This window comes from Rufibacter sp. LB8, from assembly GCF_014876185.1.
In the GTDB taxonomy this organism is placed as follows: Bacteria; Bacteroidota; Bacteroidia; order Cytophagales; family Hymenobacteraceae; genus Nibribacter.
The window spans coordinates 1,267,194-1,382,536 of the sequence record NZ_JADALJ010000001.1 but is presented as its reverse complement, the minus strand read 5'-3'; the positions used below and the strand labels follow the sequence as shown (position 1 = coordinate 1,382,536).

Here is a 115,343-nt window from a genome sequence, read left to right as displayed (position 1 = left end):
ATCCTTTATCTTTACTATGAACTCAACCAGGTTGGCCATTCTTGCTCTCCTTTCTCCTTATGTCCATAAGCTGTTTAAACATCTCTGCCCAGCATGCGTCACTCAAAGACGAGGTATCCACGCCGGGCAGGTAGTAGGCGAACATAGTGTCTATGTAGCCTACCCAGTTTGCGTCCATGGAACCCGATGCCCCGTCTATAGCTTTTCCAGCTTGGCGGTCTGCACTTTGAGTAAATCCTGCATCTGCATCAAAGCGCCCAGGTACAGGTCATCGTCATTCAGAATCTCCTAGTCACCGCCCAGCCACGTCTCATCCATGATGGCCTCCACCATGTCAAGCGGCCCGCCCGCCTGCATCCGGGTCATGGCGTACTTCAGGTCATGGCGGTTCGCGCCCCGGAAAAACCCGGCCTTGCCGCCCACGTCCAGGCGGAACACTCCCTTGCTGTGCGCCTTCTTCCAGGCATCGATCATTTCCGGTGTCACCTCAGCGGCTGCTGTTGGTTTTGTCTCATTATTGTTCATTGTTTTGCCTTTGGTTTATGTTAATTTTTACTTGAAGTGTAAAGATTAAACTTATTTTCGCTTAATAAAACTTAAGTTATTCACAAAGAATCTGACTAACAATAAGTTATAATTGAAATAAAGCATTTATCCCTTACTTTATAATGGCTTAAAGTGCATTTACCCCACCCTATAGAACCAATAATATATGTAGGTGGAAGCGTTATTGTGACCTAAGAACTTAAATGGAAGGTAAACGGTAAAATGCAAAAATATACAATAATGGGCTTTGCAGTTAGGTGGCAAATGCAGACCTTTGATGCGAAGTAGTTTCATATCTGTACAGGTGCGTTGCCGGTTGTTGCCGTCAACAAAAAAAGCCACCCAAATTGGGTGGCTTTTCCTATTTAAACACCTTGCCCTAGTCTTACGGGGTGGGGTAGATGCTGGAAACACATGGTTAAAATAACAATTTTATGCCATTGCAGTGAGATAAGGGAGTTTTAAGGGCCGTGGGAATATTTTAGGCTGCAATTTCTCTCTGGATTGAAGCCCTAGGGTCTAATACGTGTATGATTTCCTTTAACCAAAATAGCTGGTCCACACTTCTTGGGTCCATAGGGTCTCCATCAAGTGCCAGACGAATCACAGCACTTGAGTACTCGAAATAAAGATCAGAAAGTGTTTGGCTCAGGTGCTCTAAGTCAGTATCGTTCTCTATAAGCTTCTTAAAAAGCTGCACTTGTATTGGTTCTTTATCGTTGTTTTTCATGGCTTTGGGATAAGTTGGTTCTCAGTTAGGATTTGGTGTATCACCTTCAGGTTGTGGTTTATATTGGATATGGCGTGGCTCAGGCTGTCTGCGGCGTACGGGTTGCTCAGTATGGCCTCCCGGTCAATGTCAGACAGCACTAAGAAGGTTGACTGGCAACCGTCCCTGTCCTCTTCTTTAAGCCTCTTGTCCCAATTGTAGCGTTTCTTCCAAGCCAGAATTGACTTCTCAGTAACGCCCACTGTTTTTGCTATCTCTTTTTGGGTGATTCCCTCTGAGTACAGCTTGAAGGCTTTTTTCTTCTCTTCGGCTAGTGTAGTGATTCTCATTTGGTCTATCTGTTAAGGCCAAGTTCTGCGAGCACAGCCCGCACCGCCTGACCGGCTTCCTTGCTTAGTTTGCTTTTCTCAACGTGTCTCTGAATCTGCTCAAATTGGCTAACCAGTTTCGGCAGTTCATCCAAGGTGTAGTCATTGAGGGGTTTTCTCAGGTAGCTGTTACGTGCGCAGAAACTGTCAATCTTGGCCCTGTTCATGGCGCGATCTGCGGGGCTTTCCCCCTCAATCCAACCAATGGTATAGCAGATGGCGAATATCTTGCGGCGCATCTTCTCTGCTGGGGTACGCTGGATTTGCGGTCTGTTGGCTTGCCTGCCCTTGCTGCGCTCCAGGTGCTCAATGAGTGCCTTTGCCTCCTGTGGCGTTAGCTCCTTGGCACTGGTGGCCTTGGTGGCACTGTACTGTTCCACCAGTTCTGCTTTGTAATCCATAAGGCCCAACTCATTCAAGAGGAAATGGAGCCTGCGGTTCTGTTCCGGTCTCATTTTCATGGCTTCTGCTTTTTGGGTTGGCTTTTGATTAGGCTTGCAAGCTCTGAGAGCCTGCATCTAAGGGAAATAGCTGGTACTGTCATATGCATTTACCCCCTATCTTTAGAACTGATTCAACATCAACTTTTCCAATAAAATGGCATTGGAGAGGTTGCCGAAATCCCTGAACTTCTGCATGTTCTTGACGGTGGCGGGGTCTGTGATGCCATGCAGAATGCAGATGGCCTTGATTTCCGCGCGGGTGGGCGGCTGGAGCTCCTGCCACAACTGCACACGGCGGTAGAACTCTGAAGCGCCCTCTTTCTGTTTGCTTACCCAAGACTCCAGGTTCACTTTGAAATATGGCATACCCGCCAACAGGATTCCGCTGGTGTTCTGCGTTTGGTTGCGCAGGTCATGCAGATACATTAACAGCGTGACAGGCAGCTTGCCAGCTTCATCAATCACTATCAATGGATTCTCCAGGATGCTTAATTCATGGGCGGCACGCTTTACCATGTCATTAATGCTGCCTTTAAGGTTTATACCCATTTCACGCATCAGGGAGATGAAAAAAACCTTTGGGTTCATGCTCTTCTCATAGAGCACGTAAAACACGTTCGGGCGGCGGCGGTACGCCATCAGAGAGGTGGTTTTACCAAGGCCTGTGTCACCTATTAGGGCCACCATCAATTGGTGCTCCTGCGCGGCCTTGCACACCTTAATGACCGTGTTGAAGTTGCCAGTCTCAATGACTGGTTCATCATACACGGCAGGGTTTACTAGCTGCCATAGCCGCATGAGTCTGTAGTCTTCTATTCCCTCAAAATTGCCGCGCTCTATTTTCTCTAGTTGGTCCACACGCACGCGTGCCTGTTTGGCCACGGCTGCAATGTCCAATTGGCGTTCGGCGCGGTAGTCAAGCAGCGCCTTTTGGATTGTCGGTTTTTCCGGTAAATTTGCCATTGTAAATAGTTTTAAGTTATTGAATTGAGGTGCCGTTGCCTGCCAGCAACGGCACTTTGCTTTTAGTCCAAATCGTTGGGGTTCCACACTTTCAGCGTGGCCGGGGTGGTGAACGGGTTGCCGCGTTTCCTGCCTTCTGTTTTCTCCGGGAGCATTGCAAATGAAAGCAGCTGATCCTCTTCTTCGTCCTCCGCAATTGTCAGTATCTCCTTGGAGGTCATGTGCGGCGCGGCCAATGCCAGCGCCTTTGCCTCTTCAGCCGCGCGTTCTTTGCGGTTTGCCTGGTCAGCGGTGCCTATTTCCTTTATGGTGTTCCTGCTGATTAAGCCATGCTGCTGAAGCACTCCCAGATGTGTTTCGGCTTCGTCATCTGCGAAAAGGTACACCTCTGAGAGGTCTTCAGGCTCATAGCGCACTACCAGATTCTGTCCGTTGAACTCAACCCCGGCTTTGTAAATCCGCTCCACCTTGTTAACCTCTATTTTCAGTAAACCTCTGTTTACTTTGACGGCGGTCTTGTGCCAGAAGAGGTAAGGCATTTCCATCTCTGTGATAGAAATGGTTTGCGGTTCCTGGCAGGCCGCAAACAGTTCGTTTGGCGTGGCTTTGCCGCTGAAGGAGGTAGCGTGGTATTTCTCCAGCATGGCTTCTATGCGTTCCTCTATCTGAAACATAGTGGGGAAACCGTGCTGCTTGGTATAGGCTTTGAGCGCGTCTGGGTTAGGTCTGTTGTTCAGGTTTTTGCTGGTGATGGCCATACCTAACCAATCACCGTATTCACGGCAGAAACGGTCTTGGAACGTGCCAAAGAAACGCTCTATGTAGGGCTTCTCCTGTGATTTCCCAGGCTTGCAATACTTAATGACAGAGCCTAGGCCACTCATTTTTTCCTCCAGGTCATCAAATTCCGGGGTGTCTTTACCGCTGAAGTTGTCAGTCCAGATTTCTTTTGGCAGCCAACCAGTTTTCGCTTGCGCCTTGAGCGCCTGCACAACCAGCCAGCGGGTTTCTGAATAATCCAGGCTCCAGCCGGTAATCTTGCCGGAATGCGTATCTATGATGGCGAACATCCAGGGCCGCACAAGTTTTTTACCTTCCTTATCCCAAACCTTGAAAGGCAGTTTCACACCGTCCATCTCGGCACGTACCCCCACCGCCAAAGGCTTCTCAAATGGTATGTAGGCACGGTGGTTGTCAGAGTGGGCTTTGCCTCCGTGCCTGGACAGGTAGGTACGGGCTTGGAACTGCACGTCTGCCACGTGTTTCTTCACTGACTCGTAGCCAAGTTCCTTCAGGCCTTCTTTCCGGAAAATTTCGTTTGCCATCTGGCAGATGGCCGGGGCCTTGTATTTGTTTGGCAGGGAGTAGAGCAACTCCAGCACCTCATTATGGCGCTCAGTTTTCTTAGCTGCGTTGCTTTTCTTTCCGGTTTTTGCGTTTATGATGGCGGCTTCTGGGTTTCTCCTGAAGTCGCAAAGTTTTTTGTAGAAGCTGAAATAGTTAGTTAATGCCTTAGGCAAGCCAATTGAGCGATAAACTTCAAAAGCCTTGGCTATTGAGATTCGGTTCAGGTTCGCTGCGTCTGTCAATTTCGCAATTCGGTGCCATACTGCCCATTCCTTTGCCTTTGCCTCACGCTTGGATGGGTTCACACCGGCGGCGGCTACTTTTGAGGTGAATTGCGCAAAATCTTCATTGAACGCATTCGCCAGATATTGGCTCCGCACCGTATTCTCATAGACTTCTATTTTGTACCGGCTAGGTAGCGGAATGCTGGCAAGGCAAATCCAAGTTTCGTACGCCTCCACAACTCTACCATCTACCCAATTCTCAACCGTTCTGGTAGAGAGGCTTACCCTGTCCACTAGAAAGGTTCTTGAATAGTAAACTTGGCCCTGTATTATCCTTTTCATTACCGCTTCGCCAAATCCGTTAGTTTGCGCTTTCTGTTATAAGTTGCGCCACTTTTGCCCGCTCTGTTTCCTGGTCGCGGCAAAGTTTTATAAGTTCCCGCTCAGAAGGCATCTGCTTCTTGCTGTGGGCTGGGATGGTGCTGTAGATAATCAGCCGCTTGCGCTTGTCTTCCGGGTCTTTAATGGAGGCCCATGAGGTGGATAGCCCTTTGCTGAATTTGCTTACGCCGCAGTCAATGGTGCCCCGGCCTATGCCGTAGGTGTCCACCAAGTCGGTGTACTCCAGCAACAAAACTCCTTTTATCAGCCTCATATCATTATTTGTTAAAATTATCTATTACTTTGCGTCTGTATTTAGACTTGAGTTACGCAAACCTATATACAATAGTTATAATTAGCAAGTGCAAAAGAATTTATTTTATCTCTTTTAGATATGGAAAATATTTCTCCTAATGACCGACTCAAGGAAGTGCGTGAAAAGTTAGGAATGAGCCAAACTGCATTTTCTTCTAAACTTGGGTTCAAACAGTCCTATATAAGTGCTGTGGAGAGCGGCAAAAAAGAAGTTGCTGCAAAAGTCATTCACGCTTTAATTGAACATTTCTTAGTCTCTGCCAATTGGTTGATTCGTGGCGATGGTGATATGTTTATAAAATCGATAACGCTTATTAATAATGAAAATATCAATAATAATGAAAATCGATTGGGGGGAAATCGGTATCTTAAAAAGTTAAAGTTTGAAGAAGGAGAGCAAACTGCTAAAACTGCTGTTCTGATGGTATCAGAAGAAGAGCTTTATAGAAGGGTAAAGGATTTGGAGGTAGGTATAAGTCGCCTTTATAAACAATTCATGTTTTTAGGAGAAACATGGTGGCACCTACTAAATATTGACTATGATTGGATACCACTTTCTAATTATTTACCACCTAGAAAGACTATTGAATTCGTCTATGGTTCTAAAGAGGGTGAAGGCGTTTTAATGAAAGACGGATTATTGGTTAGTGAATACGATGCACTTTCATTAGAAGGTAAAGTTCAGTATTACAAAGAGTTAGAAACAACCAGAACAAAATTTCAGTTTGATCTTGGTCACTATATTCACTTAATTTATATGGCTGTATGGGGTGGTAAGGAGGACTTCAATAAGTTAGTGATGGGTGACGAAAACACTCCAGTGCCAGAAGAAAAGAAGAAAGAGATTAAAGAGCGCATGGCTTTTTTTAGCACAGGTGCAGGCATGGAAAAGATACATCCTCAAAGGAAAAATAAAAAGAAGCTCTAGAATAGATTAACTAAAACATAAAGCCCGTTTCTTTGCAAAGCTGCTGGAAACGGGCTTTTTTGTGCGGTTTTCACACATTTTACTATTGAAAGTGGTAGTTTGGAGGCTTAATGGAAGTACTTCTTGTAAACGAATGGAAGTGGTATTAAACCAAATGGAAGTAAACAGCTAATTCAATGGGTAGGTTAAATTTGCTAAAAACGCCCATTTCGCACAGATTTCGCACTTTTTTTACTTTTGCTTCACTTTGTTATTTTAAAATACCCCCCACAAATTCGCGAAATGCGTTTTTGGCTTCATTTCTGAAAATGGAGCCAAAAACGCATTTTTATTTTAGCACACATATCGTCCCCCTTTGAAGGGGGTAGGGGGATGATAAGGCCGTTGAAGAAGCTAGAACTGCCGCAAGTTACAGCTGCGCCTAAACTTGCGGCAGGATTAAAATAATGGGAATGCGAATTTCGGCAAAAGTAATCATCCCCCAACCCCCTTCAAAGGGGGACGATATGCGTTAAAATAAAACGAAGAAGTGAATTTTATTATCAATTGAGGATAATGTCCTCAATAGGGATACACAACCAATCTTTCCGGTCCTCGAATAACCATCAGCAATTAACAATCATCCATTTAGCCCATGCCAGACCATCTGCTGCTCAACCAGAAGAAGTTTTTCTTAGATGAAATCCAGCATTATTCATTCAGGGAGAGCATTCCTATTGACGGGTACGAGGCCAAGACGCTGGAGTTCTGCAAGAACTGGCTGCAGGGCGTGCAGGAATTCGCCATCCAGACCTCGGGGAGCACGGGCACGCCCAAGTGGCTGGAACTGACCCGCGACCGCATGGAAGCCAGCGCCAAACGCACCCTTCGCCTGTTTAACCTTCAGCCTGAAGACCGGGTGTTGGTTTGCCTGAACACCGAATACATTGCCGGCATGATGATGCTGGTGCGCGGTTTTGTAGGCGAGTTACACATGACCATTGTGGAGCCCTCAGGAAACCCGTTTGCCAATCTTGACCCAGAAGCCGAGTTTGATTTTGTGGCCATGGTGCCGCTGCAACTGCAGACTATTTTGGAGCAGACGCCAGATAAAGTGGAGAAGCTGAACCGCATGAAAGCCATTCTGCTGGGCGGCGCGCCGGTTTCTAAACAGCTGGAAGAAAAAGTCCAGTTGCTGGAAGTGCCCGTGTTTCAAAGCTACGGCATGACCGAAACGGTGTCACATGTGGCGGTGCGGCGGTTGAACGGGCCGGAAAGAAAAGACTATTATACCGCTCCCTCAGAAATCATATTAGACCAGGACGAGCGTGGCTGTCTTACTATTTCAGCGGATGTGACTGGTAATGAAATTCTGGTCACCAATGACCGCGTGGAAATGGTAGACGCGCATTCGTTCAAATGGCTCGGCCGCGCTGACAACACCGTGAACTCCGGTGGCGTGAAAGTTCAGCTGGAGAAAGTGGAAAATGCGCTGGAAGAGGCGTTGGCAGAACTCGGGATGACGAGAAGGTGCTTCGCCGCTGCGTTGCCAGATGAAGCCCTGGGCGAGCGCCTGATTGCCGTGTTGGAAGGAGGCCCGCTCACCGAGGAAGAGGAGCAGAACTTGAAAGGCAAGCTAAGCGAAAGCCTCGGTAAATATGAAATCCCGAAGCAGTTTGGCTACCTGCCCCGTCTGCCTGAAACAGCCACTGGTAAAATTGATCGCCGAAGTGGTCTCACCTTGCTATAGCGTTTTGGGGCTCATTTCCAGAAATGAGCCCCAAAACGCTAAGCCAGCTACTTATTGTTGGTTGTATTTGGTGAGGGCATCAAAGGCTTTGTTTTTCTGCAAGAGCTTCACGGCTTTTTCATTGTCCTGCATCATGACCAACATAGAATCTTTGTGTATTCGCTGGAGGGGTCCCGTTTCGCCTTTCTGTAGAAATTTGAAGTAGCCAATATCTAAGCCTTCGCCCATGGGTAAAAACGTGTAGCCGTTAATTTTGCCAGAAACCTGCTTAAAAAGCCAGCAACTATCGGCGGGCAAACCCGGCGTCAGCAAGCGGCCGTAGCCATCTAATTTTCTGATGACACGCGTGTCACTGGGGTAGATTTTCTGGATGCGGTTTGGGTCAGATTTCCTCAGTTTCGGGTTTTCCTGCTCCAGGTAGCTTCGGTTCTTTTCATCAAACATGATTTTTGACTTCACCATGATTTCTGAGCTGTCCAGGAGCACCACTTGGTAAGTAGCTTTAGGATTATACAAGGCCGTGCTCTGGCGAGCCATGGTCATATGCATCATGTGCATCATTTGAAACTGCATGTTGTGGTTCATCTGGTTAGCAGCCATAGCCCTTGAAGCCGCTTGCACGTAATTGTATTGCGCTGAAGCCTGCTGGGTGCCCAAACAAAAGGCAAAAGCAATAACCAGCCCGGTGTATAAGTTTTTCATTTGAATAAATATAATCGCGAATTCCTGAAGGTGTTTTTTTCTTTAAATATAAGATAGTTCCACAAATTTCACGGCGTTGAAAGGCTGTCGCATAGGTTTTAAAGTTCAAAAAGAGAAGTTACAGCAATAGAAAAAGCTGAAGTGATATAGTAATTGTCCAATATAAACGGCGAAAAAATAAGGTAAAGGTTTGTTAGACTTCTTTTAAGACTATTCCGTACAAGGTATTCCTCCAAATAAATATCTTTTGTATGACACGTTTTCTATCTCATTTCCTGGTCTTAGCCGCGTTGCCTTTTCTGTTCTCCTGCAACCAAGATACGGTGGAGCCTACTGATGCTTCCCTGGCATTGTCTGAGGAAGCTCGCACCGCGGCCTGTACAGAATATTCCTATTTCAATAAGTTTGAAGGCACCGTCACTTACAGCAAGGCGTGGGGCCAACTGGTTTTGGTAGGTTTTGCAGAAGGTTTAAGCCAGCAAGACAAGCAGCAACTTTTGGCCGGTTTCCCGGTGGTTGACAGCCTGGAAGGGGAGGTCTTCACCGAGGCGGGCGTGGTTACTATGGTCAGATTAAACCCAGGAAGCACGTGCTTTGAAGCCGACAAATTGCGGAAGGCCCTGGAGAAATACCCCGCGGTGCAGTTTGCAAATCCGGTGTTTGACCCCGAGGTGTACAATGCAGACGGCTTTGCCTGGGTTGGCGTGTCCAGTGAGTTTCTGGTCTCTATTGAAGGAAGCGGCACCTTGGCCCAACTGGAAGCGCTGGTCAACCAAACCAACACCAAAATCTTGTTCTCATTCTCAGATGACATCCATATCTTAACCGCCGACAAAAACTCCAGCGGGTCTGTGCTGGAGGTGGTGTCTTTCTTCAACCGGCAGGCGGCAGTGACGGTGGCCGAGCCCAACCTTATTTTCCAGCTGGCCCCGGAACTTAACCAAATGGCTAGAAAAGCAGCAAGCCAAACCATTACGTCAAAGGCTGCTTTCCTGAGGAAACACAAAAAGATCAAATAGTTACACCGCCGTCAGCGGAAGAAAAGGAACAGGTTGCCCGGGTTTTGACTACCGGGGCAACCTGTTTCCGTTTTCGGGCTCATTTATGAAAACGGGGCCAAAAACAGGTTTTAACGGAAAAACAAAGCAGTCCGCAGAAGTAGGAAAAAATCCTTTTTTGGTTAACTTTGCCTTATTAACGACCTTCCTCAAAACGACTATACCGCATGAAATTCATTGTATCTTCTACGGCTCTGCTGAAGCAGTTGACCAGCATAAACGGGGTTGTGGCCAACAACCCGGTGGTTCCCATTCTGGAGAACTTTCTGTTTGAGATCAACGATGGCGTCTTGACCATCACGGCCAGTGATTTGGAGACCTCCATGATCACGGAGATACACGTGGAGGCCCGCGAAAACGGCCGCATTGCCGCCCCCGCCCGCATTCTCATTGACACGCTTAAGAACTTGCCAGACCAGCCGGTGACCTTCACCATTGATGAGGAAACCTATACCATTGAAATCAGTTCGTCTAACGGCCGTTATAAATTGTCTGGCGAAAACGCCACTGATTTCCCGCGGGTGCCGGTGGTGCGCGGCGGTAACGCCATTGAGATTCCGTCTAACGTTTTGAGCCGGGCCATTAACAAGACCATTTTTGCGGTAAGCAATGATGAACTGAGACCGGCCATGACGGGTATTTACATTCAGTTGGGTACTGATAACATCACCTTTGTGGCCACCGACGGTCACCGTTTGCTCCGCTACCGCCGCAAAGATATTGGCAGCGAGAATACGGCCTCTATCATCATTCCAAAGAAAGCGTTCAACTTGTTAAAGTCAACCTTGCCCAGTGAAGCCACGGCCGTACGGGTGGAGTTCAACACGTCCAACGCGTTCTTCAGCTTTGACAACATCAAGATGATCTGCCGCCTCATTGATGAGCGTTACCCAGATTATGAGAACGTGATTCCGGTGCAGAACCCCAATAAGCTGAGCATTGACCGTTATGACTTCCTGAGCTCGGTGAAGCGTATCTCTATTTACTCCAATAAAACCACCCATCAGGTGCGCCTGCGCATTACCGGCAGTGAACTGCAAATCTCCGCAGAGGACCTGGACTTCTCCAATGAGGCTTCTGAGCGCCTGACGTGCCAGTATGACGGCGAAGACATGGAGATTGGCTTCAACGCCAAGTTCCTCACAGAAATGCTGAGCAACATGGATTCAGACGAAATCACGCTGGAACTGTCCACGCCTAACCGCGCCGGCCTCTTAATGCCCGCCGCCAATGATGACGAAGAAAGCATCTTGATGCTGGTGATGCCGGTAATGCTGAACAACTACGTGTAAGGTCTATTGTCAGAAATAGTGAAAAGCCTTCCTTATGAAAATAGGGAAGGCTTTTTTTGCAGTAAAGCATCAGCTGCAATTTCCGTTTTAGGGCTCATTTCTGGAAATGGGCCCGAAAACGGATAGCCTTGCGCCGGTGATATTTTTCTGTCTTGGGAAAAACTTGCGTTAAGGCCGGGGTACTTTCTTATAGGATACGGTGAAGGTTTTGCTTTTGACCCGCCAAAACCAAGAAAATCGTTTTACCTTTGCACTTTCAGAAATAGCACCCTGGTGGTGCAGCAGACCATGAAACAGATGAAAAAATCAGAGATACATTTCAGCATTGCCTTAGATGACCAACGCGTGCCAGAGGCCATTAGCTGGAGCGCCACAGACGCCGGCACAGATATCCACTTCGCCAAGGCCATCAACATTTCGCTCTGGGACCGCAATGACACCGGCACCATGAAAATTGACCTCTGGACCAAAGACATGCCCGTTGATGAGATGAAATATTTCTACATTGACACCATGGGCGCCATGGCCCAGAGCATTGAAACCGCTACCAATGACAAGCTCATGGCCGAAAAAATGCGCAGCCTGTGCCAGGAATTGATGCAACACGTGGAAGAGCAACAGAAACGCAATGCCCAGAACCCGCAGTAACTGTCAGCATTAAAAAGCAAAGACAACAAAAAAGCCGCTTCTAGAGCGGCTTTTTTGTTGCTTATTAACTGGTTTCTATTTTTCGTTTTTGGAAGTCTCCTTGATCACCGCGGTCTGGGTGGCAGGGAAAGTACGTTTAGCATCTGCCTGGTCTTGGGCTACCAAGGCTTTGGCCGCTTTGCCGTTCTCTTTCTGCAGTTTCATGGCGTACTCGCGGTCAAAGGAGTTGAAGGCCTTGCGAGCGCTGTAGTACTGTGAATACTGGGCGGTGCTCAATACTCTTTCTACTTCCTTGTCGCGCTCCTTACAAACGCCCATGAAGCATTTGTCCAGCTCAGCTTGGTTGCCGGCAAACTTGGCCTCAAACTCCATCATCTTCTTGGCCTTGTCAAGGTTAATTTCCCTGATCTTGCGTGATTGGAAGTTATTGAGCTGCAACTCTCTGATCATTCTATCTGAAATGCCTTTGGCGCGCTGTTCAGCTGTTTCTACGTTCTGTGCAAAAGAAGTGAATCCTACTGCTATCATCAGAACCAAGGTATACACAAATCTTTTCATAGTCTTTCTGTTTTGATTAATCCTACGCAATTCCCGTGCCATTATTGTCAAAACAAAATCCAAGCCGGAAAAGTTGAATTCCTTTAAAAGAAACGAGATACAACTCAGTTTGTTGCCTGGCTGCGGCCTTCATTCTAATCTGCGCCAAAGTTCTTGCTGCAGTGCAAATGAGACCTGCTTATTCTGCAAAACCCGTAGCCTTCAATACTAGTTAGAACTTGTTTTTCCACATCATAGACTCCACCGGGTACACAGACCGCTGGTTGTATTTGGCGTTGGCTTTCTGGTTGTAGTAATTTTCAATGCCGCCTTTCACCTCAAAATAAATGAGCTGGCCAATGGGCATGTTGTGGTACACGCGCACTTTCTGGCTCACAGAGATTTCCAGGGTCCAGTGGTTGCAGAAGCCTACATCGCCTTTGCCGGCGGTGGCATGAATGTCAATGCCCAGGCGGCCCACGCTGGATTTTCCTTCCAGGAACGGTACGTGCGCGTGGGTCTCGGTGTACTCCTCGGTCACGCCCAGGTAGAGTTGGCCGGGCTGCAGCACAAAGCCTTCTTCTGGAATCTCAAACACATCAATCTCATTGTGCTTGCGGGCATCCAGCACATCATCTTTGTAAGAAGCCAGGTATTTGCCCAAATGCACGTCATAGGAATTGGTGCCTAGAAATGTGCGGTCATAGGGCTCAATGAGAATGGTGCCTTTGTCAATTTCAGCCAGAATCTGAAGGTCGGTGAGTATCATGCAGAATGTGTAATTTTACTGCAAGGTACACGTAAAAAGTGGTTCTTGCCACCCTTCCTGCCCGCAGGGTCTTGCCAGCAACAACCCAACTCCTTAGTCAGTGACGTATAATTTCTTGGTGTAGGCCTTTCTGTCTGTGATCAACCGGAAGAGCACCGTGCCTTTCATACTTCCGGGAATCTCCGGCAGTGCCTGGCTTTCCAGTTGGTATGAGCCAAGCACCTGGCCGCTGGCCGAAAGCGCGAGCAGGAACCTGGGCTTTTCATCTATGGCAATGGTGAAACCTAAATAGCTTTTGAGGCTGCCTTCGCGGGCCACTGATATAACGGAGGAATAATAATATCTGCCGGTGACCTCCACTACCTTGAGGCGGTAATAGTCCACCTCGTTCTGGCCCGAGATGGGGTCGGTGAGGCGGTACTTGTGCTGGCCCGATGAGAAACCGGCCGCAGTCACGCGGCTAACCTCCCTGAACACTTTGCCATCGCCTTTCTGCAGCACAAAGAAATCATTTCCGTTTTCATTGGCGGTGGTCCACTCAACGGTGGTGGCCAGGTCTTTGAACGTGCCTTTGAAATTCTGGATGGCCAACGGCACGCCTTTATATTCCAGCACAAACTGTGACGTTGATACTGTTGCCACCATTTTCCCGAATTTATCAATGGCTATGGCAGAATTCACGGGTTTCACATAGGAGACCAACACTGAATCATTCTTTTTCCGGAGCGAAATAGGCGTGTTTTTCTCATTGACCAGCACCAGGGTCCCCTGATCCGTGAAATTCAGCAACGTTGGGCTTAGGTCAGATACCACCGTGTCTCGCAGAATGTGGTATTTAATCACCACCACCGTGTTGGTGCTGGACTTATGCAAAGAAACCGCCAGGTTGCCTTTGATTATTCCCTGGGCCAGCACCTGGCCACTTGCCAAGCTGAATACCAGGAAAAGCGCCAGGCAAAAGGCGTTGCCCAAGGTGTTTGAAAGAGCCGCTACAAATGGAAGTTTCAAGGATTTTTGCTTAGGGTTGTGCTTCATGAATGTGGCTCTGCAACACAGGTTTTGGTTGAATGATTCAATCACTAACCACTTAGGAAATACCACCTTAACAATTCCGGCAGCGGGAAACGTATTTGTTGGTGAATGCAGGGCTGCTAAACTACGATTTATAAATAAGCTGTGAATAAACCGAATTTCCTCTTCACTTTAAAGTATTGGTTGGTTTAGGAGATCTACCAGTTCTTGTTCAATGCGCATGGGGCGTATGGATTTGGCATCTACCAGGCACCAGATGGTTTTAGCCGACGCCACTTTTTCCAGAGTTCCGGCTTTGTACAAGGTCACGTACCGTTCAAATTTGGCGCCCTGGTAATCTCCCACCCACGTGTAGCCGGTGATGGATTCGCCCAGAAAAACCGGTTTCAAAAAATCAATTTCGTGCCGGAGCACTACCCACAGGTATTTTTCCTTGATGGCGGGCGGCGCAATCTCATCCCAATGCCCCGAAGACACCTCCTGCACCCATTTCAGGTACACCACGTTGTTCACGTGGCCCAAGTCATCAATGTCAGAAGCGGTGATGGCAATATCTAAGCAGAAAGCGGAAGGGTGGGGGTTCACAGACATACGTGAAAGGTAAGCACTAAAAGTCAAATTTCCGTTTTCGGGCTCATTTCTGGAAATGAGTCCGAAAACGGAAATTTTGGATAGTCTTTCAAAAGTTTCCCTGAAATATATAAGGCGAATTCTTACCTTCTAGCTGAAATTCAAAACGTATGCTTCAGCAGAAATCTTCCTGGCCAAGTCAGCCTACTAAAAAGCACCTTCTACTTGTCACTGTTGTGTGGGCTCTAGGCATTGCGGCAATGACCCTGGCCGTTACCGATTGTTTTACCAGAAGTTTCTTTTCCAGAGGCTACCTTCTGCTGTACTTCTTGATGCTGATTTCTACCCTCGTCGCAGGTGAAACTTTCCGCAATTACTTTTGGCCTAAGAAAACCACACGGCAACAAAAATAATAACTCCCGTTTTCGGGCTCATTTCCGGAAACGGAGCCAAAAACAGAAAAACTTTGAACTTGCTAGAAAGCCGAAGCGGCACCAGTATTGCTCTGGCGCCGCTTCGGCTTTTAAAAAGGTCTTTATGATTAACCTTTAATGGCTTGTAAGGCTTCCAGGTTGGCTTGTATGTAGGATTCTGCCAGGTCTTGGGTGATGGCCGTGGAAACAAACAAAGTCTCAAACTGTGATGGGGCCAGGTAGATGCCACGTTGCAGCATTTCATGGAAATACTTGCCAAAAAGTGCCAGGTCTGAGGTTTTGGCCGAAGCGAAATCAGTGACTGGTTGCTCCGTGAAAAACAAGCTGAACATAGAGCCCACCTGGTTAATGGTGTAGTTCAAACCAAGTTTCTGCATGTTCTGTTTAGTGCCGTTCACCAGCTGGTCGGTGATTTGCTGGAGCTGCGTGTAGACTTCTGGGTGCTCGTTCAGGTAGCCCAGCGCCGCCAACCCCGCCGACATAGCAATGGGGTTGCCTGACAGCGTGCCGGCCTGGTACACGGGTCCGGCCGGGGCCACGGCGTTCATGATGTCCACTCGTCCGCCGTAGGCGCCCACGGGCATGCCGCCGCCAATGATTTTGCCCAGCGTAGTCATGTCTGGGGTTACGCCATATAATTCCTGCGCACCACCTTTGGCCAACCGGAAACCGGTCATCACTTCGTCAAAAATCAAGACAATGCCTTCTTTGGTGCATAGGTCGCGCAAGCCTTGCAAGAAACCTTCTGCCGGAGCCACCAAGCCCATGTTGCCTACCACCGGTTCTAAGATGATGGCCGCAATTTGGGCGGGGTTGGCGTCAATCAAAGTCTGCACGGAAGCCAGGTCATTGAAAGGGGCGGTAAGGGTGTCATTGGCGACACCTTTGGTCACGCCGGGACTGTCGGGCACGCCCAGGGTGATGGCCCCGCTGCCGGCGGCAATCAGGAAAGAGTCGCCGTGGCCATGGTAGCAGCCTTCAAACTTGATCATTTTGTCTCTGCCGGTGAAGCCGCGCGCCACCCGTATGGCAGACATAGTGGCTTCTGTGCCGGAGTTCACCATGCGCACTTTCTCCACGCTGGGCACCATGCTGATGATGAGCTCGGCCATTTCAATTTCGCGGCGGGTAGGTGCCCCAAATGAAAGCGAACCCGGAAGGGCATCCCGCACGGCTTTCTCAATCACCTCATGCGCGTGTCCCAGAATCATAGGACCCCAGGAATTAATCAGGTCCAGGTACTGGTTTCCGTCTTCGTCATAGAGGAGGGCTCCTTTGGCGCCTTTCAGGAAAAGCGGTTGGCCGCCCACGGCCCTGAACGCCCGCACTGGTGAGTTGACGCCCCCCGGAATGGACTTTTGGGCACGCTGGAAAAGTTCTTGGCTGGTGGTATGGTTCAATGACATGGCAAGTTGAGTTTTAGAAATAGACCGAATTGTTAATTACAGGTGGGCCTTATGAGTTGGTTAAAACCAGTTTCCGTTTTCGGGCTCATTCCTGGAAATGAGCCCGAAAACGGAAACTGGTCACTTATAAATAGAAAGATAAGTACTTAGTTTGATGGTTCGGCCAAAACTTAAAATATGGGGTTGACTACCAGCAGGCGGTTATTCTCCAGTTTTAAAATGGGCAGGTACTGGTTGTCTTGCGCCAGTTTGCCAGAGGTATGCTGAAATCCTAGGCCCTGGTAAAACACGCCCTGCTGCACGGTGCCCAATTTGAGAGGCGCCGCATAGCCTTTTTCATGCAACTGCCGCCCGAAATAATTGACCAGCTCAAACCCGCTGTACGTGAACGAGGAGGGAGGCAGGTTGTATTTCATAGTGTACGCATTTTTGAAACTCTGCATGGCCGGGTTCTCTGGGTCCACGTATTTGGGCGCCATGAAGTACATCTCCAGGAAATCTAACTGCGGAAAACTGAGTTGGTTGTTCTCCAGCCAGGTCTGCGGTACCAACACCGGTACTTTAGAGGCGCGTTGCTCCAGAAAACTGACCGTGCTAGAGGCCACGTTGTTGGCCGTACTCTGCACCACCAACACGCCCAAATCTTTAAGATTCACGCCGCCCAATGCGCCGCTCACGCTGCCAGACGTCTTGGAGTTTATTTTGTCCGCCGTCACTTTTCCGCCCAACGCAGTGTAGGTTCTCCTGAAATTGCCGGCAAAGGTGGTGTCATTTTTTTCGCTGTCATACACCAAAACCGCCGTCTTTTTAGCGAAGGTCTGGTAAGCGTAAGTAGCGGCACGTTGCCCTTGGGTGGCCAAAGACGCTTCCATCAAATACAGATAGGGGTTGCCTTTTACAATGTCCAGGTCATCTGAGAATGGATTAACCATGTTCAGGTTGCGCTGCTGAGCAATTTTGGCGGCAAAGGCACTGCTTCCTTTAAAAATGGGGCCCACCACCACGTCCATGGTGCTCATTTCGAGCAAATTCATGACCTGTCTTACCTGCGCAGTGTCATTGCCGGTGTCATAAGGGAAAAGATTCACCCGAATTCCTTGTTTCTGCAAGGAGTCCTGCGCCGCCAGCATGCCAGCGTAAAAGTCCGTGACGTACAGGTTTTTCTTGTCTACCCGCACGCCCTGGGCCGGCAGATTGAATGGCAGCAGCACTGCCACGTTGTATTCATTCTTTTTGATGGCCGCCGTGCGCTGGAGGTAGCTTCTGTCTAAGTTGAACTGTCGAACCAGGCTTTCCAACTGTGGCCTGTCCTGCTCGGTGAACCAGCCGCCCACCAACTTGTCGGCGTAGGCTTTGGCCAGGGTAGCGTCTTGCGGAAACTGCCGGAGCAAATACTGAAACGTGCCTTTGTCTGTGAGTTGCAGGGCGTAATGGCGTTTCATATTGGCCGCCTCGGCTTGCAGCCTTGCGTCTTGAATAGGAGCCAAGGCATTGAGCGCCCGCAAATATTCCTTTTTCTCGAACAATACTTGCCCGTGCAAATATTGCGCATCTGCCAAGCCCGGCCAGGTGGGGTGGTCGGTGGTCAGTTGCGTGAGCATTTTATCGGCTTCGGTCCACTTCTTCTGGCGGGTGGCGGCCACACTGTATAGAAAAGCGGCGTTGGGTGCATAGGTTTTGCCGGTGGCCGCTGCCGTGATGGGCAACAGCTCAGCCATGGCCAACTCATATTTCTGCTGCTCCACCAACAGGCGGCCGTTCTCCAGGCGCGTGTTAAGGTCAGCGTTTGTCTGGGCCTGCACCTGCAAGCCCAGACAAACGCCCGCCACTAATGATACTACAAGTCGTTTTTTCATGTATTTCAGAAATAGAGCCCGAAAACGGAATTATTCCCACTCAATGGTAGCGGGTGGTTTGGAGCTGATGTCATAGACTACGCGGTTCACGCCGCGCACCTTGTTGATAATCTCGTTGGAGACATCGGCCAGGAACTCATACGGCAAGTGGCACCAATCGGCGGTCATGCCGTCAATACTGGACACGGCTCTGAGGGCCACCACGCGTTCATAGGTGCGCTCATCGCCCATTACGCCTACGCTCTGGATAGGCAACAGCATAGCGCCCGCCTGCCACACCTGGTCATACAAGCCCGTTTTTTTCAACGAAGAAATGAAGATGTGATCTACTTCCTGCAGAATGGCTACTTTCTCCGGGGTAATGTCGCCTAAGATTCTGATGGCCAAGCCCGGACCCGGGAACGGATGCCGCCCGATGATAGTATCAGCAATGCCCAGGGTCTTGCCCACTAACCTAACTTCGTCTTTAAACAAAGTCTTGAGCGGTTCCACCACTTTCAGTTTCATGTAATCTGGCAGACCACCCACGTTGTGGTGCGATTTTATGGTCGCGCTCGGGCCTTTCACGGACACCGACTCAATCACGTCTGGGTAAATTGTGCCCTGGCCCAGCCATTTGGCGTCTTCCACCTGGTGTGATTCCTGGTCAAACACGTCAATGAACACCTTGCCAATGGCTTTACGCTTGGCTTCTGGGTCGGTGAGCCCGGCTAGCGCCGAATAGAACAAGTCCTTCGCGTCAACGCCTTTCACGTTCAGGCCCATGTCTTTGTAAGAGTGCAGCACGTCTTCAAACTCATTCTTCCGCAGCAAGCCGTTGTCTACAAAAATGCAATACAAGTTTTTGCCGATGGCCTGATGGATCAACATGGCCGCCACGCTGGAATCCACGCCACCTGACAAGCCTAAGATTACCTTGTCATCGCCAATCTGGGCTTTGAGTTCAGCTACGGTGCTTTCAATGAATTGGTCCGGCGTCCAATCTTGCGAACACTCACAGATGTGCACCACAAAGTTCCGGAGCAAGGTTTTGCCCTCGGTGGAGTGGGTGACTTCTGGGTGAAACTGAATGCCGTAGGTTTCCTGGTCTTTTACTTTATAAGCGGCCACCTGCACAGATTCTGTGCTAGCGATGATCTCAAAATTATCGGCTATGCGCTTGATGGTATCGCCGTGGCTCATCCAAACCTGCGAGTCCAGGGTGATTTCTTTGAACAGGCGGTTGTGTTGGTCCACGTGGTTGAGCTTGGCGCGGCCGTATTCTCTAATGGTAGAGGCAATCACTTCGCCGCCGCCTTCCTGCGCCATAAGCTGTGCGCCGTAACACACACCCAGCACCGGCAAGTTGCCTAAAAACGGAGTCAAACCTGGATTGGGGTAATTTTCCTCCCGCACAGAACTAGGGCTCCCCGACAAGATGACGCCTTTGGTGTCTGGGGTAAGTTCCGGGATTTTGTTGAACGGGACAATTTCACAGTAGACGTTCAACTCGCGCACGCGGCGGGCAATCAGCTGGGTGTATTGAGACCCAAAATCTAGGATGAGTATCTTTTCTGGCATGTGCAAAGGTACACGGGACAGTTGAAAGTTAAAACAAAGTTAAGAGCATGTTTAAATTTGTCTTTTGCGCTGCAAACAGGCATCAAAAGAACCTGGCATCGCCTTTTTCTCTTACCGTAGCGCTGCTACGCTACTCAAAAAACGCTTCGCCAGAACCTTTCGCTCCCTGTTTTCGCTGGCTAAATCAAAATTTAAACAAGCTCTAAGGCCTTGTCTTAATTTCGTGCACGTAGGGGAGAAGCAGCCATTTTCTGTCTATACATAGAGTGGTTTGAAAGAAATCATCTTGAGCAGCATAAATAATAGTCAGATTCCGCCATATTAGGCATATCTTTTGCTTTGAATGGGTAGTCCGGCATTGCTTTCATCTATTATAATGCCAGGTACTTCCTTATTCTATAAGACATTAAATGTTGACAACCATACTCCATACTTTTAAAAACACCATGGGCGTGCTGGCCTTCTTGGCGCTGCTGGCGTCCTGCCACGCAGACCAGGAGGTAGAACCCGTGCCGGTGGCTGGGCCAACCAAAACTTCTTTCTCCTTGGTGGATAGCATTAAAGTAGATACCTATTATAAGAATGCCAGCCCCGAAGCCTACCAGAATTACCACGGCAAAACCTATGAAGTGTTCGCCCAAGACAAACTGGACGCTTTTTACTTTGAAGAGAACGGCGGCGTGACGCTTTATTTTAAGGACACGTCTTCTGACGAGGTTTCTTCGTGGCTCACCATCCATTTTAAAAACAGAACGCTGGCCAACTTACCCGCCACGCAGGCTTTGAAAGAGGCGGAAATAGTGTGCGTGCAGAACGGACAGACCTTTAAAGATGGAACCCGCGCCATGTCGCCGGGCTGTATTGAGGTCACTGACGGTGCCATTTCTTTATTGTATGATGCCAGGACCAAGGTGTTGTCTGGCTCTATTGTGAAACTGAAACTGCCGCTTGATTACTTTGTGCCGGACTACGCCTTCCCTAACCGTAACGGAAACCTGTTCAAGGCCAGTGGCTCCAGCCGAAACCTTAATATCTCTTTTGAGAACCTGAAAGCCCGCAAAGGCTAGCCGATCTTATTAGGTAATCTGAATTCCTGTTTTCGGGCTCATTTCTGGAAATGAGCCCGAAAACAGGAATTTTTGTTTGATGCCCAGCCTCTTAGCCAAAACAGTAGAAAATATAAGCAGGCAGGCTTGCGGGGCCAGAAAGTGTTTGTATCTTTGCATCGGCAAATCGGTACGGCCAGCTCCTGCTGAACTCCCCCAGGCCCGGAAGGGAGCAAGGGTAGGTGGTTGAGCGGCGCGATACTCGGTTTGCCGCTTTTTTTTGCCCAATCCGCAACGGTTCCCTTCTCTTTCCTTTCCAGCACTTCCTTTTAAAATACTTGTCGGGCGCGTTCGGTTTTCTGCCGGATTGAAGTAGATTTGTATTTCAAACGTGAACCTGCTATGAAATTTTTCATTGATACCGCCAACCTCGCTGAAATTCAGGAAGCCCATGACCTGGGCGTGTTAGACGGCGTGACTACCAACCCCTCTTTAATGGCCAAAGAAGGCATTGTAGGCTATGACAACGTCATGAAGCATTACAAGGCCATCTGTGAGATTGTAGACGGTGACATTTCTGCCGAAGTAATTGCCACCGACTTTGAGAACATGGTAAAAGAGGGCGATGAACTGGCCCAGCTGCACCCCAACATTGTGGTGAAAGTGCCCATGACCCGTGACGGCGTAAAGGCCATCAAGTATTTCTCTGACAAAGGCATTAAAACCAACTGTACGCTGGTGTTCACTGCCGGTCAGGCGCTGTTGGCCGCCAAAGCGGGCGCCACCTACGTGTCTCCGTTTGTGGGCCGCTTAGATGACATTGCCACAGACGGAATTGCCCTCATTGAGCAGATTGTGCAGATTTACCAGAACTACGGCTACCCAACTGAAGTGTTGGCCGCGTCGGTAAGGCACGTGATGCACCTGTTGCAGTGCGCTGAGATTGGCGCCGATGTGGTGACCTGCCCGTTGAACGTGATTACTGCTTTGTTGCACCACCCATTGACTGACAGTGGCCTTGCCAAATTCCTGGCTGACCACAAAAAAGCAAACGGCTAATTTTAATTAAGAACTTCTTTAATTAAGAATTGAGAATTAGGAATTAAGAATTGGTTAGTGCGCCAATACATTCCTAATTCTTAATTCCCAATTCCTAATTAATAGAAAGTGTATATCATCAAAGTAAAAGGCAAGGCCAAGATTCCGGATTACATTCAGCTGCGCGATGAAAATTTCGTGCTGATTGCCTATTTCAGGGCAGACCGGCCTTTGAAGAACATTGACCGCTACGGCCTGGCCGGCAAAGAAGAAGCCCTGGCCGCGGTGATTGAAGGGCTGGAGTTCGGTAAGTTGCAGAAGCTTGACATCTAACGGTCCAACTTTATTCGGCTTAGCGCCTTTTTTAATAACAGTCTAGATACCGTTTTTCTGTATCTGGAGTTCCAATTAAATGCCAATGGAATTTTCGTCTAACCCCGTGGTGGCCCTGCACAAAGTTTCCATTTTTCAGGAAGTGAACACTGTGTTGAGCAATGTCACGTTTTCCATTGAGAAAGGGGAGTTTGTGTACTTGGTGGGCCGTACCGGCAGCGGCAAAAGTTCTCTGCTCAAAACCCTGTACGCCGATTTACCCCTTCGCATGGGAACCGCGCAAGTGGCCGGGTTCAACATCCATTCCATCAGCTGGAGCCAGGTGCCGTATTTGCGCCGCAAGATTGGTATTGTCTTCCAGGACTTTCAGTTGCTCTTTGACCGCAGCGTAGCCGATAACCTCAAGTTTGTGCTCAAAGCCACCGGCTGGAATGACAAATCAAAAATCAAAAACCGAATTTCTGAAGTCTTGATGCGCGTGGGCTTAGACGCCGCCGCCAACAAAATGCCGCACCAACTATCGGGCGGTGAACAGCAGCGTGTGGTGATTGCGCGGGCCTTGCTCAATGAACCGTTGATTTTGTTCGCCGATGAACCCACCGGCAACCTTGATCCAGACGTGACTGACGGGATTATGCGCCTGTTCCAGGAAATCAACAACAGCGGCACCGCCATCTTAATGGCCACCCACAACCACCAAACCCTCAAACGCTACCCGCGCCGCATCTTGAAATGTGACCAAGGCCGGGTGCTGGACTCTGCCCAGGAAGAGTTTACCTTGGTAGATGGTTTCTGAGATTTCCATTTTAATTCCTGTCTTTAACCAACCGGTATTGGCGCTGGTGCAACGGCTGCACCAACAGGCCACAGCCCTGCCCATTTCTTTTGAGATAAGAGTCTATGACGATGGCTCCAACTCAGAAACCAAAATCCAGAACCAAGCCGTTGCCGCCCTCGCGCAGGTAGTGTACCAAGAGTTGCCCCAGAACCTGGGCCGCACCCAAATCCGGTTGAAACTGGCCCGAGACGCTAAATTCCCTAATCTACTTTTCCTGGACAATGATGTACTGCCCGTGCAGGACTCATTTTTGCAGACCTATGTGCAGGAAGATTCTTCCGGGATTATGGTAGGAGGGGTGACCTATGCAGACACGTGCCTACCAGGAACAGAACTGCGCTGGAAATACGGGCGTGAACGGGAACAAGCCAATGCCGAGCAAAGGCAAAAGGCTCCGTATCAGCGTGTCTTCTTCAGCAATCTGCTGGCGCCCAAAGACCTGTTTTTGAAATACTTTTCCGGGAATGCGCTGCAAGGCTACGGCCATGAAGACACACTTTTCGCGTTTGAACTGCAGCAGGCTAACATTCAAGTGAAGCATCTGGACAACCCGGTGTGGCATCTGGGCCTGGAGGCAGCACCGGTGTTTCTGGATAAAACGAAGCAGGCGCTACAGAACCTTGTTTTATTGCAGCAAAAGTTAGGCTTAGGCCAGGAAACCAGGTTGTTTCAACTTTATTTCAAGTTAAAGCGGTTTAGAGTCTTGGGCATTTTAAATTTGAACTCATCCTGGCTTTTGCCTTTGCTGGAGAAACAATTGCAAGGGAAGAAGCCCTCGCTTTATGCATTTGACGTGTACCGCTTGTTATGGCTGAGCCAGAATCTGAAATAGAATTTTCCGTTTTCGGGCTCATTTCTGAAAATGAGCCCGAAAACGGAAAACGGAGGACAACAAAAAGCCCCGCCAATTGGCGGGGCTTTTCACGTTTCAAGGAGAAACTAAAAATTAATTATTATCGTCGTCCAGTTTGTTGTCTACCTTCTCAGTACCTTTTTTTACGGTGTTGCCAATGGCTTTTCCTACTTTCTTAGCGCCAGATCCAATGTCTTTTCCAACTTCTTTCGCGCCGGAACCTACATCTTTCCCAACTTCCTTGGCACCCGAACCTACGTTTTCAGCAGAGTTACCTAGTTTGCTGGCGTTTTTCATAGCAATGTACTTGGTTTTGGCTTTGGCAATTTCCCATTTGTCTTTGTCAGACAGTTGGCTTTGCACGGCGTTTTTACGGTCATCTAACTGGTTCCAGTAGGTTTCCACGGTTTTCCAGTCATCATTGCTGAAATTAGATTTGTTGGCGTCAACGTGGGCCACAAAAGCTTCATAGGCAGTTCTGATGTCAGTAGCGGTATAGCTCGGGATTTTGCTGTTATCCAACGAAGACATGTCTACTTTAGACATGGCGTTTCCGCCGCTTTGGTTGTTGGCCATCCAGGTGTTGTACTGCTCTTCGCGAGTAGCCCAGGCGGTGTTGTAGCGTGACTGCAATTGTGCATATTCCTGCTTCTGGGTTTCGTCTAATTCGTTTTCATAGCGGGCCACGGCCGCGCTTCTGGTTTCATAGTCTGTGCGGTACTGGTTCATGCGGGCCTCACCGTCGGTGGTGGTGGTGTCCCAACCGCGTTCCACATCAGATTCCAAAGAAGCTACATAGTCTTTATAGTCATTGTAGGCTTGCTCTCTGGTGGTTGTGGTGGTGGTGCTGGTCTCGGTGCTCTCGGTTTTGGAGCAAGACACTTGGGTAAAGGCCAGCCCTAGTGCGGTGGCACAAAGAATGGCAGGCGTTTTAAAAATTGAGGTTTTCATAGTTTCAGGTTTAAGTGGTTTGCGGTGAAGTCTGTAATTAGGCTTTGAACGAAGCACGTGACAGTTGGTTGCATTGGCAAAGCTTTTGTTTGGTATTTATACGGTTTTAGTAAAAAAGAAAGAAACGGCAGGCGTATTCAATCCATTTGGGCTTTAGAAATAAAAACCGGAAACGCACCAATCCGAAACCTGTCTTGCTATATTTGTTTTTTGAATGAAACGCATGACGCACCTCCAAATGGTGGACCTCAAAGGTCAGTACCAACGCTTGAAACCCGAGATTGACGCCGCCATGCAGGCCGTGGTGGACAGCACTGCTTTTATCAACGGGCCGCAGGTGAAAACTTTCGCCACCAACCTGGCCAACTACCTGCAGGTGAACCACGTCATTCCGTGCGCCAACGGCACAGACGCGTTGCAGATTGCATTAATGGCTTTGGATTTGCCCGCCGGCGGCGAAGTAATTGTGCCCGCCTTTAATTATGTGGCTACCGCCGAAGTGATTGCGCTATTAGGGTTGAAACCGGTGTTCGTGGATGTGCTGCCTGATACCTTTTGCATTGACCCCGCCAAAGTGCGCGCCGCCATCACTGACAAAACCGTGGCCGTCATGCCCGTACATTTGTTTGGGCAATGTGCGCCCATGGAAGAACTGATGGACCTGGCCATTGCGCAGGAACTGTTCGTGATTGAAGACAACGCCCAGGCTATTGGCGCGCAATATGTAGATGCTGAAGGCAATACGTCTTTTGCCGGCACCATGGGCCACGTGGGCACTACCTCGTTCTTTCCGTCTAAAAACCTGGGCTGCATGGGCGACGGCGGCGCTATTTTCACTCAAGATGCAGAACTGGCCGCTATTCTGCAGCAGATTGCCAACCACGGCCAGCAGAAGAAATACCATTACGCCCGCGTGGGCGTTAACTCCCGTTTAGATACCTTGCAGGCCGCTTTGCTAGATGTGAAACTGACGCACCTGGATGATTTCATCTTGCGCCGCCAGAAAGCCGCCATGTTTTATGATGCCGCGTTCGCGGAAGTGGAAGGTATTCAACTTCCTACCTTGGCTCCTTATAGTTCGCATGTCTTTCACCAGTACACCTTGCAAGTTCCGGCTGCCAAACGTGACGCCTTGAAAGCCTATCTTCAGGATAAAGGAATCCCGAGCATGGTGTATTATCCGGTGCCATTGCATTTGCACGAAGCCTATGCCTATTTGGGCTATAAAGCCGGTGATTTCCCGGTGTCTGAAGGCTTGTGCCATACCGTTATTTCCTTGCCCATGCACACCGAACTTACGCAAGACCAGCAGCAGTTTATTGCCGATGCGGTGGTGACGTTTATGCAGGCTTAAAATTATAAATTAGAACTTCCGTTTTCGGGCTCATTTCTGGAAATGAAGCCGAAAACGCAGACAGAATCCATGTCAGAGAATATCACATTTGCAGTAATAGGAGCGGGGCACATAGGAAAACGCCACGCCACCATGGCCCAGCGCCACCCCGAGGGGAGATTAGTGGCCATGGTAGACACCGACCCCGCGCGCCAGCCGGAAGTGGAAGCCATGGGCGTTCCGTTCTTTGGCTCTATGGAAGAGTACCTGGCCCACGGTCCCAAAGCCGATGTGATCTGTATCTGCACGCCCAATGGATTTCATGCCCAGCAAGCCATGCTGGCGCTGGAGAACGGCAGCCACGTAGTCTGTGAGAAACCCATGGCCCTCACCAAAGCCGACTGCGAGCGCATCATCTACAAATCACTGCAAACGTCAAAACTGGTTTTCTGTGTGATGCAGAACCGCTACAGTCCGCCGTCTTTGTGGTTGAAGGAGATGATTTCTGAGGAACGCCTGGGTAAGATTTTCCTGGTTCAGATTAACTGTTACTGGAACCGCGATGACCGCTACTACAAACCCGGCACTTGGAAAGGCAACGGAGCGCTGGACGGCGGCACGTTGTTTACCCAATTCAGCCATTTCATTGACATTATGTACTGGTTGTTCGGGGATATCAAGAACATCAGCGGTAGGTTCATGGATTACAACCACGCCGGCTTGACGGATTTTGAAGACAGCGGCTTGATTCAGTTCGAGTTCATGAACGGTGGCAATGGCTGTTTGAATTATTCCACGTCCGTCTGGGATACCAACCTGGAAAGCAGCATGACCATTATTGGCGAAAAAGGAAGCATTAAAGTAGGCGGCCAATACATGAACGAGGTGGAATATTGCCATGTGCAAGACTACACCATGCCCCAGTTACCGCCTAGTAGCCCCGCCAACGACTACGGCCACTACAAAGGCAGCGCCGCCAACCACCACTTCATCTTTGAAAACGTGATTGATACCCTAAAGGGCAAAACCTACGCCACCACCAATGCCCTGGAAGGCCTGAAAGTAGTGGAGATTATTGAACGCATCTATGCACTGAAAAGCGCAATTAAGAATTGAGAATTAGGAATTAAGAATTTCTGGATACGACCCATACCTATCCTTGCAATTCATAATTCCATTATCAAACAATTCTTAATTCCTACTTCTTAATTCCCAATTAAAATGAGCGTTTCTTCTTTCTACGACGAATACACCGAGCAGCAGTTCAAAAAAGGCATCCACATCCGGCACCGGACTATTCTGAAGAACCTGAAGAAAGCTGGGTTGCAGCCAAATTCAAAGGTGCTGGAAATAGGCTGCGGCATTGGCACGGTCACGCATTTGCTGGCCAAAGCCACGCCGCAAGGAAAAGTCTTAGCCGTAGACATCAGCCCGAAGAGTATTGACATGGCCCGCAAGTTCAACCACCAGTTCAACCATACGGAGTTTCTGGTGTCTGACATGACTGATTTCACGCGGCCCGAGAAGTTTGACTTTGTGGTATTGCCAGACGTGATTGAGCACATCCCATTGGAGCAGCACCCAAATTTGTTTCAGGTCATTGCCAGACATTTGCACGCAACCTCCACTGTGGCCATCAACATTCCGCATCCTTTGTATCTGACCTGGGTATGGGAGCACCAACCTGAATTGTTGCAGGTGATTGACCAACCTATTCACACCGATGAATTGCTGCGCAATACCTACGCGGCAGGTTTGTATTTGCACCATCTGGAAAGTTATTCTTTGTTTACCCAAACCGAGGATTACCAGTGGATTCTTTTGAAACAACGCAACCCTCCTACGCAGGTAGAAGCCAAATCTAAGGTGAACCTGAAACTTCAGGATTTGTCTTCTAAGTGGCTGTAATTGAATAACTAATGGCGGCCTGTAAACCTGTTTTGCTTTATTTTTATCCGGCGCAATCCTCTTTTGTAGTCAAGGATTTGAAGCTGATGGAGCAGGTGTACGAGGTGCGGCATCATGGCTTTCTTCCCGCCAAAAAATGGCAAACGCCGTTGGTGTGGCTGGGACTGTTGTTCTTCCTGCTTCGGCATATTTGGCGGGCGGAAGTGATTGTCTGCATGTTCGCTGGCTATCATTCCTGGTTTCCGGCCTGTTTGGGAAAACTAGCCCGAAAACCCTGCTTGATTGTGGCGGGCGGCACCGACTGCGTTTCGTTCCCCAGCATTGGCTACGGCTGTTTCTCTAAACCCGTTCTGGGCAGGTTCACGCGCTGGTCTTATAAACTGGCCAGCCACATTGCACCGGTGCACGAAAAACTGGTGTGGCAGGAATACAGCTACCAACCCAATGACTTCCCGAACCAAGGCTTCCGGTTCCATTGCCCGGGTCTGGAAACGCCGCACACCGTGGTTTATAATGGCTATGATGCGGAATTCTGGCAACCGGATTTTTCAGTGACCAGACGGCCGGCTTCATTTCTAACAGTTTGCGCCGGCTTGGACATGCGGTTCACGCAGCGGTTGAAAGGCGTGGATTTGATTCTGGAAGCGGCCAAACATCTCCCTGAAGCCACGTTCACCATTGTGGGTTCGCCGCTCGGATTTTCAATTCCCAACCAACCCAAAAACGTACACCTGTTGCCCAAAATGCCTTTGGCAGATTTAAAAGCCGTGTACAGCGCCCATACGTTTTACCTGCAATTGTCCATGTCAGAAGGGTTTCCCAATGCCCTGAGCGAAAGCATGCTGTGCGGCTGCGTACCGGTGGTCAGCAATGTGGGGGCCATGCCTGATTTAATTGGCGATAGTGGGTTTGTGTTGGAAAAACAAGACTCGATATTGCTCCAGGAAGTACTGAAAAAAGCCTTACAAGCCGATGTCCTGACCATGGGGCAACAGGCTCGGGCACGTATCTCACAACAGTACCCAGAAACCAGACGAGAACAAGAATTGCTGGAGCTTTTGGCTTCGCTGAAAGCGGAATAAAGAAATTGCCTTTAATTTATTCCCAACCGGACCAGCGATTTCCGGATGCCATTGTTCAGTTCCGGCGACACTTTCAAGCCTACCATCAAACTGCCATACACCGCCGTGATCACCAAAGACCTTACGGCAATGTCCAGCAGCAGATGGGGCATTTGCGGCAATACCCATGAAGCCCCGAAGGCCACCGCAGAAATAGCCACAATCAATAGAGAATCCCAACCAAAGGGCTGCATCTTGAAATACTTCGCCACAAACACCACCCTAAAGAAATTGTAGAGAATGTACACCATCATAGAGGCAAAAGCTGCTCCGCTAATGCCGTACGGCGGAATCAACAGGTAATTGGTGTAGATGACCAGGGCCACCATCAGCACGTTGAAATACAGGTCATAGCGGTATTTGTCTGAGGTAAGCAGAATCATGCCGTTGATGCCGGTGGCCAGGTCAAACAAGCGGGCAAATCCCATAAATAATATCACCCAGCGGCCCTCACTGTAATCTTTGGGCATGAGCGCGAAGATGTTGTCCACATTGCACCATATGCCCAGAAACAGCAGAAAACCCACCACCATGTTCACCCGCGTCATGTTCTTGTACAGCCGCCCCAGCGTGGTCATGTCCTGCGCCTTGAACAGGTCAGCGACTTGCGGGTACACAATCTTGTTCAAGCCCCGCGAAGGCACCAGAATGGCCGAGGTGATGAAATAGGCCGTGGTGTAAAAGGCCACGTCATCCAGCCCGCTGTAGGCTGCAATCATGGCCGAATCTGTGAAGGTGATAACCGTGGTAGAGACATTCCCCAGAAAGGAATACAGGCCGTAGCGCACCACTTCTTTGAGCGGCACAATGGAAAACATGGTCTTGCCGGGCCGCACAAAAAACTGCCGAAGCCACAGCAAGTACACAATGGAAATGAAGGCCGTGCAGGAATTGACCGCAATAAACAGAATCACAAACCACTGAAAGTCAATCCAACCCCAGGAGTACACAAATACGGCGCCCAACGTGAGCACGCGCACCAGAAAATCCTGCAAAAACGACTGCACCACCGTCTTGTACAAAGACCGCAAATACGCATCCAGGAGCATGAACAGCAGCGTGAAAAAACTAAGCGGAATAATGTAATAATAGTAGTCCAACGCCAGCGGCGACTGCTTGCCCAAGTGCTCTACCACGGTGGGCTTCAGCAGGAAAAACAAACCTGTCACCACCACAAACCCCGCCAACGGAATCAACAGCATTAAGAACAGAAAGCCGTTATGTTTTTTGTCTTTGTCTCTAAAGTAAGGGAAGTATTTCAGGCTGATGTTGGTGAACCCCAAGGCCGAAAACTGCGCGTAAATAGGCGACACTTGCAGCAGAAAACGCGTCAGGCCCACCTGGTCTGGGTCCATAAGGTTGGGGAACAGCAGCACGGTGTTCACGTAGCCAATCACCATGCCGGCGTACGAGATGATGGTGTTCAGAAAACCCTGCTTGCGGAGTACGCTCATGTGAAGGTGAAAGGCGTTTTCGGGCTCATTTCTGTAAACGGAGCCGAAAACGGATAAATGGCTAGATGCAAAAGTAACACGTTCTTGGTTGGCAACGCTAGCCTGGCGCAGGAAATTACTGTAAGCTACCGCTGCTGAACTTCATGAATGGTTTGGTTGGCCGTTTGAAATCCACTTCCTAACCTTTGTACTTCCTGCGTAATTTCCCTGAAAAGCTGTAAACCGTGAGGCAAACCGTAAGGCGTGAAATTCTCATTGTGCCAAAGCAACGTGAAAACCCCGTTGAATTTCTTAATCTCAAAAAGCATTGGTTTTATAACCGGCAACACTTCCTCTGCGCTTAATTGGAGGTAGTTGGGGTGATTCAGTGTGATGTCCATCAAATTGAGGGGAAGTTCCCAGGTGCTGGTCATGCGCCGCTGCTTGACATCAAATAACCTGAACGGCAGGCAGTAACTGTTCCTGAACCCGAAATGCTCAGCAAAACCCAGGCTGGAGTCATAGCCAAATTCCAGTTCTTCCAGCAAACTCGGGGTAATTTCAGGGTCAAACCGAAGGTAATGGAACCGATTCCCGGTCACGGAAGGAGGTAAGAATTTTTTTTCGGTTTTGAGTTGAGACGCGTTGGTGCTGGTGCCGTGGCTTCCGTGCAGGCCTATTTCGTGCCCATTGTCGGACAAGCGTTTTATAGCTAGCTGAACTCTGGGCGAGCGGATGTCATAATCACTGTTGGGGTGGCCATCTACTTTTTGGGAATTTGGCAGAAAATAAAAACTGCCTTTGGCGTTCAATTTCTGAAGTTCGGCATCTACCTGGGCAAGGTTGTTGAAAGCGTCTTCGCCCTTGATTTTTTGCAGGGCAACGTCTAAAAACAAACCCAAATCGCCGCGCAGCAAAGCCGGTTTTCCCACAACTTTCCAGGCGCTTTGCAGCGAATCAATGTCATGCGTGAGGCAGGTCATGAACGAATGTCCAGGCCAGGTTTTTGGTGCTACAGAAATACCGTAAGCTTTCTCAACCGCCGCGCGCAAAATATCAAAATAGTAGTTGACCACTGGCAGCGTCACAAAGCAGTGTTTGTGTTGCATTGATGCCTGGTAAGGAAATCGCCCAAATCTATCTCGCTCCTGACTGTGGAATTCCTGCCAACCAGAGAGCAGATAAAAAGCGCCTGCCACTAAATCAAAGTTCACCACCACGTTTCCAGAAGCACCTTGGGTGAACCAATCTTGCTCAGGAGATTTTTCAAAAAACAAGGAAATGCTGGTGCCGTTCCAGGATTTTAATGAGGAGTAGGGAGGATAGGGTTCTTTTCCTTCAAAGAAGTATGCGCCGTGAGAAGCAATCTGAATTAGGCTTTTCCCGTCAAGGCCATAATGCAGTTCCAGCGGCTCCGGCAAATGGTAGCAATGCTTGAAATGGAAGAGCACGTAGTCAAACAGAAGGTCCACAGAAAATTTGAAAGGTGTTTTCGGGCTCATTTCTAGAAACGAGCCCGAAAACGGACATTTGATTATGACACCAGCAGCGCCGCCAGTTTCTCGGTTAAGGCGCGCCTTGAATATTGCGTGTAATTGATGATGGGCAAATCCAGGTTCGGGTTGATTTTCCAGGTTTTGCTCATCTGCAGCAGGTGGTCCAGAATGACTTCATAGCCCGAGTAATGGAACACGCGCCCCGCGCCACACTCGTCCAGAATTCGGTCCACGTCGCCGTGAATAGGGCCGATGCAGATGATGGGTTTGTTGGCGGCCAGGTACTCAAACAGCTTGCCGGTCAAAATCCCGAAGTTGTTGGGCACGTCTGGAATTGCCATTAAGAGCGCCGTGCTCGCCATCAGGTATTTGATGGATTCTTCGTGCGGCACGTAGTCAATGTACTCGGTGATCAAGGGCAGACCGGCGGCTTCCACCTGGCGTTTTACTTCCAGAGATACTTTGCCCACAAACCGCAACTTGTATCTGATGAACGGGTTACGGGTAACGGTTTCGCAGAGCGCCTGTAAAAAGCCTTCAATGTTGTAGGCCTCTGTAATGGTGCCGGTGTAGGTGATGATGAACTCCTCTGAAGACGACGTGGACGGATGCACAAAATCGGCTTCGTCATACCCGTTCGGGATCACATGGATTTTGTTGGGGTCAAGCGAAGCCGATTTTTGCAGGAACAGGCGCTTCATGTCATCACTCACCACCAGCACGGCATCGGCGTTTTCCAGCACCTCGCGTTCATAGCTGGCGTCCAGTTTTTGGGCCAGAGCGGTGTGGTTCAAATCCTGGTAATAGTAAATATCGGTCCAGGGGTCGCGCATGTCAGCAATCCACTTCAGCCCGAATTTCTTTTTCAGCTTCAGGCCAATCAACTGCGTGCTGTGCGGCGGCGAAGAGGTGAGAATGGCCTGGATTGGCTTCCGTTTCATTACTTTGGTGGCGGCGTCTAATGCAAAGCGGTTCCAGCCTACGCGCGGGTCTGGTATGAACAGATTTCCGCGCAGGAACTTGAACAGCTTCTGTTTCCAGTTCTCTTTGCCGGTGTTCGCAAAGCCCCCAAACGGAATGTCTTTCTTCCCGGTGAGCTTCTTGTAAAACTCAAAGGGTTCACGCGTACCCGTCCTGATTACGTGAATGTTATCGGGAACTTCGGCTAGCAGGCTTTGGTCCAGAATAGGGTATGAGGCCTGGTTTTCATCTACCGTGATGACCGTGGGCGTAATCCCGAACTCCGGCAAATGCTTCACAAACTTGAGACAGCGCTGCACCCCGCCCCCGCCCGAGGGCGGCCAGTAATAGGTGAGGAATAAGACGTTGTGGGTATCTGGCGTGGCGGCTGGTTCCAAAAGTTAAGTTCTTCTTTTGTGCGTTAAGGTTTTAGGGCGAAAGCTGTTTTTGGCCCCGTTTCTGGAAATGAGCCCCAAAACGGCTGCTTTGTCCCGTCCGAATATACGCAGCTTCCCGGAATTGTTGGTGAACTTCCGCAATTTCTGCGTATTTTTGTAAGATGCCGCGCGCTCTTTGCGCCAGGCAAATCCAGTAGAATTAATCCTAACTCAGTCATATACTACACATGTTTGAGAATTTAAGTACCAAGCTTGACCGCGCTTTCAAGACCCTCAAAGGCCAGGGAAGCATCACTGAAATCAACGTCGCCCAGACCATCAAGGAAGTAAGACGTGCCCTGGTAGACGCCGACGTGAACTACAAAGTGGCCAAAACCGTGACCGACAAAATCAAGGACGAGGCCATGGGCCGCGACGTGCTGATTGCCGTGTCGCCGGGCCAGTTGATGGTGAAGATTGTGCACGAAGAACTCACCGAACTGATGGGCGGCGAGAAAAAAGACATTAACATCACCGGTTCTCCGGCTATTATTTTGATTGCGGGCCTGCAGGGTTCGGGTAAAACCACCTTCACGGGCAAGCTTTCCAACTTCCTGAAGAAACAAGGCAAAGGCGTTTTGGTAGCGGCCTGCGACGTGTACCGCCCGGCGGCTATTGACCAGCTGAGCGTGTTGGCCGAGCAGGTTGGCGTGGAGTTCTACGCGGAGCGCGAAAGCAAAGACCCGGTTTCCATTGCCCGCAATGCCGTGGAGCACGCCAAGCGCACCGGCAAGAAAGTGGTCATCATTGACACCGCGGGCCGTTTGGCCGTGGACGAGGCCATGATGCAGGAAATCTTCGACATCAAGCAGGCCATCAAACCCACTGAGACTTTGTTTGTGGTGGATTCCATGACCGGCCAAGATGCCGTGAACACCGCCAAAACGTTCAACGAGCGCATCAACTTTGACGGCGTAGTGTTGACCAAGCTAGACGGTGACTCTCGTGGTGGCGCCGCGCTTTCCATCAGAGCGGTGGTGGAGAAACCCATCAAGTTTATCTCTACCGGTGAGAAAATGGAAGCGCTTGACCTATTCTACCCAGACCGGATGGCCCAGCGTATTTTAGGTATGGGTGACGTAATCTCCCTGGTAGAGCGCGCCCAGCAAACCTTTGACGAAGACGAAGCCAAGCGCATCAACAAGAACATCCGGAAGAACCAGTTTAACTTTGACGACTTCTTGTCTCAGTTGGAGCAGATTAAACGGATGGGCGATATCAAAGACCTGGTGGGCATGATTCCCGGCGTGAGCAAGATGTTGAAAGACGTGGACATTGACGAAAGTGCTTTCGCGCCCATTGAGGCCATCATCAAATCCATGACCAAGGAAGAGCGCCAAAATCCAGATATGATCTCTGGCAGCCGCCGTAACCGTATTGCCAAAGGTTCCGGAACTACCATTCAGCAGGTGAACAACTTGATGAAGCAGTTCAATGACATGCGCAAGATGATGAAGAGCATGAACAAAATGGCCGGTACCAAAGGCGGTCTTGCCAAGCTCGGCAGCATGATGGGACGCAGGTAAATTGTTGATTGTTAATTGCTGATTGTTTTAGTAATAAAAAAAGCCCCGCATCTTAATGGATGCGGGGCTTTTACGTTTTCGGCTTCGTTTCTGGAAATAAGGCCAAAAACGGAAATTTTAAAATATTAGTCACGCCTTCCGTCCCCCTTTGAAGGGGGTAGGGGAAGGATAAATTTTGCTGATAATCGCATTCCCGAGAATCAATTTTACTTGTTCTGTATGTATTGCTTATGGTTCTTCTGCTCACTAAATAATCCCGGGCTTTCAAAGGGAAACGAAATGCGTGTTTAAATTTAACTATCTATTAGTCAGTTGATTATTAAACAATCAACAATTTTAATACTCCGTTTTGCCTTCCATTTTTTCCCATTCCCTGAATCCGGCCAAGGCTTCATCGCGCAGGAATTGTTCCATGGGAAGGGAGCGGTTGTGGAGGGGAAGTTCCAGTTCTTCGTAGATAAAGGCGTCATCAAAGCCGATGGCGGCGGCGTCTATCTTGGTGTTGCCGTAGAAAACGCGGTCGGGGCGGGCCCAGTAGATGGCGCCCAAGCACATGGGGCATGGTTCGCAGCTGGTGTAGAGGTCGCAACCTGTGAGCTGGAACGAGCCCAGGGCCTGGCAGGCTTTGCGAATGGCATCCACTTCGGCGTGAGCCGTAGGGTCATTGCTGGAGGTCACATTGTTGAAACCCCGGGCAATGATTTCGCCGTTTTTCACGACCACCGCGCCAAACGGACCGCCTTTGCCTTCTTTCATCTTCTCAATGGAAAGCCTGATGGCTTCGCGCATGAATTCTTCCTGTGGGGTGCCGGTTGTTGACATACTCTGTTGTTTGGTTTTGCTTTTTTAATACGCGGCAAAGGTAACAAAGTAAGGGCGGGCCAAGAAAATTATGCGGTCACCAATTTCTGCATCTGCAGTTTATGGTGCGCGGCATGCTCCAACAAAAACTGAAGGGTTTGGTTCATGGTGAGCAATCCGGCGCGGGGATGCTTGAATATCTCCTTCTGCTGCAAGTGCTCCGGAAATTTCTCCAGAAACTGCTGCCATTGCTGGCTGGTGGCTTGCCACTTTTCCTCTACCTCCGCCACGCTCACGTTGGGGGGCATGTCGCCAATCATCTTGGGGACTTTGAATTTAAAGGGAAGCGCCAGTGCCAGGTTCAGCAGAAAAGACCGGTAACGGGTATTGAACGAGACCGGCTTGTGCGTGCGACCGCTGGCCAGGTTGGCTTCAATGGCCTGTAAAACCGTATTTTCCACCTTCCAGAGATGGTAATACAACTGCGCCGCCGACCATTGCCCCTCACCAGGCGGCTTCTGCTGCTGGTCCGGTGACAGCGCGCGCACTTGGGCTGTGTAGGTTTGGCGGTGTTTCTCTAACTGAGTATATTTTTTCTGGAAGGAAGGATGCATGTTTGGGGCCGAAGTTTTGCAAAAGGTACGTTTTCGGGCTCATTTTCCAAAATGAGCCCGAAAACAGAATCCGTTTTTGCCTTTTTCAGATGAAATATAGACTTGGTTTCCCGGCCGTACAAACTAAGCGGACTGCTGCTTCTTTAATTGTTGGATAATCTTTTTCAATTCCTCAGAGGCCTTGCCCACCAACAGCACCATGCGCTGCACCAGGGAAGAAACGTTCTCTAAGTTTGACCGGTGCAGGACCGACTGTTCAATCTCGGTGTTCAGGTCTTCTATGGCCTTAATGCCCACCAAGGCGAGTGATGGTTTAATGCGGTGCGCAATGGTTCTGGTGAGCGGCCAATTGGAGAATGAAACGGCTCTGGTGAGTTCCTGCACCTGCTCCGGAATCTGATCCAAGAACAACTGCAGAATGTCTACCATGAAATCTACATTCCCATGCGCGAAATCTTCCAGATATTTCAAGTCTATATGGAAGTTCTCCAGCTGTGCATCATTAGCTTGTCCGGCGTTTGACAAATGATCCTGGTCTGGCAAAAACCTGGCAATTTCATTTAGCAGCGTCTCGGCTTGAAACGGTTTGGAGACATAGGAATCGGCCCCGGCATCCAGGCAGCGGTCGGCCTCCCCTTGCGAGGCGTGCGCGGTAAGGGCAATTATGGGAATGTTTTTGAGGGGTGCCTGTTGCTGCCTTATGTGCCGCATGGCCTCGTAGCCATCCATTTCGGGCATTTGCATGTCCATGAGTACCAGGTCAAAAGGTTGTTGTTCCAGTATCTCCACGGCTTCAAGACCATTGTTGACTACCTCCAACTTAATTTCCTGGTCACCTAATACCTTTTGCACCAGCATTTGGTTAATGGGGTTGTCTTCGGCCAGCAGCAGGCGGGCATGGCGCAGATGGTGGTATTTTCCTGTTTGGGCGGGCGGCGAAGGTTGGTCTGTGGCAGATACAGGTTCTGGTTGTTGGGTCACTTTTTTGAAAGGCAGCGCAAACGTGAACGTGCTCCCAACCCCGGCTTCGCTCTGCACCGAGATGCTGCCCCCTTGCACCTCAATCAATTCTTTGGCAATGGAAAGCCCCAGGCCCGTGCCGCCAAATTTACGGGTGGTGTCATTGCTGCCCTGAGTGAACTTCTCAAAAATAGTCTCCAGATTTTCTTTCTGAATGCCAATGCCAGAATCCCGCACCGTGAACTCCAGTTCAAATTGCCCGTCTTGGGCAGACAATACTTCCACGCTCAGTTTAATGGTGCCATTCTCTGTGAATTTGATGGCGTTGCCAATGAGGTTGTTCAAGATCTGGCTAAGCCTAAATGGGTCGCCTTCCACAAACTGTGGAATGTCATCATCTAGCAGAAGCTTCAGGCTGTTCTTTCGCTCCTTGGCTCTAATATCAAGAATGTCAAGCAGTTGTTTGATTAATTGCCGAAGGTCAAAGGGAATAATCTCCAGCGTGATTTTGCCGGCTTCAATCTTAGAGAAGTCCAGCAGGTCATTGATGATGACCATTAAATTATTGGCCGATGTGTTGATGGCTTTCAGGTACTCGCGCTGTTGATCATTGAGGTTGGTCTTGGAAAGCACTTCGGTCAGGCCCAGAATCCCGTTCATGGGTGTCCGGATCTCATGGCTCATGTTGGCCAGGAACTGCTCTTTGACCTGCGCCATGCTCAGGGCTTCGTCTTTGGCTTTCTTGAGTTCCTCCTCAGATTTTACGCGGCTGGTAATGTCATAGCCCACGCCTATCACGCCTGTGACTTCACTGTTGGCATTGGTCATAGGCAGGTAAAGGCAGTCAAACCAAACGCCTTGCACGTTGGTGGTGCAATTGGCGCCCGCACCCTTCAAGGCTTTGCGTACGCAGGCCAGAATGGTGGGATTGTCTTGGTACGCCTCATACATAGACATACCCACTGATTGCCCTTCAGATTTACCAATCAATGACAAGCCTTTGCCACGGGTCATGGTGAAACGGCCTTCGGCGTCAATGGCCCATAGAATGATGGGCGCGCCGTTTACTACGGTTTCCAGCTGTTCCTGCGTGCGGCGCAGCTGTTCCTGGGTTTGGAGACGTTCCTGCTCAATTTTGTGCAGCCGTACCGCCGTTCTTATGCTCTGGGAAATGCCCTCCGGGGTAAGTAAAGTCTTAGGAAGGTAATCTGAGGCGCCGGTTTTAATGGCTTCCACGGCAATTCGTTCATCGCCCTGCGACGTGACAATCTGAACGGGGGTGGTAATGCCTTTCTCTCGTATGACTTGCAGCAACTCCAGACCGTTCATGTCTGGCAGCATGAAATCAATGAAGATGAAATCAAAGTTGGTGGCTTTCAACGCAGCCAGGGCCTCTTCACCGGTGGTGGCGTTCTGTACCTCTGCCTCTACCTGTGCCGTGCGCAAAGACCGCCTGATGATCATGCGGTCTACTTCATCATCATCAACAATCAGGAGTTTTAGGGGGCCCTCCATAGGTAAATAGTTAGTTGGGTAATTCTATCAGGTTCCAGTATGAGTTTAAGGTAGTAACCATCTCCAGAAACGACTCATACAAAACCGGTTTCTGTATGTAACCTGCCACATTCAACTCATAGGCGGCCAGTAGATCTTGCTCAGTGGTGGAAGAAGACATCACAAACACGCTGCAGGCTTTCAGGTGGTCATCTTTTCTGATTTCCTGCAAGAATTCAAGACCGTTCATGTGGGGTAAATTAAGGTCAAGCAGAATTATTTTAGGGAGCGGCTTGGCCATGGCTTGCTGCTGCTGCAGCAGTTCCAAGGCCTCGCGGCCGTCTGCGGCTACCTGCACCAGGTTTTCTATTCCCTGGGCCTTGAAAGCCCGCAGCACATTGGCCACGTCTACCTGATCATCTTCTACCAGCAAGATTTGCGTCTGCTTGTTTTTCACCTGATATTAAGGGTTAAACCTTCGTTTGTTTTAAGTATAACGTTCTGGTTATGGTCTTTCGCATAATTTCCAGTACCGGTCAAGGGTGGCCACCGCAGTAATGAATTTCTCAAACGACAGCGGTTTCAAGATATAGCCGGCCACGTTGAGGTTATAGGCATTGATTTTGTCACTGTCTTCATTAGACGTGGTCATGACAAATACACTAATGCGGTTCAGTTTGGGGTCTTGCCGTAATTCCTGCAAAAACTCTATGCCGTTCATCTTGGGCATGTTAATGTCCAGAATAATGATGGGGGGCATGGGAATGGAGCCGTCCCGAAGTGTTTCCAGAGCTTCAAGGCCGTTGCGGGCTATGTGCAGGGGGTTGTTAATGTTGTTTTTCTTGAAGGCCCGCTGCACATTCATGATATCTACCTCGTCGTCCTCAACTAACAGAATGTTTACTACTTTCTCTTCCATGGCGGTGCGTTTAATTTTATGAATATTCTTCCTTCAACAGGAAACAGTCTTATCCTTTAAAAGTGCTTACCTCTTTGGGCCAGGTAAACGAAATCTGAGTTCCCTGGCCCGGGGCAGAGAATATGGTTACTTGGCCACCCACAAAGGTGACTATTTTTTTGACAATGGTGAGACCGGCTCCCAATGTCTCCACCTTTTCCTTGGGCTGCACGGTATAGAACATCTTAAATATTTTCTCATGCGCGTCTGCCGGTATGCCCAGGCCCTGGTCTTTTACCGTGAATGTGTAAAATGCGCCTTGGTCACTGGCCGAAACCTCAATCAGCGCCGGTTTCTGCTCGTTGAACTGCACCCCGTTCTGAATTAAATGCCTTAAGACCGTTTCCAGCTTTTTAGCATAAGTAGTGAAGGTAGGCAGACCTGATACCTGCACCGTGGCCGACCCGGCTTCTTCCAGTGGTTTGGCCATTTGGTGAACCAAGGTGGTGGCATCTACTTCCACTATCTCCAGGTCTTGCCGGTTTATACGGGAGAACATTAAAATGGCATTGATCATGCCCTCCAGACGCTCAGATCGGTTCTGTAGCAAATTTATGTTATGACTGATGTCGGGGTCCAGGTTAGTGCCCAGGTCTTCTTTGATCCAGCTGGAAAGGTTGCTGATGGCTCTAAGGGGCGCTTTCAGGTCATGTGAGACAATGTACGCGAATTCCTCGTACTCATTTCTCAGGAGCCTGAGTTGTTCCTGGCAGGCGGCTAATTCTGACTGGTTCATACGTTTTCCTCTAGCAATTCTGACGATGTTATCTGGGTGCCCTGTAGCTTGGGCCACGTGAACAGGAAGGTGGTGCCCAGGCCCCGGTCAGACTCAATCCAGATGGTGCCGCCTTTCTCCTCCACAATTTTCTTGACAATGGCCAGGCCAACACCGGTGCTTTCCTTCACGTCACGGGCTTCCATGGTCTGGAACATGCCAAACACTTTCTCATGGTATTCTTTGGGAATGCCCGGGCCGTCATCCTGCACCGCAAACTGGTAATAATCTTCTTTTTCCTGCACGTGCACCGTTACCGTTCCAGATTCTTTGTGGTGGTATTTTATGGCGTTACTGAAAAGGTTGGCGAAAACCTGGTACAACAACGTGCGTTCCCCGGTGATGGTTGGCAGCGCGTCAGGTAGCTGGAACGTGAAAGAAGCAGGCGGGGCCAGGTTTTCCAGCGTTTCCTGTAAGAGTTCCTGCACTGAGAATTGGGTCTGCAATATTTCTTTTCTTCCCACGCGGGAGTAGTCCAAAATGCCGTTGATCAGGTTTTCCATGCGTTGCACGCGGCCTCTGAGCATGGTGAGGTTCTGGAGTACATCTGGTTCTTTGCTTTCCATGTCCTCGGCAATCCATTCTGCCAGGTTGTTGATGGCGCGCAAGGGTGCTTTGAGGTCATGAGACACTACGTAGGCAAACTGGTCCAGCTCTTTGTTCATCTTGGTCAAATGCGAGAAGCTGTCCTGCAACTTGCTGGCCATTTTGTTTAAAGAGTGGGTGAGGGCGCTGATCTCGTCTTTGTGCCGGTCTACCAATGACACCCGGTAATTGCCGTTGGCAATGCTGTTGGCCAGGGCGGTCATTCTGATAAACCGTTTCCGGATGGTGTTGCCCAGCACATACGCCGTGATGGTACCAATAATAAGCGCCAGCACCGTAAGGCCAATGGCTATGTAATTGGTGCTCCTAAAAGATTCACGCAACTCGCCCAGGCGCGACTCCTTTATCTTCTTCTGGTTGGCCTCCAGCTCTGTGAAATAGTTTCTAGTCTGGTCAATCTTGTCCTTGCCTTTGGCTTGCTGGGCTGTGGCGAAAAAAAGCGAGTCATAGTAGGCACGGTTTCTTTGGCTCAGGTGTACCTGGTTCCGGCTTTGAATCAGGGGGCCGGCAAAGTCCTGGTTCCATTCCTGCATCTTCTCTCTAATGCGCTGCACCTTGGCGTTCTGGACAGGGTCTTTGGCGGTGAGCGAATCCAACAGCAGGATAGAACTCGAAAACTGGGCCCGACCTTTTAGATAAGGCGGCAGAAACGTTTTGTCGCCGGTGAGTAAATATCCCCTAAGACCCGTTTCCATGTCAAGAATGAGTTTTTGGGTGGTCTTTGATTCCCTTATAATATCATCTGTATAGAGGACATCTTCAATGTTGTGGCGCACCTTCTGCGTCTGTTTAATGTAGCCAAGGGTAACAATACAGAACATGGCCAGAATAAACCCGATGGCCAGGTGTATGGTAGTGATTAATTTCATGCCGGTGAAAAAGCGCGTAATGGTAATGGGCATCTAGAATTTGAGATCAAAGATAAACGTCAGAGACCCCAACCGGTAAACACCTGCCAATATTTTGCGCATACTACATGCTTTATATGTATTTTCCACTATCTCCTGCACTTTTACAACTACTTTCGGGCACTTCCTCCGGTTTTTATGCCCTTAAGAATTCTTCCATGGATTCAAAAAATGAGAAACTACTTGTTCCTTAAGCTCTAAATCTACCGCAATACCTGCAAAGGTGGCAGTTGGCTTCAAAAAGGAAGGCAGAATTTCGATGAACCCCAGGTATGACTCGTTCAAGGCGCCAGGAAAGGATTATCCAAGAAGGAGCGGCTATTGCCCTGAGCGCCGTATCTTTGCCTGCTTTAACTCCAATTCACATGGCAACAACCAACGCAGACCCCATTGGCGCAGCGCTTCAAGACTACCTTACAGGTGCGCAAGAGGCGGTCATTACGGTTTATTCAGACCAAACCGAGCCCGATGAAATACCGGTACATTACTTGTTCAGAACCTGGGCCCAAATGCCGGAGCGCGAACAATTTGCCTTGGAGCAGTGCCGCGGAATAGTGCTGGATGTTGGTTCTGGCGCTGGTTCTCATGCGCTGGCTTTGCAGGAGAAAGGCGTGGAGGTGACCTCTTTGGAAATTTCTGAAAAAGCCTGCCAGGTGCAGCAGGAGCGGGGCGTGAAAAACGTGCTCTGCGGCGATTTCTTTACCTTGGCGCCAATTCCGCATGACACCTTACTACTGCTTATGAACGGCATTGGCCTGGCGGGTTCGGTGGACAACGTGCCGCATTTCCTGCAGACCTGCAAAAAATGGCTGAACCCCGCCGGGCAGATCATCCTGGAATCTTCTGATATTCTCTACCTGTATGAAGACGAAGACGGCTCCGTTTCTTTGGATCTTAACGCCAATTATTACGGAGAGATGACTTACGTGATGGAATACAAGCAAGAGCGCTCGGAACCATTCAAATGGCTTTTCCTTGATTTTGATTTGCTGCAGCAATACGCTGAAGAAGCCGGTTTCTCCGCAGAGCTTTTGTTGCAGGAAGAAGACGCCCATTACATCGCCCGGTTAACGGTGGTGTAACATTCTGTTAAAATAAAACTTTCCGTTTTCGGGCTCATTTCTGAAAATGAGCCCGAAAACGGAAAGTCAGAACATTCAACTTTTATAGAGTCTGCTCCTTGGGGTTCACCAGCACCTCGGCATCCAGGTATTTGCCGTCTTCTTGCCAGAACCTGAACCTTTGCGTACCGGCCCGGGTGAATTTGTATTGAATGGAATACCTGATCAGGTTTGACTTATCTGCGCAGACCACGTCTTGGTCCTTGGGATAGGCCACCAAAATCTGGTAGGTTTCCAGCAGCGGGCTGGAAGTCCAAACGGTATCACTGTAGCGGCCGCAGCCATTGGTTGGTTCGTAGAGCACCGTGATGGTCACCGTGGAGTCAACCTTCACCGCCTTGTCCGGGAATTTCTCCACCCGTACTACGGGCGCCGGCATCACAACTTCCTCAAACTTGTAGGCGTCTTTGCAGGACGTGACTATTATCACGGGCAAGAGAAACAGCGCAGAGAGAAAGGCTTTCAATTTCATAAACAACGGGCGTTTTTGGGCTCTAAACTGGAAATGGCGCCAAAATCAGGTTTAACTAACAAGAGCCGACCATTCTATAAAGGGTCGGCTCTTGGTTTTATTGTGTGATCAGCTTACGCTTTGGCGTAGGTCACTTCTTTTACGGCATCAATCACGCGTTTCACGTTGGGCAGTGAGGCCTCAATTAAGGTAGGCGCGTAAGGCAACGGAACGTCGCGGCAGGTCACGCGTTTCACGGGCGCATCAAGATAATCGAAGGCCTGGTGCTGTACATGGAAGGCAATCTCAGAAGAGATAGAGGCCAACGGCCAAGCTTCTTCCACCACTACCAAACGGTTGGTGCGCTTCACAGATTCCACAATGGCGTTAAAATCTAATGGTCTCACGGAACGCAAGTCAATCACCTCGGCTTCCACACCGTCTTTGGCAAGTTCCTCGGCGGCCTGCAGGGCTACTTTCATCATCTTCCCGAAGGAAACAATGGTCACATCTTTGCCCTGGCGCTTGGTATCGGCTACCCCAATGGGGATCAAATATTCTTCCTCCGGCACTTCGCCTTTGTCACCGTACATGAGCTCAGACTCCATGAAGATTACCGGGTCATTGTCTCTGATGGCGCTTTTCAGCAAGCCTTTGGCATCATAAGGGTTAGACGGCACCACCACTTTCAAACCAGGCGTGTTGGCGAACCAGTTCTCAAAGTTCTGTGAGTGCTGGCTAGACAACATGCCCGCGTTGCCGGTGGGGCCTCTGAACACCATGGGCGCCGAGTACTGACCACCGGACATAGACATCACTTTGGCCGCCGAGTTGATGATCTGGTCAATGGCTACCAATGAGAAGTTGAACGTCATGAACTCAATGATGGGGCGTAAGCCGTTCATGGCCGCACCCACGCCAATACCGGCAAAGCCCAGTTCGGCAATGGGGGTGTCAATCACGCGCTCCGGCCCAAACTCGTCCAGCATGCCTTGGCTAACTTTGTAGGCCCCGTTGTATTCGGCAACTTCCTCGCCCATCAGGAACACTTTTGGGTCGCGGCGCATTTCCTCGCTCATTGCCTCACGCAAGGCCTCTCTGAATTGTATGGTTCGCATAGTAAAGGGTAACGTCAATAATCTGTTGGGTAAAATTAAGACATGCGGCCTAAATAAAAAAACGCATCTGCCCGCAAGCGGAAATGAATGCGGCTTATTTCCGTTTTCGGGCTCAATTCTGGAAATGAAGCCGAAAACAGCCGCCTACTTTGACCGGAACGCCTCCAGAAAGGCCGCAGATTTGTTGTATTTCTGAAATTCCAGGTCTTCCACGGCCATGCCCGCCAGCGCCGGATTGGCTTTGATGGCTTTTTTAAGGTGGGAGCTGAGCTGGGTTTCGTTCTGGCTGCGGGCACCAATAATGGCCAATAAATAATGCGCGGCGCCGTTGTGGGGCCATTCCTCCAGCAGTTTCAGGCCAAGTTTGGTGGCGTCTTCATAGTTTTCCTTCAGGAAATAAAGGAGCGTGCGGTTGTATTGGGCGGCGTACCCAGACCCGGCATAGGCAACGCTGCGCGCGGCATCGTCATACTGGCCTACTTCCAGTTCCAGCGCGGCTTTGTCAGTGAAGACCTGTTGCAAAACGGGCAGCGGACCACCCAGTTTCACAGCGTAATCATAGCTCTGCATGGCTTCCAGGTGGTTGCCTGTTTGGTGATGCGCCACGGCTAAGTTGTAGAATTGCTGCGCGGTGGGGTTGCGGTGCGCCGCGAACCTCAGGTTCAGAATGGCTTTCTCCAGCAGGGCTTTCTTGACGTTGGGTTTGAGCTCTTTTTTGGCCTGTTCAAAATACACCAGCCCCAGGTTGTTTAGCGCCTGCCAGTTCATGTAATTCTCCACCGCGCTCTCATAGATTTTGCGTTTCTCGGCTAAGAGCGGGGTGAGGTTGGCGGCGTATTGCATTTCCTCTGAGGTCAGGACATCTGCGTTGGCGCGGTTGTCGGCTACTTTTTTGGCCAGCAGGTAAATCTCGTAGTCGCGGCGCAGGTTGGGGGTGAAGTCTACGGTCACTTCGGTGTAGCGCAACACCGGGTACACGTAGGTTTCAATGTATTCATAGGCCGGAAGCGCCTGCAATTTTTTTTCCTTGGCCAGAAAACTGCCCTTGCCGTTCACAATCTCCAGAATCTGCTGCACCTGTTCCTCCGGCAACGCCGACATCTGAATTCGGCCTAAAAAGGCGTCCCACTGCTGCTGAATGGTGCGCGAGTTGAGTTTGGTGGTCTGCAGCGAGTTGACGTAGGATTCTGTGTCTATCTTTTTCTTGATGTAATTCTCCACCGCAATGGCGCGCCGGGCCGCTAAATTTCTGGTAACGGTCTCCAGGGAGTCTGGCGAATGCGTGGCCAGAATCTCAATCTTCTTGGTTTTCTGGTTGGTGTTCAGGAATTCATCCAGCGCATTTAAATTCGTCCCGAACCCGGAGCGTAACGTGGCCAGCCCCTGGTCAAAGTAAATGGGGAATTTAAGCGTAGTGGGCGCGTCTGCTTTGGTTACCTCTGGCGCATTGGCGGGCGCGTGGGCATATTGCACCAGATAGGGCGTGGTCCTGATGCCCGGCGCCAAGACCACCGGTTTTACGTATTTCTTTCGGCCTTTGGGGTTGGTGACAATGCCCTGCGCCATCAACTGCCCGCGCGCTTTGGTGGGCGAAAACGGAAACGAGAACGCACCCTGCATGGTGGGTTTGCCGTCTATGAAGTTGTAATTCCCGAAGTCAAATCCCAGGGAGCCCACGTGGTCTTCAGTGCCTTTGTCTGATTTATAGTACACGCGTATGGCGTAGCGGTAGTCGTTTTTGAGCAGGTTGGCGGGCAACTGGGCCTGTACTTCTAAGGGCACCTGTTTGCCGCGCACCATCAAACTGCCCGGCTCCGCCGAAATGACCTGACCTTTCTGGGCGCGTTTGGCCATGCGGGAAAAGGTGCAGCCTTGCAGCAATACCAAGCTGAGTAACACCACCCCTAAATAATAGTAAAAGTCCCCTTTACGCGCAACCGACATATCTAAAGTTAAAGAAGAAACGTATACAAGCACCAGCTTTGCCTTGCCCTAGGTACTATAATATGGCCTTTGGGTTGCCGTTAGTTTGGTGGTAAAAATGATTTTTTGTGTATCTTAGGCTCCCTAACGTTCAAACCATGAAGCACCTGCAGTATTTTCTGGAAAGCCAAGCCTATGGTGTTTGTTCAAAATTAGGCGAGAAACTGGGTTTTGCGTCAAGCAGTATCCGGTTATCTTTTATCTACCTTTCATTTTTAACGTTCGGGTCGCCGGTCTTGGTGTACCTGATTCTGGCCTTCTGGCTCAACGTGCGCAAATCTTTGCGGCGCGAAAGAAGCACGGTCTGGGATGTGTAATTCCCTAAACGTTTTCTTTCCTTTCACAAAGTAGTCCCACACCACGCTCTGCCCGTACCAGCCCACCAAGTGGCTGGTTTCTTTTTTTACGGGTACCTCGGCCCGTTTTGCCTTCAAATAAGATTTCAAGCCGAAAAACGCCCGGTGCGCCTTGTACACCGCCGCCAAATCTTTGGTGTTGCCCTTGAATAGAAACTGCGCCGCCGCCACGCCGTCTAAGACTAACCGCGTGTACAGCACTTTGTTCAGTTCTTTCTCAGAAAGGTTTTTATACAGCAACGAAGCCCCATTCCTGAAATTCAGAAACGTCTTTCTAGGGTTACTTTTATGCAGCGTGCCACCGCCCACGTGGTATACGGTGCTCTTGCCGTGGTAGAAAACCTGGTAGCCTAAATTTTGCAGTCGCCAGCAGAGGTCAATCTCTTCCATGTGCGCGAAGAATTCTTTGTCCAGACCGCCAGCTTGCCAAAACGCTTTTGAACGAATGAACAAACAAGCGCCGGTGGCCCAGAAAACCTGCCGTACGTCATCATACTGGCCTTTGTCTTCTTCCAGCGTGTCAAATATACGTCCGCGGCAGAAGGGGTAGCCCTGGGCATCTAAATAACCTCCGGCCGCACCGGCGTACTCAAAATGACTGCGCTGGTGAAAGGCTTTGATCTTGGGCTGACAGGCGGCTATGGTCGGGTTTTCTTCCAGGAGCTTTAGCATCGGCGTGAGCCAACCTTTGGTCACCTCCACGTCTGAATTCAACAGCACGTAATAGTCTGTCTGCACCTGCGCCAAAGCTTGATTATAGCCTTCGCAAAACCCGAAATTCTCATGTAGCGCAATTGTTTTCACCGATGGGAAATGCTCTTGCAGGAACGCCACCGAATCGTCTGAAGAAGCGTTGTCGGCCACTATGACTTCAGCTTCAGGGCTGTGTTCTAATACGCCCGGCAGAAACTGTTCCAGCCATCTGCGGCCGTTCCAGTTCAGGATAACAACGGCAACCGATGGATTAGAGACCAAAACCGCTCAAATCTAAACCCGGAATGTTAGGGATCATGCCCTCTGTCTGTTTCTTGAGTTCTTCTTTGCCTTTTTCTCCGGCCTCGTCCAGCGCTTTGTTCACGGCCGCCACTACCAGATCAGAAAGCATTTCGCGGTCGTTGGGGTTCATGAGCGTCTCGTCTACCTCAATCTTCAGTAACCGCCGGTCGCCGCTGGCCGTGGCTTTCACCATGCCCGCGCCCGCCTCTGCCGTGACCGTAATGTGTTTGAGATTGTCCTGGGCCACCTTCATCTTGGCCTGCATCTCTTTCACTTTGTTCATCATCCCTAACATGTCAAACATATGCTTCTCCTTTCTTATAAATGTCTTCTTGGCTAACGCGGAAAGGTGGCCATTAGATATCTACCGCTGGTTTCCTTTCCTGAAAGGCCAAAAGTAATCCATTTGCCGGAAGGTTGGTAGGGTTGGCGTGGTTTAGTTGATTTCCGTTTTCGGGCTCATTTCTGGAAATGAGACCGAAAACAGGAATTGATGAATCATTTGAAGGATCTACCCATGCCAGATTTGTAGGGACAGGTCGCGACATGTCCCCGCATTGCCGATCTACGCATTCCCTTTTGAATATGTCCAAATTATCCCTGATTCATACATTTCCCTTGAGGGAATCTATTGTACTTCCCTTTGTAGCAAATAGATAACTTCGGCCAGCGTTCAGGGCAGGTCGCGACCTGTCCCTACATTTTCAGGAATGAAAACAAAAAATCCCTTCCAGCTATAAACTGAAAGGGATTTTCATTCAAGCTAAAATTTTTCCTAAACCGCTACTTCATCTTTCAAATAGGCATCAGCGTGCACATTGGCCACGGCTCTGCCAGATGGGTCGTTCATGTTCTTGAAAGAAGCGTCCCACTCTAGCGCGATGGGCGTGCTGCAGGCCACGGAGGGCACCGAAGGCACCGACAAGGCCGCCGCGTCACTTGGGAAATGTTTGGCGAAGATGGACCGGTAATAGAACTCTTCTTTGCTGCTGGGTGGCTGAATAGGGAAGTGCACAGCGGCGTTTTCCAGCTGTTCATCACTGACTTTGCGGCCTACCATTTCTTTGAGGGTGTCAATCCAGTTGTAGCCCACGCCGTCTGAGAACTGTTCTTTTTGGCGCCACGCTACGCTGGCCGGCAAATAATCTTCAAACGCTTTGCGCAAGACCCATTTCTCCATGCGTTCGCCGTTTATCATTTTGTCCTGCGGGTTGATGCGCATGGCTACGTCCATGAATTCTTTGTCCAGGAACGGCACGCGGCCCTCAATGCCCCAGGCGGCCAGAGATTTGTTGGCGCGCAGGCAGTCATACATGTGCAGCTTGTCCAGCTTGCGTACGTTCTCCTCGTGGAATTCTTTGGCATTGGGTGCTTTGTGGAAGTACAGATAACCTCCGAAGATTTCATCAGCCCCTTCACCGGACAACACCATTTTAATACCCATGGCCTTTATGGCGCGCGCCATTAAATACATGGGCGTAGAGGCGCGCACGGTGGTCACGTCATAGGTTTCCAGGTGATAGATCACGTCTTTGATGGCGTCAATGCCTTCCTGAATGGTGAATTTTATCTCATGGTGTACGGTGCCCAGGTGATCAGCCACTTTTTGGGCGGCGGCCAGGTCTGGGGAACCTTCCAGGCCAATGGCGAAGGAGTGGAGCTGTGGCCACCAGGCGCGTTCCTGATCATTGGTTTCAATTCTTCGGTCTGCGTATTTCTTGGCGATGGCCGAAGTGATGGAAGAGTCTAGTCCGCCGGAAAGCAGCACGCCGTACGGCACATCACTCATCAACTGGCGGTGCACGGCGGCTTCCAGGGCATCTTTCAAGGCCTTGATGTCGGTCTCATTTTCGGCCACGTTCTTGTATTCCTTCCAATCACGGTCATACCATTTCTGGAAACCTTCTTCCTGGCTAGAGAGGTAATGGCCCGGCGGGAACAGTTTAATTTTCTCGCATGTACCTTCCAGCGCTTTCAGCTCTGAGGCTACGTAAAAAGTGCCTGCCTTGTCCCAGCCAATGTACAATGGTATAATGCCCATGTGATCACGGGCAATCATATACGCGTTGTTTTCCACGTCATAGAGCGCAAACCCGAAGATGCCGTTCAAATCATCCAGAAACTTGGTCCCTTTTTCTTTGTAAAGCGCTAGAATGACTTCGCAGTCAGATTTGGTTTGGAAATTATAGTTTGTTACCAGATTTTCCCGGAGTTCCAGGTGATTATAGATTTCGCCGTTGGCGGCCAGCACCAATTGCCCGTCTTGGCTGAACAAAGGCTGTTTTCCCGAGATAGGGTCTACAATGGCCAGCCGTTCATGGGCCAGAATGGCGTTCTCATTACTGAAAACACCGCTCCAATCCGGACCACGGTGCCGGATGGATTTCGCCATTTCCAAAAGCTGAGGCCGTAGCGTCTCAGCGCTTTCCTTTAAATCAAAGGCACAAACAATTCCACACACAATACTTATCTTTTAAATTGTCGATTGTCAAATATGTGACAAATAGTTGAATTAACAATCGAAATTTACAATAAAAAGTTGCGTTCGTTGAAAATATTATGTGAAAATGGGGTTTTTGTTAAATCAGAGGTGGTGTATTTTGTTCTTTTTGGATTAGGTGTTAAGCCAAGAGAAGTCAATATAGAAATTTAGTTTCTGTTTTCGGGCTCATTTCTGGAAATGAAGCCGAAAACAGAATTTGCAAGAAAAACGTGGGAAAACCTACGCCGTCAGTTCATCATACACCTGTTGGATGCCGGCCACAAACTGTTCTGTAGAGAAAACTTCTTTCACGCGGATCAGCCCGTTTTGGCCATAGGCCATCCGGAGGTCTTCAGAATAAATTAATTGGGTGAGGCTTTCGGCAAGCGCCTGGGCGTTGTTGGGTTCAAAGAGCAGGCCGGTTTGCTGGTGCACCACAATCTCAGAAAGTCCGCCGTGGTCAGCGGCCACCACGGGTTTGGCGCAGAGCATGGCCTCAGTGGCCACCAAGCCAAACGATTCCTTCTCCGTGGACGGGAACGTGACAATGTCCAGTGCGTCATAAAAGGGCCAGATATTCGCCTGGAAGTCCAGCACCACCACTTTTTGGCCGAGTTGCTGCTTTTGAATAAACGCTTCTACCGCCTCCAGGTCATATTCTTTGCCTTTGGCTGGCGAACCTATCAAGACCAGTTTAGCATTAGGGTGCGAAGCTGTGAGGTGCGAAAAAGCCTCCAACAAAAGCAATTGGCCTTTGATTTTACTAATGCGCCCGACCAACCCAATTACCACGTCATTAGGATCCGCGTTGAAATACGTTTGCCGGATGTTGAGTTTTTCTTCCTCAGAAATTTGCGTAAAGGCGCGGCTTTGGCCATTGTAGACCAGCGTGCTTATCTCTTTGATGCTGGGCAAAATAGACGTGAAATGTTTCTCAGTGGCCCTGGAGTTGAACACCACCTTGCTGGCGAAAAAATTCACAATTCTGGGGTAGGCCAAAGCAATTTTCCGGGGGTGTTCTATGATTTCATGTACGTGCCAGAGGTGCTTTTTCCGGAAGAAAAAGGAGTAGAATGCGCCAATAAACACCGAGGTGGCATTGGAGTGAATCAGGTGGATTTCTTGGCCGTTGAGTTCTTTTCTAATGGTCCTGAACGCCTTCAAAACCTCAAACGGCAGCCCGCCCAGAAACCCGACGTTCAAGATGCCGCGCCGCACTTTAATCACCGAGGCGTGAATTACCTGAATGCCTTTGCTTTGGAGCATGTCTTTAAAAGGGCCGTCTTCGTGGAGCACCACAATGGGGTTGTAGCCCGCCGGGTAATGCAGCAGCAACTCCAAGAGTATTTTATCGGCTCCGTACAGTTCAGCAGACTGATTGACAATCAGAACGTTCTTCATTCTTCTGCCTATTGGTTTTTGGCCGTTCCGCTCCCGAAGAATTTGTTTTTGGTCTGCACCAGAAAGTTATAATTCTTGGCCAGCAGTTTTTTCATGACAGAGGCATCTTTGCCCGGAAACCAGTCGGTGGTTCTAGGCGTCTCAATCAGATGTTCATGCACCTGGTAAGCGTAGGTGGCAATGGAAGTCCTGAATCTGCCTTCGGGGAAGTTGGTCATGTAATAGCCGTGCAGGGTGTAAGGCGCGCACTGCTGAATAATCAGGCGGTTGAACGGCACGTCCAGTTCGGTTTGCTCGTTGGTGCGCAAATCTTTGATGACCAGGCCGCCTTTGTACTCTGGTTTCCAGTCTTTGTTGAGGTACAACAGCAAGTTGAGTTCACGGTACCAGTTCTTTTGCAGCGGGTGGTAGTTGAAGTCCAGGTGCATGTCCAAGAAGCTGTTTTTCTTGCCTTGGTGCAGTCCGCCGCCGTGGTTTTTGGGGTCCACAAACACTTTCTTGGCCGTGATGTGGCAGAGAATCTTGTTAAACCGGTCAGAAGATAGATCCTGGTATAGTTCCATCAACTCAGGTCCCAACTCCCGGTAATTAGATTTCTCAAACTTGTTATTAGCGAAGGCATAATCCCGGCTTTTGTTGCTGAGTTCGGGAATGCTGGCGTAGGCGCGCTCCAGTTTCTGTGTGTCACAGAAGTTGTCAATCACCAAATGCGGAAACGGCTGGGCCGCCAAATAACTATGCTGTAAGGTATCTAATTGGGCTTCTAAGGCTTCAAAATTAATCATGTGTGTAGGGGTATTGAATTCAGGCCAAGCCAAAGCCGGCACTTGGGTCTTCCTTTCTTACAGTTAACCGAAAACTGGCGCGCCGCAAGGATAAATTAATATCGGTAAAAATAGCCTAGTTTCTGAGTTCCTGCAACCTTACCGGTAAAAGTTGTCAACCCATAGGTAACTATTCAGAAACGAACCACACGTTCAATGTAACCAAATCTGCATTCTGAAATCCGTTTTTGGCTTCATTTCCAGAATTGAGCCCGAAAACACTTACCGCACCAATGTCACCGTGCCGCTTTTGGTAATTTTCTGGCCTTGCACATCCACTGCCTGCAACCTGTACAGATACGTTTCTGGTGGGGCGGGTTTTCCGTTGTAGGTACCGTCCCAGCCCTGGGTGGGGTCTTTTGCCTCAAAGATGATCTGCCCCCAGCGGTTGAGCACCTGCAATGAGAACGACGTGGCAAATTGGGACCCCAACGCCTTAAACAGATCATTCAGACCATCATTATTAGGGCTAAAGGCGGTAGGAAAATAAAACTGGAAAGGCTGGTCCAGGGTGACGGTGTTAGAAAAACTTTGGAAATCGCCGGTTGGCGCTTCGGTTTTCAATCTGTACCGGAGCCGCTGGAATTTTTGCTGGGGCTGCACGTCTGTAAATGCCTGGCCAGTGACGGGTGTGGTCCAGTAAACGGTTCCCTGTTCGTCCAGCAGTTCCAGGGTTTGGGTGGGGGAGCCACCGGGAAAGCCTTCATACGCGTTCCAGGTCAACTGCACGCTGCCGTCTGCTTGCAATGTGGCCACAAGCAGGGCAGGGCAAGCCGTGTTGCTTCTGGGCGAGGTCAGGTTGCAGGAATCAAGGTAGGTGGTTTGGTAGCAGACCGGGCTGTTGAAATTTTGCAGCGAAGCGTCAAGGGCGTTTTTGGGCTGGTTTTCAGAAATGAGGGCAAAAACGCCTCCGGCTAGGCTTCGGTAAATGGTTTGGGTTTTAAAGGATTCCTGGGCGGGATTGTTGGTGTTGAGCACCACTTGGTTCTGGGCATTGAAACTGGCCACCAAAAATGGCGGGGCCGGGGGTGTGGTGCCCAAGGTTTCTACTTGCCGGGCCAACGAGGCGCTCTGGCTGCTGTTGGGGAATTGTGCTACCAGTTGATACGTGTAGCTTCGGCCGCAGGCCACTTGCGTGTCTGTGAAAGAAGTCTGGCTGTTGGGAACCGTTTGGTAAAGTTGCCCGTTCCGGAAGATCTGGTAAGAAGCTGCACCGCTTTGATTAATATTCCAGTTGAGCTGGTTCTGGCGATCAGCGGCGGTTACCTGCAAATCCTGGGCGCAGACCACGTTGGAGACAATGGTTTCTTCGCCAGTACATACATTGGTCACCCGCAGTCTAAAGCAGCCGGTAACAGTGGCAACCGTAATGGTATGTTCACTCTGGCCTGCCGGGGCCGCTGCAATTCTGCCTACTTCTGTAAATGGCCCAGATGGGGAAGTGGCCTGTTCCACCACCAGTTCATTGACCGCGCTGGATTGAAGTTGCAGTAGAATTCCGGTAGACTGCAGGGTGAGTTTCTGCAACACAGGTGGCGCGGCCGGGGCGGCGGCTTTTACTTCAATCACCCGGGGGCAGATGTTGCCAATTCCTCTTAACTGAGTGACGGTGAATCTGCCGGGAGTGGTGAAGGTAAACACCGTGTCTGCTTGCGTGAAGTCCAGGCCGTCACGGTCATCAAAGTCATAGGCTTCGGGCACTTTGCCTTGGCCGGTGTTGTCTCTGAAACTAATGCGCTGTCCTACACAAATGGTTTGCACGGGCTGGTTATTTTTATTGTAGGCCAAAAAGCACGGTTTCTGCTGCTGCGCAAGACTGCTCACAGAAACCATTAAACCGGCGAACCATAAAAAAAACCGTTTGCTCAAGGGGTCAATTCTTCAAAAGGAAACTGCTGTAAAAAGGAAATGCTTTTGTCAATATCTGGCTGCAGCACTCGGTCTTTGTCCAACGCCGGCACCTGTGTTCTGAACGCTGCCACCAGTTTCTCCAGGGCCGGCGACGTACGCAGCGGCCTTCTGAATTCCAGGGCCTGCACGGCGGTCATCAGTTCAATAGCCAAAATTCGCTCCACGTTCAGCACCACCTGGTAGCCTTTGGTGGCCGCATTGGCGCCCATGCTCACATGGTCTTCCTGGCCGTTGCTGCTCACAATGGAATCAACGCTGGCTGGCGTACACAACTGCTTGTTTTGACTAACGATGGAGGCAGCTGTGTATTGTGGAATCATGAAACCGGAGTTCAAGCCGGGCTCCTGAATCAAAAATTGCGGCAACCCGCGCTGACCCGACACCAATTGGAATGTGCGCCGTTCAGAAATGCTGCCCCATTCCGCTAGCGCGATGCTCAGGAAATCCAGCGCCAGCGCCAGGGGTTGCCCATGGAAATTTCCGCCGGATAGAATCAGGTCCTCGTCTGGGAAGACGTTGGGGTTGTCAGTGACCGCGTTGATTTCAGTGGTGAACACGTTTTCGGCGTAGGCCAAAGCATCAAGACTGGCCCCGTGCACCTGCGGCACACACCTAAAGGAATATGGGTCCTGTACCTGGGCTTTTTCGTGCTGCTGTAATTCGCTGCCATGGAGCAGTTGTAAAATGCGCGAAGCAGACGTCTGTTGGCCAACATGCGGCCGAACTCTATGTATTTCCGGCGAAAAAGGGGCGGCCAATCCATCAAAGGCTTCCAGAGAAAGCGCGGCGATGATATCGGCGGCCCGGGCAATTCTTTTGGCTTTGAGGCAAATTATCGCGCCGTAGGCAGTCATGAATTGGGTTCCGTTCAACAGCGCCAGGCCTTCCTTGGCCATTAACCGGAGCGGTTGCCAGCTGAAAATATCGTTGATTTCGTGGCCCTGCAGTTTGAAATCCTGAAACCGGACTTCGCCCAAACCCAATAAGGGCAAGCACAGATGCGCCAGCGGAGCCAAATCGCCGCTCGCGCCCAAGGAGCCTTGCTGGTAGACCACCGGAAAAATCTCGCGGTTATAAAAGGTGAGCAACCTTTGCACGGTGGCCAGTTGCACGCCGCTGTGCCCGTACGCCAAGGACTGCACCTTCAGCAACAGCATCAGTTTCACCACTTCTGCCGGAACTTCTGGGCCCGTGCCGCAGGCATGCGACATCACCAAATTCTGCTGCAGTTGCTCCAGGTTTTCCTCTGAAATGGAAGTGTTGCACAGCGCCCCGAATCCTGTGTTAATGCCGTAAATTGGTTTGGCAGATGTCTGCAGTTTTTGGTGCAGGTACTGGTGGCAGCGGATAATTAACTCTTCCGCTTCCGTAGAAAGGCCCAATGTGGAGCCACGCAGCACCTGGTCTAATTGCGCAAGCGAAAGGGGGGCGGGCGAGATTAAATGCTCTGGCATGGCCTTACAGGTTGTTTTTCAGGTGGGCCAGAATAGCGGGCAAGTCCAGTTTTTCCTGTTCGCCGGTGCGCATGTTGCGCAGGTTGAGTTGGCCGCTTTGCATTTCCTCAGAGCCAATCAAGAGCACGTACGGAATGTTTTTCTGGTCAGCGTAAGCCATCTGTTTCTTGAGTTTGGCTGAATCTGGATATAATTCAGACGAGATGCCGGCCTGGCGAAACGCCTGCAATACGGGCAGGGCGTAGGTCATGGAGGCCTCGTCAAAGTTGGCAATCAGAACCTGCGTGATGGTTTGACTGTCCTGGGGAAACAGGTTGAGTTCTTCCAGCACGTCAAAGATGCGGTCCACGCCAAATGAGAAGCCCACGCCAGAAACGCCCGGCAAACCGAACATGCCCGTGAGGTTGTCATAGCGCCCGCCGCCACTTATGCTGCCCATTTGAGCGTTGTTCACTTTCACTTCAAAAATGCAGCCGGTGTAGTAGGAGAGGCCCCGCGCCAGGGTCACGTCAAGTTCCAGTTTTGCCTGCGTTTGGGAAAACGAGCCCAAAAACGCCAGCATGCCTCTAATGTCTTGCAGACCGCGTTTTCCTTCGGCAGAATCTTTCAGCAACTTGTCTAATTGGGGGAGCAGTTCCTCCACGGAGCCGCTCAAGCCTAAGATGGGCTGAAGATTAGTTATTGATTCTTCAGAGATTCCTTTGGTACGGAGTTCCTGGTTTACGGCTTCCTGGCCTACTTTGTCCAGTTTGTCAATGGCTACGCACAAATCAGCCTCGCGGCCGAAGGCACCGATGGCTTCGGCTATGCCGGCCAGTAATCCGCGGTGGTTGAATTTGATGGTGACATCGTCTAAGCCCAAGGTGCTCAGAACTTCGTCAATCATTAAAACGATTTCAGCTTCGCAGAGCAGGGAATTGGTACCTACCACATCCGCGTCACACTGGTAGAACTCGCGGTAACGGCCGCGCTGCGGACGGTCGGCGCGCCAGACGGGCTGGATTTGGTAGCGCTTGAACGGGAAGGTGATTTCGTTTCGGTTCATGACTACGTAGCGCGCAAAAGGCACCGTGAGGTCATAGCGGAGCGCTTTCTCAGAGATTTTGCGGGTAAGCGGTTTGTAGCCTTGCTCCAGGTCTTGGCCTGATATTTTTGCCAGGAAATCGCCGGAGTTCAGGATTTTGAAAATCAGTTGGTCGCCCTCGTCGCCGTACTTGCCGGTGAGCACCGACAGGTTTTCCATGGTGGGCGTCTCCAGCGGCTGGAACCCGAATTTCTCAAACGTGCGCTTGATGACGGAGAAGATATAATTGCGTTTCACCACCGTGGCCGGCCCAAAATCACGGGTGCCTTTGGGGATGGAGGGTTTGTCTTTGCTCATGGTTCTCTAGAATAGCGGCAAAGATAAGAAATTCAGGTCACTGCCTCTCAACTTTGGCAAGCCAAGTAGATTTAGCCAGATGCTTACTCTGAAATTCCTGTTTTCGGGCCCGTTTCTGGAAATGAGCCTGAAAACGGAAATTTAATGCCGGGACTTTTTTGCGGTTTCTTTGTCCTCAGTTTCCTGCTGTATTTGCAGCAGAAACAGGCAATTGAAAAACGCGAAGAAGAAAATGCCTTTGTTAGCCTGCAAGGTGGTTTCTGTCACGCTGAAGATAATGAACAGCAGCAGGAACGCCGCAAACAAATAATGCCTTTTCTGGAAACTCAGAAACAGGTTTCGGCTTACATAAAACAGCAGATAGGCCAAACCCAGCAGCCCCAGTTTCAGGAAGGTTTCCATGAATTGGTTGTGCGTGTCATATTCCTGGTAACCAACGTCTTGCGGGGTTCCGTTGCCGGAATACAGGTTGTGCTCGCGGTAAATGGCGTTGAGTTGGTCCTGGCTGTCGCCGGTGCCCACGCCCCAGAGCCAGGCCTGGTCGCGCTCCAGCAAGGTGAGGGCGTATTTCCAGAACAGCAGCCGGATGGTGAGGCCACTGAACTCGGTGTCATACTCAAAACGCTCCATCTCCAGCACCTGCAATTTTGAGTGCGCAATTTCTTCCACCCGCTGCCGTAAATTGGGCACCAGCAGAATGGCCAGCACCAAAGAAACGGCCACTGCCACAGCGGCCAAAAATCCAGTAAATGCTTTTTGCTTTCGGCTGAAATACACCACCATCCCCAAAAACAAAATGACCAGAAACGCGAACAGAATGGTCTTGGAAGACAGCAGCACCAAACCTGTGAGCAACACCAGACAGCCTGATAATTGGCCAGCTTTCTGCAGCCGATGCGTGTTGCCGGGGTTCAAGAAATCCTGGAGCAGCCTGAAAATAGCCAGCGCAAAATACGCTGAAAGCATGATGGCATGCATGCGCACCGGCGCTGCCAGTTGGTGGTAGAAAAGGTGCGTGGCATCTTGGGTCTGGCCGTAGTGCCAAAAACTCAGGCTTAAGATGTACACGGCCACCGCCAGACACGCATAGGCAAACACCCGGCATATGCTGGCTACTTGGCGCGTGCTCAGAATTTTCTGGGATAAAAAAATCAATGGGAAAGCGAGCAGCGCCAGTTTGTGCTCCACATCTCGGAAGCCCTGCCTGAGGTTCTCTGTGTGCAGCAACCCCACCACAAAAATGAAAAAGAGCCCGGCAGCCAGCCAGAATTCACTTCTCCAGCTAATCAAATGCCAGGATTTAGTGGCCCAAGTGTGCAGCAGCCAGGTGGCCAGAAGTAAAATCAGGACGAGGTTGTTCACTTTGCCGCCCACCGGCAGCAGCGCGGCAAACAAAAGGCAGAGCCCGTAAAAGAGCCGGAAGGCTAGGAGCGCTGTTTTTTCCATTTTCGGGCTCTGTTTTCCAACGAGAGCCTAAAAAAGGCTTCGTACTCTGAGATAATGAACGGCCAGGAAAAATGCTCCTGCACGCGAAGTCTGTTTTCCGCTATTTTCTGCAGTTCGGCGCCGGTCTTGGTTTTGGTTTCCAGCAGCTTTTTAACCTCTTCAGAAGTCTTGAAATAATATGCGTTCTCCAGCAACACGTGCCGGTTGAATTCATTGGCGTGTGCGCAAACCAGACAGTCAGAGGCCATGGCTTCAATCAACGACGGGTTGGTGCCGCCCACGGTGTGCCCATGGAAATACAGGTTAGAAAACGCTCTGAGGTTATTCAGAATTTCTAAGTCATATACCGCGCCCAGAAACCTGATTCTTTTATCTGGGAAGCGGTTTTCCAGGGTTTTGCCCAAAGGCGTGGTCAAGCCGCCAACTACTACCAAGGGTCTGCGCGAGGCACTGCTGGTCAGGCCTTCCAGAATCATTTCAATGCTGTTTTCGGGCTCCATGCGGGCAATGAGCAGGTCATACCCAAGAGGTTCCAGTCCGAACGTGGAAAGTACTTCCGGCTGATGGTCATGAAATAGATCTGCGCCGTAGGCAATGTACTGCGAGGGTTTTTGGTAAGAATCCTGCAGATGCCGCTGAATGCCTTTGGAATCGGCTACCAGCACATCGCTGTGGCGCACGGCCAGTTTTTCAGCCAGTTTCAGGAATTTCTGGGTGAGGGTGTTGTATTTAGATCGTTTCCACTCCAGACCGTCCATGTTGGTGATGACCAAGGAATGTTTGGGGAACAAATGGCTCCAGATGGAACTGCTGGTGTAGCCCAACTGCAAAATGATGTCAAACCGCTGCCGACGGCTGTGCAAAATGCAGTTGAGGTCATATACAAACTGCCCGGCGGTGCCCACTTTGTATTCTGGGTCATACTGGTGCGAGAGGGTGACTCCCTGCCAGGTACTCTCTTGGTAAGGATGGTTGTGCGGACTGTATACCGTGACTGCGTGCCCCATCTCCACCAAGCCCACCGACAAGTATTCTGCCAACTGCTCAAAACCGCCATGGTGGTTAGGGACGCCCCTGGTGCCTAGAATAGCAATGTTCATGCGGTAAAGCTACTTGAGTTTTCTTATTTGTCTAGTGTATGCCTTGCACCAGATGGGCGAATATAGATAGAATTGGCTTGCCTTGTCACAGGTATCTTCACTGGCGGAATTTCTGTTTTCGGGCTCATTTCTGAAAACGGGGCCGAAAACGGGAATCATAAGCTAGGTGATTTTCTCTTCCAACACCAGGTCATGGCGGCGTTTCTCAAACTGGTAAAAAACGGGCACAAACGCGAAAACCCAAATCACATATTCGGCAATGTTCACAATAAAACTACCCGTGAACTGGTAGAGGAAGATGTAAAAAAACACCATGGTCCTGAAGGAGCTGGTCCAGACCCGGGTCTTGAAAAAAAGGTACACTTGCACCAAGATCCTGCCCCAAAAACCCAGCATACCAAAAATGGCCAGCGTCTCCGCCGATGAATTAGGAATGGTGGTGACGGGCACATCGGCTTTCACATAGCGGTAATAGGGCCTGATGATGAACTCGCCTAAAACCTTTATCTGGCCCAAGCCTGCGCCCCATAGTGTGCTTTTTTCATCGGCAATCTTCTGGGCCAGATAAAAGGCCTCTGAGGTCCGGCCTTTGCCAGAGCCGTCTTTGCCATCCAGCACGTTGTTCACCCGCACCACCAGCGCATTGTCTGGGTTAAGGGCTACCCACACGCCACTGGCCAACAAGCCAAGGCAAAGTGAGAACAGCAACGGCCGTACATAGTTTCTGTTAATGGACAAAGCCCGGTTGTTGACCACCGCCACCAGGAACAAACTTACCACCAGGCAGGCAATTACGCCAATGGAGAAAGAAAGCACCAGTGACACCAACAGCAGCACCAGGTAATTTAAGGAGGAACGGCGCTTGAACTGAATGGCATCTAACGCGAAATAGGCGATCAACGGCACCAGCAGCGTGGAATAGTAGGAGGGCTCATAGGTGAGCAAAGACAACCGTGGGAAGTTGCTCACGCCCATGGTCAGGTTCTGCACCGTCCAGAGTGTCCGGATGTAGGGGGTAAAAAACAAAATGATGGCCACCACAGTCAGGACCGCGTTGAGTTTGGTGATTTTGATAAACCAATCCTCCACGTAATCCACTTTTTTTAGCAGTACCACTAGGGCGTACACAAAAATATACGCCGTGAAAAACAGCGCCGCAGACTTGCCGTAAATCAGGGCATCTACCCCGTTTACAAAATGAATGAGTACGAAAGGCACCAACGGCAACAGGAACTTGAGAATTACAAACCGCTGCCCGTTCACATTGAGCCAAAGGTAAAAAAGCGGCGTCAGCAAGGTGGTGTACATCAGCCCGATGGGGAGAAACACGCTGTTGAAAAAGAAATACAGTAGCACAAAGGGCAGGTATTTATTGATTTTCACGTGCCTCCTTTCTTCCTCGCAACAGACTTCTGAGTTTGCCCACCACTGCGTTTTTGGCTAGGTAGTAGTAATAGTCAACTGCACAGCGCCAGGCGGGTAGTTTGCCCGTCTCATGCTTGGCCCGCTGGGCTTCCCGGAACACCTTGGTGCCTGTGCTGCTCACGCCCGTGGCGCGCATTTTGGCGGTGACCTTCGGGATGAAATGCGTTTTCAACGAAGCGCCTGGCCGTAGCAGGAACTCGTAGTCGCCGGCAATTTTATAGCTGGTGTCAAAGAGCCCGAAACGTTCAAACAGGCTTCGGTGGTGGAACGCACCCACATGGCTCACTTTCATCTGGTGCTTGTGGGTTTCCCATTTCCAGGGTCTGCCATAGTCCAGTAAATGGGCCAGGTCATTGGTTACCAGTTCCACGCGCGATGAGACAAACTCCAGGTCTTTCCCCTCTATTTCCTTTATATACAGGGCAATGGCGTCTGGAAAAAGCAGGTCATCGGCCCCCAAAAAAGCAATCCAGTCACCGGTGGCCGCCTGTACGCCTTTGTTCCAGGCATCATAAATGCCTTGGTCGCGTTCACTTACCCAATAGGCCAAGTCTGAACTGTATTGATGCAAAATTGCAACCGTGCCGTCTGAGGAACCACCGTCAATGACAATGTATTCAATGTTGGGGTAGGTCTGGGCCAGCACGCTCTGTATGGTCTGCTCTAAATACAGCTCTCCGTTGTACACGGCGGTAATGACGGAGACTTTGGGCGTTGCTGGCATAAGGTAAGAGGAACTGTGGGCGGCGCTAAGATCTGGCGAATAACTTTTTTGCAAAACTATTCTTTCTCACCAACTCAACCACCAAATAATAAAGATATAAAATGATGGCCACCGTCAGCCACGTCTGGTCAACAGCTAAAACCGCAATGCCGGCCAAACACAAAAGCAAGGTTTGGAACAAGGAAAACGCGGAAAGGTGCGGCATGCTTGTCTTTTTAAGGTAAAGGAACACCAGCGTAATGGTCAGGAACAACGCCAGGGCTTTCCCAATCACCAATCCTTCCACGCCTAACACCGCAAACAACGCCAGCATGGCCGCAACGGTCACCAAGGCATTAAAGCCCAAGCTTAGCGCGTTTTCCTTGATTTTGCCAGATCCCAACAAATAAAAATTAGGCATCACTGAAGTGCTGGCCACCATTAAATAGGCGAAGAAATAGAAAAGCAGGCCAGAGGACCTCTGAAAGATTTCTGGTCCCAGCCAGGCCGTGAATACAAATTCTTTCACCAGATGCAGATGCAGAATAATTAACATGCCAGCCACCGTAACCAATTTCTGCAGGCTCAGGAACAACGTGTCAGTGGTTTCATTTTTGGCCTCCATTCTGGAAATGAGCGGAAAAACAGTGCTGGCGGCAGTAGTCAAGACCATGTGAATCTGGTTCACCACCATTAGGCCAATGGAATAATAGGCCAACATCTCTAAACTGACCAATGAAGCCACCAGAAACTTGTCCATCTGGGAGTTGGCCACCCCAATCACCGTCTGCAACCAGGACCATTTAGTGAATTGCTGTAGCTCGGCGGTTATGTTTTTGTCAAACAAGGGCATTAGCTGCTTGAATCCGGTTTCGTGGCCCGTTTTTAAAATAACGAGTATGAGTAGCAAAAACGAAAGTACCAACGTGGAAAGCAAAACCGCCAACAGCCCATACCCCGCCAGCAACAAAAGCACATTCAAGACAATGGTGCCCACTTTTACGGCGATGGAGGCTTTGGAAAACACATCAAACCGCTCATAGGCCTTGTAGTACGCATAAAAAATCTGTTCTATCAGTTTAAAGGCCAGCGTGATAAAGCTGATGTTTAAATAGAGAATGGTACTTTGAGTGAGAGAATTGGGGATTTCAAAAAGGTCAAACGTAACAATTCCATAGGAAAGGACGGGGCTCAAGCACAGAATGGCCAGGGCTATGAGCAAGGTCCAGGTGAGGGTGGTTCTGAAGATCCGCTGGGCGGTAGCATGGTCCTGCAGGGCCCTGTACTTTGAAATGTATTTAATGGTGGTGTCGGCCAGGCCACCGTTCACCACGCCAATGCTCACAATAATGGAGGTCATGAGGGTCCAGAGGCCGTAGAGTTCATCGCCTAAGGCAGAAAGGTAGATAGGCGTGGCTACCAGCAAGGCCGCCGGGTATAAAACGGCTTCGGCTACGTTCCAGGAAACGTTTTTAACATGCTTGTTGGCGGCTATTTTCTTAATCACGCGGGCCGGAATTGCAGACGGAGGAGGTTAAGTACTTCTAAAAGTAGGCTTTCAGAGCGTGGCCTTGCCATTTAACAAAGCCACCCCCAAAGGTACTAAAAGTTTAAGAACGGCGTGAGTGGCAAAAATCAGGGAAAGGTTTTCAAATAAAATCCGCATTTAGAGGTTGATTAAGATAGTATTGGCTTGTCACCAATCGGTTTTGTCACTTTGGAAAGCAACCCAAGGCTGGCCTTCAACCGGGGTTTTTCTGGATCACAGGCATTTTAACACATTTGGTTCAGCCACAGACCATAAAAATACCTAGCCTGGGTGGGCGCGGGAATTCTCTCCTAATTTAAAAGGTAAAAGTTGGAATTAATTCCCTTAATTTTGGCTCAACGCACAAAGCTGTGTGACATTACAGAATGAAGAAAGCATTAATAACAGGCATCACCGGGCAAGACGGCGCTTATTTGGCAGAACTTCTGCTGAGCAAAGGGTATGAGGTGCACGGGGTCAAACGAAGAAGCTCCCTTTTTAACACAGACCGCATTGATCATCTGTACAAAGACCTGCACGAGAGCAATATCCGGTTCAAACTGCATTTCGGGGACCTCACAGATTCTACTAACATCATCAGAATCATGCAGGAAGTGCAGCCAGATGAGATTTACAATCTGGGCGCCATGTCTCATGTGAAGGTGAGTTTTGACATGCCGGAGTACACCGCCAACGTAGACGCCTTGGGTACGCTGCGGTTATTGGAGGCCGTCCGGATTCTTAAGCTGGAGCAAAAAACAAAAATTTACCAGGCTTCTACCTCTGAGCTATACGGCTTGGTGCAGGAAGTGCCGCAGTCTGAGAAAACACCTTTCTACCCGCGTTCTCCGTATGCGGTGGCCAAAATGTATGCGTACTGGATTACCGTCAACTACCGCGAAGCCTACCAAATGTTTGCGGTGAACGGCATCTTGTTCAACCATGAGTCTCCGTTGCGGGGGGAAACCTTTGTCACCAGAAAAATCACCCGCGGAACCGCCAGAATTGCGCTGGGCCTGGAAGACAAAATCTACCTAGGCAACCTGAATGCCCAACGCGATTGGGGTCATGCCAAAGACTACGTCAAGGCCATGTGGCTCATGCTGCAACAGGAAACCCCCGAAGATTTTGTCATTGCCTCTGGCGTGACCACCACCGTGCGCGATTTTGTGAAGATGGCCTTCGCGGAGGTGGGCATTGAGCTGGCTTTTGAGGGCGAAGGCGTACAGGAAGTTGGCAAAATTGCCAAATGCCAGCACCCAGACTACCAGCTGCCGGTTGGCAAAGAAGTAATAGCCATAGACCCCAATTATTTCAGACCTACAGAGGTTGAGTTGCTCTTAGGAGACCCTTCCAAAGCCCAGGAGAAATTAGGCTGGGAACGCGAATATGACCTCAAGGGCTTGGTGCAGGACATGATGGCCGCCGACCTTAAGTTGTTTGAGCGCGATTCTTACCTGCTGCAGGGCGGTCACAAAGTATTACAGTACAAAGAATAGGGCTAACATGGAGAAGAACGCCAAAATTTACATAGCCGGCCACCGCGGAATGGTAGGGTCAGCCCTGTTAAGAAAGTTGCAGGAGGCTGGTTTTCATAACTTCATCCTCAGAACTTCGGCTGAACTAGACCTCAGAAACCAGGCGGCCGTTGAACGTTTTTTTGCCGAGGAACAGCCGGAGTATGTGTTTCTGGCAGCGGCCAAAGTGGGCGGCATTCACGCCAACAACACGCAGAAGGCCGAGTTTATCTATGACAACCTGCTTATTGAGGCCAACATCATTCACCAGAGTTACCAGCACAAGGTCAAGAAACTATTATTTCTGGGCTCCAGCTGTATTTACCCCAAGATGGCACCGCAGCCGCTTAAAGAAGAATATTTGCTCTCTGGGTATTTAGAGCCCACCAATGAGCCGTACGCCCTCGCCAAAATTGCGGGCATCAAACTATGCGAGGCTTACCGGAGCCAATACCAGTGCAATTTTATCTCCGTGATGCCTACCAACCTGTACGGCTATCATGACAATTATGACCTGCAGACATCGCATGTGTTGCCCGCGCTGCTCAGAAAGTTTCATGAAGCCAGACAGCAGCGCCTCCAGCAAGTGGAAATCTGGGGTTCCGGCAACCCTAAACGCGAGTTCCTGCACGCCGATGACCTGGCCGACGCCTGTCTGTTCCTGATGCAAACCTACAACGGCGCTGAGCCCATTAACATTGGCACCGGAGAAGATATTTCCATAAAAGACCTGGCTCTGCTTATTAAGGAAGTGACTGGCTTTCAAGGGGAATTGGTCTTCAATACTTCTATGCCAGATGGCACCCCCAGAAAGCTATTAGACGTGATCAGGTTGACTACCCTTGGCTGGCAGTATTCCATTGAGTTAAAACAGGGAATCACCCAGGTCTATGAAAGCCTGGATTGGCACAGTGAACCAACAAGCGTGTCTCTTACATCTTGATTAAATAAAGCATAATTTTTGGGGTAACATCCAAGTATTCTGGATATTGGCCACCAAGCAGTTCCCTTATTCTTTGGTACGTTTTTATGAATGACACAAAACAACCATCTGGTAAAGCAGATGATGAAATTGACCTGAGGTACTTCTTCGCTAAGATTGAAAGTTTTTTCCTGGCAATCTTCCGGGGCGTGAAACGGGCATTTTTCTCGTCGCTCCGTAACTGGGTGCTGGTAGCTGGGATCGCGTTTTTTGGTGCCTGCGCGGCCTACGCCATTTTTAAACTTCAAAGGCCCACCTACACCTCATCCATGACGGTGGTGCTCAGTGAACTTCGCAATGATTTTGTGGAAGGCCTTATTAAAAATCTGGAGGTGATGGTGAAGGAAGGCAACACCCTGGCACTCTCCAAAACCTTGAAAATAAGTGAGGCTTCGGCAGAGCAGATAGAATCTATCAAGTTCTTCAACATTGACGCCCACCGGGTGCCTGAAGACAGCGTGTTGTTGGGAGGTCCGTTTGGGGTACAGGTGACTTCTTACCAAAACAACTTGTTTGACTCACTGGAAGTTGGCATTGTGAATTACGTGGAAACAAACCCGTATTTTAACCGGATGAAAACCATTAAACGTGATTACCTGCAGACGTTCATAGATAAACTGACCCTGGACTTACGTTCCATTGACAGCCTGAGAACCACGGTGGCTAATCCCAAAGCGTCTGGTTCTGGATTTGTGTATGGCAGTGCCGTAGACCCTACCAATCTATATAGGCAGAGCGTGGAAATTCTGGAGAAACGCACCAATTTTGAAGGGCAGTTAAAACGTGTAGATAATCTGCAGGTTGTCAACAGCTTCGTACCGCACAAATGGCCGACGGGCCCAAACCGCAACTTGCATCTATTACTAGGTGCTTTGATTGGTGGCTTGCTTGGGTTAACTATGGCCTTGATTAAAGATTCACGGAAAGGAATTCTGTAAACATTTTTCCGTTTTCGGGCTCATTTCGGGAAATGAGCCCGAAAACGGAAAATCCAATAAAAAAGAGAGGGTGCCCATTGGGCACCCTCTCTTTTTGCTTAAATCTCGGTTAAATCGTCTTCTTTCTGGTGCAGCCAGCTCAGGTTGTACAAGTCCTTTCTACGGTCACGCAGGTTGCGGACGCTGCCGGTGGTGTTCAGGTCTTTGAGCAAGTCCAGATCCAGATCGGCAATCAATGTCATCTCCGTATTGGGCGTGGCCTCGGCAATGATGGCATCATGCGGAAACGCCACGTCTGACGGCGAGAACACCGCTGACTGCGAATACTGGATGTCCATGTTCTCCACGCGCGGCAAGTTACCCACGCTGCCTGTGATGGCCACGTAGCACTCGTTTTCAATGGCGCGGGCTTGGGCGCAATGACGAACACGCAGATACGCATTCTTGGTATCTGTCTGGTAAGGCACGAACAAGACTTTCATTTCCTGGTCAGAGAGCATACGCGCCAGTTCCGGGAACTCCACGTCATAGCAGATCAAAATACCAATCTTCCCGAAGTCAGTGTCAAACACATTCAGCTTATTTCCGCCGCGCATTCCCCAATAGTGAGCTTCATCTGGCGTTACGTGCAGCTTGTATTGCTTGTCATAAGTCCCGTCTCTTCGGCAGAGGTAGCTTACGTTGTGCAACTTGTTCTCAATGTACTCAGGCATGCTGCCCGCAATAATGTTGATGTTGTAAGAAAGCGCCAGGTGAATCAATTTCTCCCGAATGCCATCTGTATATTCCGCCAGTTTTCTGATGGCTGCAGAGGGCGATTTTTCATCAGTGAGGGCCATCAAAGGCGCGTTGAAGAACTCGGGGAACAAGACCATGTCTGCCTTGTAAGAACTCACCGTGTCCACGAAAAACTCCAGCTGCTGCTCAAAATCCTGCAGGGAATTCATCTGGCGCATCTGCCACTGAATCACGCCAATACGCACCACTTTCTTGGTTCCGCCTACCAGCGTTTCCTTTTCTTCATAGTACACGTTAATCCACTCCAGCAAAGACGCATAGGCTTTAGATTCCTTGTCCTGGGGCATGTAGCCTCTAATGATCTTTCTAACGTGGAAGCCATTGCTGAGCTGAAAGGTGAGGATCGGATCGTAGATTTCCTTGTTCCGGACCTGCTCAATGTACTTGCCCGGCGTCATCTTGTCTGAATGCTCTTTGTAGCCCGGTATGCGGCCACCTAAGATGATGCCGCGCAGGTTCAGATTCTCACAGAGTTCCTTACGGGCATCATACAAACGGCGGCCCAGGCGTAGGTTGCGGTATTCTGGGTGTACAAAAACGTCAACTCCATACAGCGTGTCGCCGTCATCATCATGGGTGTCAAACTTTCCGCCACCGGTTATTTTTTCATAGGTGTGCTTGTCGCCGTACTCAGAGTAATCAACAATTAAGCTCAGCGCGGCGGCCACCACGCGGCCTTTGTCTTCAATACACAATTGGCCGTCTGGGAAGCGCTTAAGCAGCGAGTTAAACTCTTTACTGGTCCAGGAGCCGCCAATGGTGGTGTAGACCAGTTCCATAATCTGTTTCACCTCTTTGTAGTCGGCGGAGGTGAGGGGCCGAAGGATTAATTTATGTTCTGTAGTTTCACTCATAAGTAAAGGATTGGGGGCACGTAAAAATTGACTTAGCGCCCGTGATGGCCTGGTGTTTCCGGCGAAAATCTAGACGAAATAATACGCAAAGATACGGTTCCCAAATCAGTCCCCGGTATTTTTCCGTTTTTGGCTTCGTTTCCAGAAATGAGCCCGAAAACGGACCTGTTCCGCCGTCTTCTAGAACGAAAAAAGCTAGACTATAATTTCCGGGATGTCGCCTTCAATGATTAAATTCCCTTCAGTGGCAGCCTGAATCTGTTCTACCGACACGCCCGGTGCGCGCTCCAGCAGTTTAAAGCCCTCTGCGGTTACCTCCAACACCGCCAAATCTGTCACAATTTTCTTCACGCAGTTAAGGCCGGTGATGGGCAGCGAGCAATTTTTCAAAAGCTTGGATTGTCCGTCTTTGGAAGTGTGTTGCATGGCCACAATAATGTTCTTGGCCGAGGCCACCAAATCCATAGCGCCGCCCATGCCTTTCACCATCTTGCCCGGAATCTTCCAGTTGGCAATATCGCCGCGCTCAGAAACTTCCATGGCACCCAGAATGGTCAACTGCACGTGCTCGCCCCTGATCATGGCAAAGCTCTCCGCTGAACTAAACAGCGCCGAGCCGGGCAAAGTAGTCACCGTCTGCTTGCCCGCATTAATCAAATCTGGGTCCACCTGGTCCTCAGTAGGGAAGGGGCCCATGCCCAACAGCCCGTTTTCAGACTGCAACACCACGTTCATTCCTTCGGGAATATAGTTGGCCACCAAGGTGGGTATTCCTATTCCCAGGTTCACGTAAAACCCGTCCTCTACTTCCTGGGCAATTCTTTTCGCTATTCCGTGTTTATCTAGCATACTATTTTTATCAATTTGGAGATGTGAAGACTAGGAACGCACCGTCCGTTGCTCAATGCGTTTCTCGTAGTCTTTGCCTTGGAAGATGCGTTGCACGTAAATGCCGGGCGTATGGATCATGTTGGGATCCAATTCGCCCACGGGCACTAATTCCTCTACCTCGGCAATAGTGATGTGGCCGGCGGTGGCCATCATGGGGTTGAAGTTGCGGGCGGTGCCTTTGTAGATGAGGTTACCGGCGGTATCGCCTTTCCAGGCTTTCACGATGGAAAAATCGGCCTTGAGCCAGTTTTCCATGAGGTACATTTTGCCGTGGAATTCGCGGCTTTCTTTGCCTTCACCTACCTCGGTGCCGTAGCCGGCCGGGGTGAAAAACGCTGGGATTCCGGCGCCGCCGGCTCTGATTCTTTCGGCTAGGGTGCCCTGTGGAATCAGTTCCACTTCCAGCTCTCCGGACAGCAGTTGACGCTCAAATTCGGCATTCTCACCTACGTAGCTGGAAATCATTTTCTTCACCTGGCGCTGCTGCAGCAGCAAACCTATGCCAAAATCATCTACCCCGGCATTGTTGGAGATGCAGGTTAGGTCTTTCACGCCCAGGTGCAACAGTTCATTAATGGAGTTCTCGGGAATACCGCACAACCCGAACCCGCCCAGCATGAGCGTGGCCCCTGAAGGGATGTCATGGCAGGCGGCGGCGGCGTCTTGTACTACTTTATTGATCATAGAAATATAGATAGTAGAATGGAATGCAATAGGAAAAGCCGTTTTTAGGCTCGTTTCTGAAAATGAGCCCGAAAACGGAAAGGTAAAATCAAGGAATTCTCCTAGAGGACATCATGCCGCCAAAGAAAGCCATGGGCACAAAGACCACCACGGCGGCCACCACAAACCAGATGGGGTGGGGCATCATCCAGAGGTTCGTAATCCCGAACAAGAGCAGGATAATCCCGACCGCCAAAGCATGACCGATAGGTTTACCAGGTGCGTAACGCGCACCCAGCATACCGCCAAAGAAAGAACCGAAGGCATAGGCCAGCAGCACCAGCAACAACATGCCAGCGGGGGCCTGCTCCAGGTAAGAAGCCATGGCCACTGAATCATTGGACGTTAAACCGGCGGGCAACGGGTACACCTGCGACCCAAGGTATTGAATGACGCCAATGGTGAACACGCCCAGGGCGGTGCCGCCCAGAACAGAAAGAATGCTTTTGAACATGCCTGTGGAGTTGAATGAAACAAACCCAAACCTGGTTAGACTGCCTGCCCCGCTATCTCTTTCGTGAAAGTCTGAGGTGAAGTTACGGAATTCGTAAATTTATCCTAACAGGTGTAAGGCATTCTGTTGGTCCAGGTGCAGTTGTTGGGTGAGTTCCTCCAGGGAGTTGAATTTTGCCTCGGGCCTGAGGTAGGCGGTAAATGCAATGGTGATTTCCTGGCCGTACAGGTCTTGGTTGAAGTCAAAAAGGTGCACTTCAATGGTCTGGTGCGTTCCGTTGACGGTGGGGTTGGTACCAATGCTGAGCATGGCTTTGTGTTCGCCCTGGCGGGTGGTGACCCTGGCCGCGTACACGCCCTGCGCCGGAATCAATTTGAGCTTTTCAGAGACCTGCACGTTGGCCGTGGGGTAGCCAATGGTTCTGCCCAGTTGCCTGCCCTGCACCACGGTTCCTGATAAGGAATAGGGCCTACCCAGATAACGGGCAGCCGTGGCTACTTCTCCTTTCTCCAGGGCTGTTCTTATTTTGCTGGAGCTTACGCCTACTTCGTCAATGTCCTGGCGGGGAATTTCCTCCACCTCCAGGCCGTACCGGGCGGCGTTCTGCTGCAGGTAGTCAAAACCACCCTCGCGGTTTTTGCCGAAGCGGTGGTCATAGCCAATCACCAGTTTTTTGGTGTGCAGCGTGTCTAAAATAATCTGTTGGATGTATTCCTCAGAACTGAGTTGGGCGAATTCTTTGGTGAAGGGCAATATCAGCAAGTAGTCGACTCCCAGTTGTTCCAGGGCGGCAATGCGTTCTTCAATGGTAGAAAGCAGGCGCAGTGAATCATCTTCGGGGTTTAGGACCGTGCGCGGATGGGGCCAGTAGGTGAGGACCACGCTTTGCCCGTTGCTTTGGCGCGCCGCCTCCGTTAACCTTGACAGGATTTTCTGGTGCCCCACGTGTACTCCGTCAAAAGTACCCGACGTGACCACAGCGCCAGACAACTCTGGAAATTGGCTAAGCTCCCGTATGACCTTCATTCTGGGGTATAAGTTGGTCACGCAACGCCTGCAATTGCTCCAGGTTCATGGCATCTTCCAGGCGATAGTCACCAATGCGCGTGCGGACTAATTTAGATAAATACGCGCCACAACCCAGCTTCTCGCCTAAATCACGGGCCAGGCTTCTGATGTAGGTTCCTTTGGAGCAAACCACTTTAAAAGACACCATATTGCCTTCCATGGAGGTAATCTCGAAGCTTTTGATGGTGATTCGTTTGGATTTAATATCGGCCTCCCCGCCACTGCGTGCGATGTTGTAGGCGCGCTGTCCGTTCACTTTCACTGCCGAGTAGATGGGCGGCACCTGGTCTATTTCGCCTTCAAAAGAAGCGGCGGCGGCTTTGATGTCGGCCTCGGTGAGATGCTCCGTGGGAGAGGTGCTGTCAATTTCGGTTTCCAGGTCAAACGAAGGTGTGGTGTGGCCTAAAACCAGTTGCCCGGTGTATTCTTTTTCCTGGGCCTGGATCTCCTCAATGCGTTTGGTGAATTTACCGGTACACATAATCAGCAAGCCGGTGGCCAAAGGATCTAAAGTGCCCGCGTGGCCAATCTTTTTAATCTTGAGCGCGAATTTCGTTTTCTTTACCAGGTCAAAAGACGTCCAGGTTAACGGTTTGTCCAATAACAGGATGGCGCCTGCCTCAAAGTCATACAAAGCTTCTTCCTGCATTACACTAATTGAATGTCTACGCCCAGGGCTAATAAGATAAGGATCACCAGCCCCAATAAAATTCGGTAATAGCCAAACAGCTTGAAGCCGTGCTTGGTCAGAAAGCCCACAAAGAACTTAATGGCGGCCATGGCTACCAAAAAGGCCACCACATTGCCTATTGCCAGCGCTTGCCATTCCTGGGTGGTGATGGCGGCAAAGCTTTCCTGAATTTTAGGTATGTTAAACATCACCACATCAGAAATTTCCAGATGCAGCAGATCTTTGAGCACGCTGTAGGAAGCAGCAGCCAACATGGTGGGCACGGCCATAAAGAATGAGAACTCCGCCGCTGATTTACGGGTCATGCCCTGGGTCAAACCGCCAATAATGGAGGATGCTGACCTGGAAACCCCCGGAATCATGGCCAAACACTGGAACAAGCCAATCACCAGCGCATTTTTGTAACTTGGCGTGGTCACGGGGTTTTCCCGGTCTGTGAACCATTTGTCCACGAAGATGAGGATCGCGCCGCCCACCAATAAACTGATGGCCACAATCTCTACGCGTTCCAGCATGGCGTCAATAGCGTCTTTCACCATGAACCCAATGGCCAGCGCCGGAATTACCGCCACCAGCAGTTTCTTGTAGAAGTCAAAGGAATTGATGAACCGTTTCCAGTACAGCACCACCACAGACAAGATGGCCCCAAACTGTATGGTGACCGTGAACATCTTGGTGAACTCAAAGGCACTGATGCCCATAAGGCTGGACGCAATGACCATGTGTCCGGTAGAGGAAACCGGCAGAAATTCAGTGAGCCCCTCCACAATGGCGAGGATGATGGCGTGCCAGATATCCATTAAACGTCTTTACGGGGTTTGGCAAAAATGGCGAAGAACTGAATGATGAAGCCCACCATCAGCACAATTGGCCCTAATGTGAGGCCTAAGAAACCATACCCGTACGGCTCAGAGTCCATTGCCATTAAAATGAAACCAATGGCCATTACTGCCAGGCCCAGCAACATGATTTGGTAATTGCGCTTGCCAAAAGCAAAGGGCGTCCGGTTCTGATTTTCCATATAGGGTATAGCTTAATATAAATCGTCTAAAGAGGATCTGAGGTATTTTCTCACGGAGCGGTAGGAACTCAGGAAACCCAGCACGCCGCCCAGCACCAATAGCGCCACCAGCAAGAGCATGATTTGTTTTTCGTCACGGAGTAGGTAGAGTTCGCTCATCTCATGGTACACATACTGCAGCAAGCCAAACAAAAGCCCAGCGGCCAGCAAGCCACTCACAATACCCTGAAAAATGGCCCGGTTCAAGAAGGGTTTCTGTATGAAAAACGAAGTGGCGCCCACTAACTGCATGCTCCTGATTAAGAACCGTTGGGAGAAAAGCGCCAATTTAATGGTGTTGTTAATCAGAATAATCACCACCAGCACCAGAATTCCGGCGAAGGAAATCAACAGAATGCTCAGCTTGTTCAGGTTTTGGTTGATGGAGTCAATCAGGCTCTCCACGTATTCCACTTCGTACACTCCCACAGTGTTCTGCAGGTCATGCTTTATTTTTTTAAGCTGGGCTGAAGTGGCGAATTCTGGGTTTACGCGCAGAATAAAGGCATCGCGCAGCGGGTTTTCGCCCAAAAAGGTTAGGAAGTCTTCGCCGCTTTCTTCAATGAATTCTTTGGCGCCCTGCTCTTTGGAGAAGAACGTGACCTGCGGCTCAGAGGCATGATAGGCAATGTATTCTTTGCGGGCCAGCGTCTTTTTCAGCTTCTCCACCTCCAAGGGCGTGATGTCACGGTCCAGGTAGACTTGCACTTCAATGTTCTCCTTGACCAGGTTTGAGAGTTTCTTGGCATGGATGAGGAGCAAGCCAAACAGGCCTATCACAAAAAGCGCCAGGGTAATGCTGAAGATCACCATGGTGTGCGGGTAATTGCCCAGCTTTTTCTTACGCGTATGTTTGAGCGGTTTAGCCATAGAGGTGTGTGGCTGCAAAAATATGCATTTATTTAGAACATGCAGGGGTAGGGTTCCGTTTTTGGCCTCATTTCCGGAAATGAGGCCAAAAACGGCTATTCTTTTTTCACCGGCAACACGGGCGTGCGCTCATCATCAGAGACAACCGGGGTCTGGGTTTCCTGCACCTGGCGTGCTTTCCTGCTTAAGCGCCTACGGCTGAACAGCTCCTTGAAGTTGTCAAAGTTGGCCTGGTGCAGCACACTCACCGTCTGCCTGGAGGTAGTGATGTTATTGGCGAAATCGCGCGGCGTAGTCTGGTGCGTGATCCGTAATCGTAACTGACCGTTCTTGCTGATGTAGTACTCCGCTGACAAATCTCCAATGGTGTTGGTACGGCCATTGGGGCCATACTGGGTGTTGTTCACGCTGCCCTCACGGGTTATGCGCAAGCGGCCTTCCAAAAAGGTATAGCTCAACCGCAGCTGCACGTCATTAAAGGCCTGGTCGCCGTAGCCGCTCACCCCAATGTCTACTTCCAGGTTATTGTCAATCTGGGAGAGCCAGTAGCTGAGCTGGTTGGAGAACAGTTCGCCCACGCTGCTGCCTAAATCGCCTACCAAGCCCACCTGGAATTCGGCTTCATCGGTGAGCCGTTTAAAGGCTAGCAGCGAAAATACCTGCCGGTTGAGTTCCTGTTCATCATTTCTGATGCGGTTGAGGTAGCTGCTCAAGCGGTCTTCCAGCAGGTTGGGCGTGTCATTGAATTCTAGGTTCAGCCTGATTTGGGGGGTGGTGAGAGGGCCATCCAGGTCCATCACCGCTGTAACTGGGTACCGTATTTGGGCGGCATTTCGTCTTTCTGCGTCTGTCTGGGCAGAGCTTCCCAGAATGGGCTCCAGGGACACGCGTTGGGTGTAGGTGGCCGTCACCCGCAAGTTGCCGTCCAGCGGGTCGCCGTTCCAGGTTACGGTACCACCGGGACGCACGTTGAATTCTTTGTTCACAATGCCCAGCATGGTGAAGTTGTAGCGCCCTTGCACAATTTCATAGGTGCCGTACATGGAGAATTCGCCGCGGGTGTCAATGACCATTCTGATGTTGCCCCGGCCCCGGCCCCGGATGATGTCCCCGGTGCGTTCGTCAAAAATCAATTCTATGTAGGCGTTTTCATCCACCTCCAAGTTAAAGTCCAGGTTAATGCCGCTCAGGTCCACAGATTTCTGCACCACCTGGGCCACGGTCTTCACAGTGTCAATTACGGCGGGGTTCTCACTGTTGAACGTGATGAAATTCTGCCGCTCCAATGAGGTGGTGTTGTCCAGCGGGATAAATATGCTGGAACCGGTCTCACTGCGGGCGTTGATTTTGACCTCTAAATTGGAAACGGCGCCCAAAGCAGTCATGTCACCAGAGGCGAAGGCGGTGCCATAGTACAAGGGGTTGTCATTGCGGGTGGTGTTGAGCACCATAAACCGGTTGAACCGCGCCTTCAAATCCAGCACAATATCATCAAACCCGTTATGGAAAATGCCGCCGTTCAAGATGGCCGTGTTGTTGTAAATATCTCTTACCCTTATGTCCCTGAAAGAAATATCATTCTCTGTGAAATATACCCGGTCAGAGAAGAAGTATTTGGTTTTGAGGTAATTGAAGACAAAAGAACCGTCGGTGACCAGCACGGAGCCTTTTAAGACAGGGCCGGAGAGCCTGCCGGAAATGCGCACCCGCCCGTCCATGGTACCGCCCATGTCTGACATAATGGTTTTGAGCAGCGGTTCCACCAGTTTGATTTGGGCATCATCCATCACGGCCAGTAAATCCAGTTCCTGGTCGCCGCCTTTGGGGTTGAAGGCGCCAGTGAGGGTCAACACTTTTTGTTCATTGCGGGAAATGCCCAAGTCCACGTTCATGCGGTTAAGGGCGCTTTCCCAGATGGTGTTGCCCGCCACGTTGCCAATGTAAATGTTGTCCACCAACAGCGAGTCCACGGCCAGTTTGGAGGAGAAGTGAATCTCGGTGTACAGGTCTTTCAGCTGGACCTCGCCGTTCAGGTTGCCGTTGATTTTAGTGGTCAGCAGCGGGTTGAGGTTATCAAGGGTGAAATTGGTGAGTTTGATGGTGAGCTGGTCATTGGGATTGCGCGACACCACCCCGAACAGATTGATGCTCTGCGGCCCGTTAGAGAAAGTGACATTGTCAAAGCGTATGGCCCCGTTGGCGAACACAATGGTGTTATTGGGCGAAATGGTCCAGACTTTCTCCAGCACATTGATGTTGGACCGGTTGAACACCACGCGTATGTTGTCTTCCTCAAAAGCCACGCTTCCGCTGATGTTGGCTCTGTTGGTGGTGCCGGTTTGCGCAATGTTGCTGGAAAAATTAATCAAACGCTCGCTCCACACGGCTTCCACATACAGATTCTCGGTGGCACCGGCGCTGCCCAACACTTGCCGCTCAGAGGTAACCACGGCATTGGCCAGCACGTCTGGGCTGTTCCAAAGCTTAGAAGAGGTTAGTTCCACGCGGTTCTGGTAAAACAGGTTATCATCCACCTTTACCGTATCTACCAAGCCCACCAGTTCCAGAATGGTGGTAGGGCCATTCCGGAAAGAACCTTCCAGGCGCGTGAAATCTGAGATGGAAACAGAAGGGGCGAAGGTTCTCAACAACGGATTAATCTGCCTGAGATGCACATCTAACTCAATTTCGTATGCCGTAGGCGGCATGAGCGGTTTGCGGCGGTAGTAGTTCTCAATGGCCAGCGGGTTGTTCTGGAGGTTCAGGCGGTATTCCTCGTACAGCGTCTGCAGGTCTTTGAAAAACGTGGAATACTTGAAGTTTCCGCCCGCCCGCAAGGCCAGTATCTCAGAACCCACGTGCAGTTCGCGTATGCCATCATGGAAATGTGATTCAATGGTGAGGGAGTCAATGGCTACCTCACGGCCTTCATACTGTATTTTAGAATTCTTGAATTTGGCCAGCCCGGCAATTTTGTCAAGCTCAATGCCTGTGAAATCCACATCTGCCTGGGTTTGGATGACCAGAGGCTGTTCAGTGAGTCCCAACTTTAAAAGGTCTGCTTTTCTGATGTTGGCGTTGAGGTCAAAAATCTGCTGGTTGTTCTGCAGGTTAATGGTACCGGAGGCGTTCATGGCCAGGTTGGGATCATTGATCTTGAAATCACCACTGAACGTCTCGCGGCTCAGGTCGGCGTCAACTACCATGTTCCGGAAGCGATAGTCATATAAGTGCAATGAATTGATGCGCGCATCAACGTGCAGTTTGGCGGTTTTCAAGGTGAAGCCGCTGCCTTGCACGCGCCCGTCCATGGACACTGATTTGACCACGCTTCTGTCACCTAATAATCCGCCCACGTCAAACCCGGCCGTCTGCAGATAGCCTTTGTAAGAAGAGTGATTGGCGTTTTTCTTGTCGAATTTCAGGTTGATGTCTGACACCAGTTTGCCCAGGGGCGTGTCAAACTTGCCGTTGGCCACAAAGTCATTGTAGAAGCCTATGAAGGCGCCTTCTAGTTTAATGGTGCCCGCCCTAGAGGAGATAGGGTACGCGTGGGCCGGAATAAACTTCTTTAAATCACGGGCATTGATGGTGCTGGCTTCCAGTTCCAAATCTGCGAACGTGTTCTTGAAATCTGGCAAACCGCGGGCACTCACATCGCCTTTAATATGAGTGAACTGCCCATATTTTATGTCCACGTCCTGCGCCCGGAAATTATTGACCCAACCTTTGGCTTTCCCCGATAACAGTACTTTTTCGTCCCACCCTTTGAGCGCGTCATTGAACATGGAGATGTCATCTGAGGTCACGTAGGTGCTGTCAAAATCAGCGGTCACGTGCACGCTGTCGTTGAAGTCCACAAAATTCCCGAAGCGGTTGTAGTCAAACCGGACAAACTTGGCCAGATGACTGTTGTTCACGCGCAGGTTCAAATCGCCCCATTCCCAAAAGGTGGGGGCGTAGACCATCTTGGTGTCCAGACGCTTCAGAAACGTCTTTGATTTTTTGTCTTGCGCCGTAAGGCCGGTGATTTGGGTGTGAATGGTGTCACCTTTAATGTCAATAGCTGAGAAACGGCCGTTGATGCGCTCTAAATCCAGGTGGTCATAGTCAAGGCCGTAGTCAGTAAACGGCAGGTTATAGTCATGGTAGGTGAAGTGCCCGTTCTTAATTTCCAGCGCATCAATCATGAATTTGAAAGGCTGCTGGTCTTGCGCGGTGTCTTGCGTGATCAGGTTGCCCAATGACCGGATGAACGTGCTCATGTTCAAAGAGTCTGAGCCTTTGTATTGAATCAGATTAGCCTCTGGGTTGGTGAGCGTGAGCGTGTTTATGTCCAGGCGGTTAGCATCAAGCCGAAGGTAAGGGATAGCCAATACTTTGTTTTCCGTGACCGGAATTCGCCATTTATCAAAGGTGAAGAGCCGGAAGAAACCAATATCGGCTTCAGTTTGGCCAATGAAAAAGAGGGTTTTGTTCTGGCGGTCCAGCACGCGCACGCTATCCAGCACCACGGTACTGAAGAACTTTATGTCAACGCGGGCGATGGTTACTTTGTGGTTGATGGTTTCAGATAAGATGGAGGCAGCTTTCTGGGCTATGCGCGTCTGCACCTTCGGGAAGCGGAGCGCAATGGCCAAGCCTCCCACCAACAGCACCACCAAGATAACCAAGCCCAGGATTATTTTTAACAGCCCTTTTGCTATACCTTTGGGGTAGTTTTTCTGTACCTTTTGCGTCTCTTGGTCGTGCGTCTCCAACGGAATATGAACCCTACTATCTTAGCGATTGAATCATCCTGTGACGAAACATCTGCGTCTGTCATTCAAAACGGACGGGTGTTGTCTAACATTGTGGCTACCCAGGCTATTCATGAGCAATACGGTGGCGTGGTGCCGGAGTTGGCCTCCAGGGCGCACCAGCAAAACATCATTCCCGTGGTTTCCCAGGCGCTGCAAAAAGCAAATATAGCAAAAAGCCAATTAGATGCGGTGGCTTTTACCCGCGGTCCCGGACTTTTAGGCGCGCTGTTGGTAGGCTGTTCGTTTGCCAAGTCCTTCGCGCTGGGCCTGAACCTGCCATTAATTGAGGTGAACCACATGCAGGCGCATATTCTGGCCCATTTTATTGATGAACCCGCGCCCAGTTTTCCGTTCCTATGTTTGACCGTGAGCGGCGGCCACACCCAGATTGTGCTGGTGAAAAGCCACTTAGACATGGAAGTTTTGGGCCAAACCACTGATGATGCCGTGGGCGAAGCATTTGATAAATCTGCCAAACTCCTGGGCTTGCCGTACCCCGGCGGCCCAATGCTAGACAAACTGGCCGCTACCGGTGACCCAACTAAATTCACGTTCCCCATTGTGAACCTGCCCGGCTATGATTTTTCGTTCAGCGGAATTAAGACTAGTATTTTAAACTTCGTGAAGAAGAACAGTGCCGCGCAGCCAGATTTTATAAAAGAGAACCTAGCCGACATCTGCGCCAGCATTCAAAGTGCCTTGATTCAAACCTTGATGAAGAAACTGCACCTGGCAGCCAAGGAAACCGGCATCAAAGAAATTGCCATTGCCGGCGGGGTTTCGGCCAACTCTGGTTTGCGCGCCACTTTGCAGGAAGCGTCTAAAAAGTACGGCTGGAACGTGTACCTCCCCGCCTTTGAATACTGCACCGACAATGCCGCCATGATTGCCATGTCTGCGCATTTTCAATACCTGGCCGGAGATTTCACCACCCAATACGCCAGCCCAGACCCCAGATTAAAAGTCTGATAATTGTTTCCTGCGTTTCCGTTTTTGGCTTCATTTCCAGAAATGAGCCCGAAAACGGAAATTTGAAATGCGTGGTAGAGACAAGGCCCTGCCTTGTCTCTAGGGTGGAGGTTCCGACTGCTGTTGCTCAAAAGACCTCGTAGTGTGCGCAGTTCCTGCGAGTGTCTGTGCCAATTCCTGTTTTTGCCTTCATTTTCAGAAACGAGCCCGAAAACAGGAATTTTGTTTCCGACCCAACCCAAAATTCATTACTCAAAAAGCCTTTCTTTGAGAAAAGTCTCAGTACTTACGTTAAAAATTTTAATTTCATTTCCGTAAGCCGAAATAGGTGCTTACATTAACCGCAGCTTTGGGCGAACTCTAGAAAAGAGGAAATGCACAGGACCAAAACAAAGTGGCTAAATGCTGGCTTCAGAGTTTATGAGGAAACTACTTTTATACATTTTTCTTTTCATGACACTTCCGGCGGCACAGTGCCAGACCGTGGCGCCTGCGCAGGTGGCCAAGCTGGCGTTTGACGAACATGTGAACCACAAAGAACCCACCCTGCAGCACCGTAGGTTCAAGCACAAAGACGTGGTGCCCTTGCTCCGGAACCTGGCCAAGGAACCGCGGTTTGAGGTGAAGGTGGCCGGGAAGTCGGTGGAGAACCGGGATATTTACTTGGTGAAAATAGGCACCGGCCAGACCAAGGTGTTGCTGTGGTCGCAGATGCACGGCGATGAAGCCACGGCCACCATGGCGCTGTTTGACTTGTTCAAGCTGCTGCAGAACCCCGGCAAGTTGGAAGGCACGGTGCAAGAAATTCTTCAGAACCTGACCTTGTACTTTGTGCCCATGCTCAACCCAGACGGAGCCGAGGTTTTCACGCGCCGCAATGCGCTGGGCCTTGACCTGAACCGCGATGCGCTCCGGCTGCAGAGCCCCGAGGCGCGCCTGCTCAAAAACCTGCAGCAAAGCCTGAAGCCCGAATTCGGGTTTAACCTGCATGACCAGAGCCGCTATTACACCGTGGGCGCCACCGCCAAACCAGCTACTATTTCGTTTCTGGCCCCGGCCTTTGACTTCGCCCAGACGGTGAACCCCGTGCGGGACCGCGCCATGCGCACCATTGTGGGCATGAATGAAGGCTTGCAGCAATTGATTCCGGGCCACGTGGCAAAATATTCAGATGAACATGAACCGCGCGCCTTCGGTGATAATATTCAGAAATGGGGAACCAGCGTCATCTTGATTGAATCGGGCGGCTACCAAAACGACCCTGAGAAACAGGTGATTCGGCAACTCAACTTCGCCACCATTTTGAGCGCTCTGCATCTGATTGGGAACAAAGGCTACGAGAAGTATAAACTGGAAGACTATTTCAAAATTCCTCAGAACGAACGCAACCTCTTTGACCTGGTAATCCGGAACGTGCGCTACCAGGACAAAAACCGCGACACACTTATGGACATTGGTATTAATCGAGACGAATTAAGCGCGCAACTACCCGATGGCTTTTACCGCCGCAGCTCCGTGGAAGAGATTGGTGACATGCGCGTGTTTTATGGCTACGAGGAACTGGACGGTCAAGGACTCACCATGCATCCCGGCAACGTATTTCCCACCCCGCTGAAGGACGTGAGTGAACTGACCTGGGAACGTGCCCAAACTTTATTGGCCGAAGGCTACACCACCGTTAAAATCACCAACCGTCTGGCCAACCTGAACCCCACGCTTTTACCGCTCAACCTGCTGGCCGCCAACCAAACCGCCAACCACAGCCTGGCCCTGGAGAAACAAGCCAACTTTATCTTGAAAGACGCTTCTGGCGCTGTGAAATACGCTATTGTGAATGGCTTTGTCTATAAACTGGGCGAACCCAAACCGGCAGTATTTCATGGAGCTGTTTTATAATTCAAATTCAACCTGACTAACGAAACCAAACGCTATTCCCTAAACCTCTTTACCATTATGGACGGAAATGCCATCATTCTCACCGACGGGCTCTTACATCATTATCCCGCCAAAACTGCCCATGGCCTTATCAGGGGCACAGAGCGCTACAACATCATTGGCGTTATTGACCACGTCTCGGCGGGCAAAGACGCCGGCGAGGTGGTAGACGGTACCCATCGCAACATTCCGGTGTACCCAGATTTGGCTTCGTTTCTGAAACAGAGCCCGGAAACGGCGCAATACTGCCTGGTGGGCATCGCCCCGAAGGGCGGCAAGCTGCCCGCCACCATGAAAACCACCGTGGCCGAAGCCATGGGAAACGGCATCAACATTGTGAGCGGTCTACACGAGTACATCTCTGACATGCCAGATTTGGCGGACCTCGCCAAGCAACACAACGTGCAAATAATTGACGTGCGCAAGCCCAAACCCAAGAGCGAACTCCATTTCTGGACCGGTAAAATCAAAGACCTGCCCGCCCCGCGCGTGGCCGTGCTAGGAACCGATGTACGCATGGGCAAACGCACCACCACGCGCCTTTTGACCCAAGCCGCCGAGGCCGCTGGTCTCAAAGCCCAAATGATTTTCACCGGCCAAACCGGCTGGATGCAGGGCAGGGGCAAAGGCTTCATCCTGGATTCTACCTACAATGATTTCGTGTCCGGCGAACTGGAGCACGCGCTGTTGGCCAGCTATGAAGAGCACCAACCCGACGTATTTTTTGTGGAAGGTCAGGCGGCTTTGCGCAATCCCAGCGGCCCGTGTGGCTCTGAATATCTGGTGTCTGGCCAAATGAAATACGTGGTGTTGCAGCATGCGCCTGCCCGTATTTTCTTCGATGACAATGAAACGATGGGCATCAAGATTCCACCCATCTCCACGGAGATTCAGTTGATAGAACTCTATGGCGCCCAAGTGATTGCCGTGACGTTGAATACCGCCGGACTTTCTCTGGAGGAAGCCCGCGCCTACCAACAGCAATATGAAGCCGAGTTGAATCTGCCGGTAATTCTTCCGCTGGAAGACGGCGTGGACCGCATCATTGACCTGGTGAAAGAAGTGGTAGTGAAGGAAGAAGCCGCCGTATGAAGATAAAAGAAATCAACGTCTGGAAAGCAGATTTAGAACTCACGCGTCCGTACACCATCGCGTTTAAAACTGTTTCTGCGGTAGAGAATGTGCTGGTGGAACTGGTGGCCGAAAACGGGTTGACCGGCATTGGTGCTGGCAACCCCAGCAAAGAAGTGGTGGGCGAGGCGCTGTCTTCCACCTGGGCCGCCCTGCAACCCGAGAATCTGGAATGGCTCAAAGGCCGCGACCTGCGCGAGTACCAATTGCTCTGCGAGGAACTGGCCGTTAAATTCCCAAAGAACCCCGCCGCCCGCGCCGCGCTGGATATTGCCCTGCATGATTTGTTCAGCAAGTACCTGGGCGTGCCACTGGTTTCTTTCTTAGGCCAGCAATTGAAAGAACTGCCCACCAGCATCACCATCGGGATAAAAAATGTAGCCGAAACAGTGGAGGAAGCCGAGGAATACGTGGGCCGTGGCTTTACGCATTTAAAGGTGAAAACCGGCGAAACCGTGGAGCAGGATTTGGAGCGTCTGGTGAAGTTGCGCGAAGTGTTCGGGCAGAAAGTCACCATCAGGATTGACGCCAACCAAGGCTACACCGCCACTGACCTGGAAACCTTCTGCGCCCGGTCTGCTAATCTTAACATTGAATTGATTGAGCAGCCGCTCAAAGCTGCCAACATTGACGATTTACGCGCCCTGCCCGCCGCCGTGAAAGACCTGGTAGCCGCCGATGAATCATTGCTGAGCCCGTATGATGCGTTTAAATTGGCATCTGCGCCGCGCGCCTGCGGCATCTTCAACATTAAATTGATGAAGTGCGGCGGTGTGTACGCAGCGCGGCAGATTGCCACCGTGGCCAACCTCTCAGACATTGATTTGATGTGGGGTTGCAACGATGAAAGCATTGTGAGCATCAGCGCCGCTTTGCACGCCGCCTTCTCCTGCGCCAACACCAAATACATTGACTTAGACGGAAGTTTGGATTTGGCCCGTGACGTGGTTTCTGGTGGATTTACCATTGAAAACGGCATCATGCGCCCCAACGGCAAAATTGGTTTGGGCGTGGAGCGTTTGGCGGAGTTGGTGTAAAGGCAAGGCTTGTGTTTCCGTTTTCGGGCTCTGTTTTGCAAATAAAGCTGAAAACGCAACGGCCCCGTCCCTTCTCCCTCTGGGAGAAGGTTAGGATGAGGGAGAAATTTTGGAGTAAACCTTTAATTGAAATGCTTACACCCTCACCCTAACCCTCTCCCTGGGGGAGAGGGGATTTCTCGGTTTCCGTTTTCGGCTTCATTTCCAGAAACGAGGCCAGAAACGCATTTTTTTCCTCGTGAGAAATATCTCCTTTAGTAAATTTACCTATCAAAACCGCCGGTCTTATTACAGGTCGGCGGTTTTTTTGAGGCAGATGTGTATCTTCCGCACTTCAACCTTTCTACCCAACCTAGCAAACCTTTTTTTCAATGGTCTTAAATTATCTGTGGGCGGCGTTTTTCATCATCGCGTTCTGCATTGCGCTTTTTCGGCTTATCTTTTTCCAGGACATCGAGATTTTTCAGAAGATGGTCACCAGCACCTTTGACAACGCCAAAACCGGCTTCGAGATTTCATTGGGCCTCACCGGCGTGATGACGCTGTGGCTGGGCTTGATGAAAGTGGGAGAGAGGGGCGGCATCATCGCCATATTTGCGAAGTTAGTGGGGCCGTTCTTCAACCGTCTGTTCCCGGAATTGCCTAAGAATCACCCGGTGTTCGGTTCTATCTTGATGAACTTTTCGGCCAACATGCTGGGGCTGGACAACGCGGCTACGCCTTTGGGTTTGAAAGCCATGAAGGAGATGCAGGAACTCAACCCAGAGAAGGAAACGGCCAGCAACGCGCAGATTATGTTCTTGGTGCTCAACACGTCGGGCCTGACCATTATTCCCATCAGTATTATGGTGTTCAGGGCGCAGTTGGGCGCGGCAGACCCGTCAGATATCTTCATTCCTATTCTGCTGGCCACGTTTTTCTCCACTACGGTGGGCTTGATTACCGTAGCACTTTACCAGCGTATTAACCTGCTCAACCCCGTGATTCTGGCGTATCTGGGTACCGTTTTGCTCTTTATCATTGGGCTGATTTATTATTTCAGCACCATTAGTCAGGAGCAGATAAGTATCATTTCGCAGGTAGCCAGCAACGTGATTCTGTTCACCATCATCGTGTCGTTTATTGCCTTGGCATTGGTCAGGAAAGTGAATGTGTACGAGGCTTTTATTGAAGGAGCGAAGGAGGGTTTCTCCACGGCCATCACCATTATTCCGTACTTGGTGGCTATTCTGGTGGCTATTGGCGTGTTCCGGGTGTCGGGCGCGCTGGACATGCTGGTGGACGGGCTGGGCTATCTTTTCAGTTTTACGGGCATGAACACAGATTTTGTGGAAGCGTTGCCGGTGGCTTTCATGAAACCGCTGAGCGGAAGCGGGGCCCGTGGACTCATGGTGGAAACGCTGAACACCTACGGCGTAGATTCGTTTGTGGGCCGCGTGGCTTCTACCATTCAGGGCTCCACCGAGACTACGTTCTATATCTTGGCGGTGTATTTTGGGTCGGTGGGCGTGCGCAAGACGCGGTATGCGCTCACCTGCGGTTTGCTCGCTGATTTGGCCGGTGTGATTGCGGCTATTTTGCTGGCGTACCTGTTCTTCTATTAAGATTTCCGTTTTTTGGCTTGTTTTCAGAAATGAAGCCGAAAACAGCTTTTATGAAGTATAAGAAAGTTGGTTAGGTATCTAAAGATGAAATTTCGCCGTATCTGTTAGAAAAGTATTCAAACTTAACCTGACAAAACGATGGCCAACGAAACCAATAAAAACCGAGACGACCGCAACGAGAAACTAGGCAAACCGGAGACCAGCAATACCAAAGCCTCCACCAACGAGCCCATCAACGGTGACACCTCAGATATTGCGCAAAACTTACGCGTGACTTCTGATGGCGGCGGACGCAAAGGCGGCGTAAGTTCTGAAGACGGCGGCCAGGAAGAAGGCAGTTCCGCCGGAAGCCACTAAGGTATCTCTCAGGATAAAAACAGCCTGGCCCAGCGCAAATGTGTGGGGCCAGGCTGTTTTGGTTTAAAAATTTGATGAACTTCGCGGCCCAAGCCCTGGCACCATGAAGCAGCTTTTCAAGACCGGCGATATTAAAACGTACCAGAAAACGGTTACTCCGGCAGATTTCGCACAGTTTGAGAGCGGTTTGGTGCATAACGTTTGCTCTACATTTGCCTTAGCGCAGGCCATGGAATGGGCCAGTCGCCTGTTTGTGCTGGAGATGATAAAGGAGGACGAGGAAGGCATTGGCACCATGCTGCACATTGACCACCAAAGCCCCGCATTTTTAGGCGAAACCTTGCACATAACGGCTGTTTACCAGGAACTGAAAGGCAATCAGTTGCTCTGCGAAATTCAGGTGAAAGCGGGCGATAGGCTGGTGGCCACCGGCCAAACCGGGCAGAAGATTTTGAAAAAAGAGAAGTTACGCGCACTTTTGATGCACAGACAATCCTAAATGGCGAAAGCGAAAGACAAAGACAGGCTCCAGAAATCGGTGAACATTTCTAACCGGCGGGCTTCCTATGAATACCAGTTCCTGGCCAAATACACGGCGGGCATCATGCTCAAAGGCACCGAAATAAAATCCATTCGTGAAGGCAACGTAAACCTGGCCGACGGCTACTGCGTGTTCAACGGCAACGAACTGTTTCTGCTGCAGGCCACCATCTCCAAATACACTGAGGGCACGCACTACAACCATGAACCCACCCGTGAGCGCAAACTTCTGCTCAACAAACGCGAACTCAAGCAACTGCGGGAAGGTATCACGGAACAAGGCGTCACCATCATCCCTACGCGTCTCTTCATCAGCGACCGCGGCTTCGCCAAAGTAGACATCGCCCTGGCCAAAGGCAAGAAACTCTATGACAAACGCGAAGACATCAAAGAACGCGACGTGAAACGTGAAATGGCGAGAGAGCGATTTTAATTAGGGATCAAGAATTAGGAATTAAGAATTAGGAATTGTTTTCCTGATATTATACCACTTTTTGTCATCCTGAAAGGACCATGTGGGCGAACATAACAGACCGTAACTAAACGCAGATTCTCCCCTTGAGGAACGTTTTAGGGCTGTTACCTTCTGCTGATTTACGCATTGCATTCTGTAGGGGCGTATCGCATATGCCCTTCCGCATTCTTGATTACCACGCATTTCGTCCCCCTTTGAAGGGGGTAGGGGGATGATCAAGCACGTGGAAGAAACATCAGCTTCAGGAATGGAACGATTTAGAACGATTCGCGGGAATGAATTTTATCTTCAATGTAAATCATCCCCCAACCCCCTTCAAAGGGGGACGATATGCGTGAAAAATCACTTTTGTGATATGCTCTCCAGGGTAAAAATCTCTCTGCAGAGCTACTCTCGCTGCCACAAACACCCCTCTACGCTCCCCTCAAGGGGAGAATCCGCGGTTGGCAAATGATGTTGAATAGGGCAAACAATTAATAATAACAACTCCCTGTTTTCGGCTCCATTTCCAGAAATGAGCCCGAAAACGGAATTGCCTTGTAGATATTCTCCCAGAAATTCAGAAATTGCTTCAGCATTCAAATAACACATCAGCACATTCATCAATTAGCACAATAAACGACCTTGAACTTCGGGATTTGTAAACTGAGCCTGGTGCCGGTACGCCGGGAACCTTCTGACAAAAGCGAGCAGATTTCGCAGCTGGTGTTTGGCGAGTGCTATGAAGTGCTCCAGACCCAGGAAAAATGGCTGCAGGTGCGCAACGCTCTGGATGACTATGAAGGCTGGATTGACCTGAAACAGCATTTCACCGTAACAGAAGCCTATTTTCAGGAATGGCTTGACGTGAAGCACCCACGGTCCATGGATCTTATCCAGACCGTGAGTGGGCCAGACGGCGTGACACCAATTGGCCTGGGAAGTGTGCTGCCGTTTTTTGACGGAATCAACCTGAGAGTGGGAGAAGAGCGGCTGGTGTACAACGGTCGGGCCTCAAACCCAGCCTTGCCGTACCGCGAGAATTTTCTGCAGAAGATTGCCCTTCAGTTTCTGAAAGCCCCATATGTGTGGGGTGGGAAATCGGTGTTCGGAATTGACTGCTCTGGGTTTGTGCAGCAGGTGTACGGCGTATGCGGCCACCAACTAAGGAGAGACGCGTACCAGCAGGTGGTGCACGGCCATGAAGTCCATTTCGTGAGCCAGGCCCGTCCCGGCGATGTGGCTTTTTTTGACAATGATGAAGGCCGCATCATTCACGTGGGCATTGTGCTGGAAGACCAGAAAATCATTCATGCCTCCGGCGAAGTGCGCATAGACCCCCTGGACCACCACGGCATTTACCACCGCGAGCGCAAGCGGTATTCGCACAAACTACGCATTATCAAACGCATCTTGTCTTAGAAAAAACTTCTTGGCGGCCTGGTGCTCAGGCAGGTATGCCTTTGCTTTAAGATTTTTCGTATCTTACCCAAAGCAATCACTCACCCGGGAAGCGTATGAAAGATAAGGTACTCTTACTGAACCAGGATTATTCAGCCATTGCCACCTGCACGCTGCACAAGGCCTTTGTGTTGCTGTACCTGGAGAAAGCTGAACTGATAGCCCAAGATGTGTTGAACGGGCTCCGGACCATCTCCAAAACGTTTCCCCGGCCGCTGGTCATCAGGCTGTACCGCTACGTGCGCGTGCCTTACAAAGGCATTTCGCTCACCCGCCAGAACATCATGCGCCGTGACGGTCACCAGTGCCAGTACTGTGGCGCCACCCGCAACCTCACCCTAGACCATTTAATTCCGCGCAGCCGAGGCGGCGAAAGCACCTGGTACAACCTCATCACGGCCTGTGGCCGCTGCAACTCCAGAAAAGGCGACCGCACCCCGGAGGAAATGGAAATGAAACTCTACCGAAAGCCCTATAAACCCACGCTGGTCTCTTTTCTGCGCGCCAGCATTCAAGAACTGGACCACGCCTGGATTCCATTTTTAAGTGAACGCGTAAAAGTGTAGATTGCTTTTATAAAAACTTATTATACCACCACCGGCATGGCTAAAACGTCCTCCTTCCTTATTGCCTTGTTCATGCTAGGGGCCACTGCTGGCCAAGCGCAGCACCACGCAACCCTAGATGACAATGGCAAAATACTTATCAGAAATAGATAGAATGCAGCGGCCAAGCCTTATATAATAGTTAAAACAGAACAAGGCGAGAAACCTGTCAGTGAATCTGAATTGCGCGCTATTAACCCAGATCAGATTGAGTCCATCCAGGTTTTCAAAGGAAAATCTGCCGTAGACCTTTATGGGGAAAAGGCGAAAGATGGCGCCATTGTCATTGAAATGAAAACTGATGCGGTCACCGTTTGGAAAGCCAAAAGTGAAAATGATAGTAAAGTTGCCGCTGCAATACGTCCTAAAACCATAACGCTCAAAAATTCTGTCGGGCCAATTTCTGATAAAAGTCCCTTGTACCTGGTAAAATCACCCACCGGCGACATTGCCCTCAAGCAGGAAATGTTAAAAACCATCAACCCAGAGTGGATCCAATCCATTGACGTGCTGAAAAGCGAAGCGGCCACCGCGCTCTATGAGGCCAACGGTAAGAACGGCGTGGTCCTGATTTCCATAAAACCCGCCCACCAGGCAGCCGTGGAGGAACTCCTTAAAAAGACGAACTAAAAAATCTGGTTTTTTCTAAAAAAATATATCTTTGAGGTACAAAACGGCACCACCGCCCCCATAGGTGCCGCAGGCGTTTCTGGCCTGTAAGTAATTCTAGCATAACGCTTTCCTGTTTTTGGCCTCGTTTTCAGAAATGAGCCCGAAAACGCATGTTCCGTTTTTTTGCGCCGCCACTACCTACCTAACCCTTAATTGATTTTTATGAAAAAAGTATTCTTTTTCCTGCTCCTGCTGGGGGCCTTGTGCGCTACAGAAGCGCAGGCGCAAGATGCCAACGCCAAACCTGTGAAAGTGAAATTCGGGAAGACGGTCTTGCACATTAACCCAGACGCCAAGATCTTCATGACACTGGAAGAGCGCCCCGTGGAGATTGAGCAAATGGCCCTTGACCAGATTGACCAAGCCTGGATTTTAGCCGCCGAAGCCTTGAAACCCGCCGACGCCCAGGAAGAATTTGGGGACAAAGCCACCTACGGCATTGTGCTGCTCACCATTGATAAAAAGTATGAGGCAGACGCACTCAAGATTATTCAAGATGTGAAGCGCCGGAAAATGTAAGTTGGTTAACTATCAACTATAAATATGTAGAGGCGTTTTGGGGCTCATTTTCAGAAAGGAGCCCCAAAACGCCTTTGATTTTTTAACGAAAACCGGCACCTAAAGAAAATAACTGCACTTGTAAGAAATGTGCCTGTATCTCAAGGATTTCAGCCAGAAAATTTTGTACCTTTGCGGCGCATTCAAGGCGGATGCCTCTGGCAACAGAGTATGTAATAGAAACTACGCCGGGCTCAGGGTTCTGGGGCAAGGCGTTTTTTAGTGGTGAACCAAAGCGCATTATGGCAAATTTAGAAGATTTTGACTGGGATAAGTTTGATTCCCAGGGTTTCGGCGGCGCGTACTCTGCTACAGAGCGTGCTGAAATGGAACAAATGTATGCCGACACCCTGAACACCGTTCAGGAAGAGGAAGTGATCAAAGGTACCGTTGTTGGTATCACTGACCGCGACGTGATCTTGAACATCGGCTTTAAGTCTGATGGTCTGGTTCCCGTTTCTGAATTCCGTGACATGCCTGACTTGAAAGTTGGGGATGAAGTGGAGGTTTTCATTGAAGACCAGGAAGACCCTAACGGTCAGTTGATCCTGTCTAGAAAGAAAGCCAAAATTGTGAAAGCGTGGGAGATGATCTACGGCGCCCTGGAGAACGACAGTATCCTGGAAGGGGTAGTGAAACGCAGAACCAAAGGTGGTTTGATCGTTGACCTTTACGGCGTTGAGGCCTTCTTGCCAGGTTCACAGATTGATGTGAAGCCTATCCGTGACTTTGATGTCTATGTAGGTAAGAAAATGGAAGTGAAAGTAGTGAAAATCAACGCTGCTTTTGACAACGTAGTAGTATCGCACAAAGTACTGATTGAGAAAGATCTTGAGCAGCAACGTGCCGCCATCTTGAACAACCTTGAAAAAGGTCAGGTGCTGGAAGGCGTGATCAAAAACATGACCAACTTCGGTGTGTTCATCGATCTTGGCGGTGTGGATGGTCTATTGCACATCACAGATATTTCATGGGGCCGCATCAACCACCCGCAAGAGGTGTTGGAGCTAGACCAGAAAGTGAACGTGGTAGTTCTGGATTTCGACGACGACAAGAAGCGTATTTCTTTGGGCATGAAGCAGTTGACGCCTCACCCATGGGATGCCCTGCCTGGCGAAGTAGAAGTTGGTTCACGCGTGAAAGGCAGAATTGTAAACGTAGCCGATTACGGTGCGTTCTTAGAATTGATGCCAGGCGTAGAAGGCTTGATCCACGTGTCAGAAATGTCATGGTCACAGCACCTGCGCAACCCGCAAGACTTCATCAAGCAAAATGATGAAATTGAGGCTGTAGTATTGACCATGGACCGCAACGACCGCAAAATGTCTCTGGGTATTAAGCAGTTGACCGAGGATCCGTGGACCAAGCAAGATGTCTTGACCAAGTATGCCGTTGGTACTACCCACACCGGTGTGGTTAGAAACCTGACCAACTTTGGTCTGTTCATTGAGCTGGAAGAAGGCGTAGACGGTTTGGTACACGTATCTGACCTGTCTTGGACCAAGAAAATCAAGCACCCATCTGAGTTCGTGAAAGTTGGCGATTCTCTGGATGTAGTGGTTCTTGAACTGGATGCTTCTGCCCGCAGACTGGCCCTGGGTCATAAGCAATTGGAAGAAAATCCTTGGGATACCTTTGCTTCTGTCTTCACTATTGGCTCTACCCACAAAGTAACCGTGTTGGAGAAATCTGACCGCGGTGCCACGTTGGAATTGCCTTACGGTATTGAAGGCTTCGCATTCCCTAAAGGTCTTGCGAAAGAAGACGGTACGGCAGTTGAAGCCGGTGAGCAAATTGAATTCAAAGTTACTGAGTTCTCTAAAGAAGATCGTAAGATTATCTTGTCGCACACCGCCATGCACACGGCCCAGCCAGAAGATGCCAAGCGCAAGAAGTTTGAGAAGAAAGACGCACCAGCCGCCGGTACTGCTAAAACAGCTGCCGCTGCTGCCCCTAAGAAAGATGAAGTACGTGCTACTTTAGGTGACTTAGACGCGCTTTCTGCCTTGAAAGACCAAATGATGGAAACGGAGAAAGAAGCCGGTGAGAAGAAATTAGCTGCTGCTGCCAAAGCACGCACTGAGAAAGCTCCAGAGGCTGACGCTCCTGAGGCTACTGAAGCACCTGATTCTACTGAGTCTGCTGAGTAGTCTCCCCATAGTTAGGAAATGTATAGAGAAGAGCCCCAAGCAGTTGGGGCTCTTTTTCTTTATACGGCTTTAAAAATAGAAGATAATATTGGCCTCTTATGAAAATGAGCGTATATTTGCACTACCAAAAACGGTAACGTGGCCGAGTGGCTAGGCAGAGCTCTGCAAAAGCTCGTACAGCGGTTCGAATCCGCTCGTTACCTCACCTAGGTCTGATAAACCCGCTTAGAGCCATCTAAGCGGGTTTTCTGTTTTTCGGCTTGTCTCTAACTTGTTCCAATCAATACCTAGCGGAGGCTTTTTCATTATTCGCCCATCTAAGGTTAGTGCTCCTTTCTTTGGTGCGGTCCATTCATTTATTAATGTATGGCTTGGTACCAGATCCTTATAGGGTTTAAGCGGGCCTAAGTACTTTCCGCAGTGGTTCCTGCGGCATCTATCATAAATTAGAAATCTCTAATCTTTTATAAAAAATTCACGTAACCAAACCAACTATTGCCATTTTAATGAAGCACAGGGTGATAGCGGCTTCCTCACTGCCAAATCAATATTTTTTTACTGTGCCAAGGCCTTGACTATCAACCCAAAGGAGCCAATTCACCAACGCAACAATGCTGCATGAGCGAGACACGCGCTGACCAGGATAAAAAAACCAGACCATCTGTAGAATTCAAAACCCCCAACGGTACCCTCATTGCCATTGGTGGCCGCGAAAACAAAGGCGATGACCCGAAAGAGGACGAGACGAACCAGCACAACCTAAATTTTGTCAAGAATGAGATACTGGAGCGGTTTGTCAAAGAATTGCCCGGCAAAGATTCGTTGATTGTGGTAATTCCTACGGCGTCTTCTTTGCCAGTAGAACAGGGAAACACCTACAAAAAAGTATTCGCTAATCTTGGTGCCAAAAACGTAGAGGTGCTGGACATACGTTCTCGGGAAGACTCCTGCCAGGAAGAATACATGGCTGTCATTAAAAAAGCAGCGGGCCTTCTGTTCACCGGCGGCGATCAATTGCGCCTGACAGCTATTTTTGGTGGCACAGAAGTAATGCGCCTCATCAAAGAGCGCTATTACAAAGAGAACCTGGTGATTGCCGGTACCAGTGCCGGGGCGGCGGCCATGTCCACTCAAATGATTTACCAAGGCATGAGCACCGGTGGTTTTATAAAAGGGGCCGTGAGTATTACCGCCGGGCTGGAGCTGTTGAACGATGCCGCCATTGACACCCATTTCATTAAACGCGGAAGAATGGTGCGCATGGCCCAAATGATTGCCACCAACCCCACGTTCTTGGGCATTGGCCTGGAGGAAGACACGGGCATTGTGGTGAAAAAAGGAAAAGAACTGGAAGTAATCGGCAGCGGCCTGGTAGTCATTGTAGACGGCCGGGGAAGCACAGCCACCAATATATATGAGGTAGAGGAGGGAGTTCCTGTGACCATCAGAGACCTGAAAGTGCATCTTTTGGGTAAAGGCGACACCTACACAATGGAAAATTTTTAACAGACATAACAAAAAACCCATCCATAAAGGATAAAGAACCCTTATGAAAATCGTTGAATTGCGCGTTATGCGCGGACCAAACTACTGGTCTGTCAAACACCCAAAAATCATTGTGTTAAAGCTGGACATGGAACAGTATGCCGGCGTCTTGACTACAGACATTCCAGGGTTCCACCAAAGGCTGGAAGAGCAGTTCCCAGGCATGGTGGAACACCGCAGCATCAAAGGCCAGGAGGGCGGCTACCTGCAGCGCGTGCAGGAAGAAGGGGTTCCGTTGAGCAATGTAGTAGAACATGTGGCATTGGAACTGCAGACCCTGGGCGGTATGAACTCAGGCTTCGGCCGCTCGTACCCGGCGCCGCAGCCCGGGTTTGAGTACGTGGTGTTCTCTTACCAGGAAGAAAAAGCCGGGGAATATGCCGCCCACGCCGCTATCAGGGCCACCTTGGCATTGGCCAACAATGAAACCTATGACATTCAGCCAGACATTGATGAGCTGCATGTGATCAGGGAAGATGAACACATTGGGCCCAGTACCTATTCCATCGTCTCAGAGGCGGTAGCCAGAGGCATTCCCTACATCAGGCTCAACAAGCACTCTTTGATTCAGTTGGGCTACGGCGTGAACCAGAAGCGTATTCAGGCCACCATGACCAACCAGACGTCGGCGTTCTCCACCGAGATTGCTGGTGATAAAAGTGCGACTAAAGCCATGCTGCGCGAAGCGGCGGTGCCCGTGCCGGAAGGCGAGATTGTCTACAACCTGGATGAACTCAAAGAGGCGATTGATTTCCTGGGCTACCCCATTGTGACCAAGCCCTTAGACGGCAACCACGGCAAAGGCGCGGGTATTAATCTCAAGTCCTGGTCAGAGGCTATAGCCGGCTTCAAAATGGCCCAGAAATACTCAGACGCCGTCATTGTGGAGCAGTTTATTGAAGGTTATGATTTCCGGCTACTGGTGGTGAACCAAAAGTTTGTGGCCGCGGCCAAACGCACTCCGGCCATGGTGGTAGGAAATGGTTCGTCCACGGTACAGGAACTCATCAACCAGGTGAACAGTGACCCCAGAAGGGGCGTGGGCCATGAAAAAGTCTTAACCCGCATTACCGTTGACAAAGACACCAAAGGCATTCTGGAGAAAAAAGGCTACACACTCAAAACCGTGTTGGCCGAAGGCGAGGAACTGTTCCTGAAAAGCACCGCCAACCTCTCCACCGGCGGCACGGCCACTGATGTTACAGATCTGATTGACCCCTATAACATTTTAATGGCCGAACGTATTGCCGGAACCATTGGCCTGGACATTTGCGGTATAGACGTGGTGACCTCAGATATTGCCATTCCGTTGCCGGAGGCCCGTGGGGCCGTAATTGAAGTAAACGCCGCCCCTGGGTTCAGAATGCACATTTCCCCCACAGAAGGCTTGCCGCGCAACGTGGCGGAGCCCGTAATGGACATGCTGTTCCCGCGGGGTTGTACTGCCAGAATCCCGATCATAGCCGTGACCGGCACCAACGGCAAGACCACCACCACACGGCTCATTGCGCACATGGTCAAATCCAAAGGCTACAAAGTGGGCTTCACCACCACAGACGGTATTTACATACAGGACCGCATGCTGGAGAAAGGCGATACCACCGGTTCCAAAAGTGCCGAGTTCGTGTTGCGGGACCCTACCGTGAACTTCGCGGTACTGGAATGTGCCCGTGGCGGCATGCTGCGCTCCGGCCTGGGTTTTGAGCAGTGCGACATTGGCATTGTGACCAACGTAGCCGAGGACCACATGGGCTTGCGTGATATCTATACTTTAGAGGACATGGCGCGCGTGAAAGCCGTGGTACCCAAAGCGGTCAGCAAAGACGGCTACGCCATTCTGAACGCCGATGATGACCACGTCTATAACATGGCGCAGGAGGTAGATGCCAAAGTGGCTTTCTTCAGTATGGATGAAAGTAACCCGCGCATTCTTAAGCACGTGGCCAAAGGCGGCCTGGCGGCGGTCTGCGAAAACGGCTATATCTCCATCTTCAAAAACACCTATAAGATTAGGGTAGACCGCGTGGCAGACATTCCGTTGACGTTTGGCGGAAGGGCGAAGTTCAATATTGAGAATGTGCTGGCCGCCACCTTGGCCGGTTATATCTCGCACTTTGAGATTTCTGAGATCAAGACGGCGCTGCGTACCTTTATTCCCTCTTCCAACAAGACACCGGGGCGTATGAACCTGTTCAAGTTTCCAACCTTTGAGGTTTTGGTAGATTATGCGCATAACCCGGCCGGTATGAAAGGGATTGCCGAGTTCCTGCAGAACGTAGACGCCCGCAAGCACGTGGGCATTATTGCCGGGGTAGGCGACCGCCGCGACGAGGACATTGTGGAAATGGGCCGCTTAGCCGCCTCTATGTTTGACGAAGTGATTGTGCGCCATGACAAAGACCTGCGCGGCCGCAGCGCCGAGAACATCATAGAATTAATGGTGGCGGGTATTACCCAGGTAGATCCAGACAAAAACTACAAAGTGATTGGCCAGGAGATGATTGCCATTGCCTATGCCTTGGAGCACGCCGAACGCAATTCGTTTATTACCATTTTCTCAGAAGACATTCCGGAGGCTATAAAACTGATTGAGAACTTCAAGGTAATCCAGGACCGCCGCGTGATGATTGACTAAACACAGCTGATACCTAATGGTAAATAGGGGCTATGTGCTGGAAAGGCATCGCCCTTATTTTGTTTTACCGTTTTCGGGCTCATTTCTGGAAACGGAGCCAAAAACAGAAAGGCCTGACGCAATTACGCGTCAGGCCTTTCTGTTTTTATGATGCCTTAATTTTTTATTCCAAGGTGAAGGTTTGGGTGCCAATCAGGTAGCCGCCGGAGTAGATTTCTACAATGTGCTTGCCGGTTTTGTAGGGGCTGCCTTTTGAGTAGAGGAAAGTGACCAGCTGCTGAGAATTGTCAAACACAATGTCGCGCTTGGCGGTGTAGAACTGCTCACGGCCTTCAAACTCAAACGTGCCCGAGCCGGTGGCCAGGTTGTAGAGCGCTGCACCGTCTGGCTCAATCAAGCGCATCATGATCTCCTTGTTGCCTTTGGCGGCCACTTCGTTTTTGCCTAATCTAAAGGTGAACTTGATCTTGTCCACGCGTTTGGCTTTGAACTCCTGGTCTTCGTCTTCCTTCTCCTTGCCTCTGTTGTTTACAATGGTGACGGTGATGTTCTGCGCTTCCAGTTTAGAGGCCAGGGCTACCTTGCTTTCCAGTTCCTGGTTGGTGGTGGAAATTCTGGTGATGGAGTCAGAGAGCTTATTCTGGGTGGTTTTGAGGGTTTTCACTTCGGTGAACAGTTCCTCATTGTCTTCGGTGAGTTTGGCCACTTCTTCGTCTTTGCGCTTAAGGGCTTGCTCCAGGTTTTGGGCGCGCTCCTGAAACCGGCGCTGGTCGGCAATGGTAAAGGAGCTGTTCCGGAAAGACCGGAGCTGCGCCAAATCTGCATTAATGGCAGAGATTCTCACTTCCAGGGAATCATTGGTGAGGCCCATGGCTTTGAGGTCGTTGCTTTGCCGTTCAAAATCGGCTTTGAGGGCTTCGTACACCTTGATCTGGTTTTCCAGCTCGGTGTTTTTTACCTTGATGATCTCCTGCTGCTGCTCATTCTCCTGGGTTTTCTGCTGCTGCATATAGATGAGTATGCCGTTGATGCTGAGCAGGACAATGATCAGGCCTACCACCAACAATTTGCGGTTACTATCTTTTTCTGGGGCTTCTGTTGCCATGGGTTTTGTACAGGTAATGTGGGTTTACGCCAATACGTATTCTTACAAAAATACGGTTCTCACGGTCCTTTGCAAATTACGGCGGAAAATACTTCCTTCCGGTATGGATTCCACTACTGATCTTTCTGAGGCCTATTGGTCTGACCGCTACCGCCAGGGCGCCACGCAATGGGACGCCGGCGCCATTACCACGCCCCTCAAAACCTATCTTGACCAGGTAATTGACAAGGACCTGAAAATCCTGGTTCCGGGCGGCGGCAACGGCCATGAAGCCGAATACCTGCACCAGCAAGGGTTCAAAAAGGTGTATCTGCTTGATTTTGCGCCCGAGCCATTAGCCAATTTCAAAGCGCGCTGCCCAGATTTCCCGGAGGACCATTTGCTGGAGCAGGATTTCTTTCAGAAAACAGACCTCACCTTTGACCTGGTGCTGGAACAGACCTTTTTCTGCGCCCTGCCCAGGCCTATGCGCGTTGCCTATGCCCGGCAAGTGTTTGATTTATTGAAGCCTAGTGGCAAATTAGTGGGGGTGTTGTTCTCTGAGGAATTTGCGGCAGAAGGTCCGCCCTTTGGTGGGAATGCGTTTGAGTACCAGGCCTATTTTGAGCCGTATTTCCATTTCAAACATTTTGCGCTTTGCTACAATTCCATCAAACCCCGCCAGGGCAAAGAACTGTTCATGGTGCTGGAGCGCCGTGATAAAGCGGCTTTCATCGCGTAGAACAAACAGAAATTCTGTACTTTTGAACCACGCGGGAAGCCTTTTTTTAACCGAGGTTTCACGTTTCGTTTTCGGGCTCATTTTCAGAAACGGAGCCAAAAACGGAATTCCGCTTTCTTTCTAACCTTGCTAAATTGACCACTATGAATATCGAGATTCCTAAATTACAGCATACCGCCTCTGGTAACTTTTTTCTTATGGCTGGCCCCTGCGCCATTGAAGGCGAAGACATGGCCTTGAACATTGCCGAGGAACTGGTGCGCATCTCTGACCGCCTGCAGATTCCCTTGATTTTCAAAGGCTCCTACCGCAAGGCCAACCGTTCGCGCAAAGATTCCTTCACCGGCATTGGCGATGAAAAAGCATTGAAGATTCTGGCCAAAGTGAGCCAAACCTTTAACATCCCCACAGTCACCGACATTCATGAAAGCCATGAGGCCGCCATGGCCGCAGAATACGTGGACGTACTGCAGATTCCGGCTTTTTTGTGCCGCCAGACAGATTTATTGATTGCCGCCGCCGAAACCGGAAAAGTGGTGAACATCAAAAAGGGCCAGTTTCTCTCCGGTGAATCCATGAAGTTTGCCGTGGAGAAAATCCGGGAGTCAGGCAACAACAATGTTATTCTGACGGATAGGGGCAATTCCTTTGGCTATTCAGATTTGGTGGTGGACTTCCGGAACATTCCGGCCATGCGCGAGAACCAAGTGCCCGTGGTGATGGACGTGACGCATTCTTTGCAGCAGCCCAATAAAGCCTCTGGCGTTACCGGCGGTCAACCCGCTTTGATTGAGACCATCGCCAAAGCTGCCATCGCCGTAGGCGCCGACGGTCTTTTCATTGAGACGCACCCCACGCCAGCCACCGCTAAATCTGACGGCGCCAACATGCTGCCACTGGCCCAACTGGAAAGTTTGATGGAACGTTTGATCAGAATCAGACAGGCTATACTTTAAAAGGAGAATTCCCGTTTTCGGGCTCATTTCCAGAAATGAGCCCGAAAACGGGAATTGAGAAAAAAGCTGCTCGGTTAGAACCTCAGCGTGAAATGCTGCTTGGGTTGGTTGGTTCTGAAGAAGACGAGTCCGATGTAGAAAAGGTCAACAGTGAGCAGTACCTGCGGGTGCTGCTTTATTTTTTGCCAGGCCTTGGCCATGTCGCTTGACCAGTAAATATCGTCAAAGATGAAGACGCTGCCTTCATGGGCTTTGGGGAGGCACGTCTCAAAATACTGCAGGGTAGGGGCGTAGCGGTGGTTTCCGTCAAAAAACACAAAGTCCAGCCGGTCCAGTCTGGCTACAGTCTGCGCCAAGGTTTGGTCCATGTTACCTTGCACCACTTCCACGTTATTTAAACCCATTTCAGTGAAATTCTTACGAGCCTGAGCTGCAAGGGCAGGGCAGCCCTCCAGCGTGATGACCTGGGCGTTGGGGTTTGCCAGGGCGAGGTAGCTGGTGGTGAGCCCTAAAGATGTGCCCAGTTCCAGCACGGTGCTGGGTTGAAAATGTTGGGCCAGCCTGAACAACAGTTGCCCCAAGCGCCTGGGTTTGGCCGCCGATTTAGCGATGGCAGAAATCTTCCTGGTTTTGGTATTGCCGGTGTGGGAGCCTGCGCCAAAATCCTGCACTTCCAAAAGGGTAGAATCTTTCAGGAGATTTTTTCTAAGCGCCTCCACCTGGTCATAGGCCGCGTGGTGGCCCTTGTGGTGAATGACAAAACAATACAGGTTGAAGACAAACGGCGAATGAAGCCCGTGGGCATTGCCGGAACGCCACCAGAATTTGGCGTACCTCAGAACCATGGCGGCGTGCTGCAAAGAGAGATTTAGTTAAGCTTGTAAGGAATGATGAGGGTGAATTCCGGAATGGTCACGTAAAACTGCTTGCCGTCTACCAACCGCTCCATCAGAAACGTGCCCGCCATCTTGCCAATGCTGGTCTTGAGGTTACAACCCGACACGTATTGGTGGCTTTCGCCGGGTTCCAGTACGGGTTGCTGGCCTACCACGCCTTCGCCTTCCACTTCACGTATTTCGTTGTTAGAATCATAGATATGCCAGTGGCGGCGTAACAACTTTACCGTAAATTCGCTGTTGTTCTCAATGGTGATCTTATACGCGAAGACAAAGTGCTGCTGGGCCGGACTGGAATAGTCAGGGAGGTAGTTGGTCGTGACGTTGACGGTTACTCCTTGGGTTGTTTTCGTATCCATGGTTGCCTAAAATTGGTATAAGCGGAACAGGCTTTCTGGCGTAATAGTTTGCGCCAGCCGGATTCTTGCCTTAAAAATACGGTAAAAACCTCTAAATAACGCTATATGCAGGTAAAAATTGAACCCAGCTGGCAACACGTGCTCCAGGACGAATTCTCGAAGCCTTATTTCCAGCAGCTCATTTCGTTTGTGAAGCAGGAATATGACACCCAGGAAGTGTACCCGCCGGGCCGCCAGATCTTCAACGCCTTTGATAAATGCCCTTTTGACCAGGTGCGTGTGGTGATTCTGGGCCAGGACCCATACCACGGCCCGGGCCAGGCCAACGGACTGGCTTTCTCCGTCGCTGATGGCATCAGAACACCGCCTTCTTTACTAAACATATTTAAAGAAATAGAATCAGACATGGGCCAGCCCATTCCGCGCAGCGGAAACCTGGAGCGTTGGGCCCGGCAGGGGGTGTTACTCTTGAACGCTACACTCACCGTGCGGGCGCACCAGGCGGGTTCGCACCAGAAGAAAGGCTGGGAGGAATTCACAGACGCCGTGATCCAGAAAGTTTCAGACGGAAAGGAGCACGTGGTGTTTTTGCTTTGGGGCGCCTATGCCCAGAAGAAAGGCCTCATCATCAATGACAAAAAACATTTGGTGCTCAAAGCTGCCCACCCGTCTCCCTTCGCCGCTGACAAAGGTTTCTTTGGAACGCGTCCTTTCAGCAAAGCCAACGCCTATTTAAAACTTCAGGGCTTGCCAGAGGTTGAATGGTAAATTCCCGTTTTCGGGCTCATTTCTGAAAATGAGCCCGAAAACGGGAGCTGAACGCTACATTTTACTCAGAAAGCAGGTTTGGCAAAGAAACGAACTGATAGCCTTTGGCCTTGAGTTCCAGCATGAGCTGGTCTAGTTTGTGGTGGAATTTGTCAGGCCGAGCCGGTTCGGTGCCTATGTGCAACAGCAGTAGAAAACCGTTGAGCCCATTTTTGTCTTTGTGTTCATACTCCAGAATAGAGTGGTAAATAACCTCACTGGTGCGGTACTGCTTGCCCAGGCTGGGGTACGTGTAATCTGCGTGGGAGAGGGTGCCGGGCGTGTAGTTGATTAACTGCAGGCCTTGCGCTTTGGTCCAGTCTGAGATTTGCTGGTTGTACCATTCATACGGCGGAAGATAGAAGGGTGCCTGTTCTTTTTTGATCCCAAATCGCGCCATCTCAGTGTAATTGTCTTGCAGGTCTTTGATGAATTGCGTGTGCGTGACCAGCAAAGAATCACGTTTAACCCAGTCGGCGTACAATACATGTTTGTCTGAGTGCGCGCCCAGGTAGTGCCCGGCCTTCTTTAGTTGTTTGATGGTTTTTCTGAAAGCCGGGTTCCGGTAGAAATCGCCCGTCAGGAAAAAGGCCGCCTTAGCTTGGTGTTTCTTAAGGGTTTTCAGAATGACTTCGGCCCCATCGGCAAATTCATGGCCAGTGAACACCAAGGCAATTTTCTTCTCAGAAACATCACCACGGTAAATGGCGCCCAGGTGCGTGGCTACTTTTTTTTTACGGGTTTGGCTTTCTGATCCCCCTCTAACTGCAACCCCGACAACAAATAGGTGAGGCTGGCGGTGCCGTCCATGGTGGGTTCATTGGTAGAATAATCGCCGTAATCATCATGATACACCACTAAATCGCTCTGAAATTGGGCGAACTCATCTGGGGCGTCTAGTTTAATGCCTTTGAGATTCCGGTAAATGCTGCCGTACACCGGTCCATCTACCAAGCCGCCGTTCAAAGGCATCTTGTGCAACAGCGCCAACGACGAATGCGGTTCTTTGGGGTACACCCCACCCTCTGGCAGGCCAATGACCATGCTGGTGCCCCAGGGGTTCACGCCAAACAACCAGTCACGCAGGGCGGCTTCCATCTGGGCAAAACGCGTGTCGCCGGTCAATTTTCGGTAGAGCATGGCTTGGCTGGCCAGGCCCGTCACCAGGTTGTTGGAGCACCAGATGAAGGGCACGCCCATGTAAAAGGCATTGGATTTTCCTCTGGCTTCCACCGCCTCCAGGCCCTTGCGCAGGTTGTCTGTGAATTCCTTCTGTATGGCCTGGTCCCCTGATTTCGCCAAATAATAATGCCCTAAATTGATGAACGGGTACCACTGGTAATGCCGCGCCGTGTCTTTCCCCAGCCAGGGCGTGAGCGGTTCCTGGCGGCCAAATTCAGCGGCTTTCTGGAGCAGGTCTGCGCGGTTGGTGCTCTCTTTTAACTGAATGGCGGCCAGTTGCATGTCATCAACCCAGTTGTCTTCCTCATAAAAATAGGGCGCTTTGCCTGGCGCGGTCTGGGCAACGCCCGGTTTGGTCAACCCATAGTCATAGGCCTGCTGTGCTTTTGCCTTCAACGAAGTGGCATACGCGGGATAATACTGTGCCAGCAGCTGTGCGCCCAAGCTAAACGCCGAGGAGAATTTGCCAGCAGTGGAGGAGACGCCCGTGCTTCGGTTTTTATACTGGAAGGAGCCTTGCGGTTGGCCTGTGACCACATACACCGGTCGGCCCAGGCCAGGTCCTTTGCCATAGTTTACTTTGTCTTCATTGGGCAAGCGGTAGCCGGCATGGTCCCGGTCATCGGCTATCTGGTTGAACATGAGATTGGCCTGCGGGTACATTTTCAGCAGCCAGTCCAGGCCCCATTTGGCTTCATCCAGAATGTCTGGGATTTGGTTGGCGCCGGGCAGCCCATTGGCCAAATGTTTGTCTTCAAAAGCGCCGGGGTTCTGCTGGTAGGCAAACAATAATTGGAACGTGGCATTAGCCGAGGTGGTCACATATTGCAGATAATCTGAGGCGTCATGCCAGCCGCCGGTAGCGTCTACATACGTGGAGTCTTTGGCTTTTTCTGGATGGAACACCATAAACCCGTCTGTGGTATGGCAGGAATCCTTTAAATAGGGGTTGAACCCGCAGCGCTGTTGGCGCATGTACTGCAACAGGAAATCGGCGGTTTGGTCATAAGCCTTGGCGTCTATCTTGAAAGGCGGGGACTGGATGCCGTTGGCTTTTAGGTAGTACGTGCCGGCCTTCTGAAATTTAGAAAAATCTAATCTATAGGTCTGCGCGAAGGCCGTGTACGCTCCCTGGGGTTTGGGGCTGCTGCCTTTGAATACTTGTTTGCCCGTGGCTGCATCATGCAAGGTGAAGTTTTTAACCGACAAATTTTGCTTGCTCGCCAGCACTGCCACTTTCACTGAGGCCGGTAAGTACCCCAGCTGGTTGATCCTTATCCAGGTTTGGTCTGATTGGGCGAAGGAGGTGAACGCGCAGAAAAGTAGCAGCAAAAAGAGACAGGGGCGGGTGAGGGAAAGCATGGCAGAAAGAATGTTTGCGGCCAAGTTAGCTTTTCTGTGGCTTTCCCAAAAGGCTTTCATGCAAAATGCCAACCCAAAGGCTGGCATTTTATATAATTTTTTAAAAAGTCTGTTTTCGGGCTCATTTTCAGAAACGAGCCCGAAAACAGGAATTATTTGATGCCCATGAAAATGCGTCTCCATCTGATCTTGTCCAGCAAACCCTCATCTGGGTTCGACGACATCCACACCAGCACGGCCTTGCCCACAATGTGATCCTCGGGCACAAAACCCCAGTAGCGGGAATCTTCGGAGTTGTGGCGGTTATCGCCCATCATCCAGTAATAGTTCTGTTTGAAGGTGTATTCCGTGATGGGTTTACCGTCAATAGAGATCGAATTATCAGTGACTACCACGTTTTCATGGCCTTCATAGCGCCTGATGGCCATTTCATACAACGGAATGGTCTTGGCGTCTAACGTCACCTTCATGCCTTCCTTGGGGATGATAAAGGGACCGAAGTTATCTTTGTTGTGCGGGTACAAAGATGGTTTGAACGGAAACACTTCGGCCCGCACATCGCCCACACTGTCTTTCATCTGCACCACCTGGCTAATGAAGGGCAGTTTGCTTATTTCCTCGGCTTGCTGCGGAGAGATATGCACACTGAAGACGCTGGCGTTCTCCTGTCTGGGCTGGTAGATGTTGTAGTCTTTGAAGAATTTTTCACCTAAGCCTGTGGGCGCTACCAACACATAGGAATATTGCACACCCGCCGGATCTGGCACCAGTTTGTCATTGATGTAGATTTGCATGTCCCGCATCTCTATCTTGTCACCAGCAATGCCAATGCAGCGTTTGATGTAGTTGGTCCGAAGGTCAGTGGGGTGTTGCTCTTCCGGCGGAAAATTGAACACCACCACATCATTGTTCTTCACCTCAGAGAAACCCGGCAAGCGGTAAGAAGTCAGTTGAATAGCGTCTGAGTAAGAGGGGATGTTGGTGCCCCAGATGGTCTGGTGCGTGAGCGGTACCTGCAACGGTGTTTTAGGCGTTCTGGGCCCGTAGTGCAGTTTGCTCACAAAGAGGTAATCTCCCACCAAAAGAGACTTCTCCATGGAAGGGGTGGGAATGGTGTAGGCTTCAAAGGTGGCCCATCTGATCAAAGTGGCGGCCACTACGGCAAACAGAATGGCGTCTCCCCATTCCCTGAAAAAACCTTTTTGCTCTCTTGGCTTTTTATTCTCTTTTGTCCAGAATCTGGTGCTCATGCAATAGCGGTTAAAGTTGTAGCAGGTCGGTCATGCCAAAAACGCCTTGGCGGCCCGGCAGCCATTCGGCGGCCAGCAAGGCCCCGGCGGCAAAGCCTTCCCTGTTATGGGCAATGTGTTGCAGCTCAAAGGTATCGTTTTCTGAGGTGTATTGCACAATGTGGGTTCCTACAACTTCTCCTTCTCTCTCAGATTCCACACCCAGCAATTCGGGCTCAGTGGTGGGGCCGTTGATCCAGCCTTGTTTCTGTGGGTAATGTTTCAAAATGCCATCGGCAATGCTGAGGGCGGTGCCGCTGGGTTGGTCTAGTTTGTGTACGTGATGTATTTCCTTCACTGCCACCGCAAACTCAGGGTACTGCTGCATTTTCTGGGCCACGTACTCGTTGAAATGGAAAAACAGGTTCACGCCCACGCTGAAATTAGATGCATAGAATAGGGAGCCGTTCGCTTGCGTGCACTGCTGTTTTACCTGGTCCAGGTGGTTTAACCAGCCCGTAGTGCCTACCACCACCGGAATTCTCTTCTCTAAACAAGTCAGAATATTGGGCACGGCCGCGTCTGGGCTGGTGAACTCAATGGCCACGTCTACCTGCTCTGCGGTAAAAGAAGCCAGGTCTTCTGCTTTTTCTGCCGTGATGGTGCCCACAATGGAATGACCCTTGGCCAGGGCGAGCCGTTCAATGGTCTGGCCCATTTTGCCGTAACCAATCAAGAGAATGCGCATGTTATCTTCTCAGGTTAAATTGCATGGAAAAGCCGGCGGCGTATTGCTGGTTGGCCATGGGTTGCAGGTTGGGTTGTATGCGCAAAGACAAATCATCACTAATGTCAAAGCCTTTCAAATGCGCGTGCACGTGGGCTTCCATCACATTCAGTCCCCAGGCAATCACACCTAAAATAATATCCAAATCACGGTATTTCCGGAAGAAGTCGCGGCTGCGGTACAAATTCCGGGTTCCTTGCTCTCCGGTGATGTCAATGCCGTAAATAGGGTCAAAAGCGTAGGCGTCTACCGTGGAGGCGTCTCCGTCTGTCCTGATCCGGATGGCTCTGGCAAAGCCCTGGTACTTGCGGTTGTTGTCATAGATAAAATACCCAATCACCCCGCCCGTAACGTAAATCAACGGAATTTTCCAGTAACTCTTGTTATAGGCCTGGCCTAAACCGGGCAGCATCAAGGAGTAAACCGCTGCCTGGGCTGGTTTGCTCCATCTGCTGATTGCTTCTTTCACGTGCTTGGGCGGAGGCAGCTTGGTGGTGTCATTTTCTACCACCGGCGGCGTAGAGACTACCACAGAATCTGGCCCGGCAGTTACCACCTGGGCGTTTGCCGGCCGCACCATGCCAAACGCAAGGAATACTAAAAGAAAAAATGCCGAGCACAGCCGCATTTAGGCGTAGTTTAAGATTTCCAGAATTCGGTTGAGCTCGTCTACAGACACAAACGGGATTTTGATTTCGCCTTTGCCTTCTGCCGATGCCTTCACGTGAATACGGGTTCCAAAATAAGAAGACAACCTGGATTCTACGCGTTTCACTTCATTCTCAAACGGATGCAAGTCTAATCTGGTCTGTGGGTCTGCCTTTTTATTTTGCAGGCTCAGGTTTCGCACCAATTCCTCCACCTTGCGCACCGACAGTTCCTCGTTCACAATTTTGCGGTACACTTCCAGTTGCTTCTCCACGTCATCAATGTTGATGATGGCGCGGGCATGGCCCATGGAAATGAGGTTGTCTCTAATGCCAATCTGAATGTCTGGCGGCAATTTTAACAGGCGCAGGTAGTTGGTCACCGTGGTGCGTTTCTTGCCTACGCGGTCACCCAGTTCCTCCTGCTTCAAACTACACTCAGACAGCAGGCGCTGGTAACTAAGGGCAATCTCTATGGCGTTGAGGTTTTCGCGCTGAATGTTCTCAATCAGGGCCATTTCCAGCATTTGCTGGTCATCGGCTTTCCTGATGTAGGCCGGAATGGCGTCTAAGCCCGCCAGTTTAGCGGCCTGGAAACGACGTTCCCCCGAGATCAACTGATACGCATCGGCGCTTAATTGCCGAACGGTGATGGGCTGAATGATGCCCTGCACACGTATGGATTCGGCCAGTTCTTCCAGCGCCACTTGGTCAAAGTGCGTGCGCGGCTGAAATGGATTGGTCTCAATCTGGGTTAATTTGATATCTGCGATGGTGTTGGCAGGGTTAGGCGTGGATGTTGCTTCTGGTTTGCGGTCATAACTCCCCGAAATAAGGGCGTCAAGGCCTCTACCAAGGCCTCCGGTTCTTTTCTTGGCTGAATTATCAGACATTTATGTTTTCTTTCTAAAATTTACTGCGCTACGGCTACCCCGTTCTTCTCCACAATCTCGCGGGCCAAATTCAGGTAACTGATGGCGCCTTTGCTTTCTGCGTCATGCAGAATGGCCGGCACCCCAAAACTAGGAGACTCGCTCAACTTCACGTTTCTGGGGATGATAGTGTCAAACACCATCTGCTGGAAGTGCATTTTCACTTCCTCCACCACTTGGTTAGACAAGCGAAGGCGCACATCATACATGGTCAAGAGCAAGCCCTCAATCTCCAGATCTGGGTTCAACCGGCTTTGGATGATTTTGATGGTGTTGAGCAGTTTCCCCAAACCTTCCAAGGCAAAATACTCGCACTGCACGGGTATAATCACCGAGTCTGCGGCAGTCAAAGAGTTAACCGTGATTAGGCCCAGCGAAGGAGAGCAGTCTATGATAATGAAATCATATTTCTCCTTGAGCGGCACCAGCACCTGCTTCATCTTTTCCTCGCGGTTAGGCAGGTTAATCATCTCAACCTCAGCGCCTACCAGGTCTATGTGTGATGGAATCAAATCCAGAAAATCAATAGGGGAGGTCATGATGATCTCCTCTACCTTGGTTCCGTCTACCATGCACTCGTAAATGCTGTTCTCTATGTCCTTGGGGTCGAAGCCGATGCCCGAGGTGGCGTTGGCCTGCGGGTCAGCGTCAACCAGCAGGGTCTTGAATTCTAATGCGGCTAAGCTGGCTGCCAGGTTAATGGCCGACGTGGTTTTTCCCACGCCGCCTTTCTGGTTGGCAACGGCAATTATTTTTCCCATTCTCAGTTTACAGTTCTATGGTTTGACCAATCTCCAGCAACAACAATTCTTTCTGGGCCCGTCTGGCTAGCTCCAGGGCCTCCACATGATCAATCTCAATGTATGGGAAGGTGTCATAGTGCATCCCCACAATTTTCTTGGTATTCACATAATTGGCGGCTACCAGGGAGTCTTCCACATCCATGGTGAAATTGTCGCCAATGGGTAGAAACGCGAAGTCCACTCTATAACGGTCGCCAATCAGTTTCATGTCATAGGTCAGGGCAGTGTCACCGGCGAAGTAAAAGGTCTTCTCAGCGCTTTCCACCACAAACCCGGCGGCCTGTCCGGCATAGGTGCCGTCTGGCAAGGCGCTGGAATGGATGGCGTTCACCATCTTCACGGTCCCGAAGGGCAGGTGCACTTTGCCACCAATGTTCATGGGGTGTACATTCTCAATGCCTTTGGCTTGGTACCAGGTCACAATCTCAAATGCCGCCACCAGGGTAGCACCGGTTTTCTTAAGCAGGTACTCGGCATCGGCCACATGGTCTGCGTGCCCGTGGCTCAGCAAAATATAATCGCACTGAATGCTGTCAAGGTCTATGTCAGCGGCCAGCGGGTTAGGCGAGATAAACGGATCAAACAGCACTTTGGTGCCGCCCAGATCACAGAGAAAGCAGGATTGGCCGTAATAGGTGATTTCCATAGGATTTCTTGCTCAGTTAAAGGTTTAGCCCACGTTGCGCACGAAAAGCTTGCACAAAGATAAAGCTTTTGAATACACTTTTAATCCTGAATTATCAACACTTTAGAGGTATTTATCCCCAGTCTTGGTAGACCTCGGCCCGCAGGCGCACTTGCCCAAAACCATGCCCTTGCCAGTGTAACTGCGGCGTGGTAAATCTATTTTCCAGGCTTGCCACGCAAAGATTTTTCCGTTTTCGGGCTCGTTTCCGGAAATGAGCCCGAAAACGGCTGGTCTTTCTTAAACGCTGAAACGTGGGGCAAAGTATGATTGGGAAGTTGGCGGAGATAGGAGCCCCGAGGAAGCAGCAGTACTTTACAGAACCACTTAACTTCCTTTCCCGACGGTGGTGAGATTTTCCGTTTTTGGTCTCATTTCTGAAAATGAGCCCGAAAACGGATATTTAGAATTGTAGCATCGCGGCCTTGCCGCTGCGTAGCGCACGTCATGTCAGTGACGCGGCGCTACAGATTCGTTTTCGGTCTCAGTTTTGGAAATGAAGCCAAAAAACAAATTCTCGACTTTTGCTTAAATGTATTTATTTAGTAAAGGTCTATAAACCTTTGTGAAACAATAATATATATAATGTTCTGGTTTTGGCTTCATTTTCAGAATGGAGGCCAAAAACAACGGCCCACCTGTTGGGGTGGGCCGTTGTGCTTTAATAGGAAATAGAACGCTTACTTGGAGCCTTTCTTCTTCTTGGCTTCCTGCTCGGCGGCAGCTTTCATGGCGTCCTGGATACGTTTCTGAAAACCACCCTTCGGCTCTTTGCCTTTGTTTTTCTCCTGGTAATCCTCCAGGTTCTTCCTGATTTTGCCTTCGTCTACAAACTTCCTGATCAAGGCCTGCTGCCCGAAGGTGACAATGTTCGACACAAAATAGTAGAAGCTCAAACCCGCCGGGAAGCTGTTCAGCACGAACATAAAAATCACCGGCATGAGGTACGAGTAGAACTTCATAGGGCCCTGAATGGTGCTCACCTGGTTGTTAGACCACGTGTACAGAATGGTGGAGGCGGTCATCAAGAGCGTAAACATACTCACGTGGTTGCCATAGAACGGAATGGTGAACGGCAGCTTCGCGAACACGTCATAGGTGCTCAGGTCATGCGCCCACAAAAACGGCTCCTGCCGCAACTCAATGGAGTTAGGGAAGAAGTTGAACATGGCAAACAAGATAGGAATCTGCAACAGCATGGGAATACAGCCGCTCATGGGGTTCACGCCCATCTTGCCGTACAAGGCCATGGTTTCGGCCTGCGTCTTCTGCATGTCGCCGTCGTGCTTTTCCTTGATGGCGTCAATCTCAGGCTTGAGCACCTTCATCTTGGCCATGGAAATGTATGACTTGTAGGTCAGCGGGCTCAAGATCAACTTGATGTACAACACCAGCAGAATGATGATGAGGCCGTAGTTGCCCATGTAATCTTCCAGGAAGTCAAAGGCCGGAATAATCAACCATTTGTTCACGTACGCAAAGATGCCCCAGCCCAATTCCAGGTTTTTGTCGAAGTTCTCGGTCACGCTTTTCAGCACGTCGTACTCGTTCGGCCCGAAGTAATAGGTGAAATGCGCCTTGCCGGTCAAGGCATCCTGCACCGGAATGGTCAGCTTGGAGCGCAAAGTCTTTACCTGAGACGTATCGGCTTCGTTGAACGAGCTGAACACCTCAGCAGAGGAGAAGCTGTTCTGCGCGATGATGGCGGCGGTGAAGAAGTTCTGCTTGTTGGCTACCCACTTCACCGGTTCCTCCGTCTTGTCGGTCTCCGCATCCGTAGAGCTAGCCGACAACTGCTCAAAGCTGCCCTCAGTGGTGTAATAGTTTACAGTAGACTGGTTGCGGTTCTGCTTGATGTCATGCTCCAAACGCTTCAGTTGGTCAGTCCAGTTCAGTTGAATGGGCTGCTGCGCCACCAATTGGTCCATGCCCCTGAAGTTCATGGAATACCCCACCACGTAGGCATCCTGCGCCAGCGTGTACACCTGCTCAATGGTTTGGCCGGGGGCCACCTGCGCCGTGAACGTGATAGACTGGGCCGGCAAATTGTTCACCGTGCTGTTGGTCACCGCCGAGGGCCGGAAATACAGGTCATTCAGCCTAATGGTCTTGCCAGACTTGGTCTGGAACGTGAACACCTGCTCGCTGCTCTGCGGGTCAAACAACACCAAGGGCTTTTTGTCCCAGGTTTTGTAGGTTTTCAAGAGCACTTCCTGCACCAGACCGCCTTTGCTGCCCAAGGTTACGCGCAATAAATTGTTTTCCAGCACTACGTTTTGCGCCTGACCGGTGGCCAGGGCACTGAATTCGCCTAGTTGAGATGCACGTTGCGCCTGCGCCACGGAGTCATTCAAAGGGGCGGTAGCCGTAGACGAAGTGTCTGCGGCGGCGGCGCCCACGGTGGCGGTTTTAATAGCGGCCGGCGTGGCGGTTTGCTGCTCCGGGCCTTTCATGAAGAAGATGCTGTAAACGAGCATCAACACGGCAATCAGGCCAAGGCCAATTGCTTGGTTCCTATCCATAAGTTATTGTAAGAGGTTATTGGTTTTTGATTTTACTGTAGGTGACGGCGGCCTTGATGAAGCGCACAAAAAGCGGGTGCGGGGCCAACACGGTGCTTTTCAATTCTGGGTGGTATTGCGCGCCCACAAACCATGGGTGGTTCTGGAGTTCGATCACCTCCACCAACCCGGTGTCTGGGTTAATGCCCGTGGCCTGCATGCCGGCTTCCTCAAAGGCTTGCAGGTACTGGTTGTTAAATTCATATCTATGGCGGTGGCGCTCCGTGATGTGGCCTTTGCCGTAGGCCTGATACGCCTTGGAGCCTTTTTTCAGGTCACAGCCGTACGCGCCCAAACGCATGGTGCCGCCTTTCTGGGTAATCTGCTTTTGCGCCTCCATCATGTCAATGACCGGGTGGTTGGTTTCGGGGTTCATTTCCGTAGAGGCGGCATCTGCCAGGCCCAGCACATTGCGCGCAAACTCCACCGCGGCGGTCTGCATGCCCAAACAAATCCCGAAGAACGGAATCTTGCCCTCCCGCACGTACCTGATGGCCTCCAACTTGCCTTCAAAGCCGCGCTCGCCAAAGCCCGGGGCTACCAACACACCGTCAATGCCCTGCAAATGGTGGTGCACGTTTTCCGCGGAAATGAATTCTGACTGAATGAACTTGAGGTGCACCTTGCATTCATTGAACGCCCCGGCATGGATAAAGGACTCAATAATGGATTTATAGGCGTCTGGCAGTTCCACGTATTTCCCTACCAGGGCAATGGTCACGTCTTCTGTCGGGTTTTTGAGTCGGCCCAGGAACTCCTTCCAGGTGTCCAGGTTGATTTCCTGACGGCTGACGAGCTTGAGTTTTTTCATGACGCGTTCGTCCAGCTTCTCTTTTTTCATGAGCAGCGGCACGTCATAGATGGTCTCGGCATCCAGCGATTCAATCACCGAGTTGGTGGCCACGTTGCAGAACAAGGCAATCTTTTTGCGCATCTCTGCCGGAATGGGGTACTCTGAGCGGCACACCAAAATGTCTGGTTGCACACCGGCTTCAGACAGGGCTTTCACCGAGTGCTGCGTAGGCTTGGTTTTCAGTTCGCCGGCGGCTTTTAAATAGGGGAGAAGCGTGAGATGAATCACCACGCTGTCATTGTCGTTCAGGTCCCAGCGCAACTGCCGCACGGCCTCAATGAAGGGCAATGACTCAATATCGCCTACGCAACCGCCAATCTCCGTGATTACCACGTCAAATTCGCCAGACTGGCCCAGCAGGAGCATGCGGCGTTTGATTTCATCTGTGATGTGGGGAACTACCTGCACGGTTTTGCCCAAATAGGCGCCCTGACGCTCTTGGGTGATCACGTTGTGGTAGATGCGCCCGGTGGTCACGTTGTTGGCCTGCGAGGTGGGTACGTTCAGGAAGCGTTCATAGTGGCCCAGGTCCAGATCGGTTTCTGCGCCGTCATCGGTGACATAGCATTCGCCGTGCTCATAGGGGTTGAGCGTGCCGGGGTCAATGTTAATGTAGGGGTCAAATTTCTGGATAGTGACCGAGAAGCCCCTAGATTGCAGAAGTTTAGCCAAAGAAGCCGAAATGATGCCTTTTCCCAGGGAAGAAGTCACGCCTCCGGTCACAAAAATATATTTAGCAGAAGCCATAAGTAGTGTTTGTCTTATGGACTGCAAAGTTAGGGTAAATAATTAGAACGGCTGTAAAATGTTTGGTTATGGCAGCGGCACTAATTCCGGGCCAGGACTAATTTCCGTTTTCGGGCTCATTTCCGGAAATGAGCCCGAAAACGGAAATCCAACGGAGAACAGTTTTAAGAATTGCTAACAAATTTAAGCGATGTTAAATTTGCTGACCTCATTTTTTAAAACGGAATGTAGCGTGAATGCAGGTTCCCTAAAGAGTTGTTCCATTTCTCTGCGATATTGGGGAACGCGAAACACTAATTTGAAACTTCGTTTAGAAAAACCGTTTTTGGCTCCATTTCCAGAAATGAGCCCGAAAACGGAAGTTTAAGTAGTGAGACAGAAATATGTATACATTTTTGTCATCTTGGAAAGATCTCGGTGGCAAGTTAAAAATCCTTTGAATCTCTGTTAAATCAGCTTGCCACCGAGATCCTTTCAGGATGACAATGTAAAAAGAGGTTAAGTTAATTTTGTCCAGGCACTTAGAATCAAAAAGAAAAGAAAAGCCCTTTCTCCAGGTTTGGAAAAAGGGCTTTCGCTTTATTGTGATAACTTCTTATTGCAACCACCTAGGGCAGATTACCTTGCTCTTGTTGAAGAGTTTCAAGCCCAGCACAATTTCATGCGAACCGGAGTTGGCTACGTTCAGGTTGGAGGTGTTGTAATCATATGAGTAGCTGGCATCTAGCAGATAGCTGATGTTGGCGCCCGCCATAATGGCAAAAGCGTCCTGGCTTCGGTAGGAGGCTCCTACCCAGATACGCTCAGCATAAACGGCGCGCAGGTTGTAGTCTACCGTGACAGGGCTGGGTTCGGCCAGTTTTACCATGATGGATGGAATAAGCGTGACTTGCGAGATGGCCTTCACCTTGTAACCGAAAATCCCGATGAAATGCTTTTGGAAGACACCCTCGGTCACGGTGCCTTCATTGGAGCTGATATCGGTACGCAGGAGTTGCGCGCCAGACAAGCCCACAAAGAAATCAGGTGAATAAATCCAGGTGCCTAGGCCCACGTCCAGGAAATTTCGGTTGATGAATTCGCTGCCAAGCGCAGGGTCTGCGGGATTGTCAAACGTGGCCTCGCTGGCCCTGAAACTGTTGCGCAACAAGCCGCCATACGCCCCCACGGAAACCGTTACTGAGTTGGTGATGGGCAAATGGTACGCATAAGACACGTTCACGTTGGTTCTGCGCAACGGTCCTGCCTGGTCAACAACGGCCATCACCCCCACGCCATGGTGGGCATACGCCGGAATAAAGCGGCTGGTGTTCACTTTGCGCAACCCTCGGCCAGAATTACTTCTAACGGTGGCGGGCTGTTTGTTCAAAGGGGTGTGGGCACTTATATGAAACGTCTTGGGTGCGCCCTGCAATCCTACCCACTGCTGGCGGGTCCCAATCCTGACATCGGTGTAGTCCTCAATGCCGGTCAGCCCTGGGTTCAGGAGGTAACTGTTCATCA

104 protein-coding genes, 1 tRNA gene and 1 other RNA gene (2 of these 106 cut by a window edge) are annotated in these 115,343 nt (G+C 50.4%); 39 read left to right on the top strand and 67 right to left on the bottom strand.

Annotation, left to right across the window (positions count from 1 at the left end; genetic code table 11):
- The 8 genes from IMY23_RS05960 to IMY23_RS05925 all read right to left on the bottom strand — a co-directional run.
- A protein-coding gene (locus IMY23_RS05960; RefSeq protein WP_192821209.1) for a tape measure protein crosses the window boundary here: on the bottom strand, positions 1-39 show its start. Its footprint begins 1,770 nt before the window's first position; only the first 39 of its 1,809 coding nucleotides appear in the window; the start codon lies at positions 37-39; its stop codon lies off the left edge, out of view.
- 249 nt (positions 40-288) lie between these two features.
- Positions 289-525: a hypothetical protein gene (locus IMY23_RS05955; RefSeq protein WP_192821208.1), complete on the bottom strand. Its 237-nt coding sequence runs from the start codon at positions 523-525 to the stop codon at positions 289-291.
- 502 nt (positions 526-1,027) lie between these two features.
- Positions 1,028-1,276 (bottom strand): hypothetical protein, encoded by a 249-nt coding sequence (locus IMY23_RS05950; protein ID WP_192821207.1) that lies wholly within the window; start codon positions 1,274-1,276, stop codon positions 1,028-1,030.
- Positions 1,273-1,605, bottom strand: coding sequence for a helix-turn-helix domain-containing protein (locus IMY23_RS05945; RefSeq protein WP_192821206.1), 333 nt, complete (start codon positions 1,603-1,605; stop codon positions 1,273-1,275). Before IMY23_RS05945 ends, IMY23_RS05950 begins: the two co-directional genes overlap by 4 nt.
- Before the next feature lie 5 nt (positions 1,606-1,610).
- A complete protein-coding gene (locus IMY23_RS05940) occupies positions 1,611-2,105 on the bottom strand; it encodes a phage protein GemA/Gp16 family protein (RefSeq protein ID WP_192821205.1) in 495 nt (164 codons plus the stop codon).
- Between the two features lie 102 nt (positions 2,106-2,207).
- Positions 2,208-3,050, bottom strand: a complete 843-nt coding sequence (locus IMY23_RS05935; protein WP_192821204.1) for an AAA family ATPase — start codon at positions 3,048-3,050, stop codon at positions 2,208-2,210.
- 62 nt (positions 3,051-3,112) lie between these two features.
- Positions 3,113-4,963, bottom strand: a complete 1,851-nt coding sequence (locus IMY23_RS05930) for a Mu transposase C-terminal domain-containing protein (protein WP_192821203.1) — start codon at positions 4,961-4,963, stop codon at positions 3,113-3,115.
- 19 nt (positions 4,964-4,982) lie between these two features.
- Positions 4,983-5,276: a hypothetical protein gene (locus IMY23_RS05925; protein ID WP_192821202.1), complete on the bottom strand. Its 294-nt coding sequence runs from the start codon at positions 5,274-5,276 to the stop codon at positions 4,983-4,985.
- A gap of 120 nt (positions 5,277-5,396) precedes the next feature.
- Between IMY23_RS05925 and IMY23_RS05920 the strand changes: the two genes are divergently transcribed.
- Positions 5,397-6,245, top strand: coding sequence for a helix-turn-helix domain-containing protein (locus tag IMY23_RS05920; protein WP_192821201.1), 849 nt, complete (start codon positions 5,397-5,399; stop codon positions 6,243-6,245).
- A 634-nt stretch (positions 6,246-6,879) separates the two neighbouring features.
- A complete protein-coding gene (locus IMY23_RS05915; RefSeq protein WP_192821200.1) occupies positions 6,880-7,974 on the top strand; it encodes an AMP-binding protein in 1,095 nt (364 codons plus the stop codon).
- Between the two features lie 51 nt (positions 7,975-8,025).
- Here IMY23_RS05915 and IMY23_RS05910 read toward each other — a convergent pair whose 3' ends face one another.
- Positions 8,026-8,676: a hypothetical protein gene (locus IMY23_RS05910; protein WP_192821199.1), complete on the bottom strand. Its 651-nt coding sequence runs from the start codon at positions 8,674-8,676 to the stop codon at positions 8,026-8,028.
- 251 nt (positions 8,677-8,927) lie between these two features.
- On the opposite strand from IMY23_RS05910, the gene IMY23_RS05905 reads away from it, so the two are divergent.
- The 3 genes from IMY23_RS05905 to gldC all read left to right on the top strand — a co-directional run bounded on the left by IMY23_RS05905 (position 8,928) and on the right by gldC (position 11,674).
- Positions 8,928-9,695: a hypothetical protein gene (locus IMY23_RS05905; RefSeq protein ID WP_192821198.1), complete on the top strand. Its 768-nt coding sequence runs from the start codon at positions 8,928-8,930 to the stop codon at positions 9,693-9,695.
- Positions 9,696-9,901: 206 nt separating this feature from the next.
- Positions 9,902-11,026 (top strand): DNA polymerase III subunit beta, encoded by a 1,125-nt coding sequence (dnaN, locus tag IMY23_RS05900; protein WP_192821197.1) that lies wholly within the window; start codon positions 9,902-9,904, stop codon positions 11,024-11,026.
- Between the two features lie 297 nt (positions 11,027-11,323).
- On the top strand, positions 11,324-11,674 hold the full coding sequence (gldC, locus tag IMY23_RS05895; RefSeq protein ID WP_192821196.1) for a gliding motility protein GldC: 351 nt from the start codon (positions 11,324-11,326) through the stop codon (positions 11,672-11,674).
- A 75-nt stretch (positions 11,675-11,749) separates the two neighbouring features.
- On the opposite strand, the gene IMY23_RS05890 is transcribed toward gldC, so the two are convergent.
- The 7 genes from IMY23_RS05890 to guaA all read right to left on the bottom strand — a co-directional run bounded on the left by IMY23_RS05890 (position 11,750) and on the right by guaA (position 19,838).
- Positions 11,750-12,232 carry a hypothetical protein gene (locus tag IMY23_RS05890; protein ID WP_192821195.1) on the bottom strand — a complete coding sequence of 161 codons (483 nt, stop codon included), beginning with the start codon at positions 12,230-12,232 and terminating at the stop codon, positions 11,750-11,752.
- 211 nt (positions 12,233-12,443) lie between these two features.
- On the bottom strand, positions 12,444-12,980 hold the full coding sequence (dcd, locus tag IMY23_RS05885; protein ID WP_192821194.1) for a dCTP deaminase: 537 nt from the start codon (positions 12,978-12,980) through the stop codon (positions 12,444-12,446).
- Between the two features lie 93 nt (positions 12,981-13,073).
- Complete coding sequence (locus IMY23_RS05880; protein ID WP_192821193.1) at positions 13,074-14,015, bottom strand: hypothetical protein; 942 nt, start codon at positions 14,013-14,015, stop codon at positions 13,074-13,076.
- Positions 14,016-14,183: 168 nt separating this feature from the next.
- The gene (locus tag IMY23_RS05875; protein ID WP_192821192.1) at positions 14,184-14,603 is read right to left on the bottom strand and encodes a thioesterase family protein; all 420 of its coding nucleotides are present in this window, start codon (positions 14,601-14,603) and stop codon (positions 14,184-14,186) included.
- 520 nt (positions 14,604-15,123) lie between these two features.
- A complete protein-coding gene (hemL, locus tag IMY23_RS05870) occupies positions 15,124-16,422 on the bottom strand; it encodes a glutamate-1-semialdehyde 2,1-aminomutase (RefSeq protein ID WP_192821191.1) in 1,299 nt (432 codons plus the stop codon).
- Between the two features lie 170 nt (positions 16,423-16,592).
- Positions 16,593-18,278: an ABC transporter substrate-binding protein gene (locus IMY23_RS05865; RefSeq protein WP_192821190.1), complete on the bottom strand. Its 1,686-nt coding sequence runs from the start codon at positions 18,276-18,278 to the stop codon at positions 16,593-16,595.
- Positions 18,279-18,308: 30 nt separating this feature from the next.
- Positions 18,309-19,838 (bottom strand): glutamine-hydrolyzing GMP synthase, encoded by a 1,530-nt coding sequence (gene guaA, locus IMY23_RS05860; protein WP_192821189.1) that lies wholly within the window; start codon positions 19,836-19,838, stop codon positions 18,309-18,311.
- Between the two features lie 410 nt (positions 19,839-20,248).
- Between guaA and IMY23_RS05855 the strand changes: the two genes are divergently transcribed.
- The 6 genes from IMY23_RS05855 to IMY23_RS05830 all read left to right on the top strand — a co-directional run bounded on the left by IMY23_RS05855 (position 20,249) and on the right by IMY23_RS05830 (position 23,925).
- Positions 20,249-20,905 carry a hypothetical protein gene (locus IMY23_RS05855; RefSeq protein ID WP_192821188.1) on the top strand — a complete coding sequence of 219 codons (657 nt, stop codon included), beginning with the start codon at positions 20,249-20,251 and terminating at the stop codon, positions 20,903-20,905.
- A gap of 157 nt (positions 20,906-21,062) precedes the next feature.
- Positions 21,063-21,162: signal recognition particle sRNA small type (ffs, locus tag IMY23_RS05850), an RNA gene on the top strand.
- Positions 21,163-21,286: 124 nt separating this feature from the next.
- On the top strand, positions 21,287-21,943 hold the full coding sequence (gene fsa / locus IMY23_RS05845) for a fructose-6-phosphate aldolase (RefSeq protein WP_192821187.1): 657 nt from the start codon (positions 21,287-21,289) through the stop codon (positions 21,941-21,943).
- 108 nt (positions 21,944-22,051) lie between these two features.
- The gene (locus IMY23_RS05840) at positions 22,052-22,255 is read left to right on the top strand and encodes a fructose-6-phosphate aldolase (RefSeq protein WP_192821186.1); all 204 of its coding nucleotides are present in this window, start codon (positions 22,052-22,054) and stop codon (positions 22,253-22,255) included.
- Positions 22,256-22,340: 85 nt separating this feature from the next.
- Entirely contained in the window at positions 22,341-23,051 is a 711-nt protein-coding gene (locus tag IMY23_RS05835) for a cell division ATP-binding protein FtsE (protein ID WP_192821185.1), read from the top strand.
- Positions 23,041-23,925 (top strand): glycosyltransferase family 2 protein, encoded by an 885-nt coding sequence (locus IMY23_RS05830; protein WP_192821184.1) that lies wholly within the window; start codon positions 23,041-23,043, stop codon positions 23,923-23,925. Before IMY23_RS05835 ends, IMY23_RS05830 begins: the two co-directional genes overlap by 11 nt.
- A 114-nt stretch (positions 23,926-24,039) precedes the next feature.
- Here IMY23_RS05830 and IMY23_RS05825 read toward each other — a convergent pair whose 3' ends face one another.
- On the bottom strand, positions 24,040-24,897 hold the full coding sequence (locus IMY23_RS05825; RefSeq protein WP_192821183.1) for a DUF6565 domain-containing protein: 858 nt from the start codon (positions 24,895-24,897) through the stop codon (positions 24,040-24,042).
- Between the two features lie 223 nt (positions 24,898-25,120).
- On the opposite strand from IMY23_RS05825, the gene IMY23_RS05820 reads away from it, so the two are divergent.
- The 4 genes from IMY23_RS05820 to IMY23_RS05805 all read left to right on the top strand — a co-directional run bounded on the left by IMY23_RS05820 (position 25,121) and on the right by IMY23_RS05805 (position 29,220).
- Positions 25,121-26,251, top strand: coding sequence for a DegT/DnrJ/EryC1/StrS aminotransferase family protein (locus IMY23_RS05820; protein ID WP_225986421.1), 1,131 nt, complete (start codon positions 25,121-25,123; stop codon positions 26,249-26,251).
- Between the two features lie 69 nt (positions 26,252-26,320).
- Positions 26,321-27,346 (top strand): Gfo/Idh/MocA family protein, encoded by a 1,026-nt coding sequence (locus IMY23_RS05815; protein ID WP_192821181.1) that lies wholly within the window; start codon positions 26,321-26,323, stop codon positions 27,344-27,346.
- 105 nt (positions 27,347-27,451) lie between these two features.
- Positions 27,452-28,138: a trans-aconitate 2-methyltransferase gene (locus IMY23_RS05810; protein ID WP_192821180.1), complete on the top strand. Its 687-nt coding sequence runs from the start codon at positions 27,452-27,454 to the stop codon at positions 28,136-28,138.
- 32 nt (positions 28,139-28,170) lie between these two features.
- Positions 28,171-29,220: a glycosyltransferase family 4 protein gene (locus IMY23_RS05805; protein WP_192821179.1), complete on the top strand. Its 1,050-nt coding sequence runs from the start codon at positions 28,171-28,173 to the stop codon at positions 29,218-29,220.
- Positions 29,221-29,231: 11 nt separating this feature from the next.
- Here the strand turns inward: IMY23_RS05805 and IMY23_RS05800 are convergent, their stop codons facing one another.
- The 3 genes from IMY23_RS05800 to IMY23_RS05790 all read right to left on the bottom strand — a co-directional run bounded on the left by IMY23_RS05800 (position 29,232) and on the right by IMY23_RS05790 (position 33,546).
- Positions 29,232-30,713 carry a lipopolysaccharide biosynthesis protein gene (locus IMY23_RS05800; RefSeq protein WP_192821178.1) on the bottom strand — a complete coding sequence of 494 codons (1,482 nt, stop codon included), beginning with the start codon at positions 30,711-30,713 and terminating at the stop codon, positions 29,232-29,234.
- A 125-nt stretch (positions 30,714-30,838) separates the two neighbouring features.
- A complete protein-coding gene (locus IMY23_RS05795; protein WP_192821177.1) occupies positions 30,839-32,164 on the bottom strand; it encodes a polysaccharide deacetylase family protein in 1,326 nt (441 codons plus the stop codon).
- A gap of 62 nt (positions 32,165-32,226) precedes the next feature.
- Positions 32,227-33,546 carry a glycosyltransferase family 4 protein gene (locus IMY23_RS05790; protein ID WP_225986420.1) on the bottom strand — a complete coding sequence of 440 codons (1,320 nt, stop codon included), beginning with the start codon at positions 33,544-33,546 and terminating at the stop codon, positions 32,227-32,229.
- Between the two features lie 227 nt (positions 33,547-33,773).
- Here IMY23_RS05790 and ffh point away from each other — a divergent pair, with 227 nt between their 5' ends.
- Positions 33,774-35,111, top strand: a complete 1,338-nt coding sequence (ffh, locus tag IMY23_RS05785; RefSeq protein ID WP_192821176.1) for a signal recognition particle protein — start codon at positions 33,774-33,776, stop codon at positions 35,109-35,111.
- 336 nt (positions 35,112-35,447) lie between these two features.
- On the opposite strand, the gene IMY23_RS05780 is transcribed toward ffh, so the two are convergent.
- From IMY23_RS05780 to IMY23_RS05750, 7 genes are all read right to left on the bottom strand, one after another.
- On the bottom strand, positions 35,448-35,933 hold the full coding sequence (locus IMY23_RS05780) for a nucleoside deaminase (protein ID WP_192821175.1): 486 nt from the start codon (positions 35,931-35,933) through the stop codon (positions 35,448-35,450).
- A gap of 68 nt (positions 35,934-36,001) precedes the next feature.
- On the bottom strand, positions 36,002-36,526 hold the full coding sequence (locus IMY23_RS05775) for a DinB family protein (protein WP_192821174.1): 525 nt from the start codon (positions 36,524-36,526) through the stop codon (positions 36,002-36,004).
- Positions 36,527-36,649: 123 nt separating this feature from the next.
- On the bottom strand, positions 36,650-39,001 hold the full coding sequence (locus IMY23_RS05770) for a response regulator (RefSeq protein WP_192821173.1): 2,352 nt from the start codon (positions 38,999-39,001) through the stop codon (positions 36,650-36,652).
- A 10-nt stretch (positions 39,002-39,011) separates the two neighbouring features.
- A complete protein-coding gene (locus IMY23_RS05765) occupies positions 39,012-39,437 on the bottom strand; it encodes a response regulator (protein ID WP_192821172.1) in 426 nt (141 codons plus the stop codon).
- A 48-nt stretch (positions 39,438-39,485) separates the two neighbouring features.
- On the bottom strand, positions 39,486-39,899 hold the full coding sequence (locus IMY23_RS05760) for a response regulator (protein ID WP_192821171.1): 414 nt from the start codon (positions 39,897-39,899) through the stop codon (positions 39,486-39,488).
- Positions 39,900-39,948: 49 nt separating this feature from the next.
- Complete coding sequence (locus IMY23_RS05755) at positions 39,949-40,674, bottom strand: ATP-binding protein (RefSeq protein WP_192821170.1); 726 nt, start codon at positions 40,672-40,674, stop codon at positions 39,949-39,951.
- Positions 40,671-42,188: an ATP-binding protein gene (locus tag IMY23_RS05750; RefSeq protein WP_192821169.1), complete on the bottom strand. Its 1,518-nt coding sequence runs from the start codon at positions 42,186-42,188 to the stop codon at positions 40,671-40,673. The genes IMY23_RS05755 and IMY23_RS05750 overlap by 4 nt, the downstream gene beginning before the upstream one ends.
- 404 nt (positions 42,189-42,592) lie before the next feature.
- Between IMY23_RS05750 and IMY23_RS05745 the strand changes: the two genes are divergently transcribed.
- Positions 42,593-43,309: a bifunctional 2-polyprenyl-6-hydroxyphenol methylase/3-demethylubiquinol 3-O-methyltransferase UbiG gene (locus IMY23_RS05745; RefSeq protein WP_192821168.1), complete on the top strand. Its 717-nt coding sequence runs from the start codon at positions 42,593-42,595 to the stop codon at positions 43,307-43,309.
- 82 nt (positions 43,310-43,391) lie between these two features.
- Here the strand turns inward: IMY23_RS05745 and IMY23_RS05740 are convergent, their stop codons facing one another.
- From IMY23_RS05740 to IMY23_RS05665, 16 genes are all read right to left on the bottom strand, one after another.
- A complete protein-coding gene (locus IMY23_RS05740) occupies positions 43,392-43,820 on the bottom strand; it encodes a hypothetical protein (RefSeq protein ID WP_192821167.1) in 429 nt (142 codons plus the stop codon).
- Between the two features lie 113 nt (positions 43,821-43,933).
- Entirely contained in the window at positions 43,934-44,917 is a 984-nt protein-coding gene (locus tag IMY23_RS05735) for a pyruvate dehydrogenase complex E1 component subunit beta (RefSeq protein WP_192821166.1), read from the bottom strand.
- A gap of 144 nt (positions 44,918-45,061) precedes the next feature.
- On the bottom strand, positions 45,062-46,861 hold the full coding sequence (locus tag IMY23_RS05730; protein WP_192821165.1) for a tetratricopeptide repeat protein: 1,800 nt from the start codon (positions 46,859-46,861) through the stop codon (positions 45,062-45,064).
- Positions 46,862-47,115: 254 nt separating this feature from the next.
- Positions 47,116-48,231, bottom strand: coding sequence for a glycosyltransferase family 2 protein (locus IMY23_RS05725; protein WP_192821164.1), 1,116 nt, complete (start codon positions 48,229-48,231; stop codon positions 47,116-47,118).
- Positions 48,221-48,556, bottom strand: a complete 336-nt coding sequence (locus IMY23_RS05720; protein WP_192821163.1) for a YbaB/EbfC family nucleoid-associated protein — start codon at positions 48,554-48,556, stop codon at positions 48,221-48,223. The genes IMY23_RS05725 and IMY23_RS05720 overlap by 11 nt, the downstream gene beginning before the upstream one ends.
- A 471-nt stretch (positions 48,557-49,027) precedes the next feature.
- Positions 49,028-50,713, bottom strand: a complete 1,686-nt coding sequence (gene asnB, locus IMY23_RS05715) for an asparagine synthase B (protein WP_192821162.1) — start codon at positions 50,711-50,713, stop codon at positions 49,028-49,030.
- A gap of 261 nt (positions 50,714-50,974) precedes the next feature.
- A complete protein-coding gene (locus IMY23_RS05710; RefSeq protein ID WP_192821161.1) occupies positions 50,975-52,135 on the bottom strand; it encodes a glycosyltransferase family 4 protein in 1,161 nt (386 codons plus the stop codon).
- An 8-nt stretch (positions 52,136-52,143) separates the two neighbouring features.
- Entirely contained in the window at positions 52,144-52,920 is a 777-nt protein-coding gene (locus IMY23_RS05705) for a 2OG-Fe(II) oxygenase (protein ID WP_192821160.1), read from the bottom strand.
- Positions 52,921-53,181: 261 nt separating this feature from the next.
- The gene (locus IMY23_RS05700) at positions 53,182-54,747 is read right to left on the bottom strand and encodes a T9SS type B sorting domain-containing protein (protein ID WP_192821159.1); all 1,566 of its coding nucleotides are present in this window, start codon (positions 54,745-54,747) and stop codon (positions 53,182-53,184) included.
- A gap of 77 nt (positions 54,748-54,824) precedes the next feature.
- Positions 54,825-56,324: a histidine ammonia-lyase gene (gene hutH / locus IMY23_RS05695; protein WP_192821158.1), complete on the bottom strand. Its 1,500-nt coding sequence runs from the start codon at positions 56,322-56,324 to the stop codon at positions 54,825-54,827.
- 4 nt (positions 56,325-56,328) lie between these two features.
- On the bottom strand, positions 56,329-57,705 hold the full coding sequence (gene hisS / locus IMY23_RS05690) for a histidine--tRNA ligase (protein ID WP_192821157.1): 1,377 nt from the start codon (positions 57,703-57,705) through the stop codon (positions 56,329-56,331).
- Positions 57,706-57,846: 141 nt separating this feature from the next.
- Positions 57,847-59,151, bottom strand: a complete 1,305-nt coding sequence (locus IMY23_RS05685) for an O-antigen ligase family protein (RefSeq protein WP_192821156.1) — start codon at positions 59,149-59,151, stop codon at positions 57,847-57,849.
- Positions 59,130-60,251, bottom strand: coding sequence for a DUF1972 domain-containing protein (locus IMY23_RS05680; protein WP_192821155.1), 1,122 nt, complete (start codon positions 60,249-60,251; stop codon positions 59,130-59,132). The genes IMY23_RS05685 and IMY23_RS05680 overlap by 22 nt, the downstream gene beginning before the upstream one ends.
- A 162-nt stretch (positions 60,252-60,413) precedes the next feature.
- Entirely contained in the window at positions 60,414-61,634 is a 1,221-nt protein-coding gene (locus tag IMY23_RS05675; RefSeq protein WP_192821154.1) for a hypothetical protein, read from the bottom strand.
- A complete protein-coding gene (locus IMY23_RS05670; RefSeq protein ID WP_192821153.1) occupies positions 61,621-62,400 on the bottom strand; it encodes a glycosyltransferase family 2 protein in 780 nt (259 codons plus the stop codon). The genes IMY23_RS05675 and IMY23_RS05670 overlap by 14 nt, the downstream gene beginning before the upstream one ends.
- 25 nt (positions 62,401-62,425) lie before the next feature.
- The gene (locus IMY23_RS05665; RefSeq protein ID WP_192821152.1) at positions 62,426-63,886 is read right to left on the bottom strand and encodes an oligosaccharide flippase family protein; all 1,461 of its coding nucleotides are present in this window, start codon (positions 63,884-63,886) and stop codon (positions 62,426-62,428) included.
- A gap of 407 nt (positions 63,887-64,293) precedes the next feature.
- On the opposite strand from IMY23_RS05665, the gene gmd reads away from it, so the two are divergent.
- From gmd to IMY23_RS05650, 3 genes are all read left to right on the top strand, one after another.
- Positions 64,294-65,406, top strand: a complete 1,113-nt coding sequence (gmd, locus tag IMY23_RS05660; protein WP_192821151.1) for a GDP-mannose 4,6-dehydratase — start codon at positions 64,294-64,296, stop codon at positions 65,404-65,406.
- Between the two features lie 7 nt (positions 65,407-65,413).
- Entirely contained in the window at positions 65,414-66,367 is a 954-nt protein-coding gene (locus IMY23_RS05655; protein ID WP_192821150.1) for a GDP-L-fucose synthase, read from the top strand.
- 86 nt (positions 66,368-66,453) lie between these two features.
- Positions 66,454-67,344, top strand: coding sequence for a chain length determinant protein (locus IMY23_RS05650; protein WP_192821149.1), 891 nt, complete (start codon positions 66,454-66,456; stop codon positions 67,342-67,344).
- Between the two features lie 98 nt (positions 67,345-67,442).
- Here the strand turns inward: IMY23_RS05650 and IMY23_RS05645 are convergent, their stop codons facing one another.
- The 10 genes from IMY23_RS05645 to IMY23_RS05600 form a co-directional block, all read right to left on the bottom strand.
- The gene (locus IMY23_RS05645) at positions 67,443-68,996 is read right to left on the bottom strand and encodes a bifunctional GNAT family N-acetyltransferase/carbon-nitrogen hydrolase family protein (RefSeq protein ID WP_192821148.1); all 1,554 of its coding nucleotides are present in this window, start codon (positions 68,994-68,996) and stop codon (positions 67,443-67,445) included.
- A 195-nt stretch (positions 68,997-69,191) separates the two neighbouring features.
- Complete coding sequence (locus tag IMY23_RS05640; RefSeq protein WP_192821147.1) at positions 69,192-69,845, bottom strand: 3-oxoacid CoA-transferase subunit B; 654 nt, start codon at positions 69,843-69,845, stop codon at positions 69,192-69,194.
- A gap of 30 nt (positions 69,846-69,875) precedes the next feature.
- A complete protein-coding gene (locus tag IMY23_RS05635; protein ID WP_192821146.1) occupies positions 69,876-70,571 on the bottom strand; it encodes a CoA transferase subunit A in 696 nt (231 codons plus the stop codon).
- Positions 70,572-70,659: 88 nt separating this feature from the next.
- Entirely contained in the window at positions 70,660-71,064 is a 405-nt protein-coding gene (locus IMY23_RS05630; RefSeq protein WP_192821145.1) for a hypothetical protein, read from the bottom strand.
- A 99-nt stretch (positions 71,065-71,163) separates the two neighbouring features.
- Entirely contained in the window at positions 71,164-72,090 is a 927-nt protein-coding gene (locus tag IMY23_RS05625) for a bifunctional riboflavin kinase/FAD synthetase (protein WP_192821144.1), read from the bottom strand.
- Positions 72,068-72,781 carry a tRNA pseudouridine(55) synthase TruB gene (truB, locus tag IMY23_RS05620; protein ID WP_192821143.1) on the bottom strand — a complete coding sequence of 238 codons (714 nt, stop codon included), beginning with the start codon at positions 72,779-72,781 and terminating at the stop codon, positions 72,068-72,070. Before truB ends, IMY23_RS05625 begins: the two co-directional genes overlap by 23 nt.
- Complete coding sequence (locus IMY23_RS05615) at positions 72,781-73,623, bottom strand: undecaprenyl-diphosphate phosphatase (RefSeq protein ID WP_192821142.1); 843 nt, start codon at positions 73,621-73,623, stop codon at positions 72,781-72,783. The genes truB and IMY23_RS05615 overlap by 1 nt, the downstream gene beginning before the upstream one ends.
- Positions 73,623-73,844, bottom strand: coding sequence for a DUF3098 domain-containing protein (locus IMY23_RS05610; RefSeq protein ID WP_192821141.1), 222 nt, complete (start codon positions 73,842-73,844; stop codon positions 73,623-73,625). The genes IMY23_RS05615 and IMY23_RS05610 overlap by 1 nt, the downstream gene beginning before the upstream one ends.
- A 12-nt stretch (positions 73,845-73,856) precedes the next feature.
- Positions 73,857-74,753 carry an ABC transporter permease gene (locus IMY23_RS05605; protein ID WP_192821140.1) on the bottom strand — a complete coding sequence of 299 codons (897 nt, stop codon included), beginning with the start codon at positions 74,751-74,753 and terminating at the stop codon, positions 73,857-73,859.
- Between the two features lie 95 nt (positions 74,754-74,848).
- Positions 74,849-79,513 carry a translocation/assembly module TamB domain-containing protein gene (locus IMY23_RS05600; RefSeq protein WP_192821139.1) on the bottom strand — a complete coding sequence of 1,555 codons (4,665 nt, stop codon included), beginning with the start codon at positions 79,511-79,513 and terminating at the stop codon, positions 74,849-74,851.
- A gap of 6 nt (positions 79,514-79,519) precedes the next feature.
- Here IMY23_RS05600 and tsaD point away from each other — a divergent pair, with 6 nt between their 5' ends.
- The 16 genes from tsaD (at position 79,520) to cphA (ending at position 97,208) form a co-directional block, all read left to right on the top strand.
- On the top strand, positions 79,520-80,524 hold the full coding sequence (tsaD, locus tag IMY23_RS05595; RefSeq protein ID WP_192821138.1) for a tRNA (adenosine(37)-N6)-threonylcarbamoyltransferase complex transferase subunit TsaD: 1,005 nt from the start codon (positions 79,520-79,522) through the stop codon (positions 80,522-80,524).
- Positions 80,525-80,977: 453 nt separating this feature from the next.
- Positions 80,978-82,420, top strand: a complete 1,443-nt coding sequence (locus IMY23_RS05590; protein WP_192821137.1) for a M14 metallopeptidase family protein — start codon at positions 80,978-80,980, stop codon at positions 82,418-82,420.
- A 57-nt stretch (positions 82,421-82,477) separates the two neighbouring features.
- The gene (locus IMY23_RS05585) at positions 82,478-83,551 is read left to right on the top strand and encodes a DUF1611 domain-containing protein (RefSeq protein ID WP_192821136.1); all 1,074 of its coding nucleotides are present in this window, start codon (positions 82,478-82,480) and stop codon (positions 83,549-83,551) included.
- Complete coding sequence (locus IMY23_RS05580; RefSeq protein ID WP_192821135.1) at positions 83,548-84,627, top strand: mandelate racemase/muconate lactonizing enzyme family protein; 1,080 nt, start codon at positions 83,548-83,550, stop codon at positions 84,625-84,627. The genes IMY23_RS05585 and IMY23_RS05580 overlap by 4 nt, the downstream gene beginning before the upstream one ends.
- 371 nt (positions 84,628-84,998) lie before the next feature.
- Positions 84,999-86,231 (top strand): nucleoside recognition domain-containing protein, encoded by a 1,233-nt coding sequence (locus tag IMY23_RS05575; RefSeq protein WP_192821134.1) that lies wholly within the window; start codon positions 84,999-85,001, stop codon positions 86,229-86,231.
- Positions 86,232-86,369: 138 nt separating this feature from the next.
- On the top strand, positions 86,370-86,588 hold the full coding sequence (locus tag IMY23_RS05570; RefSeq protein WP_192821133.1) for a hypothetical protein: 219 nt from the start codon (positions 86,370-86,372) through the stop codon (positions 86,586-86,588).
- A gap of 103 nt (positions 86,589-86,691) precedes the next feature.
- On the top strand, positions 86,692-87,087 hold the full coding sequence (locus IMY23_RS05565; RefSeq protein ID WP_192821132.1) for a thioesterase family protein: 396 nt from the start codon (positions 86,692-86,694) through the stop codon (positions 87,085-87,087).
- The gene (gene smpB, locus IMY23_RS05560) at positions 87,088-87,561 is read left to right on the top strand and encodes an SsrA-binding protein SmpB (protein ID WP_192821131.1); all 474 of its coding nucleotides are present in this window, start codon (positions 87,088-87,090) and stop codon (positions 87,559-87,561) included. It begins immediately after the preceding gene.
- A 666-nt stretch (positions 87,562-88,227) separates the two neighbouring features.
- Positions 88,228-89,004, top strand: a complete 777-nt coding sequence (locus IMY23_RS05555; protein ID WP_225986418.1) for a C40 family peptidase — start codon at positions 88,228-88,230, stop codon at positions 89,002-89,004.
- A 95-nt stretch (positions 89,005-89,099) separates the two neighbouring features.
- Positions 89,100-89,609, top strand: coding sequence for an HNH endonuclease (locus IMY23_RS05550; RefSeq protein WP_192821130.1), 510 nt, complete (start codon positions 89,100-89,102; stop codon positions 89,607-89,609).
- 222 nt (positions 89,610-89,831) lie between these two features.
- Positions 89,832-90,278, top strand: a complete 447-nt coding sequence (locus IMY23_RS05545) for a hypothetical protein (RefSeq protein ID WP_192821129.1) — start codon at positions 89,832-89,834, stop codon at positions 90,276-90,278.
- Positions 90,279-90,482: 204 nt separating this feature from the next.
- Positions 90,483-90,839: a hypothetical protein gene (locus IMY23_RS05540; protein WP_192821128.1), complete on the top strand. Its 357-nt coding sequence runs from the start codon at positions 90,483-90,485 to the stop codon at positions 90,837-90,839.
- 281 nt (positions 90,840-91,120) lie between these two features.
- The gene (gene rpsA, locus IMY23_RS05535; protein WP_192821127.1) at positions 91,121-93,028 is read left to right on the top strand and encodes a 30S ribosomal protein S1; all 1,908 of its coding nucleotides are present in this window, start codon (positions 91,121-91,123) and stop codon (positions 93,026-93,028) included.
- A 132-nt stretch (positions 93,029-93,160) separates the two neighbouring features.
- Positions 93,161-93,231, top strand: a tRNA-Cys gene (locus IMY23_RS05530).
- 415 nt (positions 93,232-93,646) lie between these two features.
- On the top strand, positions 93,647-94,534 hold the full coding sequence (locus IMY23_RS05525; RefSeq protein WP_192821126.1) for a cyanophycinase: 888 nt from the start codon (positions 93,647-93,649) through the stop codon (positions 94,532-94,534).
- Positions 94,535-94,577: 43 nt separating this feature from the next.
- Positions 94,578-97,208 carry a cyanophycin synthetase gene (gene cphA / locus IMY23_RS05520; RefSeq protein ID WP_192821125.1) on the top strand — a complete coding sequence of 877 codons (2,631 nt, stop codon included), beginning with the start codon at positions 94,578-94,580 and terminating at the stop codon, positions 97,206-97,208.
- A 163-nt stretch (positions 97,209-97,371) separates the two neighbouring features.
- Here cphA and IMY23_RS05515 read toward each other — a convergent pair whose 3' ends face one another.
- Positions 97,372-98,313, bottom strand: coding sequence for a hypothetical protein (locus IMY23_RS05515; protein ID WP_192821124.1), 942 nt, complete (start codon positions 98,311-98,313; stop codon positions 97,372-97,374).
- A 103-nt stretch (positions 98,314-98,416) separates the two neighbouring features.
- Here IMY23_RS05515 and IMY23_RS05510 point away from each other — a divergent pair, with 103 nt between their 5' ends.
- Entirely contained in the window at positions 98,417-99,034 is a 618-nt protein-coding gene (locus tag IMY23_RS05510) for a methyltransferase (RefSeq protein ID WP_192821123.1), read from the top strand.
- Between the two features lie 143 nt (positions 99,035-99,177).
- Entirely contained in the window at positions 99,178-99,990 is an 813-nt protein-coding gene (kdsA, locus tag IMY23_RS05505; protein WP_192821122.1) for a 3-deoxy-8-phosphooctulonate synthase, read from the top strand.
- A 74-nt stretch (positions 99,991-100,064) separates the two neighbouring features.
- Here kdsA and IMY23_RS05500 read toward each other — a convergent pair whose 3' ends face one another.
- Both IMY23_RS05500 and apaG read right to left on the bottom strand, forming a co-directional pair.
- On the bottom strand, positions 100,065-100,835 hold the full coding sequence (locus IMY23_RS05500; RefSeq protein WP_192821121.1) for an O-methyltransferase: 771 nt from the start codon (positions 100,833-100,835) through the stop codon (positions 100,065-100,067).
- Positions 100,836-100,858: 23 nt separating this feature from the next.
- The gene (apaG, locus tag IMY23_RS05495; RefSeq protein ID WP_192821120.1) at positions 100,859-101,245 is read right to left on the bottom strand and encodes a Co2+/Mg2+ efflux protein ApaG; all 387 of its coding nucleotides are present in this window, start codon (positions 101,243-101,245) and stop codon (positions 100,859-100,861) included.
- Between the two features lie 105 nt (positions 101,246-101,350).
- Between apaG and ung the strand changes: the two genes are divergently transcribed.
- Complete coding sequence (gene ung, locus IMY23_RS05490; protein WP_192821119.1) at positions 101,351-102,013, top strand: uracil-DNA glycosylase; 663 nt, start codon at positions 101,351-101,353, stop codon at positions 102,011-102,013.
- Positions 102,014-102,074: 61 nt separating this feature from the next.
- Here ung and IMY23_RS19940 read toward each other — a convergent pair whose 3' ends face one another.
- The 11 genes from IMY23_RS19940 to IMY23_RS05440 form a co-directional block, all read right to left on the bottom strand.
- Entirely contained in the window at positions 102,075-102,719 is a 645-nt protein-coding gene (locus tag IMY23_RS19940; RefSeq protein WP_370589901.1) for a polysaccharide deacetylase family protein, read from the bottom strand.
- Between the two features lie 56 nt (positions 102,720-102,775).
- Positions 102,776-104,620, bottom strand: coding sequence for a glycoside hydrolase family 9 protein (locus tag IMY23_RS05485; protein ID WP_225986417.1), 1,845 nt, complete (start codon positions 104,618-104,620; stop codon positions 102,776-102,778).
- A 128-nt stretch (positions 104,621-104,748) separates the two neighbouring features.
- Entirely contained in the window at positions 104,749-105,846 is a 1,098-nt protein-coding gene (gene lepB / locus IMY23_RS05480; RefSeq protein WP_192821118.1) for a signal peptidase I, read from the bottom strand.
- Positions 105,847-105,856: 10 nt separating this feature from the next.
- Positions 105,857-106,573, bottom strand: a complete 717-nt coding sequence (gene dapB / locus IMY23_RS05475) for a 4-hydroxy-tetrahydrodipicolinate reductase (RefSeq protein ID WP_192821117.1) — start codon at positions 106,571-106,573, stop codon at positions 105,857-105,859.
- Between the two features lies 1 nt (position 106,574).
- The gene (locus tag IMY23_RS05470; RefSeq protein WP_192821116.1) at positions 106,575-107,192 is read right to left on the bottom strand and encodes a DUF5683 domain-containing protein; all 618 of its coding nucleotides are present in this window, start codon (positions 107,190-107,192) and stop codon (positions 106,575-106,577) included.
- A gap of 48 nt (positions 107,193-107,240) precedes the next feature.
- Complete coding sequence (locus tag IMY23_RS05465) at positions 107,241-108,152, bottom strand: ParB/RepB/Spo0J family partition protein (protein ID WP_192821115.1); 912 nt, start codon at positions 108,150-108,152, stop codon at positions 107,241-107,243.
- A 20-nt stretch (positions 108,153-108,172) separates the two neighbouring features.
- On the bottom strand, positions 108,173-108,952 hold the full coding sequence (locus IMY23_RS05460; protein WP_192821114.1) for a ParA family protein: 780 nt from the start codon (positions 108,950-108,952) through the stop codon (positions 108,173-108,175).
- Between the two features lie 7 nt (positions 108,953-108,959).
- Positions 108,960-109,640, bottom strand: coding sequence for a metal-dependent hydrolase (locus tag IMY23_RS05455; RefSeq protein WP_192821113.1), 681 nt, complete (start codon positions 109,638-109,640; stop codon positions 108,960-108,962).
- A 719-nt stretch (positions 109,641-110,359) separates the two neighbouring features.
- Entirely contained in the window at positions 110,360-112,201 is a 1,842-nt protein-coding gene (yidC, locus tag IMY23_RS05450; protein ID WP_192821112.1) for a membrane protein insertase YidC, read from the bottom strand.
- A 16-nt stretch (positions 112,202-112,217) separates the two neighbouring features.
- On the bottom strand, positions 112,218-113,840 hold the full coding sequence (locus IMY23_RS05445) for a CTP synthase (RefSeq protein ID WP_192821111.1): 1,623 nt from the start codon (positions 113,838-113,840) through the stop codon (positions 112,218-112,220).
- A gap of 595 nt (positions 113,841-114,435) precedes the next feature.
- Positions 114,436-115,343 carry the 3' portion of a type IX secretion system membrane protein PorP/SprF gene (locus IMY23_RS05440; protein WP_192821110.1) on the bottom strand. Its footprint extends 88 nt past the window's final position, so the window shows 908 of its 996 coding nt (coding positions 89-996); its start codon lies off the right edge, out of view; the stop codon is at positions 114,436-114,438.

Excerpts from the sequence above, each read along its gene's own strand:
- IMY23_RS05955 (WP_192821208.1), bottom strand. The coding sequence starts at position 525 with ATGAACAATAATGAGACAAAACCAACAGCAGCCGCTGAGGTGACACCG.
- IMY23_RS05950 (WP_192821207.1), bottom strand. The coding sequence starts at position 1,276 with ATGAAAAACAACGATAAAGAACCAATACAAGTGCAGCTTTTTAAGAAG.
- IMY23_RS05945 (WP_192821206.1), bottom strand. The coding sequence starts at position 1,605 with ATGAGAATCACTACACTAGCCGAAGAGAAGAAAAAAGCCTTCAAGCTG.
- IMY23_RS05940 (WP_192821205.1), bottom strand. The coding sequence starts at position 2,105 with ATGAAAATGAGACCGGAACAGAACCGCAGGCTCCATTTCCTCTTGAAT.
- IMY23_RS05935 (WP_192821204.1), bottom strand. The coding sequence starts at position 3,050 with ATGGCAAATTTACCGGAAAAACCGACAATCCAAAAGGCGCTGCTTGAC.
- IMY23_RS05930 (WP_192821203.1), bottom strand. The coding sequence starts at position 4,963 with ATGAAAAGGATAATACAGGGCCAAGTTTACTATTCAAGAACCTTTCTA.
- IMY23_RS05925 (WP_192821202.1), bottom strand. The coding sequence starts at position 5,276 with ATGAGGCTGATAAAAGGAGTTTTGTTGCTGGAGTACACCGACTTGGTG.
- IMY23_RS05920 (WP_192821201.1), top strand. The coding sequence starts at position 5,397 with ATGGAAAATATTTCTCCTAATGACCGACTCAAGGAAGTGCGTGAAAAG.
- IMY23_RS05915 (WP_192821200.1), top strand. The coding sequence starts at position 6,880 with ATGCCAGACCATCTGCTGCTCAACCAGAAGAAGTTTTTCTTAGATGAA.
- IMY23_RS05910 (WP_192821199.1), bottom strand. The coding sequence starts at position 8,676 with ATGAAAAACTTATACACCGGGCTGGTTATTGCTTTTGCCTTTTGTTTG.
- IMY23_RS05905 (WP_192821198.1), top strand. The coding sequence starts at position 8,928 with ATGACACGTTTTCTATCTCATTTCCTGGTCTTAGCCGCGTTGCCTTTT.
- dnaN (WP_192821197.1), top strand. The coding sequence starts at position 9,902 with ATGAAATTCATTGTATCTTCTACGGCTCTGCTGAAGCAGTTGACCAGC.
- gldC (WP_192821196.1), top strand. The coding sequence starts at position 11,324 with ATGAAAAAATCAGAGATACATTTCAGCATTGCCTTAGATGACCAACGC.
- IMY23_RS05890 (WP_192821195.1), bottom strand. The coding sequence starts at position 12,232 with ATGAAAAGATTTGTGTATACCTTGGTTCTGATGATAGCAGTAGGATTC.
- dcd (WP_192821194.1), bottom strand. The coding sequence starts at position 12,980 with ATGATACTCACCGACCTTCAGATTCTGGCTGAAATTGACAAAGGCACC.
- IMY23_RS05880 (WP_192821193.1), bottom strand. The coding sequence starts at position 14,015 with ATGAAGCACAACCCTAAGCAAAAATCCTTGAAACTTCCATTTGTAGCG.
- IMY23_RS05875 (WP_192821192.1), bottom strand. The coding sequence starts at position 14,603 with ATGTCTGTGAACCCCCACCCTTCCGCTTTCTGCTTAGATATTGCCATC.
- hemL (WP_192821191.1), bottom strand. The coding sequence starts at position 16,422 with ATGTCATTGAACCATACCACCAGCCAAGAACTTTTCCAGCGTGCCCAA.
- IMY23_RS05865 (WP_192821190.1), bottom strand. The coding sequence starts at position 18,278 with ATGAAAAAACGACTTGTAGTATCATTAGTGGCGGGCGTTTGTCTGGGC.
- guaA (WP_192821189.1), bottom strand. The coding sequence starts at position 19,838 with ATGCCAGAAAAGATACTCATCCTAGATTTTGGGTCTCAATACACCCAG.
- IMY23_RS05855 (WP_192821188.1), top strand. The coding sequence starts at position 20,249 with ATGTTGACAACCATACTCCATACTTTTAAAAACACCATGGGCGTGCTG.
- fsa (WP_192821187.1), top strand. The coding sequence starts at position 21,287 with ATGAAATTTTTCATTGATACCGCCAACCTCGCTGAAATTCAGGAAGCC.
- IMY23_RS05835 (WP_192821185.1), top strand. The coding sequence starts at position 22,341 with ATGGAATTTTCGTCTAACCCCGTGGTGGCCCTGCACAAAGTTTCCATT.
- IMY23_RS05830 (WP_192821184.1), top strand. The coding sequence starts at position 23,041 with ATGGTTTCTGAGATTTCCATTTTAATTCCTGTCTTTAACCAACCGGTA.
- IMY23_RS05825 (WP_192821183.1), bottom strand. The coding sequence starts at position 24,897 with ATGAAAACCTCAATTTTTAAAACGCCTGCCATTCTTTGTGCCACCGCA.
- IMY23_RS05820 (WP_225986421.1), top strand. The coding sequence starts at position 25,121 with ATGACGCACCTCCAAATGGTGGACCTCAAAGGTCAGTACCAACGCTTG.
- IMY23_RS05815 (WP_192821181.1), top strand. The coding sequence starts at position 26,321 with ATGTCAGAGAATATCACATTTGCAGTAATAGGAGCGGGGCACATAGGA.
- IMY23_RS05810 (WP_192821180.1), top strand. The coding sequence starts at position 27,452 with ATGAGCGTTTCTTCTTTCTACGACGAATACACCGAGCAGCAGTTCAAA.
- IMY23_RS05800 (WP_192821178.1), bottom strand. The coding sequence starts at position 30,713 with ATGAGCGTACTCCGCAAGCAGGGTTTTCTGAACACCATCATCTCGTAC.
- ffh (WP_192821176.1), top strand. The coding sequence starts at position 33,774 with ATGTTTGAGAATTTAAGTACCAAGCTTGACCGCGCTTTCAAGACCCTC.
- IMY23_RS05780 (WP_192821175.1), bottom strand. The coding sequence starts at position 35,933 with ATGTCAACAACCGGCACCCCACAGGAAGAATTCATGCGCGAAGCCATC.
- IMY23_RS05775 (WP_192821174.1), bottom strand. The coding sequence starts at position 36,526 with ATGCATCCTTCCTTCCAGAAAAAATATACTCAGTTAGAGAAACACCGC.
- IMY23_RS05770 (WP_192821173.1), bottom strand. The coding sequence starts at position 39,001 with ATGGAGGGCCCCCTAAAACTCCTGATTGTTGATGATGATGAAGTAGAC.
- IMY23_RS05760 (WP_192821171.1), bottom strand. The coding sequence starts at position 39,899 with ATGGAAGAGAAAGTAGTAAACATTCTGTTAGTTGAGGACGACGAGGTA.
- IMY23_RS05755 (WP_192821170.1), bottom strand. The coding sequence starts at position 40,674 with ATGAACCAGTCAGAATTAGCCGCCTGCCAGGAACAACTCAGGCTCCTG.
- IMY23_RS05750 (WP_192821169.1), bottom strand. The coding sequence starts at position 42,188 with ATGAAATTAATCACTACCATACACCTGGCCATCGGGTTTATTCTGGCC.
- IMY23_RS05745 (WP_192821168.1), top strand. The coding sequence starts at position 42,593 with ATGGCAACAACCAACGCAGACCCCATTGGCGCAGCGCTTCAAGACTAC.
- IMY23_RS05740 (WP_192821167.1), bottom strand. The coding sequence starts at position 43,820 with ATGAAATTGAAAGCCTTTCTCTCTGCGCTGTTTCTCTTGCCCGTGATA.
- IMY23_RS05735 (WP_192821166.1), bottom strand. The coding sequence starts at position 44,917 with ATGCGAACCATACAATTCAGAGAGGCCTTGCGTGAGGCAATGAGCGAG.
- IMY23_RS05730 (WP_192821165.1), bottom strand. The coding sequence starts at position 46,861 with ATGTCGGTTGCGCGTAAAGGGGACTTTTACTATTATTTAGGGGTGGTG.
- IMY23_RS05720 (WP_192821163.1), bottom strand. The coding sequence starts at position 48,556 with ATGTTTGACATGTTAGGGATGATGAACAAAGTGAAAGAGATGCAGGCC.
- IMY23_RS05710 (WP_192821161.1), bottom strand. The coding sequence starts at position 52,135 with ATGAAGAACGTTCTGATTGTCAATCAGTCTGCTGAACTGTACGGAGCC.
- IMY23_RS05705 (WP_192821160.1), bottom strand. The coding sequence starts at position 52,920 with ATGATTAATTTTGAAGCCTTAGAAGCCCAATTAGATACCTTACAGCAT.
- hutH (WP_192821158.1), bottom strand. The coding sequence starts at position 56,324 with ATGCCAGAGCATTTAATCTCGCCCGCCCCCCTTTCGCTTGCGCAATTA.
- hisS (WP_192821157.1), bottom strand. The coding sequence starts at position 57,705 with ATGAGCAAAGACAAACCCTCCATCCCCAAAGGCACCCGTGATTTTGGG.
- IMY23_RS05685 (WP_192821156.1), bottom strand. The coding sequence starts at position 59,151 with ATGGAAAAAACAGCGCTCCTAGCCTTCCGGCTCTTTTACGGGCTCTGC.
- IMY23_RS05680 (WP_192821155.1), bottom strand. The coding sequence starts at position 60,251 with ATGAACATTGCTATTCTAGGCACCAGGGGCGTCCCTAACCACCATGGC.
- IMY23_RS05670 (WP_192821153.1), bottom strand. The coding sequence starts at position 62,400 with ATGCCAGCAACGCCCAAAGTCTCCGTCATTACCGCCGTGTACAACGGA.
- gmd (WP_192821151.1), top strand. The coding sequence starts at position 64,294 with ATGAAGAAAGCATTAATAACAGGCATCACCGGGCAAGACGGCGCTTAT.
- IMY23_RS05655 (WP_192821150.1), top strand. The coding sequence starts at position 65,414 with ATGGAGAAGAACGCCAAAATTTACATAGCCGGCCACCGCGGAATGGTA.
- IMY23_RS05650 (WP_192821149.1), top strand. The coding sequence starts at position 66,454 with ATGAATGACACAAAACAACCATCTGGTAAAGCAGATGATGAAATTGAC.
- IMY23_RS05645 (WP_192821148.1), bottom strand. The coding sequence starts at position 68,996 with ATGAGTGAAACTACAGAACATAAATTAATCCTTCGGCCCCTCACCTCC.
- IMY23_RS05640 (WP_192821147.1), bottom strand. The coding sequence starts at position 69,845 with ATGCTAGATAAACACGGAATAGCGAAAAGAATTGCCCAGGAAGTAGAG.
- IMY23_RS05635 (WP_192821146.1), bottom strand. The coding sequence starts at position 70,571 with ATGATCAATAAAGTAGTACAAGACGCCGCCGCCGCCTGCCATGACATC.
- IMY23_RS05630 (WP_192821145.1), bottom strand. The coding sequence starts at position 71,064 with ATGTTCAAAAGCATTCTTTCTGTTCTGGGCGGCACCGCCCTGGGCGTG.
- IMY23_RS05625 (WP_192821144.1), bottom strand. The coding sequence starts at position 72,090 with ATGAAGGTCATACGGGAGCTTAGCCAATTTCCAGAGTTGTCTGGCGCT.
- truB (WP_192821143.1), bottom strand. The coding sequence starts at position 72,781 with ATGCAGGAAGAAGCTTTGTATGACTTTGAGGCAGGCGCCATCCTGTTA.
- IMY23_RS05615 (WP_192821142.1), bottom strand. The coding sequence starts at position 73,623 with ATGGATATCTGGCACGCCATCATCCTCGCCATTGTGGAGGGGCTCACT.
- IMY23_RS05610 (WP_192821141.1), bottom strand. The coding sequence starts at position 73,844 with ATGGAAAATCAGAACCGGACGCCCTTTGCTTTTGGCAAGCGCAATTAC.
- IMY23_RS05605 (WP_192821140.1), bottom strand. The coding sequence starts at position 74,753 with ATGGCTAAACCGCTCAAACATACGCGTAAGAAAAAGCTGGGCAATTAC.
- tsaD (WP_192821138.1), top strand. The coding sequence starts at position 79,520 with ATGAACCCTACTATCTTAGCGATTGAATCATCCTGTGACGAAACATCT.
- IMY23_RS05590 (WP_192821137.1), top strand. The coding sequence starts at position 80,978 with ATGACACTTCCGGCGGCACAGTGCCAGACCGTGGCGCCTGCGCAGGTG.
- IMY23_RS05585 (WP_192821136.1), top strand. The coding sequence starts at position 82,478 with ATGGACGGAAATGCCATCATTCTCACCGACGGGCTCTTACATCATTAT.
- IMY23_RS05580 (WP_192821135.1), top strand. The coding sequence starts at position 83,548 with ATGAAGATAAAAGAAATCAACGTCTGGAAAGCAGATTTAGAACTCACG.
- IMY23_RS05575 (WP_192821134.1), top strand. The coding sequence starts at position 84,999 with ATGGTCTTAAATTATCTGTGGGCGGCGTTTTTCATCATCGCGTTCTGC.
- IMY23_RS05570 (WP_192821133.1), top strand. The coding sequence starts at position 86,370 with ATGGCCAACGAAACCAATAAAAACCGAGACGACCGCAACGAGAAACTA.
- IMY23_RS05565 (WP_192821132.1), top strand. The coding sequence starts at position 86,692 with ATGAAGCAGCTTTTCAAGACCGGCGATATTAAAACGTACCAGAAAACG.
- smpB (WP_192821131.1), top strand. The coding sequence starts at position 87,088 with ATGGCGAAAGCGAAAGACAAAGACAGGCTCCAGAAATCGGTGAACATT.
- IMY23_RS05550 (WP_192821130.1), top strand. The coding sequence starts at position 89,100 with ATGAAAGATAAGGTACTCTTACTGAACCAGGATTATTCAGCCATTGCC.
- IMY23_RS05540 (WP_192821128.1), top strand. The coding sequence starts at position 90,483 with ATGAAAAAAGTATTCTTTTTCCTGCTCCTGCTGGGGGCCTTGTGCGCT.
- rpsA (WP_192821127.1), top strand. The coding sequence starts at position 91,121 with ATGGCAAATTTAGAAGATTTTGACTGGGATAAGTTTGATTCCCAGGGT.
- IMY23_RS05525 (WP_192821126.1), top strand. The coding sequence starts at position 93,647 with ATGAGCGAGACACGCGCTGACCAGGATAAAAAAACCAGACCATCTGTA.
- cphA (WP_192821125.1), top strand. The coding sequence starts at position 94,578 with ATGAAAATCGTTGAATTGCGCGTTATGCGCGGACCAAACTACTGGTCT.
- IMY23_RS05515 (WP_192821124.1), bottom strand. The coding sequence starts at position 98,313 with ATGGCAACAGAAGCCCCAGAAAAAGATAGTAACCGCAAATTGTTGGTG.
- IMY23_RS05510 (WP_192821123.1), top strand. The coding sequence starts at position 98,417 with ATGGATTCCACTACTGATCTTTCTGAGGCCTATTGGTCTGACCGCTAC.
- kdsA (WP_192821122.1), top strand. The coding sequence starts at position 99,178 with ATGAATATCGAGATTCCTAAATTACAGCATACCGCCTCTGGTAACTTT.
- IMY23_RS05500 (WP_192821121.1), bottom strand. The coding sequence starts at position 100,835 with ATGGTTCTGAGGTACGCCAAATTCTGGTGGCGTTCCGGCAATGCCCAC.
- apaG (WP_192821120.1), bottom strand. The coding sequence starts at position 101,245 with ATGGATACGAAAACAACCCAAGGAGTAACCGTCAACGTCACGACCAAC.
- ung (WP_192821119.1), top strand. The coding sequence starts at position 101,351 with ATGCAGGTAAAAATTGAACCCAGCTGGCAACACGTGCTCCAGGACGAA.
- lepB (WP_192821118.1), bottom strand. The coding sequence starts at position 105,846 with ATGAGCACCAGATTCTGGACAAAAGAGAATAAAAAGCCAAGAGAGCAA.
- dapB (WP_192821117.1), bottom strand. The coding sequence starts at position 106,573 with ATGCGCATTCTCTTGATTGGTTACGGCAAAATGGGCCAGACCATTGAA.
- IMY23_RS05470 (WP_192821116.1), bottom strand. The coding sequence starts at position 107,192 with ATGGTGCGGCCGGCAAACGCCCAGGTGGTAACTGCCGGGCCAGATTCT.
- IMY23_RS05465 (WP_192821115.1), bottom strand. The coding sequence starts at position 108,152 with ATGTCTGATAATTCAGCCAAGAAAAGAACCGGAGGCCTTGGTAGAGGC.
- IMY23_RS05460 (WP_192821114.1), bottom strand. The coding sequence starts at position 108,952 with ATGGGAAAAATAATTGCCGTTGCCAACCAGAAAGGCGGCGTGGGAAAA.
- IMY23_RS05455 (WP_192821113.1), bottom strand. The coding sequence starts at position 109,640 with ATGGAAATCACCTATTACGGCCAATCCTGCTTTCTCTGTGATCTGGGC.
- yidC (WP_192821112.1), bottom strand. The coding sequence starts at position 112,201 with ATGGATAGGAACCAAGCAATTGGCCTTGGCCTGATTGCCGTGTTGATG.
- IMY23_RS05445 (WP_192821111.1), bottom strand. The coding sequence starts at position 113,840 with ATGGCTTCTGCTAAATATATTTTTGTGACCGGAGGCGTGACTTCTTCC.